General features: G+C 71.6%; 97 protein-coding genes and 1 tRNA gene (1 of these 98 running past the window's edge). 41 read left to right on the forward strand and 57 right to left on the reverse strand.

The window, feature by feature from the left end; all coding sequences use genetic code 11:
* Both ACICHK_RS09510 and ACICHK_RS09515 read right to left on the reverse strand, forming a co-directional pair.
* On the reverse strand, positions 1-557 hold the beginning of the coding sequence (locus tag ACICHK_RS09510) for a sensor histidine kinase (protein WP_406836558.1). 1,018 nt of this gene lie to the left of the window's left edge; only the first 557 of its 1,575 coding nucleotides appear in the window; its start codon is at positions 555-557; its stop codon lies beyond the left edge, outside the window.
* A 303-nt stretch (positions 558-860) separates the two neighbouring features.
* Entirely contained in the window at positions 861-1,487 is a 627-nt protein-coding gene (locus ACICHK_RS09515) for a TetR/AcrR family transcriptional regulator (RefSeq protein ID WP_406836559.1), read from the reverse strand.
* A 212-nt stretch (positions 1,488-1,699) separates the two neighbouring features.
* On the opposite strand from ACICHK_RS09515, the gene ACICHK_RS09520 reads away from it, so the two are divergent.
* The 4 genes from ACICHK_RS09520 to atzF all read left to right on the forward strand — a co-directional run bounded on the left by ACICHK_RS09520 (position 1,700) and on the right by atzF (position 8,571).
* Positions 1,700-2,524: an urea amidolyase associated protein UAAP1 gene (locus tag ACICHK_RS09520; protein WP_406836560.1), complete on the forward strand. Its 825-nt coding sequence runs from the start codon at positions 1,700-1,702 to the stop codon at positions 2,522-2,524.
* Entirely contained in the window at positions 2,521-3,120 is a 600-nt protein-coding gene (locus ACICHK_RS09525; protein ID WP_406836561.1) for an urea amidolyase associated protein UAAP2, read from the forward strand. Before ACICHK_RS09520 ends, ACICHK_RS09525 begins: the two co-directional genes overlap by 4 nt.
* Positions 3,117-6,644 carry a 5-oxoprolinase/urea amidolyase family protein gene (locus ACICHK_RS09530; protein WP_406836562.1) on the forward strand — a complete coding sequence of 1,176 codons (3,528 nt, stop codon included), beginning with the start codon at positions 3,117-3,119 and terminating at the stop codon, positions 6,642-6,644. The genes ACICHK_RS09525 and ACICHK_RS09530 overlap by 4 nt, the downstream gene beginning before the upstream one ends.
* Positions 6,645-6,918: 274 nt before the next feature.
* Positions 6,919-8,571, forward strand: a complete 1,653-nt coding sequence (gene atzF, locus ACICHK_RS09535) for an allophanate hydrolase (RefSeq protein WP_406836563.1) — start codon at positions 6,919-6,921, stop codon at positions 8,569-8,571.
* 115 nt (positions 8,572-8,686) lie between these two features.
* On the opposite strand, the gene ACICHK_RS09540 is transcribed toward atzF, so the two are convergent.
* From ACICHK_RS09540 to ACICHK_RS09595, 12 genes are all read right to left on the reverse strand, one after another.
* Entirely contained in the window at positions 8,687-11,548 is a 2,862-nt protein-coding gene (locus ACICHK_RS09540; protein WP_406836564.1) for a DEAD/DEAH box helicase, read from the reverse strand.
* A gap of 40 nt (positions 11,549-11,588) precedes the next feature.
* On the reverse strand, positions 11,589-12,479 hold the full coding sequence (locus ACICHK_RS09545) for a diacylglycerol kinase (protein ID WP_151468353.1): 891 nt from the start codon (positions 12,477-12,479) through the stop codon (positions 11,589-11,591).
* A 30-nt stretch (positions 12,480-12,509) separates the two neighbouring features.
* A complete protein-coding gene (gene tatC / locus ACICHK_RS09550; protein ID WP_406836565.1) occupies positions 12,510-13,457 on the reverse strand; it encodes a twin-arginine translocase subunit TatC in 948 nt (315 codons plus the stop codon).
* Positions 13,458-13,504: 47 nt separating this feature from the next.
* Positions 13,505-13,792: a Sec-independent protein translocase subunit TatA gene (gene tatA / locus ACICHK_RS09555; protein WP_151468352.1), complete on the reverse strand. Its 288-nt coding sequence runs from the start codon at positions 13,790-13,792 to the stop codon at positions 13,505-13,507.
* A gap of 237 nt (positions 13,793-14,029) precedes the next feature.
* Positions 14,030-14,224, reverse strand: a complete 195-nt coding sequence (locus ACICHK_RS09560; protein WP_151468351.1) for a hypothetical protein — start codon at positions 14,222-14,224, stop codon at positions 14,030-14,032.
* 10 nt (positions 14,225-14,234) lie between these two features.
* Positions 14,235-14,495: a hypothetical protein gene (locus tag ACICHK_RS09565; RefSeq protein ID WP_103553753.1), complete on the reverse strand. Its 261-nt coding sequence runs from the start codon at positions 14,493-14,495 to the stop codon at positions 14,235-14,237.
* 173 nt (positions 14,496-14,668) lie between these two features.
* Positions 14,669-15,664 carry a helix-turn-helix transcriptional regulator gene (locus ACICHK_RS09570; RefSeq protein ID WP_406836566.1) on the reverse strand — a complete coding sequence of 332 codons (996 nt, stop codon included), beginning with the start codon at positions 15,662-15,664 and terminating at the stop codon, positions 14,669-14,671.
* 15 nt (positions 15,665-15,679) lie between these two features.
* Positions 15,680-16,633, reverse strand: a complete 954-nt coding sequence (locus ACICHK_RS09575; protein ID WP_406836567.1) for a helix-turn-helix transcriptional regulator — start codon at positions 16,631-16,633, stop codon at positions 15,680-15,682.
* Positions 16,634-16,766: 133 nt separating this feature from the next.
* Positions 16,767-17,138 carry an FKBP-type peptidyl-prolyl cis-trans isomerase gene (locus ACICHK_RS09580; protein WP_406836568.1) on the reverse strand — a complete coding sequence of 124 codons (372 nt, stop codon included), beginning with the start codon at positions 17,136-17,138 and terminating at the stop codon, positions 16,767-16,769.
* Between the two features lie 61 nt (positions 17,139-17,199).
* On the reverse strand, positions 17,200-18,207 hold the full coding sequence (locus ACICHK_RS09585) for an FKBP-type peptidyl-prolyl cis-trans isomerase (protein WP_151468347.1): 1,008 nt from the start codon (positions 18,205-18,207) through the stop codon (positions 17,200-17,202).
* A 128-nt stretch (positions 18,208-18,335) separates the two neighbouring features.
* Positions 18,336-19,697, reverse strand: a complete 1,362-nt coding sequence (pafA, locus tag ACICHK_RS09590; protein ID WP_406836569.1) for a Pup--protein ligase — start codon at positions 19,695-19,697, stop codon at positions 18,336-18,338.
* A 9-nt stretch (positions 19,698-19,706) separates the two neighbouring features.
* Complete coding sequence (locus ACICHK_RS09595; protein WP_406841184.1) at positions 19,707-20,966, reverse strand: MFS transporter; 1,260 nt, start codon at positions 20,964-20,966, stop codon at positions 19,707-19,709.
* A 108-nt stretch (positions 20,967-21,074) separates the two neighbouring features.
* Here ACICHK_RS09595 and ACICHK_RS09600 point away from each other — a divergent pair, with 108 nt between their 5' ends.
* Positions 21,075-22,088 carry a LacI family DNA-binding transcriptional regulator gene (locus ACICHK_RS09600; protein ID WP_406836570.1) on the forward strand — a complete coding sequence of 338 codons (1,014 nt, stop codon included), beginning with the start codon at positions 21,075-21,077 and terminating at the stop codon, positions 22,086-22,088.
* 107 nt (positions 22,089-22,195) lie between these two features.
* Here the strand turns inward: ACICHK_RS09600 and prcA are convergent, their stop codons facing one another.
* The 6 genes from prcA to arc form a co-directional block, all read right to left on the reverse strand.
* Positions 22,196-22,939, reverse strand: a complete 744-nt coding sequence (gene prcA / locus ACICHK_RS09605; RefSeq protein WP_406836571.1) for a proteasome subunit alpha — start codon at positions 22,937-22,939, stop codon at positions 22,196-22,198.
* Between the two features lie 55 nt (positions 22,940-22,994).
* On the reverse strand, positions 22,995-23,840 hold the full coding sequence (gene prcB / locus ACICHK_RS09610) for a proteasome subunit beta (protein WP_361679536.1): 846 nt from the start codon (positions 23,838-23,840) through the stop codon (positions 22,995-22,997).
* Complete coding sequence (locus ACICHK_RS09615) at positions 23,792-24,433, reverse strand: endonuclease VII domain-containing protein (RefSeq protein ID WP_406836572.1); 642 nt, start codon at positions 24,431-24,433, stop codon at positions 23,792-23,794. The genes prcB and ACICHK_RS09615 overlap by 49 nt, the downstream gene beginning before the upstream one ends.
* On the reverse strand, positions 24,423-24,641 hold the full coding sequence (locus tag ACICHK_RS09620; protein ID WP_406836573.1) for a ubiquitin-like protein Pup: 219 nt from the start codon (positions 24,639-24,641) through the stop codon (positions 24,423-24,425). Before ACICHK_RS09620 ends, ACICHK_RS09615 begins: the two co-directional genes overlap by 11 nt.
* A 156-nt stretch (positions 24,642-24,797) precedes the next feature.
* Positions 24,798-26,309 carry a depupylase/deamidase Dop gene (dop, locus tag ACICHK_RS09625; protein ID WP_406836574.1) on the reverse strand — a complete coding sequence of 504 codons (1,512 nt, stop codon included), beginning with the start codon at positions 26,307-26,309 and terminating at the stop codon, positions 24,798-24,800.
* 234 nt (positions 26,310-26,543) lie between these two features.
* Positions 26,544-28,310, reverse strand: a complete 1,767-nt coding sequence (arc, locus tag ACICHK_RS09630; RefSeq protein WP_037628445.1) for a proteasome ATPase — start codon at positions 28,308-28,310, stop codon at positions 26,544-26,546.
* 253 nt (positions 28,311-28,563) lie between these two features.
* On the opposite strand from arc, the gene ACICHK_RS09635 reads away from it, so the two are divergent.
* Positions 28,564-28,869, forward strand: a complete 306-nt coding sequence (locus ACICHK_RS09635; protein WP_151468341.1) for a ferredoxin — start codon at positions 28,564-28,566, stop codon at positions 28,867-28,869.
* 119 nt (positions 28,870-28,988) lie between these two features.
* On the opposite strand, the gene ACICHK_RS09640 is transcribed toward ACICHK_RS09635, so the two are convergent.
* The 3 genes from ACICHK_RS09640 to ACICHK_RS09650 form a co-directional block, all read right to left on the reverse strand.
* A complete protein-coding gene (locus ACICHK_RS09640) occupies positions 28,989-29,588 on the reverse strand; it encodes a hypothetical protein (protein WP_406836575.1) in 600 nt (199 codons plus the stop codon).
* 559 nt (positions 29,589-30,147) lie between these two features.
* Positions 30,148-31,050 (reverse strand): tRNA (adenine-N1)-methyltransferase, encoded by a 903-nt coding sequence (locus ACICHK_RS09645; RefSeq protein WP_151468339.1) that lies wholly within the window; start codon positions 31,048-31,050, stop codon positions 30,148-30,150.
* Between the two features lie 41 nt (positions 31,051-31,091).
* Entirely contained in the window at positions 31,092-32,756 is a 1,665-nt protein-coding gene (locus tag ACICHK_RS09650; protein WP_406836576.1) for a site-2 protease family protein, read from the reverse strand.
* A 174-nt stretch (positions 32,757-32,930) separates the two neighbouring features.
* Between ACICHK_RS09650 and ACICHK_RS09655 the strand changes: the two genes are divergently transcribed.
* A complete protein-coding gene (locus ACICHK_RS09655; RefSeq protein ID WP_406836577.1) occupies positions 32,931-33,866 on the forward strand; it encodes a RecB family exonuclease in 936 nt (311 codons plus the stop codon).
* 14 nt (positions 33,867-33,880) lie between these two features.
* Positions 33,881-34,552: a response regulator transcription factor gene (locus ACICHK_RS09660; protein ID WP_037628456.1), complete on the forward strand. Its 672-nt coding sequence runs from the start codon at positions 33,881-33,883 to the stop codon at positions 34,550-34,552.
* A gap of 275 nt (positions 34,553-34,827) precedes the next feature.
* Here the strand turns inward: ACICHK_RS09660 and ACICHK_RS09665 are convergent, their stop codons facing one another.
* The 3 genes from ACICHK_RS09665 to metH all read right to left on the reverse strand — a co-directional run bounded on the left by ACICHK_RS09665 (position 34,828) and on the right by metH (position 41,267).
* A complete protein-coding gene (locus ACICHK_RS09665) occupies positions 34,828-36,432 on the reverse strand; it encodes an ABC transporter substrate-binding protein (protein WP_406836578.1) in 1,605 nt (534 codons plus the stop codon).
* A 465-nt stretch (positions 36,433-36,897) separates the two neighbouring features.
* On the reverse strand, positions 36,898-37,599 hold the full coding sequence (locus ACICHK_RS09670) for an HAD family hydrolase (protein WP_406836579.1): 702 nt from the start codon (positions 37,597-37,599) through the stop codon (positions 36,898-36,900).
* 140 nt (positions 37,600-37,739) lie between these two features.
* Positions 37,740-41,267: a methionine synthase gene (gene metH, locus ACICHK_RS09675; protein ID WP_406836580.1), complete on the reverse strand. Its 3,528-nt coding sequence runs from the start codon at positions 41,265-41,267 to the stop codon at positions 37,740-37,742.
* A gap of 267 nt (positions 41,268-41,534) precedes the next feature.
* Between metH and ACICHK_RS09680 the strand changes: the two genes are divergently transcribed.
* From ACICHK_RS09680 to ACICHK_RS09710, 7 genes are all read left to right on the forward strand, one after another.
* Complete coding sequence (locus ACICHK_RS09680) at positions 41,535-42,299, forward strand: IclR family transcriptional regulator (protein WP_151468334.1); 765 nt, start codon at positions 41,535-41,537, stop codon at positions 42,297-42,299.
* Positions 42,300-43,177: 878 nt separating this feature from the next.
* A complete protein-coding gene (locus ACICHK_RS09685; RefSeq protein WP_151468333.1) occupies positions 43,178-43,966 on the forward strand; it encodes an MIP/aquaporin family protein in 789 nt (262 codons plus the stop codon).
* A 146-nt stretch (positions 43,967-44,112) separates the two neighbouring features.
* A complete protein-coding gene (glpK, locus tag ACICHK_RS09690; protein ID WP_406836581.1) occupies positions 44,113-45,651 on the forward strand; it encodes a glycerol kinase GlpK in 1,539 nt (512 codons plus the stop codon).
* Between the two features lie 19 nt (positions 45,652-45,670).
* On the forward strand, positions 45,671-47,287 hold the full coding sequence (locus ACICHK_RS09695; RefSeq protein ID WP_406836582.1) for an FAD-dependent oxidoreductase: 1,617 nt from the start codon (positions 45,671-45,673) through the stop codon (positions 47,285-47,287).
* 315 nt (positions 47,288-47,602) lie between these two features.
* Positions 47,603-48,742, forward strand: coding sequence for a PAC2 family protein (locus ACICHK_RS09700; protein ID WP_406836583.1), 1,140 nt, complete (start codon positions 47,603-47,605; stop codon positions 48,740-48,742).
* 338 nt (positions 48,743-49,080) lie between these two features.
* Complete coding sequence (locus tag ACICHK_RS09705) at positions 49,081-50,826, forward strand: S8 family peptidase (protein ID WP_406836584.1); 1,746 nt, start codon at positions 49,081-49,083, stop codon at positions 50,824-50,826.
* Between the two features lie 73 nt (positions 50,827-50,899).
* Positions 50,900-51,538 (forward strand): hypothetical protein, encoded by a 639-nt coding sequence (locus ACICHK_RS09710; RefSeq protein ID WP_406836585.1) that lies wholly within the window; start codon positions 50,900-50,902, stop codon positions 51,536-51,538.
* An 82-nt stretch (positions 51,539-51,620) separates the two neighbouring features.
* Here the strand turns inward: ACICHK_RS09710 and mshC are convergent, their stop codons facing one another.
* The 4 genes from mshC to ACICHK_RS09730 form a co-directional block, all read right to left on the reverse strand.
* The gene (gene mshC, locus ACICHK_RS09715) at positions 51,621-52,850 is read right to left on the reverse strand and encodes a cysteine--1-D-myo-inosityl 2-amino-2-deoxy-alpha-D-glucopyranoside ligase (RefSeq protein ID WP_151468327.1); all 1,230 of its coding nucleotides are present in this window, start codon (positions 52,848-52,850) and stop codon (positions 51,621-51,623) included.
* Between the two features lie 112 nt (positions 52,851-52,962).
* Positions 52,963-53,790 carry an SCO1664 family protein gene (locus ACICHK_RS09720; RefSeq protein ID WP_406836586.1) on the reverse strand — a complete coding sequence of 276 codons (828 nt, stop codon included), beginning with the start codon at positions 53,788-53,790 and terminating at the stop codon, positions 52,963-52,965.
* Positions 53,754-54,344, reverse strand: coding sequence for a DUF3090 domain-containing protein (locus tag ACICHK_RS09725; RefSeq protein ID WP_103551452.1), 591 nt, complete (start codon positions 54,342-54,344; stop codon positions 53,754-53,756). Before ACICHK_RS09725 ends, ACICHK_RS09720 begins: the two co-directional genes overlap by 37 nt.
* Before the next feature lie 117 nt (positions 54,345-54,461).
* Positions 54,462-55,148, reverse strand: coding sequence for a histidine phosphatase family protein (locus tag ACICHK_RS09730; RefSeq protein ID WP_151468325.1), 687 nt, complete (start codon positions 55,146-55,148; stop codon positions 54,462-54,464).
* 98 nt (positions 55,149-55,246) lie between these two features.
* On the opposite strand from ACICHK_RS09730, the gene corA reads away from it, so the two are divergent.
* Positions 55,247-56,245 carry a magnesium/cobalt transporter CorA gene (corA, locus tag ACICHK_RS09735; protein WP_406836587.1) on the forward strand — a complete coding sequence of 333 codons (999 nt, stop codon included), beginning with the start codon at positions 55,247-55,249 and terminating at the stop codon, positions 56,243-56,245.
* A gap of 11 nt (positions 56,246-56,256) precedes the next feature.
* Here corA and ACICHK_RS09740 read toward each other — a convergent pair whose 3' ends face one another.
* Both ACICHK_RS09740 and ACICHK_RS09745 read right to left on the reverse strand, forming a co-directional pair.
* Positions 56,257-57,045 (reverse strand): ferritin-like domain-containing protein, encoded by a 789-nt coding sequence (locus tag ACICHK_RS09740; protein ID WP_406836588.1) that lies wholly within the window; start codon positions 57,043-57,045, stop codon positions 56,257-56,259.
* Positions 57,046-57,271: 226 nt separating this feature from the next.
* Positions 57,272-58,327: an LLM class F420-dependent oxidoreductase gene (locus ACICHK_RS09745; protein WP_151468322.1), complete on the reverse strand. Its 1,056-nt coding sequence runs from the start codon at positions 58,325-58,327 to the stop codon at positions 57,272-57,274.
* A 144-nt stretch (positions 58,328-58,471) separates the two neighbouring features.
* Between ACICHK_RS09745 and ACICHK_RS09750 the strand changes: the two genes are divergently transcribed.
* Complete coding sequence (locus ACICHK_RS09750; protein ID WP_406836589.1) at positions 58,472-59,455, forward strand: aldo/keto reductase; 984 nt, start codon at positions 58,472-58,474, stop codon at positions 59,453-59,455.
* On the forward strand, positions 59,452-61,743 hold the full coding sequence (locus ACICHK_RS09755) for a helix-hairpin-helix domain-containing protein (protein WP_406836590.1): 2,292 nt from the start codon (positions 59,452-59,454) through the stop codon (positions 61,741-61,743). Before ACICHK_RS09750 ends, ACICHK_RS09755 begins: the two co-directional genes overlap by 4 nt.
* A gap of 116 nt (positions 61,744-61,859) precedes the next feature.
* Here ACICHK_RS09755 and ACICHK_RS09760 read toward each other — a convergent pair whose 3' ends face one another.
* Positions 61,860-62,573 (reverse strand): hypothetical protein, encoded by a 714-nt coding sequence (locus tag ACICHK_RS09760; protein ID WP_406836591.1) that lies wholly within the window; start codon positions 62,571-62,573, stop codon positions 61,860-61,862.
* Positions 62,574-62,620: 47 nt separating this feature from the next.
* On the opposite strand from ACICHK_RS09760, the gene ACICHK_RS09765 reads away from it, so the two are divergent.
* Positions 62,621-62,809: a DUF5703 family protein gene (locus ACICHK_RS09765; RefSeq protein ID WP_081223519.1), complete on the forward strand. Its 189-nt coding sequence runs from the start codon at positions 62,621-62,623 to the stop codon at positions 62,807-62,809.
* Between the two features lie 176 nt (positions 62,810-62,985).
* Here ACICHK_RS09765 and ACICHK_RS09770 read toward each other — a convergent pair whose 3' ends face one another.
* From ACICHK_RS09770 to ACICHK_RS09780, 3 genes are all read right to left on the reverse strand, one after another.
* A complete protein-coding gene (locus ACICHK_RS09770) occupies positions 62,986-63,954 on the reverse strand; it encodes a chaplin family protein (RefSeq protein ID WP_406836592.1) in 969 nt (322 codons plus the stop codon).
* A gap of 192 nt (positions 63,955-64,146) precedes the next feature.
* Positions 64,147-64,380 (reverse strand): chaplin ChpH, encoded by a 234-nt coding sequence (gene chpH, locus ACICHK_RS09775; RefSeq protein WP_406836593.1) that lies wholly within the window; start codon positions 64,378-64,380, stop codon positions 64,147-64,149.
* 216 nt (positions 64,381-64,596) lie between these two features.
* Positions 64,597-65,922, reverse strand: a complete 1,326-nt coding sequence (locus ACICHK_RS09780) for a M20/M25/M40 family metallo-hydrolase (protein WP_151468316.1) — start codon at positions 65,920-65,922, stop codon at positions 64,597-64,599.
* 188 nt (positions 65,923-66,110) lie between these two features.
* Here ACICHK_RS09780 and ACICHK_RS09785 point away from each other — a divergent pair.
* From ACICHK_RS09785 to ACICHK_RS09810, 6 genes are all read left to right on the forward strand, one after another.
* Positions 66,111-66,198 (forward strand) — tRNA-Leu (locus ACICHK_RS09785).
* A 343-nt stretch (positions 66,199-66,541) separates the two neighbouring features.
* Positions 66,542-67,579 (forward strand): glycoside hydrolase family 11 protein, encoded by a 1,038-nt coding sequence (locus tag ACICHK_RS09790; protein WP_406836594.1) that lies wholly within the window; start codon positions 66,542-66,544, stop codon positions 67,577-67,579.
* A gap of 33 nt (positions 67,580-67,612) precedes the next feature.
* A complete protein-coding gene (locus tag ACICHK_RS09795) occupies positions 67,613-68,623 on the forward strand; it encodes a polysaccharide deacetylase family protein (RefSeq protein ID WP_406836595.1) in 1,011 nt (336 codons plus the stop codon).
* Between the two features lie 363 nt (positions 68,624-68,986).
* Positions 68,987-72,862 carry a Pls/PosA family non-ribosomal peptide synthetase gene (locus ACICHK_RS09800; RefSeq protein ID WP_406836596.1) on the forward strand — a complete coding sequence of 1,292 codons (3,876 nt, stop codon included), beginning with the start codon at positions 68,987-68,989 and terminating at the stop codon, positions 72,860-72,862.
* Positions 72,863-72,935: 73 nt separating this feature from the next.
* Positions 72,936-74,342: a M1 family metallopeptidase gene (locus tag ACICHK_RS09805; RefSeq protein WP_406836597.1), complete on the forward strand. Its 1,407-nt coding sequence runs from the start codon at positions 72,936-72,938 to the stop codon at positions 74,340-74,342.
* 4 nt (positions 74,343-74,346) lie between these two features.
* Positions 74,347-74,721, forward strand: coding sequence for a YchJ family protein (locus tag ACICHK_RS09810; RefSeq protein ID WP_151468312.1), 375 nt, complete (start codon positions 74,347-74,349; stop codon positions 74,719-74,721).
* Between the two features lie 15 nt (positions 74,722-74,736).
* Here ACICHK_RS09810 and ACICHK_RS09815 read toward each other — a convergent pair whose 3' ends face one another.
* The gene (locus tag ACICHK_RS09815; protein WP_151468311.1) at positions 74,737-75,438 is read right to left on the reverse strand and encodes a FadR/GntR family transcriptional regulator; all 702 of its coding nucleotides are present in this window, start codon (positions 75,436-75,438) and stop codon (positions 74,737-74,739) included.
* A 130-nt stretch (positions 75,439-75,568) separates the two neighbouring features.
* Between ACICHK_RS09815 and ACICHK_RS09820 the strand changes: the two genes are divergently transcribed.
* From ACICHK_RS09820 to ACICHK_RS09830, 3 genes are all read left to right on the forward strand, one after another.
* Positions 75,569-76,096 carry a gluconokinase gene (locus tag ACICHK_RS09820; RefSeq protein ID WP_151468568.1) on the forward strand — a complete coding sequence of 176 codons (528 nt, stop codon included), beginning with the start codon at positions 75,569-75,571 and terminating at the stop codon, positions 76,094-76,096.
* A 135-nt stretch (positions 76,097-76,231) separates the two neighbouring features.
* Positions 76,232-77,629: a GntP family permease gene (locus tag ACICHK_RS09825; RefSeq protein WP_406836598.1), complete on the forward strand. Its 1,398-nt coding sequence runs from the start codon at positions 76,232-76,234 to the stop codon at positions 77,627-77,629.
* Positions 77,630-77,738: 109 nt separating this feature from the next.
* A complete protein-coding gene (locus tag ACICHK_RS09830; RefSeq protein WP_406836599.1) occupies positions 77,739-78,149 on the forward strand; it encodes a peptidoglycan-binding protein in 411 nt (136 codons plus the stop codon).
* Positions 78,150-78,270: 121 nt separating this feature from the next.
* Here ACICHK_RS09830 and ACICHK_RS09835 read toward each other — a convergent pair whose 3' ends face one another.
* The 5 genes from ACICHK_RS09835 to ACICHK_RS09855 form a co-directional block, all read right to left on the reverse strand.
* The gene (locus ACICHK_RS09835) at positions 78,271-78,906 is read right to left on the reverse strand and encodes a cytochrome b/b6 domain-containing protein (RefSeq protein ID WP_406836600.1); all 636 of its coding nucleotides are present in this window, start codon (positions 78,904-78,906) and stop codon (positions 78,271-78,273) included.
* Positions 78,890-79,579 (reverse strand): molybdopterin-dependent oxidoreductase, encoded by a 690-nt coding sequence (locus ACICHK_RS09840; RefSeq protein WP_151468567.1) that lies wholly within the window; start codon positions 79,577-79,579, stop codon positions 78,890-78,892. Before ACICHK_RS09840 ends, ACICHK_RS09835 begins: the two co-directional genes overlap by 17 nt.
* Before the next feature lie 354 nt (positions 79,580-79,933).
* A complete protein-coding gene (locus ACICHK_RS09845) occupies positions 79,934-81,499 on the reverse strand; it encodes an APC family permease (protein ID WP_406836601.1) in 1,566 nt (521 codons plus the stop codon).
* A gap of 39 nt (positions 81,500-81,538) precedes the next feature.
* Positions 81,539-82,486 carry a hypothetical protein gene (locus ACICHK_RS09850; RefSeq protein WP_406836602.1) on the reverse strand — a complete coding sequence of 316 codons (948 nt, stop codon included), beginning with the start codon at positions 82,484-82,486 and terminating at the stop codon, positions 81,539-81,541.
* Positions 82,487-82,822: 336 nt separating this feature from the next.
* The gene (locus ACICHK_RS09855) at positions 82,823-84,478 is read right to left on the reverse strand and encodes an FAD-binding dehydrogenase (RefSeq protein ID WP_406836603.1); all 1,656 of its coding nucleotides are present in this window, start codon (positions 84,476-84,478) and stop codon (positions 82,823-82,825) included.
* Between the two features lie 300 nt (positions 84,479-84,778).
* Between ACICHK_RS09855 and ACICHK_RS09860 the strand changes: the two genes are divergently transcribed.
* The 6 genes from ACICHK_RS09860 (at position 84,779) to ACICHK_RS09885 (ending at position 89,473) form a co-directional block, all read left to right on the forward strand.
* A complete protein-coding gene (locus ACICHK_RS09860; RefSeq protein ID WP_406836604.1) occupies positions 84,779-85,672 on the forward strand; it encodes a DMT family transporter in 894 nt (297 codons plus the stop codon).
* A gap of 136 nt (positions 85,673-85,808) precedes the next feature.
* Positions 85,809-86,324, forward strand: coding sequence for an NUDIX hydrolase (locus ACICHK_RS09865; RefSeq protein ID WP_406836605.1), 516 nt, complete (start codon positions 85,809-85,811; stop codon positions 86,322-86,324).
* A gap of 69 nt (positions 86,325-86,393) precedes the next feature.
* Entirely contained in the window at positions 86,394-86,786 is a 393-nt protein-coding gene (locus tag ACICHK_RS09870) for a YidH family protein (protein ID WP_406836606.1), read from the forward strand.
* A complete protein-coding gene (locus ACICHK_RS09875) occupies positions 86,783-87,112 on the forward strand; it encodes a DUF202 domain-containing protein (RefSeq protein WP_406836607.1) in 330 nt (109 codons plus the stop codon). The genes ACICHK_RS09870 and ACICHK_RS09875 overlap by 4 nt, the downstream gene beginning before the upstream one ends.
* A 117-nt stretch (positions 87,113-87,229) precedes the next feature.
* Entirely contained in the window at positions 87,230-88,252 is a 1,023-nt protein-coding gene (locus tag ACICHK_RS09880; protein WP_151468300.1) for a phosphotransferase family protein, read from the forward strand.
* Between the two features lie 6 nt (positions 88,253-88,258).
* The gene (locus ACICHK_RS09885) at positions 88,259-89,473 is read left to right on the forward strand and encodes an acyl-CoA dehydrogenase family protein (RefSeq protein WP_406836608.1); all 1,215 of its coding nucleotides are present in this window, start codon (positions 88,259-88,261) and stop codon (positions 89,471-89,473) included.
* Between the two features lie 73 nt (positions 89,474-89,546).
* Here the strand turns inward: ACICHK_RS09885 and ACICHK_RS09890 are convergent, their stop codons facing one another.
* The 3 genes from ACICHK_RS09890 to ACICHK_RS09900 all read right to left on the reverse strand — a co-directional run bounded on the left by ACICHK_RS09890 (position 89,547) and on the right by ACICHK_RS09900 (position 92,638).
* Positions 89,547-90,140, reverse strand: a complete 594-nt coding sequence (locus ACICHK_RS09890; RefSeq protein ID WP_037628516.1) for a TetR/AcrR family transcriptional regulator — start codon at positions 90,138-90,140, stop codon at positions 89,547-89,549.
* A 75-nt stretch (positions 90,141-90,215) separates the two neighbouring features.
* Positions 90,216-91,877: a class I adenylate-forming enzyme family protein gene (locus ACICHK_RS09895; protein ID WP_406836609.1), complete on the reverse strand. Its 1,662-nt coding sequence runs from the start codon at positions 91,875-91,877 to the stop codon at positions 90,216-90,218.
* Positions 91,874-92,638: an SDR family oxidoreductase gene (locus tag ACICHK_RS09900; RefSeq protein WP_406836610.1), complete on the reverse strand. Its 765-nt coding sequence runs from the start codon at positions 92,636-92,638 to the stop codon at positions 91,874-91,876. Before ACICHK_RS09900 ends, ACICHK_RS09895 begins: the two co-directional genes overlap by 4 nt.
* 204 nt (positions 92,639-92,842) lie before the next feature.
* Between ACICHK_RS09900 and ACICHK_RS09905 the strand changes: the two genes are divergently transcribed.
* Positions 92,843-94,090 carry an exo-beta-N-acetylmuramidase NamZ domain-containing protein gene (locus ACICHK_RS09905; protein ID WP_406836611.1) on the forward strand — a complete coding sequence of 416 codons (1,248 nt, stop codon included), beginning with the start codon at positions 92,843-92,845 and terminating at the stop codon, positions 94,088-94,090.
* A gap of 126 nt (positions 94,091-94,216) precedes the next feature.
* Positions 94,217-95,530, forward strand: a complete 1,314-nt coding sequence (locus ACICHK_RS09910) for a serine-threonine protein kinase (protein ID WP_406836612.1) — start codon at positions 94,217-94,219, stop codon at positions 95,528-95,530.
* 60 nt (positions 95,531-95,590) lie between these two features.
* Here ACICHK_RS09910 and ACICHK_RS09915 read toward each other — a convergent pair whose 3' ends face one another.
* Positions 95,591-98,383 carry a penicillin acylase family protein gene (locus tag ACICHK_RS09915; RefSeq protein ID WP_406836613.1) on the reverse strand — a complete coding sequence of 931 codons (2,793 nt, stop codon included), beginning with the start codon at positions 98,381-98,383 and terminating at the stop codon, positions 95,591-95,593.
* 295 nt (positions 98,384-98,678) lie between these two features.
* On the opposite strand from ACICHK_RS09915, the gene ACICHK_RS09920 reads away from it, so the two are divergent.
* Both ACICHK_RS09920 and ACICHK_RS09925 read left to right on the forward strand, forming a co-directional pair.
* Complete coding sequence (locus ACICHK_RS09920) at positions 98,679-99,281, forward strand: hypothetical protein (protein ID WP_406836614.1); 603 nt, start codon at positions 98,679-98,681, stop codon at positions 99,279-99,281.
* Positions 99,282-99,436: 155 nt separating this feature from the next.
* Positions 99,437-100,543: an RNA ligase (ATP) gene (locus ACICHK_RS09925; RefSeq protein WP_406836615.1), complete on the forward strand. Its 1,107-nt coding sequence runs from the start codon at positions 99,437-99,439 to the stop codon at positions 100,541-100,543.
* Positions 100,544-100,571: 28 nt separating this feature from the next.
* Here ACICHK_RS09925 and soxR read toward each other — a convergent pair whose 3' ends face one another.
* The gene (gene soxR / locus ACICHK_RS09930) at positions 100,572-101,123 is read right to left on the reverse strand and encodes a redox-sensitive transcriptional activator SoxR (protein WP_406836616.1); all 552 of its coding nucleotides are present in this window, start codon (positions 101,121-101,123) and stop codon (positions 100,572-100,574) included.
* Between the two features lie 106 nt (positions 101,124-101,229).
* Between soxR and ACICHK_RS09935 the strand changes: the two genes are divergently transcribed.
* Positions 101,230-101,691, forward strand: a complete 462-nt coding sequence (locus ACICHK_RS09935; protein ID WP_151474873.1) for a MaoC family dehydratase — start codon at positions 101,230-101,232, stop codon at positions 101,689-101,691.
* Positions 101,692-101,738: 47 nt separating this feature from the next.
* Here the strand turns inward: ACICHK_RS09935 and ACICHK_RS09940 are convergent, their stop codons facing one another.
* The 3 genes from ACICHK_RS09940 to ACICHK_RS09950 all read right to left on the reverse strand — a co-directional run bounded on the left by ACICHK_RS09940 (position 101,739) and on the right by ACICHK_RS09950 (position 103,943).
* Positions 101,739-102,365, reverse strand: a complete 627-nt coding sequence (locus tag ACICHK_RS09940) for a TetR/AcrR family transcriptional regulator (RefSeq protein WP_406836617.1) — start codon at positions 102,363-102,365, stop codon at positions 101,739-101,741.
* Positions 102,366-102,438: 73 nt separating this feature from the next.
* Positions 102,439-102,726, reverse strand: coding sequence for a YiaA/YiaB family inner membrane protein (locus ACICHK_RS09945; RefSeq protein WP_151474875.1), 288 nt, complete (start codon positions 102,724-102,726; stop codon positions 102,439-102,441).
* 65 nt (positions 102,727-102,791) lie between these two features.
* Complete coding sequence (locus ACICHK_RS09950; RefSeq protein ID WP_406836618.1) at positions 102,792-103,943, reverse strand: acyl-CoA dehydrogenase family protein; 1,152 nt, start codon at positions 103,941-103,943, stop codon at positions 102,792-102,794.
* 108 nt (positions 103,944-104,051) lie between these two features.
* Here ACICHK_RS09950 and ACICHK_RS09955 point away from each other — a divergent pair, with 108 nt between their 5' ends.
* Together ACICHK_RS09955 and ACICHK_RS09960 are read left to right on the forward strand one after the other, a co-directional pair.
* On the forward strand, positions 104,052-104,702 hold the full coding sequence (locus ACICHK_RS09955; protein ID WP_406836619.1) for a TetR/AcrR family transcriptional regulator: 651 nt from the start codon (positions 104,052-104,054) through the stop codon (positions 104,700-104,702).
* Positions 104,703-104,826: 124 nt separating this feature from the next.
* A complete protein-coding gene (locus ACICHK_RS09960; RefSeq protein ID WP_406836620.1) occupies positions 104,827-105,882 on the forward strand; it encodes a DMT family transporter in 1,056 nt (351 codons plus the stop codon).
* 102 nt (positions 105,883-105,984) lie between these two features.
* Here the strand turns inward: ACICHK_RS09960 and ACICHK_RS09965 are convergent, their stop codons facing one another.
* The 7 genes from ACICHK_RS09965 to ACICHK_RS09995 form a co-directional block, all read right to left on the reverse strand.
* Positions 105,985-107,067 (reverse strand): Zn-dependent alcohol dehydrogenase, encoded by a 1,083-nt coding sequence (locus tag ACICHK_RS09965; protein ID WP_406836621.1) that lies wholly within the window; start codon positions 107,065-107,067, stop codon positions 105,985-105,987.
* Positions 107,068-107,077: 10 nt separating this feature from the next.
* A complete protein-coding gene (locus ACICHK_RS09970) occupies positions 107,078-108,466 on the reverse strand; it encodes an aldehyde dehydrogenase family protein (protein WP_406836622.1) in 1,389 nt (462 codons plus the stop codon).
* A 132-nt stretch (positions 108,467-108,598) separates the two neighbouring features.
* A complete protein-coding gene (locus ACICHK_RS09975) occupies positions 108,599-109,945 on the reverse strand; it encodes an ABC transporter ATP-binding protein (protein ID WP_406836623.1) in 1,347 nt (448 codons plus the stop codon).
* A gap of 237 nt (positions 109,946-110,182) precedes the next feature.
* Positions 110,183-110,956: a class F sortase gene (locus ACICHK_RS09980; protein ID WP_406836624.1), complete on the reverse strand. Its 774-nt coding sequence runs from the start codon at positions 110,954-110,956 to the stop codon at positions 110,183-110,185.
* Positions 110,943-111,680, reverse strand: a complete 738-nt coding sequence (locus ACICHK_RS09985) for a hypothetical protein (RefSeq protein WP_406836625.1) — start codon at positions 111,678-111,680, stop codon at positions 110,943-110,945. The genes ACICHK_RS09980 and ACICHK_RS09985 overlap by 14 nt, the downstream gene beginning before the upstream one ends.
* 186 nt (positions 111,681-111,866) lie before the next feature.
* Positions 111,867-114,125 (reverse strand): molybdopterin oxidoreductase family protein, encoded by a 2,259-nt coding sequence (locus ACICHK_RS09990; RefSeq protein ID WP_406836626.1) that lies wholly within the window; start codon positions 114,123-114,125, stop codon positions 111,867-111,869.
* Between the two features lie 156 nt (positions 114,126-114,281).
* On the reverse strand, positions 114,282-114,899 hold the full coding sequence (locus ACICHK_RS09995; protein ID WP_151474802.1) for a TetR/AcrR family transcriptional regulator: 618 nt from the start codon (positions 114,897-114,899) through the stop codon (positions 114,282-114,284).
* Positions 114,900-114,934: the final 35 nt, after the last annotated feature.

Here is a 114,934-nt window from a genome sequence, read left to right on the forward strand (position 1 = left end):
TCCTCCTCCATCTCGCGGAGTTCGTTGTTCTGCTGGTGGACGATGGCCTGGACGCGCCGGGCGATGTTGACGAAGGAGCGCTGCGCGGCGTCGCGCATCGACTCCTCGGCGTCGATGATCTTGAGCAGCTTCTTCAGCAGGTCCTTCTGCGGCGCGGGGATCTCGTGGAGGTCCGGGGTGTCGCGGCCCAGCGTGCGGACGACCTCCGAGGGGGAGTCCCCGTCGTGCAGCCGGTCGATCGCGTAGGGCAGGACCTCCTGGGTGAAACGCACGATCTCCTGGTCGTGCGCGGCGATGCGCTGTTCCAGGGAGGCGGTGCGGCGCACGAGGTCGGCGCGCAGTTCCCGGGCGACGCGGCCGCGGCGGACGGCCTCACCGCCGACCGCGACGACCAGCAGCGTGGCGAGGCCGCCGCACAGGGCCACCGCGCCCCGGGCCGGTTCCGTCACCGCGGCGACGGCGGCGCCGGTGACCGCCGCCATCAGGGCGGCCGGCAGCAACAGCACGCGCGCGTAGGGAAGTTCACTCTCACCGGGAGGCGATTGGACACTCACCATGTATGCCCTCTGAGACAAGTCGGCTGGGGGGTGGGGGAGATCTGGGGGAAACGTCACGGATCGGTGCGGGCCGAACCGGATCTTCGGAACTTATGCGAACAAGCACACGAATACGTCCCAACTCGGTGCGCCGCGGGCGAGCCTAGTCCGACCGGATCATCGCCGTGTCATATTCAGCAAGCACCTGAAACCGCCCGTGGGACTGGAGTAGCCTCGGCCCCATTTGCACGCTGAGCCCCCGTTCGCACACGGTGCGTGATGGCGCACGGGCGTGCGGGAACGCGGCGACGGCGGCCCCGGTCCTCAGATTCCGGCGATGCGCAGCGCGGCGTCGGCCGTGGCCTCGGCGAAGGCCGACACCGGGCGCCGCGGATCGGAGCGGTGCACGAGGATGACCCCCTCGATCAGCCCGAACAGCAGATCCGTGCGCAGTTCGAGCTCCCCCTTGGCGAACGCTCCCCCCACCTCCGTCGCGGCGAGCAACTGGCGGTAGGCGTCCTTGAGTTCGGCCCGTACGGCATGGAAGCCGGCGAAGCGTTCGGTGCGCACCTCGGGCAGCAGATAGAGACCGCCGAGGTTGCGTGGCCCCCCGCAGAGCACCTCGACGTCGGTGCGGCACAGCCGCCACAGCCTCCGCTCCGCGGGCGCCGCGTCGTCGGCGAGGAGTTCACGGGCACAGGCGAGCGAGGGCGTGACCGTGGACTCCAGGAGCTCCGCGAGGAGTTCCTCCTTGCCGGTGACGTAGTGGTACATGGACGCCTGGCGCATGCCCGCCCGCTCGGCGACGGCACGGGTGGTGGTGGCCGCGTATCCCCGCGTGGTGAACAACTCGGCCGCCGCGTCCAGCAGTTCGGCGCGCGGCGTCAGCCCGCTGTCCGGCCGCCGATCGGCCCGAGGCCTGCCGACCCGTCGTCCGCCACCCGTTCCCATGCGTTCGATCCTCGCACACGCGCCACGCCCCGGCGGGGCCCCGCGGCCCGCGCCGCGGACACCGGACGGCCGCGCGCGAACCCCCGTACCGGCGGCGCACCCCTCGTGAGGGACCGGTAACCGGGCGGCAACACACGGGACACGGCCGCGACCCACCCCGCCCCTAATTTCTGTCGCGCGACAGAAATGACCGAGGAGCCGGAGGAACCGCGATGGCGACAGCGACCACCCACGGAGCACGCGATCACGCCCGCGCCCAGCAGGGGACCCGCGCCGAGGCCATGCCCGTCGTCCCCGCGGACGACTGGCCGACGCCGCCGCCCGGGGCGGGCCCCCTCGTCTGGGCCGAGACCGTGGCGGGCGGCAACTACACGCACAAGGTGCTGGCCCGGGGCACCGAACTGCGCCTGACCGACCTCACCGGCGACGCCTGCGCGCACCTGCTGCTGTACGTCGCGGACCGGCCCTGGGAGCGCCTGAACGTCGCCGACACCGTCAAGGTCCAGTGGAACGCCTACCTGGGCGAGGGCCGGCTGCTCCTCTCCGACCAGGGCCGGGTGCTCGCCTCGGTGGTCGCCGACACCTCGGGGCGGCACGACGCCCTGTGCGGCACCTCCACCCTCGTACGCAACACCGAACGCTACGGGGACGGGACCCCGCAGTCCGCGTCCCCGGCCGGCCGCGAGCTGTTCAAGCTGGCCGCCGCCAAGAACGGGCTCGGGCCCCGCGATCTGCCGCCCTCGCTCTCCTTCTTCCAGGGCGTGGAGATACGCGACGACGGCTCACCGGCCTTCACCGGCTCGGCCGGACCCGGCGCCGCCGTCACCCTGCGCGCCGAGATGGACCTCACCGTGCTGATCGCCGACGTGCCCCACCCGGCCGACCCGCGCCCCGACTACACCAGCGGCCCGCTGGAGGTGCTGGCCTGGCGCGCCCGGGCCACCGCGGCCGGCGACCCGCTGTGGGAGGCCACACCCGAGGGCCGCCGCGCCTTCCTCAACACCGCCGAATTCCTTGCCACGAGGGGACTCGCATGACGCACGTCACCGTCCCGGCCCGCGCCGCCTGGTCCGCCGTCGTCCGCGCCGGCCGTACGCTCACCGTCACCGACCTGCACGGCAACCAGGCCGTCGACTTCCTGGTGTACGACGCCGCCGACACCGCCGTCCGCTACAGCGCCCCCGACACGATCCAGGCCCAGGGCAACATCTTCCTGACCACGGGCAGCGTCCTGATGTCGAACGAGCACACCCCGCTGATGACCGTCACCGAGGACGAGGTCGGCCGGCACGACACGGTCGGCGGCGCCTGCTCCAAGGAGTCGAACACCCTGCGCTACGGCCACCACACCTGGTCCCAGCACGCCTGCGTCGACAACTTCCTCGCCGAGGGCGCCCGCTACGGCCTCGGCAAGCGCGACCTGGTGTCGAACATCAACTGGTACATGAACGTGCCGGTCGAGAAGGACGGCACCCTCGGCATCGTCGACGGCATCTCCGCCCCGGGCCTGAAGCTGACCCTGCGCGCCGAACGCGACGTGATCGTGCTGGTCTCCAACTGCCCCCAGACCAACAACCCGTGCAACGGCTTCGAGCCCACCGCGGTCGCCATGACGATCGGGGACCCCGCATGAGCTTCGACACCCTGCTGGTCGCCAACCGCGGCGAGATCGCCGTCCGGATCATCCGCACGGCCCGCGAACTGGGCCTGCGCACCGTCGCCGTGTACTCCGACGCCGACCGCGCCGCGCCCCACGTCCGCCTCGCCGACGAGGCCGTGCGGCTCGGCCCGGCCCCCGCCAAGGAGTCCTACCTCGACGGCGACCTGGTCCTGAAGGCCGCCAAGGACACCGGGGCCGGGGCCGTCCACCCCGGCTACGGCTTCCTGTCCGAGGACGCGGCCTTCGCCCGGCGCTGCGAGGACGCCGGGATCGTGTTCGTCGGACCGACCCCGGAGCAGCTCGAGCTGTTCGGCGCCAAGCACACCGCGAGGGCGGCGGCCGAGGCCGCCGGGGTGCCGCTGGCCCCCGGCACGGGGCTGCTCCCCGGCCTCCCCGAGGCACTGGAGGCGGCTGGCCGCATCGGCTACCCCGTGATGCTCAAGGCCACCGGCGGTGGCGGCGGCATCGGCATGTCGGCCTGCCGGTCCGCCACCGAACTGACCGAGGCCTGGGACCGGGTGCAGCGCGTCGCCGCCGCCTCCTTCTCCTCGGCCGGGGTCTTCCTGGAGCGCCTGGTCGAACACGCCCGCCATGTCGAGGTGCAGGTCTTCGGCGACGGGCAGGGCCGCGTCGTCACCTTCGGCGACCGCGACTGCTCGCTCCAGCGCCGCAACCAGAAGGTCCTGGAGGAGGCGCCCGCGCCGGGCCTTCCCTCCCCCGTCCGCGAACGACTCGCCTCCGCCGCACGCGAGTTGTGCGCCTCGGTCGGCTACCGCTCGGCCGGGACCGTCGAGTTCGTCTACGACGCCGCCCGCGAGGAGGCGTACTTCCTGGAGGTCAACACCCGCCTCCAGGTGGAACATCCGGTCACCGAGGAGATCTACGGCGTCGACCTGGTCGCCTGGATGCTGCGCCTGGCCCGGGGCGAGCGGGACGTCGTACGGGACCCGGGGGCACCCCGCGGTCACGCCGTCGAGGCGCGCGTCTACGCCGAGGACCCCTCCCGCGAACACCGGCCCAGCGCGGGCCTGTTGACACGGGTGGAGTTCCCCGCCGGGGTCCGCGTGGACGGCTGGGTCGAGACCGGCACCGAGGTGACCACCTCCTACGACCCGATGCTCGCGAAGGTCGTCGCGTACGGGAGCGACCGCGCCGAGGCCCTGGAACGCCTCGACCGGGCACTGGCCGCGACCCGGGTGGACGGGATCGAGACCAACCTCGGCCTGGTACGGGCCGCGCTCGCCGAACCCTCCTTCCGGGTGGCCGCGCACTCCACGGCCACCCTGGCCGGCGTGAGCGACCCCACCCCGCGCGTCGAGGTCGTCTCCGGCGGCACGCTCACCACCGTGCAGGACTGGCCCGGCCGCACCGGCCACTGGCAGGTCGGGGTACCGCCCTGCGGCCCGATGGACGACCTCTCCTTCCGGCTCGGCAACCGCGCCCTCGGCAACCCCGAGGGCGCGCCGGGTCTCGAATGCACCTTGCAGGGACCGGCGTTGAGGTTCACCCACGCCACGACGGTCTGTGTCACGGGCGCTCCCGCACAGGTCACCGTGGACGGGTCCGCCGTCGCCCGGTGGGAGCCGGTGACCGTACCGGCCGGGGCGGTCCTGGAGATCGGGGCGCCCGCCGGGCCCGGCCTGCGCACCTACGTCCTGTTCGCGGGCGGCGGCCTGGACGTGCCCGCCTTCCTCGGCAGCGCCTCCACCTTCACCCTCGGCCGCTTCGGCGGCCACGGGGGCCGCGCCCTGCGCACCGGCGACGTCCTGCACGGCGGCACGGCCACCGGCACCGGAACGCCCGTACCGCCCGCCGAACGCCCCGGCCTCACCACCGAGTGGCACATCGGCGCCCTCGAAGGACCGCACGCCGCACCGGAGTTCTTCACCGAGGACGACATCCACGACTTCTACGCCGCCGACTGGAAGGTCCACTTCAACTCGGCCCGCACCGGAGTGCGGCTCGTCGGACCCAAGCCCCGCTGGGCCCGCGCCGACGGCGGCGAGGCCGGCCTGCACCCCTCCAACATCCACGACACCCCCTACTCGGTCGGCGCCGTCGACTACACCGGCGACATGCCGGTGCTCCTCGGCCCCGACGGGCCCTCCCTCGGCGGCTTCGTCTGCCCGGCGACCGTCGTCAGCACGGAGCGCTGGAAGCTCGGCCAGCTCCGCCCCGGCGACACCGTGCGCTTCGTACCGCTCGCCGACGACGGCTCCGCACGGCCACCGATCGTCGACGGAGGCGTTCTCGCCCGGGACGGCGACGTCACCTACCGCCGCAGCGGCGACGACAACCTGCTCGTCGAGTTCGGCCCCATGCAGCTCGACCTCGCCCTGCGGATGCGGGTCCACGCGCTGATGGAGGCCGTGGCGGCGGCCGGTCTCGACGGCGTCACCGACCTGACCCCGGGCATCCGCTCGCTCCAGATCCAGGCCGACCCGGGCCGGCTCCCCCAGCGCGAGCTCCTGGACACCGTACGGCGCACGGTCCGCGCCCTGCCCCCGACCGACCGGCTCGTCGTCCCCTCCCGCACCGTCCACCTCCCGCTGTCCTGGGACGACCCGGCCACCCGCGAGGCCATCGCCCGCTACATGGCCGGGGTCCGCGACGACGCCCCCTGGTGCCCGTGGAACATCGAGTTCATCCGCCGCGTCAACGGCCTGGACTCGGTGGACGACGTGTACCGCACCGTGTTCGACGCCGAGTACCTGGTCCTCGGCCTCGGCGACGTCTATCTGGGCGCGCCGGTCGCCACCCCGCTCGACCCGCGCCACCGGCTGGTCACCACGAAGTACAACCCGGCCCGCACCTGGACCGCCGAGAACTCGGTCGGCATCGGCGGCGCCTATCTGTGCGTCTACGGCATGGAGGGCCCCGGCGGCTACCAGTTCGTCGGCCGGACGACCCAGGTGTGGTCGCCCTGGCAGCAGCGCGGCGCGTTCGAGCCGGGCTCGCCCTGGCTGCTGCGCTTCTTCGACCGGATCAAGTGGTACCCGGTGGAGGCGGACGAACTCCTGGAACTGCGGGCCGACATCGTCTCGGGCCGTTTCGTGCCGCGCGTCGAGGAGGGCACCTTCTCGCTCGCCGCGTACGAGGCCTTCCTCGCCGAGAACGCCGAGGCGATCGCGGAGTTCCGGTCCCGGCAGGGCGAGGCGTTCTCCGCCGAGCGGGACGCCTGGGAGGCGGCGGGCGAGTTCGCCCGCGCCGAGGCGGCGTCCGCCCCGCCCGCACCGGCCGTCGAGGTGAGCGTCCCCGAGGGCGGCCGGCTGATCGAGGCCGAGTTCGCCGCGTCGGTGTGGCAGCTGAACGTGGCACCGGGCGAACGGGTCACGGCGGGGCAGCCGTTGCTCGCCCTGGAGGCGATGAAGATGGAGTCACGCGTCCCCGCCCCCGTCGACGGCGTGGTCCGGCAGATCCTCACCCGCCCCGGCGACCAGGTGGAGGCGGGCACGGCCCTGCTCGTACTCGCTCCCCCGGAACCCCCGACCCCCTGACCCCCGACCCCCGCCCCTCGTCTCCTGCCCCGGCCACCGCCCCCCTCACCCGCGCCTCGCCCACCCCGCTCCAGCCCAGGGCCCGCCCGCTCGCCTCCCGTCTCCGCCCGCACCGGTCCAGCCGCGGCCCCCGCCCAGGCCGCCGCCGCACCGGCCCACACCGGCCCGACCGGGGTCCCGCGCCTCGCCCGCCCCGGCCCAGCCCCGGGCCCCGACCGCTCACCCCCATCTCCCCGTCTCCGCCCGCGTACGACCTCCGTCACGAGGAGTCCCGATGTCCGCCCTCACCCGAGTCCGCCTGGCGTACGCCCGTATCGAGGCCGTGGACCGGCCCGAGATCTGGATCGATCTGCGCCCCCGGGAACAGGCCGAGAGCGAGGCCCGTGCCGTGGACGAGCGGGTCGCCGCCGGCGAGCGCCTCCCGCTCGCCGGCCGGGTCCTCGCCGTGAAGGGCAACATCGACGTGGCCGGCCTGCCCACCACCGCCGGATGCCCGGCCTACGCCTACACCCCGGAAGCCGACGCGCCCGCGGTCGCCCGGCTGCGCGCGGCCGGAGCCGTCGTGCTCGGCACCACCAACCTCGACCAGTTCGCCACCGGCCTGGTCGGCACCCGCTCCCCCTACGGCGCCGTCCGGGGCGCCCTCGACCCGGAGCGGATCAGCGGCGGCTCCAGCTCGGGATCGGCCGTGGCCGTGGCCCTCGGCATCGTCGACCTGGCGCTCGGCACGGACACCGCCGGCTCGGGCCGCGTACCCGCCGCGTTCAACGGCGTCGTCGGGCTCAAGCCGACCCGCGGCCTGGTGCCCACCACCGGCGTCGTCCCGGCCTGCGCCTCCCTGGACTGCGTCACCGTGTTCGCCCGTACCCTCCCGGAGGCCGAGCAGGCCCTCGACCACCTCACGTCCCCCTCCGGACGCGCACTGCCGCCCCTGACACAGCGCCCGCCGGGCCCCTGGCGCGTCGCCGTCCCGCCGACGGCACAGCTCGGCGAACTGGACGAGGGCTGGGCGGAGGCGTACGAGGCGGCGGTGCGCCGACTCGTCGCGGCCGGGGCCGACGTGCGCACCCTCGACCTCACCCCGTTCACCGAGGCCGCCGCGATGCTCTACGAGGGCGCCTTCGTCGCCGAGCGCTACACGGCGGTGGGGAGTTTTATCGACAAACTGATCTCCGAGGGAGGTGCCGGGCTCGACCCGACCGTCGCCGGGATCATCACCCGCGCCCGGGACATCCCGGCCCACCGGCTCTACGCCGACCAGGAACGGCTGGCCTCGCTGCGCGCCCGGGCGCTCGCCGAACTGGCCGACGCCGACGCGCTGCTCCTGCCCACCGCGCCCGGCCATCCCACGCTCGCCGAGGTCGCCGCCGACCCGCTGGGCGCCAACGCCCGCCTGGGCCGCTTCACCAACTCCACGAACCTCTTCGACCTGGCGGCCGTCGCCGTCCCGGCCGGGCGGACACCCGCGGGACTCCCCTTCGGCGTGATGCTGATCGGCCCGGCGTTCACCGACGAACGGCTCGCGCGGATCGCCTGCTCGCTGGAACCGGGGACGAGCCTCGCCGTGGTGGGGGCGCATCTGTCCGGCCAGCCGCTCAACCCGCAGTTGCTGTCCCTGGGCGCCCGCCTCGACCGTACGACCACCACCGCCCCCGTCTACCGGCTGCACGCCCTGGACACCAGCCCGCCGAAGCCGGGGCTCGTCCATGTCGGCGCGGGCGGCGCCGCCGTCGAGGCCGAGGTGTGGAGCCTGCCCGCGGACGGCCTCGGCCGCCTGCTGGCGGCGCTCCCCCGCCCGATGGCCCTGGGCAGCGTCGAACTGGCCGACGGCACCCACGTCCCCGGGTTCCTGTGCGAGCCCGGCGCACTGGCCGAAGCGCCCGACATCACGTCCTACGGCGGCTGGCGCGCGTACCTCGGCCGCTGAGACAGGTGCGGCCGGTGCCGTGCCCGCTCCCCGGACGGGGAGAGCGCACGCCACCGGCCGCACCGGCTCGGCTCCACGACGGCCGGGCCGGGACCTGTCGGCCCCTCGGCAGGCCTCAGCCCACCGAGGAGTAGGCCACCACCCCGCGCAGCAGGGCGTCGACCGCCTTGCGGGCGTTCTTCGCGACCGTCGACCTCTCGCCGCCCGAGACGGGCGCGGCGGCCGCGATCTGGCCGAGGACGTCGATGACCTGCTTGCACCAGCGCACGAAGTCACCGGCGGGCATCTCGGCCTCGCGCAGCACCTCGTCCAGGCCCTTGCCGGACGCCCACTCGTGGGCGGCCCAGGCGAAGCCGAGGTCCGGCTCGCGCTGGCCCACGCCCTCCGTCTGGTTGATCCGGAAGTCCTCCTCCAGCGCGTCCAGCCGGCCCCAGATGCGCACCATCTCGCCGAGCGCGGCCTTGGCCTTGCCGGAGGGCACCTTCGGCGCCATCGCGTCGTCCGCCATCCGGGACTCGTACACCAACGCCGAGACGCAGGCGGCCAGTTCCGCCGGGGAGAGCCCGTCCCACACTCCGGCGCGCAGGCATTCACTGGCCAGCAGGTCGAGTTCGCCGTACAGCCGGGCGAGCCGCTTGCCGTGCTCGGTGACCTCGTCGCCGCGCAGGTAGTCCAACTCGGTGAGCAGGGCGACGATCCGGTCGAAGGTACGGGCGATGGTGTTCGTCCGGCCCTCGATCCGGCGCTCCAGCTGCGAGGTGTCCCGCTTGAGCCGGTGGTAGCGCTCGGCCCAACGGGCGTGGTCCTCACGGTCGTTGCACCCGTGGCAGGGGTGCGCGCGGATCGCCGTGCGCAGCCGGGCGATCTCACGGTCGTCGGCGGCCTCGGAGCGCCTCTTGCGGTGCCGGTCCGGGACGATGTGCCCGGCCTTGGTGCGCAGGGCGGACGCGAGGTCCCGACGGGACTGCGGCGAACGCGGGTTGAAGGACTTGGGGATCCGCATCCGGTCGAGCGCCTCGACCGGCACTGGGAAGTCCATCGAGGCCAGCCGCTTCACCTGGCGTTCGGCGGTCAGCACCAGCGGGCGCGGGCCGTCGTGCTGCTCGAAGCCCCGGTGGCCGTTCGAACGGCCCGCGGGCAGCCCCGGGTCCAGCACCAGCGCGAGTCCCGCGTACTTGCCGGTGGGCACGTGGATCACGTCACCGGGCTTCAGCTTCTCCAGGGCGACGGCCGCCTCGGCGCGGCGCTGCGACACTCCCTGCCGGGCCAGTTCGGTCTCGCGGTCCTTGAGTTCGCGCCGCAGCCCCATGTACGCGTCGAAGTCCCCGAGGTGGCAGGTCATCGACTCCTTGTAGCCCTCGAGACCTTCTTCGTTGCGCTGCACCTGCCGGGAGATCCCGACGACCGACTTGTCGGCCTGGAACTGCGCGAACGAGGTCTCCAGCAGTTCGCGCGAGCGGTGCCGGCCGAACTGCTCGACCAGGTTCACCGCCATGTTGTACGACGGCTTGAAGCTGGAGCGCAGCGGATAGGTGCGGGTGCCCGCGAGTCCCGCGAGGTGCTCGGGGCTGAAACCGCGCTGCCACAGCACGACCGCGTGGCCCTCGACGTCGATGCCGCGACGGCCGGCCCGGCCGGTCAGCTGGGTGTACTCGCCGGGCGTGATGTCGGCGTGCTGCTCGCCGTTCCACTTGACGAGCTTCTCCAGCACCACCGAGCGGGCCGGCATGTTGATGCCGAGCGCGAGTGTCTCCGTCGCGAAGACGGCCTTGACCAGGCCGCGGACGAAGAGTTCCTCGACGACCTCCTTGAAGGTGGGCAGCATGCCCGCGTGGTGGGCGGCGATACCGCGCTCCAGGCCCTCCAGCCACTCGAAGTAGCCGAGGACGTGCAGGTCCTCGTCCGGGATGGAGGCGGTGCGCTCCTCGACGAGTTCACGCACCCGCGCACGGGCCGCGTCGTCGTTCAGCCGCAGGCCGGCGTACAGGCACTGCTGCACGGCGGCCTCGCATGCGGCGCGGCTGAAGATGAACGTGATGGCGGGCAGCAGCCCCTCGGCGTCGAGCCGCTCGATGACCTCGGGCCGGCCCGGCGTCCAGATCCGCGAGCGCTGTCTGCGCTCGCGCTCCCGGTCGGCCTCGCGCATCGCGCGGCCCCGTCTGCGGTCCTGGTACGAGGGACGGCTCGCCTCCATGCGCGCCATGCGCGTGAGGTCGGGGTTGACGGCCCTGCGCTGGCCCTCGCCCTCCTCGAAGAGGTCGTACATCCGCCGTCCGGCCAGCACGTGCTGGAACAGCGGGACGGGCCGGTGCTCGGAGACGATCACCTGGGTGTCACCGCGCACGGTGTCCAGCCAGTCACCGAACTCCTCCGCGTTCGACACGGTCGCCGACAGCGACACCAGGGTCACCGACTCCTGGAGGTGGATGATCACTTCCTCCCAGACGGCGCCGCGGAAGCGGTCGGAGAGGTAGTGCACCTCGTCCATCACGACGTAGCCGAGACCGAGGAGGGTGTTCGAGCCCGCGTACAGCATGTTCCGCAGGACCTCGGTGGTCATGACGACCACCGGTGCCTCGGAGTTGACGCTGTTGTCACCGGTGAGCAGGCCGACCTTGTCCGCGCCGTAGCGGCGGCACAGGTCGGCGTACTTCTGGTTGGAGAGCGCCTTGATCGGCGTGGTGTAGAAGCACTTCTTGCCCTGCTGGAGGGCGAGGTGGACGGCGAACTCGCCGACGATCGTCTTGCCCGAGCCGGTGGGCGCGGCCACCAGCACGCCCTTGCCCGCCTCGAGCGCCTGGCAGGCCTCGATCTGGAAGGGGTCGAGGCCGAAGTCGTACATCTCGCGGAAGGACGCGAGCGCGGTGGCCTGCTCGGCAGCGCGCCTGCGCGACGCCGCATACCGCTCGGCCGGTGAGAGGTCCTCTGTCATCGTGCTTTCGAGACTACCGGGAGGCACTGACACAAGGACGATCATTATCCGGATCAGCGGCCGTGAAACCCCGGATCCCCGCAGCTCAGGGAAGTGCGACGCGCACGGCTGCCCGTATGCACTCCGCGGTCAGCGGCAGCGGCCCGAGCTGCTCCCCGTCCGCGTAGCCGGTGACGCCCTCGGCGAGGAGTTCGACGCGGGAGGCCCGGTGCACGCTCACCACGGGATGGCCGACGTGGGTGCCCCGGTAGACCCGGGGGAAGATCTTGAGCAGCGTCGCGCGGCTGCAGTCGCCGACGACGGTGATGTCGAACAGCCCGTCACCGAGGCTCGCGCCGGGACAGATCTTCATGCCGCCGCCGTACGACGGTCCGTTGCCGACGGCAACGAGCGTCGCCTCGACCTCCCGCGTCTCCCCGCCGTCCAGCGTGATGCGGTACGGGAGGGGCCGGAAGGCGGCCAGTTCGGCGACCATGGCGACGTCGTACTTGAAGCGGCCGACGGGCAGGCGCATCCGGTTCCCGCGGTCGTTGACCCGGGAGTCGAACCCGGAGGCGAGGACGGTGCCGAACCAGGTGCCGTTCACCCGGCCCAGGTCGACCTCGCGCAGCCGCTCGCCCTTGAGCGCCTCGGCGATCATCCGTCCCGCCGCCGCGGGGTCGCTCACGGGCAGGCCGAGGGCCCGCGCGAAGTCGTTGCCGGTCCCGGCGGCGACCAGGCCGAAGGGGGTACGGGTCCCGGCGACGGCCTGGAGGGCCAGGTTCGCCATGCCGTCCCCGCCGACCGCGACGAGGGCGCCGGTACCGCCGGCGACCGCCTCGCGGGCCCGCGCGAGGGCGTCCGCCGCGTCCTCGCCCTGGACCGTCTCGACGGAGAATCCCGCGGCGCGCAAAGCGGAAGCGGCCGGCAGCGCCGCTCGGGCGCCCCGGCCGCGTCCCGCGGTGGGGTTGACGAAGAGGGTGATCTCGCTGGTCACAGGGTGACCTTACGAGGTCCCGGGGCGTCGTCAGGTCACGTCGTCATAACCGTTGACCCGGTCCCTGGTCGCCTGCTCCGGAAGGGTCCGGGCGGAACTCACGCTCTCGACGTCGCCGATGTCCTCGGGGGTGAGGTCGAGGTCGGAGGCCTCGTCGTCGGCGGGCCCGGACTCGTCACGCCGGCGCTTGCGCCGGTCGTTGAGCAGCGAGAAGAGGACCGCGCCGAAGTACAGGATCCAGATCGGTCCGGCGAGCGCCAGCATCGTCAGCGGGTCGGTGCTGGGGGTCGCGACCGCGGCGAAGACCGTGATGCCGACGATCATGCCGCGCCACCAGCCGAGCATGCGCCGGCCGGTGAGGATGCCCGTGAGGTTGAGCATCACCAGGAGCAGCGGCAGCTCGAAGGAGAGACCGAAGACCACCACCATGCGCGTGACCAGGTCGAGCAGGTCGTCCAGCGGCAGGAGGTTGTTCACGCCGTTCGGCGTGAACTCCATCAGGACCTTCGCCGTGGTGGGCAGCACCTTGTAGGCGAAGAACGCGCCGCCGAGGAACAGCGGGACGCCGGTGCCGACGAACGCGTACGCGTACTTCTTCTCACTCCTGTGCAGACCCGGGGCGACGAACGCCCAGAGCTGGTAGAGCCAGACCGGCGAGGCGAGCACGACGCCCGCCATGAGGGAGACCTTCAGCGCCAGGGTGAACGGCGCGAGCAGACCGTTGATGGTGATCTGCGCGCACTGGTGGTTCTTGGGCTGCTTCGCCAGCTCGGCGAACGTCTCGGGGCACCCGACGGAGTCCAGGACCGGCTTGGTGAAGAAGTTGATGATGTCGTTGTAGTAGAAGGCGGCGACGATCGTCACGAGAACGATGGCCAGCACCGCCTTCGCGAGCCGGTTGCGGAGCTCGCGAAGATGGTCCGCGAGGGGCATCCGCCCCTCGGGGTCCTTCTCCGTGTTGCGGGCAGACTTGAGCAACCCACATCCTCATCTCGTGCGGCGGGCCGGGTTCGACCGGCCCTGCGTCAGCGCTGGGTCGTGTCCGTCGGCTCGTTGACCGGGCGCGAGCTGGTCACGTCGCCGGGGGCGGCCTGGATCGTGCGCTGAGCCGGGGGCTGTCCGTCGGCGGTGGGCTGCTGGGCCGCCGGGGCCTGGGCGCCGCCCTCTTCCTTCATCGCCTTCGCCTCGCTCTTGAGGATCCGGGCGGACTTGCCGAGGGAGCGCGCCATGTCCGGAAGCTTCTTCGCGCCGAACAGCAGGATGATGACGACGAGGATGAGAATGATCTCGGGAGCTCCGAGCCTTCCGAACATAAGTCTTTACCTTCTCACCGAGGCTGCATGGTCGGGGTGCCGGCCGGCCGATCGGACACGTGTCCGATCACCGTGATGTCAGCGATCGTAGCGCTCAGGGGTGAACACGGGACAATCCCTGTGCGTACTCCCAGTTCGCGGCCCGCGCCTCATTCTCCGGGCCGCGCCCATGAGCGTACCTGGCCCCCGCACCAAGTCGACAGGCTGGCGTGACGCATTACGCATCCATGGAACGACTCATACCGTGTCCAGAGAACGCGCCGCCCCGGCCGCGGCTCTTTCCAGGTCCTCGGAGGCCGCGCCGATACGGCGCGCGGAATCGGCCACCTGGCGGCCCAGGCGCTCCGCTTCCAGGAAGACACGGACGGCGAGCACTCCGAGAACCGTGATTCCCAGGAAGCCCGCGGCGATCGCAAACATCGGCCAGAACATGACGACGACCCTAGAGGGTGGAGTGCAGCCGCAGCGTGCGGACCCCGCCCCCGGTGAGGAGTTCGACGATGCGTTCCCCCGCGGGCTTGCGGACGGCCGACCCGCACGCGGGGCAGGTGAACGAGTAGAACGTCGTACGGCTGCTGGCGCCGATGGCCAGGCGCAGGGCTCCCGGCGTGAGCTCGAAACCGGCCCGGCAGTCGGGACAGGCGGCCTTGAACATCACCTCGACCACCCGGCGCATCCCGGCGAAGGCCGTCCCGACCGACATCTCCGGCCCGCCCGAGGGCGAACCGGCCCGTCCCGGCCTGCCCGCGGACCCCCCGGCCCGTCCCTGCGCTCCCGCCCGTCGCCCGGCCCCCGGCTTCTCGGGGGTACCCGGCCTTCCCTGCGCACCAGACATCGACGACGACCCCAAAGCCCCAGCTCCCGCCCCTCGTACGGTCAGTCCTGGACCCCGGCGAGCCCCTCCGGCCCGTCGTAGGCGGCCAGCGCCTCGCGGGCCGCGCTGCGGGCGCTGTCCGCGAGGGCCTGCGGCGAGACGATCCGGCCGTCACCGCCGAGACGCAGGGCCAGCCGCCGCAACGAGGCGGGATCGGGTGTCCTCAAGGTGATACGCAGCCCGCCGTCCGGCAGCTCATCCGCGCTGTCGTGCGGGTAGTACTCGGCGACCCAGCGCCCGCCGGGACCGACCTCGACGACCACCTCCGGGTCCTCGGCCGCGGGCTGGACGAGCCCCTCGGACAGGTCCCGCAGCTCGACCTCGGGCGGCGCGGACGGCTCGTCCAGGATGCGGATCTCGGCCACCCGGTCGAGCCGGAAGGTACGGCGCGCCTCCGAGCGGCGGCACCACGCCTCCACATAGGTGTGACCGACGCTGACCAGGCGGATCGGGTCGATCTCGCGTTCGCTCAGCTCGTCGCGCGCGGGCGAGTAGTAGCGGATCCACAGCCGGCGCCGCTCGGAGATCGCCCGGTCCACGTCGGCGAAGACGCCGCCCTCGGACTCGAAGGTCACCGACAGCCGGGAGCTGGCCCCCGCCGCCTCGCCCGAGGCGGCCTCCACCTTGGCGGTGGCCCGCAGCAGCGCCTGCCGGTCGCCCTCGCGCAGGCCGGGCAGGGTGGACACCGCGCGGGCGGCCACCAGCAGCGCGGTCGCCTCGTCGGCGGCGATCCGCAGCGGCTCGGCGACGTCGTCGGGGTTGTGCCACCAGATCCGGTCGCCGTCGGTGTCGATGTCGAGCAGGTCCCCGCCGCGGAAACTGGTCCCGCACAGCGGCAGCACGTCGAGGTCGGAGATCAGCTCGTCCTCGGTGATCCCGAAGGCGCGGGCGACGTCACCGACGCGCGCGCCGGGGCGCTCGCGCAGATACGTCACCAGGGAGAGCATCCGCCGGGTCTGGTCGATCGCGTTCGCGGGCCTGGCCGATTTTCCTGCCACTTTCTTACTTTCCCCTCAGCCCTTGGCCACGGCACGCAGCCGGTCGACCACATCGGCCCGCAGTTCGGCGGGCTCCACGACCACCACGTCCGGCCCGAACTCGACGAGCCAGGCGTCCAGACCGTGTCCGTACGGAATCTCCAGCTCGTCCCAGCCGTCGCCCGCCTCGCGCACCGAGACGGCCTTGGCGCGCAGCGGGTAGCCCGCGCCGGAGCGCAGCCGGATCAGCGCGGAGCGGTCGGCGGTCTCCCCCGCCCAGCCCGCCACCGTCTCCCGCACGGTGACGACGTCGGGGACCTCGGCGGTGTACCGGCCCGCGCGGGCCCGGACCTTGCCGGTGATCCGGGAGAGCCGGAAGACGCGCTCGGCGCCGCGGTCGCGGTCCCAGCCCGCGAGGTACCAGTGGCCGCGCCAGCACTCCAGGGCCCAGGGCTCGACGTGCCGGGTCCCGGGCTGCGCGGCGTTGGCCTTGCGGTAGTCGAAGACGACCGGACGCCGGTCGCGGCAGGCGAGCATCAGGGGCTCGAAGGCGGCCTCGTGGACGGGGATGTGCGGCTCGAGGGCACCGTGGGAACCGTAGGGGTCCACGTCCTCGGGCAGTCCCGCGGCCCGCAGCTTCTGCAGCGCGCCGCTCGCGGCGCCCGCCAGCCGGGCCTGCTGCCAGACCTTGGCGGCCAGACCGAGGGCGGCGGCCTCCTCGGCGTCGAGGGTGATCGGCGGCAGGCGGTTGCTGTCGCGGCGGGCCAGGTAGCCGACCTCGCCGTCGAGGTTCTCCACCGTCTCGATGACCAGGCCCAGTTCGCGCAGATCGTCCTTGTCCCGCTCGAACATCCGGTTGAAGCTGTCGTCCGAACCCGCTTCCATGTAGGCCTCGATGGACTCGCGGAGCTCCCGCTTGCTGAGCGGCCGCCGCGTCCCGAGCAGACACAGTGCGAGGTTCATCAGCCGCTCGGCCTTGGCAATGGCCATCGACGCCCTTCCTATGGTGCTTCCGACCGATGACCGTACCGCTCCGGGGTGTCGCGGCAAAAGCCGAGGGCCCATGCCCGGACGGACATGGGCCCCAGATGATCGGATCCAGGTCAGATCCGGCCCATCATGATCAGACCGCGATCAGGTCGACCACGAAGATCAGCGTCTCGCCGGCCTTGATCGCCGGGGTCGGGCTCTGGTCGCCGTAGGCGAGGTGGGCGGGGATGGTCAGCTGGCGACGGCCACCGACCTTCATGCCCTGCACACCGCGGTCCCAGCCCTTGATGACACGGCCGCCACCGAGCGGGAACTTGAACGGGGTGCCCCGGTTCCAGCTCGCGTCGAACTCCTCGCCCGTGCTGAACGACACACCCACGTAGTGCACCGTGACGTTCTGGCCCGACCTGGCCTCGGGGCCGTCGCCCTCCCAGATGTCCTTGATCTCAAGGTCCGTCGGCGGCGCGCCCTCGGGGAAATCGATCTCGGGCTTCTCGATGCTCACGTCTTCTGCTCCTGCTTGTGTACGTAAGGACAACACGGACAGTCTCACATCCCCGGAGGGTTTACATCTTCGCCAGGATGTCGACCGAGAAGACGAGCGTGGAGTCCTTCTTGATGTCGCTGCCCTGCGGCGGGTTGTCGCCGTAGCCCAGGGCCGGCGGGATCACGATGAGCACACGGCTGCCCACCTTCTTGCCGGTCAGCCCCTGCGCCCAGCCCTTGACGACCTGCCCCAGCGAGAACGACGCCAGCTGGCCCCGCTTGTACGTCGAGTCGAACTCCTTGCCGCTGTCCCACAGCACGCCCTCGTACTGCACCAGGACGCTGTTGTCGGCCTTGACCTCGGGGCCGTCGCCCTCGATCACGTAGTTCGCCACGAGCTTCGTGGGAGCGTCCTTCTTCGGCACCGTGATCTTGGGGGCCTGGCCGTCCGTGTTGGTGCCGACCGTCGGCAGCGAGGAGTCCTTCTGCGGGACGTCCTTGCCCTTGGCGGAGCTCTTGGAGTTGAACGTGTCCTCGATGTCCACCACGAACACCAGCGTGTCGGTGCCCTTGATGCCCGCCTGCGCGTTGCCCTCCGAGCCGTAACCCCAGGTCGGCGGCACCGCCATCTCGACGCGGCTGCCCGCCTTCTTGCCCACCAGGCCGTACCGCCAGCCGTCGATGATCTGGCCCTGCGCCAGCTGGATCACCAGCGGCGTCCCCCGGTCGTAGGAGTTGTCGAAGACCTTCGCCGTGGACCAGATCTGCCCCAGGTAGTTGGCCTGGATGTAGTCGTTCTCCGCGACCGTCTTCCCGTTGCCCGCGATCACCGTCCTGACCGCGAGGTCCTTCGACGGCTCCCCCGTGCCCTTGGCCACGGTCGGCTTCTCACCGAACTTCGTACCGGCCGTGATCGCCGGCACCGGGCCGTCGACGATCTTCGGCGGGGGCGGCGCGGAAGCCGCCGCCGACGCCGAGGGCGACGGGGTCTTGCTGGACTTCGCCGAGCCTGAATCGCCGTCGTCACCGCATCCGGCGAGCGTGACCAGTCCAGCGGGTACGGAGAGGAGGAGTGAGCGTCGGCGCACGGTGAGGGCCTCGTATCGGTCGATCTTGGTTGATGGCGTGCGCGCAACTCTACGACGTGAGAAGGGCGCCGTACGGAAAACGTACGGCGCCCCGCGTTGCGTTCCGCGTCACCCGCGGAACTCCCGGCTCACATTCCGGCGATGAGCTTCTCCACCCGGTCGTCCACCGAACGGAACGGGTCCTTGCACAACACCGTCCGCTGCGCCTGGTCGTTGAGCTTCAGGTGGACCCAGTCGACGGTGAAGTCCCGCCGCTGCTCCTGGGCCCTGCGGATGAAGTCGCCGCGCAACCGGGCCCGAGTGGTCTGCGGCGGCACCGACTTGCCCTCGAAGATCTTCAAGTCGTTGCAGATCCGCGCGGCTTGCCCCTTCCTCTCCAGCAGGTAGTAGAGGCCACGACGACGGTGAATGTCGTGATATGCGAGGTCTATCTGCGCGACCCGCGGGTGCGACATGGTCATGTTGTGCTTCGCCCGGTACCGCTCGATGAGCTGGTACTTCATGACCCAGTCGATCTCCGTGCCGATCCGATCCAGGTCCTCGGCCTCGATCGCGTCGAGCGTACGGCCCCACAGTTCGAGAACCTGTTCGACCGTCCCCGCGCGGATGCCGCGGCGCTCACAGAAGTCCACGGCCTTCTCGTAGTACTCGCGCTGCACCTCCAGCGCGGAGGCCTCCCGGCCACTGGCCAGCCGCACCTTCCGACGGCCCGTGATGTCATGACTGACCTCACGGATCGCCCGGATGGGGTTCTCCAGGGTCAGGTCCCGCATGACCGTGCCCGCCTCGATCATGCGCAGCACGAGGTCGGTGGCACCGACCTTGAGGAGCATCGTCGTCTCGGACATGTTCGAGTCACCGACGATGACGTGCAGACGACGGTAACGCTCGGCGTCCGCGTGCGGCTCGTCACGCGTGTTGATGATGGGCCTCGACCGCGTCGTCGCCGAACTGACGCCCTCCCAGATGTGCTCGGCACGCTGACTGACGCAGTACACCGCACCACGCGGGGTCTGCAGCACCTTGCCCGCACCGCACAGCAACTGCCGCGTGACCAGGAACGGGATCAGAATGTCCGCGAGCCGGGAGAACTCCCCGTGCCGGGCCACCAGATAGTTCTCGTGGCACCCGTAGGAGTTGCCCGCCGAATCGGTGTTGTTCTTGAACAGATAGACGTCGCCCGCGATCCCTTCCTCGTGCAGGCGTCGTTCGGCGTCCACCAGAAGACCCTCGAGAATGCGCTCGCCGGCCTTGTCGTGGGTGACGAGCTCCGTCACGTTGTCACATTCGGGTGTCGCGTATTCCGGATGTGATCCCACGTCGAGATAAAGGCGGGCACCGTTCCGCAGAAAGACATTGCTGCTGCGGCCCCATGACACGACACGGCGGAAGAGGTACCGCGCCACCTCGTCGGGAGACAGCCGGCGCTGTCCCCTGAACGTACACGTGACGCCGTACTCGTTCTCCAGCCCGAAAATGCGGCGGTCCATGACTGAACATTACGCCCGATCCCCCGAGCTGAAACGGGGTTCGACAGCTCGATCTGGATCATTTTCCGGTGAAGCCGCAACAACCCCGCCCCTCCCGGCGGCCGCGAGGACCCGGCCCGTGGCCAGCAGAACCACCAGCGCGGCGGCACCCGCGACCCCCGGAACCGCGAAGCCCCACCCCGCCCCGCCCCGCTCGACCACCGGCCCCGCGAGACCCGTCCCCACCGACGCACCCACGGTGAACGTCGTGACGAGCCACGAGAAAGCCTCGGTGACCGTACCGGCCGGCGCGTGCCGGTCCACCAGGACGAAGGCGCACGCGATGCTCGGCGCCAGGAACACCCCGGCAAGGGTCGCCAGAGCCGTCATCGCCACCGGACCGGGCACCAGCACCAGCGGGACGTAACACACCGCCAGAAGGGCCACGAGCACCCGCAGTCGCCGCTCCGGCGCCCCGCCCCACCGGCGCGCGCCGTAAGCCACACCGCCCAGCAGCGCACCGAGCCCGATGCCCGCCATCATCCAGCCGTACACCACGTCCCCACCGTGCGCGTCGGCGTACGACACCGCCGCGACCGTGATCGAACCGAGCGCCATCCCGATGAACAGGAACGCCCCGAGCAGGGCCAGCAGCCCCGGCGAACGCAGGGCACCCAGCCAGTGCGCCTCACGCGGCGCCGAACGCCAGGCACGCGAAGGCTCCGAGACCACCACGGAAAGGGCACCCAGCACACCGACCACGCTCAGGACCAGCAGCGCCGCCTGCGCGGACCACAACGACACGCACAGCGTCACCAGCAACGGTCCGACGGTGAACATGACTTCCTGCGCCACCGCGTCCATCGCGTACGCGGTGTGCACCTGCTCCTCCTCCCCCAGCACGGAGGGCCACAACGCCCGCAGACCGCCCTCCAGCGGAGGCGTGAAGAGCCCGGCCACCGCCATCGCGGCACAGGCCAGCGCCACCGGCTCCGTCCCGGCCAGCGCGAAGACCACCATGCCGAGGGCCGAGACGACCGCCGCCGGCAACTGCACCCGGGGCTGGCCGTACAGATCCACGAACCGGCCGAGCACCGGCTGCCCGACCGCGTTGGCCACCCCGTACACGGCCGCCAGCGCGCCCGCCAGGCTGTACGTGCCGCCCCCGGCCCGCACGAACAGCACCACGGCGATGGCCGCGGTGGCGTTCGGCAGCCGCCCCACCAGCGTCCCCACCAGCAGCCTGGCGGCGTGCCTCGCCCTGAGGATCTCCAGGTACCCCGCAGCCATGGCCTGCCCTTCCAGTGAGCGCACGACGCTCAAGTGTTACGTATAACTTCTCCCTCCATACGTACCATGTGCGCTGACCGCGAGTCCACACGAAAGAGCAGGCCCACGGTGGCAAGAGGTAGCACGCGCCCCACCAGCCGGGACGTCGCCGAGGCCGCCGGGGTCTCCCAGGCAGCCGTCTCCCTCGTACTCGGCGACAAATGGCGCGGCCGCGTCTCCCCCGCCACCGCCGAACGCGTCCGCCACGCCGCCCAGGAACTCGGCTACCGCCCCAACCTCGCCGCCCGCAACCTCCGCCTCGGCCGCACCCGCACCGTCCTCCTCGTCGTCCCCGCCCTCACCACCGAATTCTTCGCCGGCGTCTACACCGGCGCCGCCCGCGTCGCCGCACAACACGGCTTCGGAGTCGTCCTCTACCCCTCCCCCGAAGGCATCGGCCCCGCCCGCGACCCCTTCGGCTCCGCCCAGGCCGCCCTCGACGGCGTCATCGCCTCCTCCATGGCCGCCGACGCCCTCACCGCCATCCGCGGCGACCAGCTCCCCCTCGTCATGCTCGACAGCGACCCCACCGGCAGCCAGGGCGCCGCCACCGTCAACCTCGACATCGCCGACGGAGTGCACCAGGTCACCGACCACCTCCTGGAACTCGGCCACCGCCGCTTCCTGCACCTCGCCGCCGACATCCCCTCCTGGACCTTCGAGGTCCGCGCCCGGGAACTGGCCTCCCGCCTCCGCGAAGCCCCCGGAACCAGCCTGCGCGTCACCCGCGCACCCATCTCCTTCGAAGACGCCCTGACCGCCACCCAGACCGCCCTCACCACCCCCGGCCCCCGCCCCACCGCCGTCATCTGCGACGACGACAAACTCGCCGCCGGCGCCTACAAAGCCGCCCGCCGCCTCGGCCTGCGCATCCCCGACGACATCTCCATCACCGGACTCGACGACCTCGCCCTCGCCCGAGCCCTCGACCCCGAACTCACCACCGTCCGCCTCGACGCCGAACGCTTCGGCGAACACGGCATGAAAGCCCTCCTGGCCGTCCTGGACGGCCGCACACCCCCCCAGGAAGACATCCCCGTCGAACTGGTCGTACGGGGCTCCACGGCCCCACCGAGCGCCTAGAACACCCGCTCCTCGATCCGGACACACGGAAGGGGCCGCACCGGTCTGCACCGGAACGGCCCCTCCCACACGATCACCCGACGACGGACACACCGCCGGACCAAGCCCTACTCCTCCTCGGAGTCCTCCGCCTCCGCCGCGGTCTCCGCACCCCCGGCCTCCAGCAACCGGGACAGCTGAGGACCCACGATCCGCTTGAACTTCCGCTGCTGCGGACGCGTCCGGTCCAGCACCGCGACCTCCAGCCGCTCCGCCGGAATCTCCCGCTCGCCACCGTTCGGCTCCCGGGACAACGACGTGACGGCCAGCTTCAGCGCCTCGGCCAACGACATGCCGTCCTGATGCCGGGCATCCAGATAACTGCTGATCTGCTCGGCATTACCGCCCACGGCGACCGAACCGTGCTCGTCCACGATCGAACCGTCGTGCGGCAACCGGTAGATCTGGTCACCGTCCGGCGTCTCACCGACCTCCGCGACCACCAACTCCACCTCGTACGGCTTCTCCGCCGCCGACGAGAAGATCGTGCCCAGCGTCTGGGCGTACACGTTCGCCAGACCACGGGCGGTCACGTCGTCACGGTCGTACGTATAGCCACGCAGATCGGCATAACGCACACCACCGATTCGCAGATTCTCGTACTCGTTGTACTTACCGGCCGCCGCGAAGCCGATCCGGTCATAGATCTCGCTGAACTTGTGCAGCGCACGGGACGGGTTCTCGCCGACGAACACGATGCCGTCGGCATACTGCAGCACGACCAGGCTGCGGCCACGGGCGATGCCCTTGCGGGCGTACTCCGCCCGGTCCGCCATCGCCTGCTGGGGTGAGACATAGAACGGCGTCGACACCGGCTATCCGTCCCTTTCTGTCGAAGTCACTGGACCACCTGGGAGAGACGGACCGTCAGTACAGCGCGGCACGCGGACCGTCGGGCTGCTGCAGACGCCTCTCCAGGATCACACGGGCGATCTCGGAGGACTCCTCGTCCGTGAGCCGGCGGAAGCCGCTCTCGGTGATCACGGTGACGATCGGGTAGATCCGGCGCGCGACATCGGGACCACCGGTCGCCGAGTCGTCGTCGGCCGCGTCGTAGAGGGCCTGGATGACCAGCGTCGTGGCCTGGTCCTCCGTCAGGTCCTTGGCGTAGAGCTTCTTCATGGCACCGCGCGCGAAGAGCGAGCCGGAGCCCGTGGCCGCGTAGCCGTGCTCCTCGGAGCGGCCGCCCGTGACGTCGTAGGAGAAGATGCGGCCCTTGCCGCGGTCCACGTCGTAGCCCGCGAAGAGGGGGACCACGGCGAGCCCCTGCATCGCCATGCCGAGGTTGGAACGGATCATCGTGGACAGGCGGTTCGCCTTGCCCTCCAGGGAGAGCTGCGCGCCCTCCACCTTCTCGAAGTGCTCCAGCTCCAGCTGGAACAGCTTCACCATCTCGACCGCCAGGCCCGCCGTGCCGGCGATGCCCACCGCCGAGTACTCGTCGGCCGGGAACACCTTCTCGATGTCACGCTGGGCGATGACGTTCCCCATCGTGGCCCGCCGGTCACCGGCGAGGACGACTCCGCCGGGGAACGTCACGGCCACGATGGTCGTGCCGTGCGGGGCCTCGATCACGCCCTGGACGGGCGGCAGTTGCCGCTTGCCCGGGAGCATCTCCGGCTGGTGCTCGGAGAGGAAGTCCATGAAGGACGACGACCCGGGCGTCAGGAAGGCAGCCGGTAGACGCCCGGTGCTACGAGTGTTGGCTTCCACGCGTTTCCTTCCAGGTAGTCGGCAGCCCGCCTTACGGCATCGGGCCGATCCTTGAACTGCCCCAGTGCGGCATTGCAGCTGAAGCACAGTACGCCTCGGACCCTACCCGTCTGGTGGCAGTGATCCACATGTTCGGCAGGGGCGGTTAGGCAGATGCAGCAGATTCCCTGCTGCTCCGCGACCATCGCATCCAACTCGGCCGGTGTGAGACCGTACTTGCGCTGGAAATAGCTGATCCGGTTCCGCTCCGCACGACACGTACGGCAGTAACTCACCCAGCCGTCCGACGAGGACTTGTTGCGCTCCCATGCGGAGTGCGGTTTCACGACCTGACACTGCGGGCAGCGCTTGTGCCCCCGCGGCACGAGAACCTTTACCCGTACCGTTTTGCCCTTGGCCTCCTGGCGCTGCCGGTAGTACTCCGCAGAGCATTCCCGGCAATACGCCTGGAGGCCGTCGGGCGCCGACCTGTTGCTCGCGAAGGCCGCCCGCGGTTTGTTCTGCTTACACCGCGAGCAGCTTCGCGCTTCCACTTCTTCAGCCACGTTCGGCTCGAACCTGCGATTCGATGGAAAAAGTGGCTTACTGCCCACCCTTCTGAACGAAGGACCTCACGAAATCCTCGGCGTTCTCTTCGAGTACATCGTCAATTTCGTCAAGAACCGAGTCGACATCGTCGCTCAGCTTTTCCTGGCGTTCCTTGAGGTCGTCGGTGCTCTTCGCGTCCTGCGACTGTTCCTCGACCTCCTCGGTGGAACGCGTCGCCTTCTGCTGTCCGCCGCCGGTGTCCTTGGTCGCCATAACCCTCACCCCGCTCGGTTCGACGTTCTTGATCAGACCCTACAAGCAGGGTCCGACATCGGCCCCGCAGTTGCCACAACGTACGGGGACCACCTCGATGATTCCCGTAACGCCGGGTGTTCCACCCTTTTCGGCGCGTGCCGTCCGGGGGGAAGTTCAGTTGCCCGAAAGCACCCTGACCAGGTCCTCCGCCGTGCGGCAGCGGTCCAGGAGTTCCTTGACGTGATTACGCGTTCCGCGAAGGGGCTCCAGGGTCGGGACGCGCTGGAGCGAGTCCCGGCCGGGGAGATCGAAGATCACCGAGTCCCAGGAGGCCGCGGCCACGTCGTCCGCGTACTGTTCGAGGCAGCGTCCGCGGAAGTAGGCGCGGGTGTCCTCGGGCGGGGTCGTGCGGGCCCGCTCGACCTCGTTCTCGTCCAGCAGGCGCTTCATCCGGCCCCTGGCCGCCAGGCGGTTGTAGAGGCCCTTGTCGGCGCGTACGTCGGCGTACTGGAGGTCGACCAGGTGCAGCCGGGCGGCGTCCCAGTCGAGGCCGTCGCGGCGGCGGTAGCCCTCCATGAGTTCGCGTTTGGCGACCCAGTCGAGTTCGCCGGCCAGGCTCATCGGGTCGTTCTCGAGGCGGTTCAGGGTGTCCTCCCAGCGCAGGAGGACGTCCTTGGTCTGTTCGTCCGCGTCGGCCCCGAAGCGTTCCTCCACGTACTTGCGGGAGAGTTCGAAGTACTCCATCTGCAGCTGCACGGCGGTGAGTGTGCGGCCGCTGCGGAGGGTGACGAGGCGCTTGAGGGTCGGGTCGTGGGAGACCTGGTGGAGGGTGCGTACGGGCTGGTCGACGGCCAGGTCGACGGCGATGAAGCCGTCCTCGATCATGGAGAGGACCAGGGCCGTCGTGCCGAGCTTGAGGTAGGTCGAGATCTCGGAGAGGTTCGCGTCGCCGATGATCACGTGGAGCCGGCGGTACTTCTCGGCGTCGGCGTGGGGTTCGTCGCGGGTGTTGATGATGGGGCGCTTGAGGGTGGTCTCCAGGCCGACCTCGACCTCGAAGTAGTCGGCGCGCTGGCTGAGCTGGAAGCCGTGTTCGTGTCCGTCCTGGCCGATGCCGACGCGGCCCGCTCCGGTGACGACCTGGCGGGAGACGAAGAACGGGGTGAGGTGGCGCACGATGTCCGAGAAGGCGGTCTCCCGCTTCATCAGGTAGTTCTCGTGCGTGCCGTAGGAGGCGCCCTTGTTGTCGGTGTTGTTCTTGTAGAGGTGGATGGGCTGGGCGCCGGGGAGCTGGGCGGCCCGTTCCGCGGCTTCGGCCATGATGCGTTCGCCGGCCTTGTCCCACAGGACGGCGTCGCGGGGGTTGGTGACTTCGGGGGAGCTGTATTCCGGGTGTGCGTGGTCGACGTACAGCCGTGCTCCGTTGGTGAGGATGACATTGGCCAGGCCGATGTCCTCGTCGGTGAGCTGGCTGGCGTCGGCGGTCTCGCGGGCGAGGTCGAAGCCTCGCGCGTCCCGCAGCGGGTTCTCCTCCTCGAAGTCCCAGCGGGCGCGGCGCGCCCGGTGCATCGCCGCCGCGTAGGCGTTGACGATCTGGGACGAGGTGAGCATGGCATTGGCGTTGGGGTGACCGGGGACGGAGATCCCGTACTCCGTCTCGATGCCCATTACTCGCCGTACGGTCATGCGGCCCTCCTTGCCCGGCGGCGCCCTCGGTCGGGGGCGCTGCTCAAGTACCGCTGGCGCTCCGGTGCGTGTGCGGTGCCCGTCCCCGCACTGCGCGACTCGGCGGTACGAAAGAGCCTAGAACGCCTCTGCGCTGGTGGGGAGATCATTTGCGTCATTGCTGTGTTCCGGGGGTGACCGGAAAAGCAGGCGGCTGCGGGTACCCGTGGTGGGCACCCGCAGCCGCCCTGTCTTTTACAGGTATTGACCGGTGTTGGCCACCGTGTCGATGGAGCGTCCGGTGTCTGCGCCCTGCTTTCCGGTGATGAGCGTTCGGATGTAGACGATCCGTTCGCCCTTCTTTCCGGAGATGCGGGCCCAGTCGTCGGGGTTGGTGGTGTTGGGCAGGTCCTCGTTCTCCTTGAACTCGTCCACGCATGCCTGGAGGAGGTGGGAGACGCGGAGGCCCTTCTGGTCGTGTTCGAGGAAGTCCTTGATGGCCATTTTCTTGGCGCGGCCGACGATGTTTTCGATCATCGCGCCGGAATTGAAGTCCTTGAAGTAGAGGACTTCCTTGTCGCCGTTGGCGTAGGTGACCTCCAGGAAGCGGTTCTCCTCGGATTCGGCGTACATCTGTTCCACGGCTGTCTGGATCATGCCGTGGACGGTGGCCGCCTTGTCGCCGCCGTGTTCTCCGACGTCCTCGGAGTGCAGGGGGAGGCGTTCGGTGAGGTACTTCTGGAAGATGTCCTTGGCCGCTTCGGCGTCCGGGCGTTCGATCTTGATCTTCACGTCGAGCCGGCCGGGGCGCAGGATGGCGGGGTCGATCATGTCCTCGCGGTTGGAGGCGCCGATGACCACGACGTTCTGCAGGCCTTCCACGCCGTCGATCTCGGCGAGGAGCTGGGGGACGATGGTGTTCTCCACGTCCGAGCTGACGCCGGATCCGCGGGTGCGGAAGAGGGATTCCATCTCGTCGAAGAAGACGATGACGGGGGTGCCCTCGCTGGCCTTCTCCCGGGCACGCTGGAAGACGAGGCGGATCTGCCGCTCGGTCTCGCCGACGTACTTGTTCAGGAGTTCGGGGCCCTTGATGTTGAGGAAGAAGCTCTTGCCGGTGGCCTGGCCGGTGACTTCGGCGACCTTTTTGGCCAGTGAGTTGGCCACGGCCTTGGCGATGAGCGTCTTTCCGCATCCGGGGGGTCCGTAGAGCAGGACTCCCTTGGGGGGCCGCAGTTCGTGTTCCTTGAAGAGGTCGGGGTAGAGGTACGGGAGCTCGACGGCGTCGCGGATCATCTCGATCTGGCCGCCCAGACCGCCGATCTGCTCGTAGCCGATGTCGGGGACCTCTTCGAGGACGAGTTCCTCGACCTCGCTCTTGGGGACGATCTCGTAGACGTAGCCGGATCGGGGTTCGAGGAGCAGGGCGTCTCCGGGGCGGATGGTGACGTCCAGGAGTGGTTCGGCGAGCCGGACCACTCGTTCCTCGTCGGTGTGCCCCTGTACGAGGGCGCGCTCGCCGTCCTCGAGGATCTCCTTGAGGGTGACGATGTCGCCGACGCTCTCGTACTCCATGGCCTCGACCACGTTGAGGGCTTCGTTGAGCATCACTTCCTGGCCGCGCCTGAGCTCGTCGAGCTCGACGCTGGGGCTGACGTTCACGCGGAGTTTGCGGCCTCCGGTGAAGATGTCGGCGGTGCCGTCCTCGTTCGCCGCGAGGAAGACGCCGAAGCCGGCCGGTGGCTGTGCGAGCCGGTCGACTTCCTCCTTGAGGGCCACGATCTGGTCGCGGGCCTCACGGAGTGTGTTCGCCAGTCGTTCGTTCTGTGCGGACACGCCTGCCAGGTTGGTCTGCAACTCGACGATCCGCTCTTCGAGAATCCTCGTGTGCCGCGGAGAGTCGGCGAGCTTGCGTCGCAGGACGGCGATCTCCTGCTCAAGGTAGGCAATCTGTCCGGCGGGGTCATCGGACCCTCGTCCCGGGCGGATGCCGCGGTTCATGTCGTCGTCGTGGGCTGCCACGGTCCTCACCTCCTCCAAGGGGAGCTGGACGCTTCCAGACCCTACCTGGGTGGGTGTCGATTGAAACCCCTAGATCACAAAGACTGTCGGGGTGTGTCCGATCTTCACCCTTGCGCTCTCCCTCACGCCAGGGGAATACCCACCGAACATGCTCGGGAAGCGGGCGGAGGTAGGGTCGAAGTGTTCAACACCCGTCAGAGCTGGCCCGATTCCCCAGTCTTCGGTCCGCTCGACGCAGAAAACGGCAGGAGAAATGACCGTGCAGCAGGAGGCCGGAGTCGGCGGCGAGGCGCTTGAGGTCTGGATCGACCAGGATCTCTGTACCGGTGACGGGATCTGTGTGCAGTACGCGCCGGAGGTCTTTGAGCTGGACATCGACGGTCTGGCCTATGTGAAGAGCGCCGAGGACGAGCTGCTGCAGGACGTGGGTGCCACAACGCCCGTGCCCCTGCCGCTTCTGCGCGATGTGGTGGACTCGGCGAAGGAGTGTCCGGGGGACTGCATCCATGTCCGTCGCGTTTCGGACAAGGTCGAGGTCTTCGGTCCGGACGCGGAGTGACCCCTCGGGCACTCCGCGTCATGAGGTGACCGGTTTCTCACACCCTCCGCGGCGCGGAGGGTGTTCTTTTTTGTCGGGGTCCCGCGCCGGTCCGCCGGGGTCTCGCGCCGGGGGCGTGTTCAGGCACCGTTCGCTTCGGACGGTGTCGAGCGGATGAACGCGCCGTTCTTCCACTGCCACTTGGCGTTCTGCTTCAGGTCCGGGCAGCAACTCGGTACGTCGATCGAGGAGTAGCCGAGGAGCGTGGCGGTGACGGCTCCGTCGCGCACCGCGAAGTCCGTGACGCTGAGGCGGTCCTTGGGGTCGACCAGGGTCGCCACGACCCTGGGCTCCTTGGCTCCCTGGGCCTGGACGAGGACGTAGACGCCGTCGGGCGGGGTGCCCGAGCCGGCGTCGCAGCGGACGACGGCCACGGTCTCGGGGCGGCCGTCGCCGTCCAGGTCTCCGGAGGCCTTCTTCTCCACGAGGACCTTGACGGGCCCGCAGTCGACGGGGAAGTCCACGCCGGTGGGGTCGGGGGCCGCGACCGGTGCCGGTGCCGCGGCCGGTGCCGTGGCGGTGGCCGGTTTCGGGTCGGCGCCCGGCTGGGCCGCCCTCGCCGGGTCGGGGTGGACGACGGAGGACAGTGCCACGACTCCGGCGATGGCGGTTGCCGTGGCGACCCACTGAATGGGGCTGGTCTGCGTGTGTGCCAGTTCCGGCACAACGGATTGCTGCACTGGGGGTGTCTCCCGCGAGGGCTGTGCCGGTGGGGTGGGTGTCCCGCATGGTGCCACACGTCACAGCCCGGTGGAACGGCGGGGTCCGGACTTGTGAGGAGTTCCGGTGGAGTCCGGGGGGCTGTTCCCCGTGCGGTCCTGGTGGGGCCGTGGAAGGGGTCAGGCACGCGGCTCGGGGGTGCTGGGAGGCCGTCTGGGCCAGGTCTCCGGGCGGGGCGGCCGCGGGTCCGTCCGTAGGCCTGGGGTGGCCCTGGGCCGGTCCCTTTCCCCGAGTTTCCGCGGGGCTGCTCGGGAGCGGACCTCGGGGAGGGGTCTCCTGGCTCCCGGGACGGCTCGCGGGTGGTCTCCCGTACGGTCGGTCGGCCGGAGCCCTGCGTGTGCGGCCGTGACCCGCGGGTGCTCGCGTGAGTGCCGTGGGCGGGGCTGCCGGGGCCTCGCGGGCGGTCCGTGCGCGGGTTCGTGGTGGTGTGCCGACGGTGGTGCGCCGACGGGTGAAGCGCTGTGGCCGAGTCCTCGGAGGTCTTCCGGGAACTCGGCCACAGTCGTGGTGCGTTGGGTGTCAGCGGGCGGTGCCGCCGTCGGCGTTCGGACCGGCGTAGTCCTCGCCGTAGGCGCCCTTGGCGGGGCGGCGGCGGCGCATGGGCGGCTCGACGCCGTCCGCGAGGCGGCGGGCGGTGAGCAGGAAGCCGGTGTGGCCGATCATCCGGTGGTCCGGGCGGACGGCCAGGCCCTCGATGTGCCAGTTGCGGATCATCGATTCCCAGGCGGTCGGTTCGTTGAAGCAGCCGATCTCGCGGATCGACTCGACGGTCCGCGCGAGCTGGGTGGTGGTCGCCACGTAGCAGCAGAGGATGCCGCCGGGGACGAGCGACTTGGAGACGGCCTCCAGGCATTCCCAGGGGGCGAGCATGTCGAGGATGACCCGGTCGACGTCGGTGTCGCTCAGGTTGTCCTGGAGGTCGCCGACGGTGAGCTGCCAGGCGGGGTGGGGTCCGCCGAAGTAGCGTTCCACGTTCTGCCGGGCGATCTCGGCGAAGTCCTCGCGGCGCTCGTAGGAGTGCAGCATGCCCTGGTCGCCGATGGCGCGCAGGAGGAAGCTGCTGAGCGAGCCGGAGCCGACTCCCGCTTCCACGACGCGGGCGCCGGGGAAGATGTCGGCGAAGGCCAGGATCTGCCCCGCGTCCTTGGGGTAGACCACGGCGGCGCCGCGGGGCATGGACAGGACGTAGTCGGGGAGCAGGGGGCGCAGCGCGAGGTAGGCGACGTTCCCCGTGGTGCGGACAACGCTGCCCTCGGGAGCGCCGATCAGTTCGTCGTGGGGGAAGGAACCCTTGTGGGTGTGGAAGTTCTTCCCGGCCTCGAGCGTGAACGTGTAGTGGCGGCCCTTGGGGTCGGTCAGCTGAACCTGGTCCCCGACCTTGAAGGGCCCGCGCCTGCGGGCGGCACCGGTCGGTTCGGACATGTGAACAGCCTACCGGTCCCGGGCGGGGCCGCCGACCACGGTCAGGAGGGGCGGGCCATGGCTTTGACGAAGGCGCGTTCCACGTCGGCGGCGGACAGGACGCCGTAGATCTCGCCGGTGTCCTCGACGACGAGGTATTCGGTGGCGGGGCTGGCGCGGAGGGCGTCGAGGAGGTCTTCTCCGGCGAGTTCGGCGGAGACGCGCATGCCGTCGGTGAGGTCCTGGGCGAGGTTGCTGACGGTGACCCAGGGGCGGCGGTGTTCGGGTACGCCGACGATGGCGGCCTCGCGGACGAGGGAGAGGGGTTCGCCGTCGGTGTCGACGACGACCAGGGCGCGGGCGCCGACGGCGTTGGCGCGGCGCAGTGCTTCGGAGAGGGGGGTGCCGGTCTCGACGGGGACGGCGCGGCGGGTGAGGGAGCGGGCGCGCAGTTCGGGGAGGTGTTCGCGCAGGCGGGCCATGCGGAGGCTGTTGCCGGCGCCGGTCCAGATGATCGCGGCGAGGATGGCGGCGAGGAGGGCGTCGGTGATGGTGTCCATGCCGCCGGTGTTCTCGGGGGCGGCGCCGAGTGTCTCGGACTGGGTGAGGAGGGGCAGTCCGATGAGGACGGAGACGGCGAGGGCGCGGCCGACCCATGCGGCGGCGATGGTGCCGCTCATCGCTCTGCCGGTGATCTTCCAGACGACGGCTCGGAGCATCCGGCCGCCGTCGAGGGGCAGGCCCGGCAGCAGGTTGAAGGCGGCCACGATGAGGTTGGAGACCATCAGGCCGGCCAGCAGGACGCCGGGGACGGTGCCGGGCTCGACGGGGAGCATGGCGAGGTAGAAGAGGCCGGCGAGGACGAGGGAGAGGAGGGGGCCGACGAAGGCGAGGACGAATTCCCGGCCGGGGGTCTCGGCTTCTTTCTCGATCTCGGAGACGCCGCCGAAGAACTGGAGCTGGATGCGGCGGACGGGGAGTTTGAAGCGGAGGGCGGCGACGGTGTGGGCGAGTTCGTGGACGAGTACGGAGGCGTAGAAGGCGACGGCGAAGAAGAGGGAGACGAGGTAGCGGGCGGCGCCGAGGTCGGGCAGGACGCGGTCGAGCTGGCCGCCGAAGACCCAGGTGATGAGGGCGGCGACGAGGAACCAGCTGGGTGCGACGTACACGGGTACGCCGAAGGGGCGGCCCATCAGGAGTCCGCCGCCGGGTTCCTTGGTGCGCCGTGGTGGCCGGCTCTTGCCGTTGTCCTCGGTGCGGGCGTGGGTGCGGTGGGTGGTGGCGGGTCCCTCGTGGGTCTCGTCGTGGTCGTCGTGGTCGTCGGGGGGTCCGGACGGTCGGGAGGGCTCGCCGGGGGGTGTGGTCTCCTCGGCGGGTCCGGTGGTGGCGGGGGTTTTCGCCGGTGGGTCGTGTGGGGTTTCGGTGCCGGGGGTGGTCCCGGTGCCGGGGGTCGCCGAGTCCGTGTCGGGTCCGGGCCGGTTCCGGGCCGTGGTGGTGTGCCCGTCCGGGGCGGGGGGCTCCGGCCGGGTGCCGGTGTCCGCGTCGGGCTGTGTCGCGGTCCGGGTGTCGTGACCGGGGGCCGCGGGCTTCGGCCCGGTGGTCTCGGGGCCGGCCGGTCCGGGGTGTGCGTCGAAGGCCGGGCCGGCGGAGGCCGGGGGCCTCTCGTGGTGCTCGGCCGCCTTGCCGGTGCCGGACCGCGGCTGCCCGCTCCCGCCGCTCTCGTCCACGATGTCCCCTCGTTCGAAGCGTCCCCGCTCCCGGTTCGTGCGGAGCGGGAGGGTCTGGGGTCGATGGTATGCGGCCGTCGCGGTGCGTTCCGCCCCGGCACCCCCTCCGTTTTCCGTGCCGTGGTGCCCGCCGGGGCCGGTTCGCTGTCGGTGGCGGGCCGTATGGTCGTTGTCATGGAAACCAGTGCCGAGGGTGCCGTCCCCGGAGAAGCGGCCGTGGTCGGCGGGGGTGCGGCCGGTGGTCCGGCTCCCGTGGTCGCGAGTCCGCCCGCCTCGCTGTCGCCCTCGCGTGCCAGTGACTTCATGCAGTGTCCGTTGCTGTACCGGTTCCGGGTGATCGACAAGTTGCCGGAGAAGCCGAGTGAGGCGGCGACCAGGGGGACCTTGGTGCACGCGGTTCTCGAGCGGCTCTTCGACGCGCCGGCCGCGGACCGGACCGCGCCGCGGGCCAAGTCGTTGGTTCCCGTGCAGTGGGACCGGTTGCGGGAGACGAAGCCTGAGGTCGCGGAGCTGTTCGCGGACGATCCGGAGGGTGAGCGGCTCGCGGGCTGGCTCGGCGAGGCCGAGCGGTTGGTGGAGCGCTGGTTCACGCTGGAGGATCCGACGCGGCTGGAGCCGGCCGAGCGGGAGCTGTTCGTGGAGGCGCGGCTGGATTCGGGGCTGACGCTGCGCGGCATCATCGACCGGGTCGACGTGGCTCCGTCGGGCGAGGTCCGGATCGTCGACTACAAGACGGGCAAGGCGCCGCGGCCCGAGTACGCGGAGGGCGCCCTGTTCCAGATGAAGTTCTACGCGCTGGTGGTGTGGCGGCTGAAGCGGGTGGTTCCGCGCCGTCTTCAGCTCGTCTATCTGGGCAGTGGGGACGTGCTGACGTACGACCCCGAGATCGCGGATCTGGAGCGGGTCGAGCGCAAGCTGCTGGCGTTGTGGGAGGCGATCCGGGAGGCGACGGAGACGGGTGAGTGGCGGCCGCGTCCCACCAAGCTGTGCGGCTGGTGCGATCACCAGGCGGTGTGTCCGGAATTCGGTGGTACTCCCCCGGCATATCCACTGCCGGTCAGGGCGCCCGGGTCGGGGCCTTCGGAGCAGGGCAGAATGGGGCCGGACTAGCGAAGGAGACTTACGTGGCCATCCGCGTCCTACTGGTCGACGACCAGCCGCTGCTGCGCACCGGCTTCCGGATGATTCTGGAGGCGGAGCCGGATCTCGCGGTCGTCGGCGAGGCCGGTGACGGTCTCCAGGCACTCGATCAGGTGCGTGCCCTGCAGCCCGATGTGGTTCTGATGGACATCCGTATGCCGCGGATGGACGGTGTGGAGGCGACGCGGCAGATCACCGGTCCGGGCCGGGACGGTCCGGCGAAGGTTCTGGTGCTGACGACGTTCGACCTCGACGAGTACGTGGTGGAGGCGCTTCGCGCGGGTGCCAGTGGTTTCCTGCTCAAGGACGCGCCGGCCAATGAGCTGGTGCAGGCGATCCGGGTGGTCGCGGCGGGCGAGGCGATGCTCGCGCCGAGCATCACGCGTCGGCTGCTGGACAAGTACGCGGGTCATCTTCCGTCCGGGGACGAGCCGGTTCCGGACACGTTGCACACGCTGACCGACCGTGAGGTCGAGGTGTTGAAGCTGGTGGCGCGCGGTCTGTCGAACGCGGAGATCGCGGCTGATCTGTTCGTCAGCGAGACCACGGTCAAGACGCATGTGGGGCATGTCCTGACGAAGCTGGGGCTGCGGGACCGGGTGCAGGCCGCGGTGTACGCGTACGAGAGCGGTCTGGTGCGTCCCGGGGCGCAGTAGCCCCGGCCGGTCCCGGTCGGTCCGGAGCCGTATGTGAGAGGGCGCCCGTTCCACGACGGAACGGGCGCCCTTTCGTGTGCCGGCGCGGGTGGGCGGCGATGCGGCGACGGGCCGGCCCACGGACCGTCGCCGGGCGCGGCCGTGGGCGGGTGCCGTGGCGCCGTGTCCGGAGCCCGGAGGAGCCGTCGGGTCCGGCTCGCGGAAACCGAAAGACCCGGGACCGCCGGGTCCCGGGTCCTGTCCCGGGGCCTAGGGCCTCGGGTCGATCGGCTGGGTCACTCGCTGACGCCGCGGCTCAGCTCCCACAGCTGGAGGGTGGAGGAGGAGTTGAGCGCCCACTCCGAGCCCGTGATGTCGTCGCGGGCGGCGATGTACTGCTTGCCCTGCCACAGCGGGATCACGGGGACGTCGTTGGCCACGATGTCCTGGATCTCGTTGAGGCTCCGGGAGGCGGTGAGGCGGTCGGCCTCGCGGCGGGAGTCCGGGATCAGGTTGTTGCTGATCTTGGTGTTCAGGTACGGCGAGCCGAGGAAGTTGTCCTTGTCGAGGAACGGCGCCAGGTAGTTGTCGGCGTCGGGGAAGTCGGGGAACCAACCCATGCCGTAGACGTCGTAGTCGCCCTTCTGCTCGGCCGGGCGGAACTTGGACCAGGGCGTGCCCTGGACGGTGACGTTGAAGAGGCCGCTCTTGTTGAGCTGGCTCTTCAGGACCTGGAACTCCTGCGCGGTGACCGCACCGTAGTGGTCGGTCGTGTAGTGCAGGGTCAGCTTGACCGGGGTGGTGATGCCGGCCTTGGTCAGCAGGGACTGGGCCTTGCTGACGCTGGGGTCGCCGTACTTGTTGAAGAACGCGTTGGCGTGGCCGGTGATGGTCGCCGGGACCAGCGAGTAGAGCGGCTGGGCCTGGGAGCCGTACACCTTGGAGATGAGCTCGCCGCGGTTGATGACCTGCGCCATGGCCTGGCGGACGGCCGCGGACTTCACCGAGGGGGCGTCGGTGTTGAAGGCCAGGTAGCGGATTTCCAGGCCGGGCATCTCGTTCAGGTTGACGTTGCCGCCGTTGGTGCTGTCCAGCTTGGTGATCTGCTCGGGCGTCATCGAGCGCGTCATCAGGTCGATGTCGCCGCTGTCGAGGGCCACTCCCATGGTGTCGGCGTCCGCGAAGGAACGCAGCTCGACCTTGGAGTTCTTGACCTTCAGCTGTCCCTTGTAGTGGGAGTTCTTCGTGAAGACGGCCTTGGTGACCGTGTCGTCCTTGGACTCGATCTTCACGGTGTACGGGCCGGAACCGTCCACGGAGAAGCCGTCGCGCAGCGCGTTCTTCTCGTAGTCGCTCGGGTTCACGATGCCGGCGACCGGGGTCGACAGCTTGAACGGGAAGGTCGCGTCGGCGCTCTTGAGGTGGAAGATCACCTCGCGGTCGCCGCGGGTCTCGACGGTGTCGATGGTGGACAGCAGGGCGAACACACCACTGTCGGCCTTGATGGCCCGCGCACGGTCGATCGAGAACTTGACGTCCTTCGCGGTGATCGCGTCGCCGTTGGAGAACTCAAGGCCCTCGCGCAGCGTGCACGAGTAGCGCTCGTTCCCGCTGTCGGTGAACCCGCACTTCTCGGCCGCCTCGGGCTGCGGCTCGCCGTCACCACGCGGCTGGACCAGCAGCGTCTGCACGGTCTGGCGCAGCACGTTCCAGGTGCCGACGTCGTACGCGTACGCCGGGTCGAACGGTGCCGGGGCCTCCTTGGACGCGGTGAACTGGTCCGTGGTACCGACAACGATGGCATCGCCGCTGTCGCCCCCGCTGGCGGACCCGCCGCACGCGGCGAGCACTGGGGCGAGCAGGCCGACCACGGCCGGCAGCACCAAAGTCTTGCGGTTCATGCTCGTGTTTCTCCAGAGCTGTAGGTTCCGCGAACCGGCATGCAGGGGTGGCGCGGCGGGTCACGGGGTTACGGCGATGTTCTCGCGACGACATTAGTCCGCACCACAAGATCAGCAGGCCGATGCCGGAATCGTCTTCCGCTCACGCTGAGAAACGGGGAGGGGACGCACCGATAACCCGACACGGGAAGGAATTAGTGCAGGCTTTCATCAATCGGGACACAAGGGCACGCCCGGACCTCACGAACGGGTAACGGGGGCACAAGTCGCCCCCGCTGTCGACCCTCCGTAACGTGGCGAACGTCACACGGTAAAATTGATTGAGGCGTACCGGAATTCACTGTTCCGCCCCGTTATGGATTCCGGAGTGCCTTCGCCCGCGCTTACCACAGGAAGCCACCGGGTTTTCCCACCGCATTCGGTGCCGCACTCCGAGTGACCGTCTCGGCGACGTTCGGTGACGAATCAGTGCCCATTTGTCATCAGACGATGCAGAAAGGTCAGGTCGACCTCTTCCAGGGAATTCACCACGGTGCGGCGGGCGGCGGGGGCGATGGGCGCGACCGAGGGCACGGCGATCACCTGACAGCCCGCGGCCTCGGCGGAGGCGACGCCGGTCGAGGTGTCCTCGATGACGGCGCAGCGTGCCGGTTCGGCGCCGAGCCGGGAGGCGGCCAGGAGGTACGGGTCGGGGAACGGCTTGGTCCGCTCCACCTCGTCGCCCGCGACGGTCAGCGCGAAGAAGTGGGAGCCGATCGCGCCCAGGACCCGGTCGATGATCCGCCGGTGCGAGGCGGAGACCAGCGCGGTGGGGATCTCGTGCGCGGCGAGCTCGGCGAGCAGTCTGGCGGCGCCCGGCATCAGCGGCAGGGAGTGGCCGATGCGCTCCTCGAAACTGTCGTTGAGCAGCACGGACAGCTCGGGAAGGGTGATGTCGGCACCGGTGGCCTCGATGAGGAATCCCGCGCTGCGGGTCATGGGGCCGCCGACGACCACATGGCGCCAGGACTCGTCCAGCGTGTGTCCGAGGGCTTCGAAGACCGCGACCTCCACGTCCCACCAGAAGCCCTCGGTGTCCACCAGGGTTCCGTCCATGTCGAGGAGGACGGCCTGCAGGGCTGAGCCCTCGGCCGTACGGGTTCCGAGCGAGGGGACCGTACTGGTCATCCTGGCGCACCTCTCTTGAGGGACGATCAGGCCGGTTGCCCCTTGTGCGCCAGGGGGCAACCGGCCTGCGATGGACCGACAAGTGTACGACTTATCCGATCAGTGCGCGTCGTGGCGCGTGCCGGGGTCCGCCGGAACCGTCACCGTGCGTTGAAGTACTTCGCCTCGGGGTGGTGGATGACGATGGCGTCGGTGGACTGTTCGGGGTGGAGCTGGAACTCCTCGGAGAGGTGGACGCCGATGCGCTCGGGTTCCAGGAGCTGCGCGATCTTGGCGCGGTCCTCCAGGTCCGGGCAGGCGCCGTAGCCGAGGGAGAAGCGGGCGCCGCGGTACTTGAGGGCGAACATGTCGCCGATCTCGGAGGGGTCCTCTCCCGCGAAGCCCAGCTCGGAGCGGACGCGGGCGTGCCAGTACTCGGCGAGCGCCTCGGCGAGCTGGACGGACAGGCCGTGCAGTTCGAGGTAGTCGCGGTAGGAGTTGGCCTCGAAGAGCTTGGCGGTCTCCTCGCCGATGCGGGAGCCGACGGTGACGACCTGGAGGCCGACGACGTCGGTCTCGCCGGACTCCTCGGGGCGGAAGAAGTCGGCGAGGCACAGTCGGCGGCCGCGGCTCTGGCGGGGGAAGGTGAAGCGGGTGCGCTCGTTGCCCCGGTCGTCCAGGATGATCAGGTCGTCGTCCTTGGACACGCAGGGGAAGTAGCCGTAGACCACGGCCGCTTCCAGCAGGTTGTCCCTCTGGAGCCGGTCAAGGAGCCCGCGCAGTCGCGGCCGCCCCTCGGTCTCGACGAGTTCCTCGTACGTCGGGCCGTCGCCGGCGCGGGCCTGCTTGAGGCCCCACTGCCCCTTGAACAGGGCGCCCTCGTCCAGCCAGGAGGCGTACTCCTTGAGCTGGATGCCCTTGATCACGCGGGTGCCGGTGAAGGGGGCCTTCGGGACGGGGTTGTCGGTGGCGACGTCGGAGCGGACGTGCCCCTCCTGCGGGCGTTCCTCGGTCTGGACGGAGGCGGCGGCGCGGACCCGGCGCTGCTTGAGTTCGGGCAGGACCGCGCCGGGCACGCCGCGCTTGACGCCGATGAGGGCGTCCATCAGGCGCAGGCCCTCGAAGGCGTCGCGGGCGTAACGGACCTCGCCCTGGTAGATCTCGTGGAGGTCCTGCTCGACGTAGGCCCTGGTCAGGGCGGCGCCGCCGAGGATGACGGGGTAGTCGGCGGACAGGCCCCGGGAGTTGAGCTCCTCCAGGTTCTCCTTCATGATCACCGTGGACTTGACCAGGAGCCCGGACATGCCGATGACGTCGGCCTTGTGTTCCTCGGCGGCGTCCAGGATCGCGGAGACCGGCTGCTTGATGCCGAGGTTGACGACGTTGTAGCCGTTGTTGGACAGGATGATGTCGACGAGGTTCTTGCCGATGTCGTGGACGTCGCCGCGGACCGTGGCGAGCACGATGGTGCCCTTGCCCTCCGCGTCCGACTTCTCCATGTGGGGTTCGAGGTAGGCGACGGCCGACTTCATGACCTCGGCGGACTGGAGCACGAACGGCAGCTGCATCTGGCCGGAGCCGAACAGCTCGCCGACGACCTTCATGCCGTCGAGCAGGGTCTCGTTGACGATGTCGAGGGCGGGGCGGCTCTGGAGGGCCTCGGAGAGGTCGGCTTCCAGGCCGTTCTTCTCGCCGTCGATGATCCGCCGCTTGAGGCGCTCGTCCAGCGGCAGCGCGGCCAGTTCCTCGGCCTTGCCGGCCTTGAGCGACTTGGTGGTGGCGCCCTCGAACAGGGCCATCAGCTTCTGCAGCGGGTCGTAGCCCTCGGCGCGGCGGTCGTGGATGAGGTCGAGGGCGGTGGTGACCTCCTCCTCGCTGAAGCGGGCGATCGGCAGGATCTTGGAGGCGTGCACGATCGCCGAGTCCAGGCCCGCCTTGACGCACTCGTCGAGGAAGACCGAGTTGAGCAGGATGCGGGCGGCCGGGTTGAGGCCGAAGGAGATGTTGGACAGTCCCAGCGTGGTCTGGACGTCGGGGCGGCGGCGCTTGAGCTCGCGGATCGCCTCGATCGTGGCGATGCCGTCCTTGCGGGACTCTTCCTGGCCCGTGCAGATCGTGAAGGTCAGACAGTCGATGAGGATGTCGGACTCGTGGATGCCCCAGTTGCCGGTGAGGTCCTCGATGAGCCGTTCGGCGATGGCGACCTTGGTCTCCACCGTGCGGGCCTGGCCCTGTTCGTCGATGGTCAGCGCGATCAGCGCGGCGCCGTGCTCACGGGCGAGCTCGGTGACCTTCGCGAACCGGGACTCGGGTCCGTCGCCGTCCTCGTAGTTGACGGAGTTGATGACCGCGCGGCCGCCGAGGCGCTCCAGGCCGGCGCGGATGACCTCGACCTCGGTGGAGTCCAGCACGATGGGCAGGGTGGAGGCGGTGGCGAAGCGGCCGGCCAGTTCGTCCATGTCGGCGACGCCGTCGCGGCCGACGTAGTCGACGCACAGGTCGAGCATGTGCGCGCCCTCGCGGATCTGGTCCCGCGCCATCTCCACGCAGTCGTCCCAGCGGCCCTCCAGCATGGCCTCGCGGAACTTCTTCGACCCGTTGGCGTTGGTGCGCTCGCCGATGGCCATGTAGGCGGTGTCCTGGCGGAACGGGACCGTCTGGTAGAGGGAGGCGGCGCCGGGCTCGGGCCGCGGGTCGCGCTCGGCGGGCGTGAGGCCCCTCACCCGCTCCACGACCTGGCGCAGGTGCTCGGGGGTCGTGCCGCAGCAGCCACCGATCAGGGACAGGCCGTAGTCCCGTACGAAGTTCTCCTGGGCGTCGGCGAGTCCCTCGGCGTCGAGCGGGAAGTGGGCGCCGTCCTTCGTCAGGACCGGCAGACCGGCGTTCGGCATGCACAGCAGGGGGATGCGGGAGTGCCGGGTGAGGTAGCGCAGGTGCTCGCTCATCTCGGCGGGGCCGGTCGAGCAGTTCAGGCCGATCATGTCGATGCCCAGCGGCTCCAGGGCGGTCAGCGCCGCGCCGATCTCGGAGCCGAGCAGCATGGTGCCGGTGGTCTCGAAGGCCATCGAGACCAGCAGCGGCACCCGGACGCCGGTGGCCTCCATGGCGCGGTGCGCGCCGAGCACGGAGGACTTCGTCTGCAGCAGGTCCTGGGTGGTCTCGACGATCAGCGCGTCGGCGCCTCCGGCGAGCAGGCCCTCGGCGTTGGCCTGGAAGCCGTCGCGCAGGGTGCCGTAGGAGACGTGGCCGAGGGTGGGCAGCTTGGTGCCGGGGCCGATCGAGCCGAGCACCCAGCGCTGGCGGCCGTCGCGGGCGCCGAAGGAGTCGGCGACCTCGCGGGCGATGCGGGCGCCGGCCTCGGAGAGTTCGTTCACGCGGTCCGCGATGTCGTACTCGGCCATCGCGGAGTGGTTCGCCCCGAAGGTGTTCGTCTCGACGCAGTCGACGCCGGCCTCGAAGTACTCCTCGTGCACCGAGCGCACGATGTCGGGGCGGGTGATGTTGAGGATCTCGTTGCAGCCCTCGAGGTTCTCGAAGTCCTCGAGCGTCGGGTCCTGCGCCTGGAGCATCGTGCCCATCGCGCCGTCGGCCACCACGACCCGGGTGGCGAGCGCTTCTCGGAGTGCGTCGGTTCGCTTCCGGCTCTCGGAAAGACCGGACGAAAGGGACGGGTTCGGCAACGAGGCCATGAAGGTGCTCCCTGGAGTGCGACGGCTGTCGGCTTTGCGCTTCCCATGGAAGGCGCACGCCGTCAGGGTAGCCCGGAGCACCGGAGATGGGGCATGGGCGTCCACGGGGCGGACGGGGGCGGCATGGGTGACGCCGGTGTGGAGAGGGACGGAACACGGGACGACCACCCATTGGCGAGAGTTCGATGACGACCGGTAGTGTTCGACATTGCCGAACGGCAGCGGGTGGCCGCGTCGACGGCCGAAGGGGACGGAGGCAGCACGGCGATGGCACGGAACATCCAGTCGCTCGAACGGGCAGCGGCGATGCTGCGGCTGCTCGCGGGCGGCGAGCGACAGCTCGGCCTGTCGGACATCGCCTCCTCGCTCGGCCTGGCCAAGGGGACGGCCCACGGCATCCTGCGAACCCTCCAGCAGGAGGGGTTCGTCGAGCAGGACACGGTCTCCGGGCGCTATCAGCTGGGCGCCGAACTGCTGCGCCTGGGCACCACCTATCTCGACGTGCACGAACTGCGGGCGCGCGCCCTGGTGTGGACCGACGACCTGGCCCGCTCCAGCGGCGAGAGCGTCTATCTGGGGGTGCTGCACCAGCAGGGCGTCCTGATCGTGCACCACGTCTTCCGGCCCGACGACAGCCGTCAGGTCCTGGAGGTCGGGGCCATGCAGCCGCTGCACTCCACCGCTCTGGGCAAGGTGCTGTCGGCGTACGACCCGGTGGCCCACAGCGAGGTCCTGGAGGTCGAGCGCAAGGCGTTCACCCCGCGGACCATCAGCGAGCTGGACGACTTCGAGGGCGTCCTCGACGTGACCCGCGCGCGGGGGTACGCGGACGACGTCGAGGAGACGTGGACGGGGGTCGCCTCCGTCGCCGCCCCGATCCACAACCGCAGGCGCATGCCGGTCGGCGCGGTGGGGATCACCGGGGCCGTGGAGCGGGTGTGCAAGGACGGGGAACTGCGTCCGGAGCTGATCGCCGCGGTGCGCGACTGCGCCCGCGCGGTGTCGCGCGACCTGGGCGCCGGGCGGTTCTGACACCCGCCTTCGACCGGACGCCACCGAGGGTCACGCCTTCGACCAGGCGCCGCCGAAGGGCACGCCTTCGGCCGGGTGATTCCGGCGCGCACGCCCCGGCCGCGTCGGCGCGCACACTTCACGGGTGAGCCGTAGCCACGCGCACGCCCCCACCTCTCCTCCTCCTTCACGGGCGGGCCGCACCCACGCACACCTGCACAGCCGTGGGCCGGCCGCACCCATACGCACGGCTTCGGCCAAGCCGTGCCCACGCGCACTCCTTCGGCCAAGCCGTGTCGACGCGCACCCGGTCGACCGAGCCGTACCGGCACGAACGCCGCCCACCGGGCCGTTCCCCCGCACACGCCGCAGGTCAGGCGTCCGGGCGCGAACGGCGTTCGCCGAGCCGTGGCGACGCGTACACCGCCCGCCGGGCGGCTTCGACGCGTACACCGTTCGCGGAACCGGCCTCGGGCGCACACCGTCGCGCGGGGGCCTGACGCGCGCACCGGCCAGCGGCGGCCCCGACGTGCGGCGGACCCGGTCCCGCACGGGGCGGGGCCCGGGAAGTGCGGGAGCCGGGCCCGGGACGCGCGGGAGCCGGGGCCGGGAAGCGGAATGCCTCCCGGCCTCCTTCGTACGTCCCCGGACGAGGGGCGACACACCGATAGCACGCAGCGATCAATAACGATCGCGCTTTCGATAACCGAACCCTTGACGAGGCGACGAAGCGGAAGCAAGACTCCCGTCCATCGGTCGACATTGTCGAACACCTACCGGCAATAGGCGTTATGGTGTGGCAATGCCGGGGCCGACATCGCTCTCACTCCCCGAGAGCACGAACCACCGGAGGGACCCGGGGTTCGGCTTCCCCTGGACGAAGGACAAAGGAGTCGCGGGTGTCCAGCTCCGACATCTTCATCGGCGAGACCATCGGTACCGCCGTTCTCATCCTGCTCGGCGGTGGCGTGTGCGCCGCCGTCACGCTGAAGGCCTCCAAGGCACGTGCCGCCGGATGGCTGGCCATCGCCTTCGGGTGGGGCTTCGCGGTCATGACCGCGGTCTACATCTCGGCGCCGCTGTCCGGCGCCCACCTCAACCCGGCCGTGAGCCTGGCGCTCGCCATCAAGGACGACGACTACAGCAACCTCGCCACCTACTGGGGCGGACAGCTGCTCGGCGCCATGATCGGCGCGGTGCTGGTCTGGGTCGCCTACTACGGCCAGTTCCTCGCGCACCTCACCGACAGCGAGATCGTCGGAGTGCCCGAGGAGAAGGTCACGAAGGCGGTCGAGGCCGAGGAGCCCGGCGCCGGACCGGTGCTCGGTGTCTTCTCCACCGGCCCCGAGATCCGCAACGTCGTGCAGAACCTCGCCACCGAGATCATCGGCACCGTGGTGCTGATCCTCGCGATCCTCACGCAGGGCCTGAACAACGACGGCAACGGCCTGGGCGTCCTCGGCGCCCTGATCACCTCCTTCGTGGTGGTGGGCATCGGCCTCTCGCTCGGCGGCCCCACCGGCTACGCGATCAACCCGGCCCGTGACCTCGGTCCGCGCATCGTGCACGCCCTGCTCCCCCTGCCCAACAAGGGTGGTTCCGACTGGAGCTACGCCTGGATCCCGGTCGTCGGCCCGCTCATCGGCGGCGCGATCGCGGCAGGCATATACAACGTCGCCTTCGCCTAGGAGCCCCGCTCCAGCACGCTTGGAAGCCGCGCCCCATGCACCATGAGCCGCACAGCACCGGTCCCATGCACCATGAGCCGCACAGCACCGCTTTGAAGCACCGCGCCGTATAACAGCCCCTCTCCCACGGACACCAGGAGCATCAAGTGACCGACGCACACACCGCCGGCCCCTTCATCGCCGCCATCGACCAGGGCACGACCTCGTCGCGCTGCATCGTCTTCGACCGCGACGGACGCATCGTCTCCGTCGACCAGAAGGAGCACGAGCAGATCTTCCCGAAGCCGGGCTGGGTCGAGCACGACGCCACCGAGATCTGGGCCAACGTCCAGGAGGTCGTCGCCGGAGCCATCCAGAAGGCCGGCATCACCCGCGACGACATCAAGGCCATCGGCATCACCAACCAGCGCGAGACCACCGTGCTGTGGGACAAGAACACCGGTGAGCCCGTCCACAACGCCCTCGTCTGGCAGGACACCCGCACCGACGCGCTCTGCAAGGAACTCGGCCGCAACGTCGGCCAGGACCGCTTCCGCCGGGAGACCGGTCTGCCGCTCGCGTCGTACTTCGCGGGCCCCAAGGCCCGCTGGCTGCTCGACAACGTCGAGGGCCTGCGCGAGCGCGCCGAGGCCGGGGACATCCTCTTCGGCACCATGGACACCTGGGTCATCTGGAACCTGACCGGCGGTGTCGACGGCGGCAAGCACGTCACCGACGTCACCAACGCCTCCCGCACCATGCTGATGAACCTGCACACCATGCAGTGGGACGACAAGATCGCCGAGTCCATCGGCGTCCCGCTGGCGGTGCTGCCCGAGATCCGCTCCTCCGCCGAGGTCTACGGCGAGATCACCGGCGGCCCGCTCGGCGAGCTGCTCGGCGGCATCCCCGTCGCCTCCGCGCTCGGCGACCAGCAGGCCGCCCTGTTCGGCCAGACCTGTTTCTCCGAGGGCGAGGCCAAGTCCACCTACGGCACCGGCACGTTCATGCTGATGAACACCGGTGACAAGATCATCAACTCCTACTCGGGGCTGCTGACCACGGTCGGCTACCGGATCGGCGACCAGGACCCGGTCTACGCCCTGGAAGGCTCCATCGCCGTCACCGGGTCGCTCGTCCAGTGGATGCGCGACCAGATGGGCCTGATCCAGTCCGCCGCCGAGATCGAGACGCTCGCGTCCTCGGTCGAGGACAACGGCGGCGCCTACTTCGTGCCGGCCTTCTCCGGTCTGTTCGCCCCGTACTGGCGTCCCGACGCCCGCGGTGTGATCGCCGGACTGACCCGGTACGTCACCAAGGCGCACATCGCGCGCGCCGTCCTGGAGGCCACCGCCTGGCAGACCCGTGAGATCAGCGACGCCATGACCAAGGACTCCGGCGTCGAGCTCACGGCCCTCAAGGTCGACGGCGGCATGACCTCCAACAACCTGCTGATGCAGACCCTGGCCGACGTCCTGGACGCCCCCGTGGTGCGCCCGATGGTCGCCGAGACCACCTGCCTCGGCGCCGCCTACGCGGCCGGTCTGGCCGTGGGCTTCTGGACCAACACCGAGGACCTGCGCGCCAACTGGCGCCGGGCCGCGGAATGGACCCCCAACATGGCCGCGGACGTGCGCGACCGTGAGTACAAGAGCTGGCTCAAGGCCGTGGAACGGACCATGGGCTGGATCGAAGACGAGAACTGACGAGGAGTAAGAACCCGCAATGACCAGTCAGTCCACCCTGCAGTCCGTGCCTGCCCTCGGTACGCACCCGGCCTCCGGCTCGAACCCGAGCCGCGCCGAGGCCCGGGAGCAGCTCTCCAAGGCGACGTACGACCTCCTCGTCATCGGCGGCGGCATCCTGGGCATCTCCACCGCCTGGCACGCCGCGCAGTCCGGGCTCAGGGTGGCGCTGGTCGACGCCGGCGACTTCGCCGGAGCCACCTCCTCCGCCTCCTCCAAGCTCCTCCACGGCGGTCTGCGCTACCTGCAGACCGGCGCGGTGAAGCTGGTGGCGGAGAACCACTTCGAGCGCCGTGCGGTCTCCCGCCAGGTGGCCCCCCACCTGGCGAACCCGCTCACGTTCTACCTCCCCGTGTACAAGGGCGGGCCGCACGGCGCGGCGAAGCTCGGAGCGGGCGTCTTCGCCTACTCCGCCCTGTCGGCCTTCGGTGACGGGGTCGGGCACCTGCTCAGCCCCTCGAAGGCGGCGCAGGACGTGCCCGAGCTGCGCACCGACAACCTCAAGGCCGTGGCCGTGTACGGCGACGACCAGATGAACGACTCCCGCATGGCGCTCATGACGGTCCGCGCGGCCGTCGAGTCGGGCGCCGCGGTCCTGAACCACGCCGAGGTCACGGGTCTGCGCTTCACCCGGGGCCGGGTGACGGGCGCGGAACTGCGGGACCGGCTGTCCGGCGACGAGTTCGGGGTGGACGCCCGGCTCGTGCTGAACGCGACCGGCCCGTGGGTGGACCACCTGCGCAGGCTGGAGGACCCGAACGCGGCCCCGTCGATCCGGCTGTCCAAGGGCGCGCACCTGGTGCTGAAGCGGACCTCCCCGTGGAAGGCGGCGCTGGCCACCCCGATCGACAAGTACCGCATCACCTTCGCCCTCCCCTGGGAGGACATGCTGCTGCTCGGCACCACCGACGAGGAGTACGAGGGCGATCCGGCGGACGTCTCGGTCAACGAGAAGGACACGGCCCAGATACTCGACGAGGCCGCGTTCTCCATCCGTGACCAGCAGCTCTCCCGGGACCTGATCACCTACTCCTTCGCCGGTCTGCGGGTGCTGCCGGGCGGCCCCGGCGACACCTCGAAGGCCAAGCGCGAGACGGTCGTCACGGAGGGCCGCGGCGGGATGCTGTCCGTCGCGGGCGGCAAGTGGACCACCTTCCGGCACATCGGCCGGACCGTGATGAAGAAGCTGGAGTCGCTGCCGGGCCGGCCGCTGGGCGAGGACTTCGAGCCGATCTCCGAGCTGCCGCGCAAGCTGCCGCTGCCCGGTGTCGCCAACCCGCGCGCGGTCGCCCACCGCCTGCTGGTGGACGGCCCGGCGCCCGGTCCGCGCATGGCCGCCGACACGGCCAGGCACCTGGCCACCCACTACGGCTCGCTGGCCTTCGACATCGCCCGGCTGGCGAACGAGAACCCGGCGCTCGGCGAGCGGGTCCACCCGGACGCCCCGGAGATCTGGGCGCAGGTCGTCTACGCCCGGGACAACGAGTGGGCCGAGACGGCGGACGACGTGCTGCGCCGCCGTACGACGCTGACGATCCGGGGTCTCGCCACGGACGAGGTCCGCGGCAAGGTGCAGGAACTGCTCGACGAGAAGTAGGCGCCACCGGCCGGACCGGGGTCCGGTCAGGGCGGGTGAGGGGCGGCTCCCACGGGGGGGTGCCGCCCCTCACCCGTGTGCGGGCACCGCGCGCTCACCGGACACCTCCTCCACGGCAATGTGCCCGGCTCCCGCGCGAGTTGGCCGGGCGCGGCGCGGACGAACGCGCGGGGCGGGGTTGGCGGGCACGCGTGTTTCCGGGCCTTCGACGGGGCAGTGATCCGTTCACTCCCCCGTGCGAGGGGGCTGCGGAGGCCCCCTCGGCACGCCGTAAGGTTGAGGCGTACGAGAGGGCACATCGGAAGGAGGCGCTGGGTGATCGAGCTGGAGGGGGTTCCCGAGCTGATCGACCCAGTCATGGTGGCCGCGTTCGAGGGCTGGAACGACGCCGGCGACGCCGCCTCCGCCGCGGTCGCGCACCTGGATCGGGAATGGAAGGGCGAGGTGTTCGCGGCGCTGGACGCCGAGGACTACTACGACTTCCAGGTGAACCGCCCGACCGTGTGGCTGGACGGTGGCGTACGCAAGATCACCTGGCCGACCACGCGTCTGTCGGTGGTCCGGATCGGCGGCGAGAAGCCGCGCGATCTCGTGCTGGTGCGGGGCATCGAGCCGTCGATGCGCTGGCGCTCGTTCTGCAACGAACTGCTCGGTTTCGCGCACGAACTGGGCGTGGAGCTGGTGGTGATCCTGGGTGCGCTGCTCGGCGACACCCCGCACACCCGTCCGGTTCCGGTCAGCGGCGTCACCTCCGACGCCGACCTGGCCCGCACGATGGACCTGGAGGAGACCAAGTACGAGGGCCCCACGGGCATCGTCGGCATCCTCCAGGAGGCGTGCACGCACGCGGGTGTCCCCGCCGTGTCCCTGTGGGCGGCCGTACCGCACTACGTGTCGCAGCCGCCCAACCCGAAGGCGACGCTGGCGCTGCTCAACCGCCTGGAGGACCTCATCGACCTGCGCATTCCGCTGGGCGAGCTGCCCGAGGACGCGCGGGCCTGGCAGCTGGGCGTCGACCAGCTGGCCGCCGAGGACAGCGAGGTCGCCGAGTACGTGCAGACGCTGGAGGAGGCCCGGGACACCGCCGAGCTGCCGGAGGCGTCCGGTGAGGCGATCGCCCGCGAGTTCGAGCGCTACCTGCGCCGCAGGGACGGCGGGGGTCCGGCGGCGGGGACCCAGGGCCACGCGACGGAGAGCGGGGAGCCGGCCTCGTACATCCGTGACACTCCCGGCGGCCGCGGCCGGCCGCCGCTGACGCAGCGCCCCGAGTCCGGCGGCGGGCAGGACACCGGGCCGGACGCCCGGGAGGACAGCGGGTCCGGCTCCGAGAACGGCCCGGGAACGTCGGACGCGCCGGGCGGGGCGGAGTCCACGGACACGCCGGACACCCCCGGCCCATCCGGCCCCTCCGATTCCTCCGGTTCCTCCGACGCGGAGGACTCCTCCGAGGACTGACAGGCAGGCCCGCAAGGGGCGGTACGCGCCACGCGTACCGCCCCTTGCCGCTGTCCGGGCCCGTGGCCGCGGGCCCGTCCGTCACGTCCGCGGCGGTGCGCCCCGGCGCGGCCAACCACCCGTGCCGCCCCACGACATGACATCCGTCTCGTCGGTCTTCGGCCTGAATTCGGCGTGACATCTGTTTCAGGACGGATTGCACAGGTTGCCCAATTCAACTTGTCCTCAAACCAAGTTGGCGCATTCGAGGTGGACGGGATGCCGGGGGCGTGCCAGGTTGTGCGGCGTACGGCACACGCAGGGACCGGCACCCCAGGGATCGAAGGGAGCGGCACGCGATGACCGACCAGGTACAGCCGGCGCAGGGCCCGGGAACGTCCGGGCCGGGGCCCGACGGAGCGGGATTCACCTATCGAGGAGCCGAGCAGGAACTGATCGTCGTCGCCCGTCCGGAAGCCGGGCTGCGCGCGCGGGCCGACGGCGTCCGCTCGGTGGCGGGCGCCGACGTCTCGGCCCTCGACATGTTCCTCAGTGACGAACAGCTCGTACTGGAACCGCTGTTCGGCAATGAGGACCGGCTCCGGCAGTCCGCGGCGGGCGGCGGGAGCGGCCCCGGCCTCGCGCTCTTCTACCGGCTGCGCGGCGCGCGCGACCGCGCCCGGGAACTGCGCGCGCGGATCGCGGCGCTGCCGGGGATCGACGCGGCGTACGTGAAGCCCGGTGCCGTTCCCGCGTCACGGGAGACGGCGCCGTGGACCGGCCGGAGCGCCGACGACGGCAGGCGGACCAAGGAAGGGGCGCCGGTCACCCCCGACTTCACCGGCAGGCAGGGCTATCTGCGCCCGGCGCCCGAGGGCGTCGACGCGTACTGGGCGTGGCAGCGGCCGGGCGGTTCGGGCCGGGGCGTCACCGTGATCGACGTGGAGGGCTCCTGGCAGCTCGGGCACGAGGACCTGGCGTCGAAGCTCGCCGGGGTCGTCGTCGGCACGCCGCACACGGACCTCGCCTGGCGCAACCACGGCACCGCCGTCATCGGTGTGATCGGCGGCGGCCGCGACGAGCACGGGATCACCGGGATCGTGCCGGACGCCGTGACCGCGGCCGCCTCCGTCCGGGGTGTCGGAACGGCCGCGGCGGTCCACGCGGCGGCGGAGCGGCTGGGCCCGGGCGACATCATCCTGGTCGGACTGCACGCCCCGGGGCCCCGGTTCGACTTCGAGGAGCGCGACAGCCAGGCGGGCTACATCCCGCTGGAGTGGTGGCCCGACGACTTCGCCGCCGTCCAGGACGCGACCGCCCGGGGCATTCTGGTGGTGGCCGCGGCCGGCAACGGCGCCGAGTCGCTCGACGACGCGCTCTACGAACGCCGGCCCGCGGAGTTCCCCGAGTGGTGGCGCAACCCGTTCAACCCGTCCAACCCGTCCTCCGGGGCGATCCTGGTCGGCGCGGGCGCACCGCCGCCCGGAACGCACGGCCGCGACCACGGCCCGGACCGTTCACGGCTCGCGTTCTCCAACCACGGCGCGCGCGTGGACGCGCAGGGCTGGGGCCGTGAGGTCACGACCACCGGCGGCTTCTGGGACCGGCCCGGCGATCTGCAGGGCGGGGCCGAGGAGATCGCCTGGTACACGGACACGTTCTCCGGGACCTCTTCCGCCTCCCCGGTGGTGGTCGGCGCCCTGGCCGCGCTGCAGGGCATGCTCAAGGCCGCGGGCCAGGCGCCGATGTCCGCGGAGCGTGCGCGCGTCCTGCTGCGGACCACGGGCTCCCCGCAGCAGGACGCGCCGGGCCGGCCCGCCTCCCAGCGGATCGGCAGCCGGCCCGACATCAAGGCGGCGGTGGCCCGTCTGCTGCCGGAGGCGGTCGGCTCGGGCCAGGCCGAACGGTACTGGGACGAGCTGTTGCCGTATCCGCGCGAACTCCCGCCGAGGCTCCGGCTGTACGTGTCCGGTGCCTGGCGCAGCCTCGACGATCCGTCCCCCGAGATCCGCCGGGCGGTGCACTCCGCCTTCGCGGGGGGACGGCCTGACGTACGGGTCTGGTTCGCGGACGACGAGATCGTCGGCCTGGTCGTCACGGGCTGAGGACGTCGTCCCGCCGGACCGGAACCCAACAGAACGGAACGCAACCAACCACGGATGGAAGGTGGCACCCCGCATGAGCACGATCCCGCAGATGAGCCAGCAGGGACAGCAGGGCCAGTACCAGGGGCAGCAGGGCCCCAGCACGGCGCCCCCGCAGCAGTTCGGGGCGCAGCAGTTCGGTCCGCAGCAGGGCATGTTCCAGCAGCAGCCGTTCGGCACGCAGGCGCAGCAGCCGTACGGGCCGCAGCTCATCGGTCAGCAGACGCAGCACCAGCCTCCCCAGCAGGGCATGGGCCAGCAGGGCATGAGTCAGCTGGGCATGGGCCAGCAGATCCCGCAGCAGCACATTCCGCCGCACCTGCAGCAGCAGCTCCAGCAGCTCGGCCAGCAGCAGCCCTTCCAGCACCTTCTCCAGCAGCTCGGCGGTCAGCAGGCGCACACGCCGGGACAGCCGCTCGTGCTGCCGAGCGCCGTCGAACGCGCGGCGCTCGTAACGGGGATCGCCACGAAGTTCTGGGACGTCGTCACCCCGCTGCCGGGGCAGCCGTCGATCCTCTACCTGTTCATCGACAACGGCTGGCGTCAGCTGGTGAACCCCAACCAGGTCACCCATGACGAGGTCCAGGAAGCCTTCGCCTTCGGGCAACAGGTCATCGGGATCTACGACTCGGGCACCGGCTCCGTCCAGGCCGTGATCGTGAACCGGCAGTAGGGCCGGCGCGCGACGGACGGCTCCGCGTACAGGGCGCCGGGCGGATCACTCCGCCCGGCGCCCGACCGCGTACGGCGGACGGTTACAGCGCCACGCCCATGAGGGCGTCGACGGCTCGCGAGACGATGCCGGGGGCGCCCTCGTCCGTGCCGCCGCTCTCGTGCTGGAGCGCGGCCCAGCGGTCGACCGCGGCGAGCGCGGCCGGTGCGTCGAGGTCGTCGGCGAGCGCGGCGCGGATCTCCTCGACGAGCGCGTCGGCCGACGGCCCGTCGGGCCGGGAGACCGCGGCCCGCCAGTTGTCCAGGCGCGCGACGGCCTCCTCGAGGACGGTGTCCGTCCACTCCCAGTCGGACCGGTAGTGGTGCGCGAGCAGCGCCAGCCGGATGGCGGCGGGGTCGACCCCGTCACGCCGCAGCCGGGACACGAAGACGAGGTTGCCCTTGGACTTCGACATCTTCTCGCCGTGCAGCGCGACCATGCCGGCGTGGACGTACGCCTTGGCCATCGGGAACTCGCCGGTCAGCACCTGGGCGTGCGAGGCGCCCATCTCGTGGTGCGGGAAGGCGAGGTCGGAACCGCCGCCCTGGACGTCGAAGCCCATGCCCAGGTGGTCGAGGGCGATGGCGACGCACTCGATGTGCCAGCCGGGCCGGCCGCGGCCCAGCGAGCCGCCGTCCCAGCTCGGCTCGCCGTCGCGGGCGGCCATCCACAGCATCGGGTCGAGGGGGTTCTTCTTGCCGGGCCTCTCCGGGTCGCCGCCGCGCTCGGCGGAGAGCAGGCGCATCGCTGCGGCGTCCAGGTTGGACACCTTGCCGAAGGCGGGGTCGGCCTCGACGGAGAAGTAGACGTCGCCCTCGAGTTCGTACGCCGCTCCGGCGTCCCGCAGCCGCTCGACGAGCGGCACGATGCCGGGTATCGCCTCGACGGCGCCTATGTAGTGGCGCGGCGGCAGCATCCGCAGGGCGGTCATGTCCTCGCGGAAGAGGGCGGTCTCCTTCTCGGCGAGTCCCACCCAGTCGACGCCGTCGCGCTCGGCCCGCTCCAACAGCGGGTCGTCGACGTCCGTCACGTTCTGGACGTAGTGAACCTGCCGCTTGGTGTCGAGCCACACGCGCTGCACGAGGTCGAACGCGTTGTAGGTCGCCGCGTGTCCCATGTGGGTGGCGTCGTACGGCGTGATGCCGCAGACGTAGATACGGGCGACGGGACCGGGGTCGAGGGTGACGAGCCCACCGGTCGCGGTGTCGTGGATCCGGAGGTCGCGGCCCTCACCGGGCAGGGCGGGGACCTCAGAAGCGGGCCAGGCATACATGTCATGAGCCTAACCGGACGGGACTTCCGCATACGAACCGGGCGGCATCTGACGACAGGAAAGCCCCCGTTGTGCTATCGGCCGTCCCGCGCGGCGCGGACGTGCCGCCGCGCTACACCGGGGGCCAGGGGATCGCGGGCCAGTCCCCGCTCGGTTCCGGGTGCCTCCCGGAGGCGAGCATCGCCTCGACCCGCGCGCGCGTGGCCTCGACCTCGACGGCGGTGACGAGTTCGGCCAAGCGGGTGGCCAGCGGCGCTCCGGGCGCCAGGGCGTCGCGCAGGGAGGCCAGGACCTCCAGTGCCTCGTCCGTGAGCGGCTCCCCCGCCCAGCCCCACAGCAGGGTGCGCAGCTTGTTCTCGGCGTTGAAGGTGACCCCGTGGTCGATGCCGTAGAGACGGCCCTCCTGCGCGGGCAGCAGATGGCCGCCCTTGCGGTCGGCGTTGTTGATCACGGCGTCGAGGACGGCGAGCCGCCGCAGCCGGGCGTCGTCGGCGTGCACGAGCAGAGCCGTCTCGCCCTCGCCGACCTCGGCGAAACCGATCGCCTTCCAGCCCTCGGCGGGCTCCTCGCCCTCCACGAGCGCGAGCAGTCCGTCCCCGTCCTCGGCGGCCGACGGCTCGATCCACACCTGGCACATGCCCTCGCCGTACGGTCCGTCACGCAGCACGGTGGTGGGCACGAGCCCCCAGCCGGTCGCCTCGGAGACCTCGTACGCCGCGACCTCGCGCTGGGCGAGCGTGCCGTCGGGGAAGTCCCACAGCGGCCGCTCCCCGGCGACGGGCTTGTAGACGCAGTGGGCCTCGCGGCCCTCGTAGGACACGGAGCAGTACAGCACCGCGTTCGAGGCCTCGCGGATCCGTCCGCGTACCTTCAGCTCGCCCCGGGCGAGCAGCTCGGCGGTCGTCACGCTCCGCGACGGTATCCGTTCTGGCGCGGACATACGTGTCCTTCCGGGTCGAGCGGGAGGCTGCACAGCGGGCAGGGGGGCCGGCCGGCGTTGACGACGTCGAGCGCGCGCTTGGCGAAGGCTCTGGCCTGCGCTCCGGTGAGGCGGACGCGGAGCATCGGCGGGCCGTTCTCCTCGTCCTGGAGCAGCCGCTCCTCCGCCTCGGCGAGGTCCTCGTCGGACTCCGCCTCGACCTCCACGAGGGCCTGCGCCTCGACGATCATGCGCTGTTCCTCACCGTCCCAGGCCAGCGCCATGGTGCCGACCCGGAACTCCTCCTCCACGGGTGTGTCGAGGGGCGCGGTGTCGGACACCTCGGTCGAGGCCATCGCCGGGACCGGGGCACTGCCTCCGGTGCGCCGGACGACCTCGTCGAGGAGCTCGTCCATCCGCTCGGCGAGCGCGGCGACCTGGGTCTTCTCCAGAGCCACACTCGTCACCCGGGGGCCGGAGGATGCCTGCAGGAAGAAGGTACGGCGTCCGGGCAACCCGACCGTGCCGGCCACGAAGCGGTCCGGGGGGTCGTAGAGGAACACCTGACGGGACACGTCCTGTCTCCATTGAATCGGCATGGGAGCCGGCTGACCGCGCCGGCCCGCATCGGCTGGGAACGGGTTGACAACTGCTGTGCTGGTTCGACCGCTTCACCCTACTGCGGCCGACGATCACGGTGCGCCCGCACCACCCCCGACCGGAGCGTCGCCGCCCGGGGGTTCCTCGCGCGGGGCCAGGGAGGCGAGATCGCCGGTGTCCCCGAGACGCACGAGAAATGGCCTCAGCCGGGTGTAACGGATCGCGGTGATGGAACACGGTTCGACAGAGATCCGCTGAAAGAGGTCCAGATGAAGTCCGAGTGCGTCGGCCACGAGCGACTTGATGATGTCGCCGTGCGAACACATGAGGTAGACCGCGTCCTCGCCGTGGTCGCGCTCCACGCGCGCGTTCCACTCGCGCACCGCCTCGGCGGCGCGGGTCTGCATGGCCCGCATCGATTCGCCGCCCGGGAACGCGGCCGCGGACGGGTGCGCCTGCACGATGTCCATCAGCGGCTCGTCCTTGAGTTCGGCGAGCTTGCGGCCCGACCAGTCGCCGTAGTGGGCCTCGCCTATCCGTTCCTCGGTGTGCGCGGGGACCTCGGGACGGGCCTCCAGCAGCGGCTGGACGGTCTCCTGGCAGCGCTGGAGCGGGCTGGTGACGACCTCGGCGATCGGCAGCCCGGCGAGCCGGCCCGGCAGGGCCGCGGCCTGCTGCGTGCCGCGCTCGTCGAGCGCGACGCCCGGCGTCCAGCCGGCGAGCAGTCCCGCGGTGTTGGCGGTGGAGCGTCCGTGCCGGACGAGGATCAGGGTGGGCATGCGGCCCAGCGTAGACGGAGGGCCCCGGAAGGCGGCGGGCCCTGTGGAAAGCGGCCCCCGGCGTACGGTGGGGCCACGGCGACGGGAGGACGCACACTGTGATCGTCGACTGCGCCATCTACCGTGAGGGCCGGCGCGCCGAGGGCGCCGACGACCTCTCCGACGCCTTGGAGCGGTGCCGCGCCGGGGAGCACGCCTTCGTGTGGATCGGCCTGCACGAGCCGACGGAGGACGAGTTCGAACTGGTCACGAAGGAGTTCGGGCTCCATCCGCTGGCGGTCGAGGACGCCCTCAAGGCCCATCAGCGCCCCAAGCTGGAGGTGTACGAGGACTCGCTCTTCATGGTCCTCAAGCCGGTGTCGTACGAACCGCGGAGCGACACGGTCACCTCCGGCGAGGTCATGGTCTTCGTGGGCGACTCGTTCGTGGTGACCGTGCGGCACGGCGAGGAATCGCCCCTGACGGGGATCCGGCAGCGCCTGGAGTCGGATCCCGAGACGCTGCGGCACGGGCCGACGGCGGTGCTCCACTCGATCGCGGACGCCACGGTGGACCACTATCTGGAGGTGTCGACCGAGCTCGGCACCGACCTGGAGGAGCTGGAGGCGGAGGTCTTCTCGCCGCATCTCGGCGGCTCGCGGAACACCGCGTCGCGGATCTACGCGTTCAAGCGGCAGGTCCAGGAGTTCCGCAGGGCGACGGTGCCGCTGGCGGTGCCGCTGGCCCGGCTCTCGGGCTCGGGCCTGAGGACGGCGGACGTTCCGTTCGTGGACGGCGAGGCGCAGCCGTTCTTCCGTGACGTCAACGACCACCTGCTGAGGGTCAACGAGTCCGTGGAGGCCCTGGACCGGCTCGTGTCCGACATCCTCTCGGCGCATCTGGCGCAGATGAGCGTGCGGCAGAACGACGACATGCGGAAGATCTCCGCGTGGGCGGCGATGGCGGCGGTCCCCACGATGATCGCGGGGATCTACGGCATGAACTTCGATCACATGCCGGAGCTGCGCTGGCTGTGGGGGTACCCGGCGGTGATCGCGCTGATGACCGTCCTGGAGATCCTGCTGTTCCGGCTCTTCAAGCGCCGGGGCTGGCTGTAGGTCCGCGCGGTTCAGGCGAATTCCGGTGCCGTCGTGGCGGGGCCGTTCAGGGCTCCGCGCCGCTCGGGCATCTTCAGGGTGACCATCCGGTGCCAGCCCGCGGCCCGCTCGTAGGCGTACACGGCGTGGATGCCCGCGGCGAGGACGGCCGCCTTGGCGCGGGGCCAGCCGAGGACGCGGCCCATGCGGGTCATCACGGCGAGGCTGACGTCCCGGTAGATCCTGATCTCGGCGAGCGCGCACTCGCGCAGGGCGCGCTGGATGGCGCGGCCGTGGCCGGCGTGGGCGAAGCGCAGCAGTTCCTCGTGGCAGTAGGCGAGGTGGTTGTCCTCGTCGGCCGAGATCATCCGCACCGCGCGGCCGATGTCGGGGTGGTCGGCGAAGTGCCTGCGCAGCAGGTCCATCTGCTCGGAGGCGCGCTGTTCGGTGACCCTGCTGTGGGCCAGGTAGGTGACGATGTCCTGGACGGTGAGCGGCTGGTCGTCCTTGAGCTTGTCGTGCGCCAGGCCGATGCCGTGCCGTTCCAGGAGCATCGTGTAGTCGGTGTCGGGCGGCACCTCGACGGGTTCGAGGCCGCGCTTCTTCAGGAGGGCGTTGAAGATCCGGCCGTGCTTGTCCTCGTCGGCGCCGTGCCGGGCGATCTTGGGGGCGAGGGCGCGTTCCTCCGCCGGGACCAGTGCGGCGATCCGGGCGTTCTCCCAGCCGCCCTGCGACTCTCCGCTGGCGGCGATGGAGCAGAAGAGGCGGTACGACTCGTCGTTGTCGAGGATTTCCTGGAACAGGCTCTTGGCGGACAGCATCTTTGACACCCTCTCTGCAGAGTTGCGCAGAAAACGAGTCAAATGGGTTGCCTGTCCCCCGGCAACCCGATGTGTCCGACAAATCCGCCGAACGACGGACGGCGCGGCGGGTCCGGGCGCGTAACCAAGGGGCTCCCGGCGCGTTGTTCCCCGTGACGGCCGTGGCGGGGAAGACCCCCGAGCCCCCACCACGGCCGCAGAACTCTCCGGGCGGCTTTCCCCCGGGTTACGCGAGCCCGGCCCGCTCCAGGGCGTCGGTGCCGGCCCGCAGCGAGGCGATCCGGTCCTCCAGGGTGAAGCCCGCGGGGGCCAGCGTGAGCGTGGTGACGCCGGCCGCGGCGTAGGCCTTCATACGGTCGGCGATGCGGTCCACGGAGCCGAGCAGGGTCGTCTGGTCGATCAGGGTGTGCGGGATGGCGGCGGCCGCGCCCTCCTTGTCGCCGGCCAGGTACTTCTCCTGGATCTCGGCGGCCTCCTTCTCGTAGCCCATGCGCCGGGCGAGCTGGTTGTAGAAGTTCTGCTTGAAGCTGCCCATGCCGCCGACGTACAGCGCGGTGTACGGACGGAACATGTCGGCGAGCGCGGGGACGTCCTTGTCGGCGCCGACGGCGAGCGGCAGGGTCGGGCAGACGTCGAAGCCCTCCATCGTCTTCCCCGCCTTCTCGCGGCCCGCCCGCAGGTGCTGGATCGCGGTGTCCTCGAGGTGCTCGGCGGAGGGGAAGATGAGCAGCGCGCCGTCCGCGATCTCGCCGGTCTGCTCCAGGTTCTTCGGGCCGATCGCGGCGATGTACAGCGGGATGTGCTCGCGCTCGGGGTGCACGGTCAGCTTGAGCGGCTTGCCCGGGCCGCCCGGCAGCGGCAGGGTCCAGTGCTCGCCCTCGTACGACAGCCGCTCGCGCGTCATGGCCTTGCGGACGATCTCCACGTACTCGCGGGTGCGGGCCAGCGGCTTGTCGAACTTGACGCCGTACCAGCCCTCGGACACCTGCGGCCCGGAGACGCCGAGGCCGAGGCGGAAGCGGCCCCCCGACAGCGAGTCCAGCGTCGCGGCGGTCATCGCGGTCATCGCGGGCTGGCGGGCCGGGATCTGGAAGATGGCCGAGCCGACGTCGATGCGCTCGGTCTGGGCAGCGACCCAGCTGAGCACGGTGGCCGCGTCGGATCCGTAGGCCTCGGCGGCCCAGCAGACGGCGTATCCGAGCCGGTCGGCCTCCTGGGCGACGGCGAGGTTGTCCGCGTCCATTCCGGCGCCCCAGTAGCCGAGATTGATGCCGAGCTGCATGGCCGATCCCCTTACCGATCAGTAACGTCCCTTGTGTCCGAGACCCTAGCGTGCGGGCGGCGTCGGCGGGGAGCGGCCTTCACCGGGATTTCCGTCGTCCACAGGTGCCCACACCGCCGGTGCCGGACAGTAATCTCGGCGTCCATGGAGCAGAGGCATCTCGGCCGTACCGGCCTGCGTGTTTCCCGGATCGGGCTCGGCACCCTCACCTGGGGGCGGGACACCGACGAGCATGACGCCGCGGACCTCTTGAAGACGTTCTGGGAAGCGGGCGGGAACCTCGTCGACACGGCGGACGTGTACGGCGACGGGGAGGCCGAGTACCTCCTCGGGCGGCTGCTGGAAGGGCTCGTTCCGCGCCGGGACCTGGTCATCTCGACGAAGGCGGGGAGCGTGCGCGACCCGGACCGCCGGTTCGACGGCTCGCGCGGTCATCTGATCTCGGCCCTGGACGCCTCGCTCGCCCGCCTGGGCACCGACTACGTGGACGTCTGGCACGTGCACGCCTATGACCCCGACACGCCTCTCGACGAGACCCTCCAGGCCCTCGACCTGGCCGTCGGCAGCGGCCGCGCGCGCTACGCGGGCGTGTCCAACTTCTGCGGCTGGCAGCTCGCCAAGGCCGCCACCTGGCAGCTCGCGGCGCCCGGCATACGCACCCGGCTGGCCAGTACGCAGATGGAGTACTCCCTGCTGCAGCGCGGCATCGAGCGGGAGGTGCTGCCGGCCGCCCTCGACCTGGGCGTCGGACTGCTGCCCTCCTCGCCGCTCGGGCGCGGCGTGCTCACCGGCAAGTACCGGGGCGGGACACCGGCCGACTCCCGTGGCGGCTCGGAGCACCTCGCGCCCTTCGTGGCGCCGTACCTCGACGACACGGCGAGCGGTGTCGTCGAGGCGGTGACGACCGCGGCGGACGGTCTCGCCGTGTCCGCGCTCCAGGTGGCGCTCGCCTGGGTCCGCGACCGGCCCGGGGTGGTCGCCCCCATCGTCGGCGCGCGCAACGCGCAGCAGCTCACGGCCGCTCTGTCAGTGGAGACCCTTAGTCTTCCTGACGAGATCTGCCGGGCGCTCGACGACGTGTCGGCCCCGGTGCACCACTATCCCGATCACGACTGGAGCACGCTGTGAGCACGGAGCCCGAGACCACCCAGGACGCGGAGCCGGGGACGCCGGGCGCGGACACGGCCGCCGTCGCCCCTGAGCCGGCGGGCGAGGGCGTGGACCGGGTGGAGGACGAGCCCTCCGGGGAAGGGGACGCCTCCGGAGAGGGGGACGCCTCCGGAGAGGGGGACGTCTCCGGAGAGGGCGCCGAGGGCTCCGACGCGGACGGTGGTACGGGCACGGAGGGGACCGGATCCGCCGAGGGCGCGGCCCAGTTGTCCGAGGCCGCCGCCGAGCTGGCGGCCCAGCGCGTGGAGCGGGAGCGGATCGAGCGCCGGAAGGCGGAGAAGCGGACTCCGATCGAGGCCGGGGGCAAGCTCAGCGGCACGGCCGCGGACCTGCTCGCGGCGGTGCGGGCCGTGGAGAGCGGAGAGAAGCCCGTCGCCACCGCCTTCCGCGCGCCGGAGCCCGCGCCGCGCGAGGCCGCGCCGGAGCCCGTACGACGACCCCGGCCGACCGCGGCGCCGGCCGCACCGGCGCGGGCCGCCGCGCCGGAGGCCGTCGCCGCCGTCCGTGCCGTGCTGACCGGGGCCGGCGCTCCCGAAGCGCTCGCGGGACCGGTCGTCGCGGTGCTGGGCGAGGGCGCCGGCGACCGGCTGCGCGAGGACCCCTGGCAGCTGCTCCGGGTGCCCGGAGTGCGGCCCGAGCAGGCCGACGGGTTCGCCCGGGCGCTGCTCGGCGCGGAGTGCGGCCCGGACGACGAACGCCGGGGCACGGCGCTGACCGTGTGGCTGCTGGAGCAGGCGGCCGTCGCCGGGCACACCGCGCTGGACGCCCCGGCCCTCACCGCGGCGCTCTCCCAGCGCTCGGTGCCGGACCCGGACGCGGCCGTGCAGGGCGCGCTCGCGGAGGGCGAGGCCCTGGTCTTCCAGGACGCGCCGGCCACCGCTCCCCCGGCCCCCGCGTCCCAGGACGACGCGGAGGAGCCGCAGGAGCGTCCGGTGCGGGTCCTGATCGGCCTGGAGCGGTACGCGCTGGCGGAGGAGAGCCTCGCCGACGGACTCGCCCGGCTGATGAACTCGGTGCCGAAGGAGGACGGTTCGGCCGCCGACTGGGAGCGCGAAGCGGCCTCGGCGCCCCGCTCGGCCGGGGAGCTGATCCGCACGGCCGCCGCTCACGGCCTGGTACTGCACACCGGCGGCGAGGCCTCGCGGTCCGAGGCGGCCGCGCTGCTGCACGCGGCACGCGCGCTCGGCCTGCGCGGCTGGGCCGCCGCGCACACCCCCGGCGGACGGGACGGCTTCGCGGAACGGCTGGCCCGGCAGGAGCCGGCGGACGGCTCCACGGGCGGTCCGGCGACCGGTGCCGCCACCGTCGCCGGACTGCTCTCCGGCGCCGAAGGACCGGCCCGGGACGCGGACGGCGCCCTGGACCTGGACGTCCTGGTCGTCCTCGACGCGCCGCAGCTCGACGTCGAGACGGCGGCGGTGCTCGCCGAGTCGCTGCCGGACGGGGCGCGGCTCGTGCTGAGCGGTGATCCGGGTGTGCTGTGGTCGGCGGGCCCCGGCCGGGTCTTCGCGGACCTGCTCGCCGCCCGCGTCTGCCCGCAGGCGGCCTCGCGGACCCCTGACCCCGGGCCCATCGGCGAGCTGGTCTCCGGGATCGGCATCGGCGAGCTGGGCCAGGTCGAGGCGCCCGGCAAGGAGGTCGTGATCGTCCCGGTGCGCGACGCGGGCGAGGCGGTCCACCGGACGGTCCAGCTCGTCGCGGACTCGGTGCCGCGTGCGATCGGCGTCCCGGCCGAGCAGACCCAGGTCATCACCCCCGGGCACGGCGGCGCGGTCGGCACGCGTGCGCTGAACACCGCGCTCAAGGAGCGGCTGAACCCCGGTCCGGGCCGTTTCGGCGGCTTCGACCCGGGCGACCGGATCGTCCACTCCCCCGCGCCGGGCCGGGCGCTGCCGGGCCGTGTGGTGAGGGCCGATGCCGAGGGGCTGCACCTGGACTGTTCGGGCGCCCCCGTCGTCGTTCCGAGGGAGCGGGTGGAGCAGACCGTGCGGCACGGCTGGGCGCTCACCGCCCACCAGGCGGTGGGGCTGCGCTGGCCCGCCGTGGTCGTGGTGCTCCCGGGCGACGCCGCGGCGGCCCTGACCCGGCCGTGGGTCTACACGGCCTTCGGGCGGGCCGAGCGTCATCTGTCCGTCGTGCACGGGGTGGAGCAGGCGCTGCCGCACGCGGTGGCGGAGGTCCCGCAGAAGCCGCGCACGACGCGTCTGCAGGCTCTGCTGAAGGCGCAGACGCCGACGGCGGACTGATCGGCACCGCGCCCCCACGGCCGCCGGACCGGGCGCCGCGGGGCGGGAACACGCGGGTGGCGGTCACCGGAATCCGGTGACCGCCACCCGCGTACTCCGCTCCGTGCCGGGCGGTCTCAGCGATCCGCGTCCAGCGGGTCCGGGGAGTCGGTCTCCCCGTCGGGGCCGAGGTCGTCGTCCAGATCGTCGTCGTCCAGATCGTCGTCGTCCGACTCCTCGTCGAACACCGCGCTGACGTCGAAGCGGCAGACGACACGCTGCGGGTCGATCGACTCGAAGGGCGTCTCCAGCCATTCACCCGGTTCGGCGGGTTCGTCCGCCGCGGTCACCCAGAGCGTGGAGTCGCCCTCCTCCAGCCCGAACTCCTTGTGCCGGGTGGCGATCTCGTCCGGCTCGAACTCTCCGAAGAGGATCCCGAGCGCGCCGTGAACGGTGCCGGACGCCGCGTCGAAGCCCTCGGTGGCGGTGGCGCCGTCCTCCTCCACCGCCTCCACCCGCTGGGCCTGCGCCAGCAGTCGCTGCGGCTCCACCACCGCGTAGTCCCGGCGGATCACCACGCTCAGGGCGTTCGGCTCCTCGGGTCCGGTGTAAGGAGGCAGCGTGTCGTCACCGCCGGGGATCTCGAAGGGCGTGACCTCGTCGTAGCGGTCGTAGAGGAGCTCGTCGTACTCCTCCGCCGCCGCGGCGAGCTCGTTGAAAGCTTCGTAGACGTCCGGGTCGTCGTCGCCCGTCCTGCGCTCGACCGCCGCCAGGTGGCGGTCGAGTGCGGCCTTGACAGCCTCTGCGGCGGCGCGTACCTCGGCAGCGGTGGGCTGCACAGCATCAGACATAGTGCAGACGCTATCCGTACCGGGCCTCTGCCCGCACAATAGATGCGATGCCGGAATACGAATTTGTCGACGTGTACGTACCTCGCGGGGTCTCCCGCAAGGAGACGACACGTCTGCTGACGGACCATGCAGAGTACGGACACTGGGAGTTGGACCGCCTGAGCCTGCTCCGTGACGGCAGCCGCAGAGTGCGGCTGCGCCGACGGATCATCCGCCAGGTACGCGCCACGTGGTGACAGAAGACCGCTGAACGGTGGGGCCCCGCCGTCGCAGGACCCCACCGTCTCTCATCACGTCACGGGGGAAGGCCGTGGCGCCTCGGTCGCGACCGTGCCGCGCGGCGATCACACCTGCGCGCGTGGGCTCACGTCCAGGCCCCATCCCTCGATGTGATCACCACACTGTCGCCGCGTCACGCCGCGGAGCGCGCCCGGCGGTAGAGCACGGCGCCGGCCAGCAGCGCGGCGGCTCCCGCCGGCACGACCGCTCCGAGCGGCAGCTCACTGCCCGTGTGGGCCAGCTGGGCCGCGGAGTCCGCGGCCGGTGTCCGCACGACGGCCCCCGGGCCGGGCAGGCCGGCCCGCACGGCTCCGCCGCGGTGCTCGCCCCCGCCCGGGGTGGACGTGCCGGGGTGGGCCGGAGTTCCGGGGTTGCCCGGGTGACCGGGCTGTCCGGGAGTTCCCGGCCGACCCGGGTGACCAGGGGTTCCGGGCCTGTCCGGATGGCCCGGCCGACCAGGATGATCCGAGTGACCGGGGTGCTCGCAGTGACCGTGATGACCAGGGTGACCGGGCTGACCCGGGTACCCATGGTGGCCGGGATGCCCCGGGTGACCGGGCTGATCCGGGTGCCCGTGATGGCCGGGATGCCCCGGGTGACCGGGGTGGCGGGTCTCGTGACCGCCGGTGGATCCGCCGGTCGCGCAGCCGTCGCCCGCCGCCGCGCCGCCGACCCCCACGACGTCCACGCTGTTGCCGCAGACGTTCACCGGGACGTCCACCGGCACCTGTACGTGGTTCCCGGACCCCACCCCCGGCGAGTGGGCGGCACCGCCGCCGGCGCCCGAGCCGCCCGACCGGGCCTCTCGGCCGGTGTGACCGCCGTGGCCGTTCCGGCCGTCGGACGAACCGCCCCGGCCGCCGTGGTCGACGCAGGTGTTGCCCATCGCCGGGTTGAGCAGCCCGACCACGTTCACGGTGTTTCCGCAGACATTGACCGGCACGTGCACCGGCGCCTGCACCGTGTTGCCCGACAGCACGCCGGGAGAATCCGACGTGGAGCCGATCGCGCCCGAGTCGGCGTGCGCGGAGACGCCGGTGACCGCGAGCACACCACCGGCCGCCGCCACGGTGATCAGGCCTTTGCGGGTGACCTGTCGCATAGCTGAAATCCCTGCCTTCAGTCCTTGGGACGTGGACCATCGAGAACACGCGCACACCGCGGGACGTGCGCGGGAAAACCGGTCGGCCCCGGAGCGCATGGCGCGCGCTCCGGGGCCGACGGACTCGGACCTTCACGAAGTGATCCCCATGAGGTGACCCGCGGGCTCCCCCTCATGGGACGGGGCGCGACGTCAGTCGTTGATGCAGGTGTTGCCGAAAGCGGGGTTCAGCAGCCCGATCACGGAGATCGTGTTGCCGCAGACGTTCACGGGAACGTGGACGGGCACCTGAACGACGTTGCCGGAGGCGACGCCCGGGGACCCCACGGCGGCACCCTGGGCGCCCGAGTCGGCGACGGCCAGACCCGCACCCGCGAGAACGAGACCGCCCGTGGCGGCCGCGGCGGCGACGATCTTCTTGATCATTGTTCCTCCTCGTAGGCAAATGCGGTCCAAAGCAGCGGATCGCAACACCTGTAACGAGGACGGAGTACTAGAGCTATGGGCTTATGGTCGCATTCACCCGTCCCGGGCGATTCCCGCACACGCGGGCGAATGCGGGCGTCAACACCCCGCACCTCCCCGGCGGTACGGCGGGGCGGCCCGTCGGCGCCGTGCCGGGGAGGGGCCGCCCCCGGCACGTCACGACGCGTCGATGAACCGGTCCAGCACGCGAACGCCGAACTGGAGCGCGTCCACCGGCACACGCTCGTCGACACCGTGGAACATGCCCGCGAAGTCCAGCTCCGGGGGCAGCTTCAGCGGGGCGAAACCGAAGCAGCGGATACCGAGGTCGGCGAAGGACTTGGCGTCGGTGCCGGCCGAGAGCATGTAGGGCACGGCGCGCGCGATCGGGTCCTCGGCCGAGAGCGCGGTCTGCATGGCGTCGACGAGGGCGCCGTCGAAGCCGGTCTCCAGCGCCTTGTCCGCGTGCACGTCCTCACGCTTGACCCGGGGGCCGAGGATCCGGTCGAGGTCGGCGAGGAACTCCTCCTCGTAGCCCGGCAGATAGCGGCCGTCCACGTGCGCGGTGGCCTGTCCCGGGATGACGTTGACCTTGTAGCCGGCGCCCAGCTGGGTCGGGTTGGCGGTGTTCTGCAGGGAGGCGCCGATGAGCTTGGCGATGCCGCCGAGCTTGGCGAGCGTCTCGTCCATGTTCTCCGGGTCGAGCTCGGTACCCAGGGCGTCGCCGAGCTCGTCGAGGAAGTGCCGCAGGGTCTTCGTCACCCGCACCGGGAACTTGTGCCGGCCGAGCCGTCCGACGGCCTCCGACAGCTCCGTGATCGCGTTGTCCTTGTGGATCATCGAACCGTGCCCGGCGGTGCCGTCCACGGTCAGCTTCATCCAGTGCATGCCCTTCTGCGCGGTCTCGACGAGGTACAGCCGCAGCTTCTCGTTGACCGTGAAGGAGAACCCGCCGACCTCGCCGATCGCCTCGGTGACGCCCTCGAAGAGGTCGGGGTGGTTGTCGACCAGGTGCCGGGCGCCGAACGTCCCGCCCGCCTCCTCGTCCGCGAGGAAGGCGAGGACGATGTCGCGCGGAGGCTTGCGGCCGGTGCGCATCCGCTCCCGTACGACCGCCAGGGTCATGGCGTCCATGTCCTTCATGTCGACCGCGCCGCGGCCCCAGACCATCCCGTCGGCGATCTCGCCGGAGAAGGGGTGGTGTGTCCAGTCCGCCGCGTTGGCCGGTACGACATCGGTGTGGCCGTGGATGAGCAGCGCGGGCCGCGAGGGGTCCTCCCCCTCGATGCGGGCGACCGTGGAGGTGCGCCCCTTGTGCGACTCGAAGACCTGCGGCTCCAGTCCGACCTCGGCCAGCTTCTCGGCGACGTACTCCGCGGCCTTGCGCTCGCCCGGGCCCGAATGGTCCCCGTAGTTGCTGGTGTCGATCCGGATCAGCTCGCGACAGAGGTCCACGACCTCGTCCTCGCCCGTGACGTTCCTGGTCGTGCCGCTCTCGCTCACGCCGCTTCCTCCCGCTGTCGCCGCTGGTGGTCCCCCTCATCCTCTCTCCGACCCGCCCTCCCGCCCAAGGGCGGACCCGGCCCCGCCACACACACTTCACGCCGCGGCGGGGGTGATCGGAGCCCCCTCGAAAGCCTGGTAATGTTTCACCTGTCGCCGCGAGGGAAACCCCGCGCGACAGACACCTTGTCCGGGTGGCGGAATGGCAGACGCGCTAGCTTGAGGTGCTAGTGCCCTTTATCGGGCGTGGGGGTTCAAGTCCCCCCTCGGACACCAGCTGAGACCCCACTTCACGTGGGGTCTTTTGCATGTCCGGACCCGGTTCGGCCGCCGTGCCGCCCATCCGCGCATTCCGTCGGAGCGATCGGGAAAATCTCCGAAATCTTTCGAAGCGTCGACAGCTTTCATTGATCTTGCTTGGGTCGTCGCCAGCGACCGCCGCTTCCATGGCAGGCAATTCATCCCTTCTGAACAGGCAAGATGCCGCGCCTCTCCATTGCCGGCCCTTGCGAATGTTTCGTATTAGGCGTCGAAAGTATTGACAGTTGACAGGGTCAGATCAACACTGTTCGCGATTTCACAGCGCTCCACCTCACGAGAACGAGGAGGAAAGACGCACATGACCGACGCATCCGCACATTCGCCGGGCCGCCGCGGCCTTCGCCCGGGGACCTTCCGTCACCTCAGGCTGCTCATCAGCGGTGTCTGCACCATGCTGCTGGTGGCCGTGGCCGCGATGACCCTGCCCGGGACCGCCCGGGCCGACACGGTCGTCACGTCGAACCAGACCGGCACCAACAACGGGTACTACTACTCGTTCTGGACCGACAGCCCCGGAACGGTGTCCATGAACCTGGGCTCCGGCGGCAACTACGGCACCTCCTGGAGCAACACCGGGAACTTCGTCGCCGGCAAGGGCTGGAGCAACGGGGGACGCAGGAGCGTGACCTACTCGGGCACCTTCAACCCGTCCGGCAACGCCTACCTGTCGCTCTACGGATGGACGTCCAACCCGCTCGTCGAGTACTACATCGTCGACAACTGGGGCACCTACCGGCCCACGGGAACGTACAAGGGCACCGTCACCACCGACGGAGGCACGTACGACATCTACAAGACGACGCGGACCAACGCGCCCTCCGTCGAAGGAACCCGCACCTTCGACCAGTACTGGAGCGTCCGGCAGTCGAAGCGCACCGGCGGGACCATCACCACCGGAAACCACTTCGACGCCTGGGCCCGCGCCGGGATGAACCTGGGCAGCTTCAACTACTACATGATCCTCGCCACCGAGGGTTACCAGAGCAGCGGGAACTCCAACATCACCTTGGGTGACGCGGGATCCGGCGGCGGGGGCTCCGGGGGCGGTGGAACCGGCGGCGGGGGCTCCGGCGGGTGCGCGGCGGCCCTGTCCGCGGGACAGCAGTGGAACGACCGCTACAACCTCAACGTCGCCGTCACCGGATCGAGCAACTGGACCGTGACCATGAACGTGCCGTCCCCGGCGAAGATCCTCTCGACCTGGAACATCAGCGCCAGTTATCCGAGCTCCCAGGTCCTGACGGCCAAGCCCAACGGCAGCGGCAACACCTTCGGCGTCACCATCCAGGCCAACGGCAACTGGACCTGGCCCACGGTCTCCTGCAGCGCGAGCTGACCCCCGCCCCCCACACGGCTGAAGGACCACCCCATGAGATTCCGCACGAGACTTCGCACGCGTCCCGGACCGCGGCGCTCGTTACGCTCGCTGGTCACGGGACTGGCCGTCGCGGCGACGGCGGTCGCCGGACCCCTCGCCCTCGGCACCGGAGCGGCGCACGCCGCGACCTGCTCCGGGTACGTCGGACTCACCTTCGACGACGGACCGTCGAGCAGCACGTCGAGCCTGCTCACCGCCCTCAAGCAGAACGGCCTGCGGGCCACGATGTTCAACGAGGGCCAGTACGCGGCCTCCAACCCCGCACAGGTACGGGCCCAGGTCGACGCCGGCATGTGGGTGGGCAACCACAGCTACACCCACCCGCACCTCGTCCAGCAGAGCCAGGCGCAGATCGACTCGGAGATCTCCCGGACCCAGCAGGCCGTCGCCGCCGCCGGGGGCGGGACGCCGAAGCTGTTCCGTCCCCCGTACGGGGAGACCAACGCGACGGTGAAGGCGGTCGAGGCCAAGTACGGTCTGACCGAGATCATCTGGGACGTCGACTCGCAGGACTGGAACGGCGCGAGCACCGACGCGATCGTGCAGGCGGCGGGCCGGCTCACCAACGGGCAGGTCATCCTCATGCACGACTGGCCGGCCAACACGATCGCCGCGATCCCGCGCATCGCGCAGGGTCTGGCCGCCCGCGGCCTGTGCGCCGGGATGATCTCCCCGGCGACCGGCCGCGCCGTGGCCCCCGACGGCGGCACGGGCGGTGGCGGTGGCGGCGGTGGCGGGGGGTGCACCGCGACGCTGTCCGCGGGACAGCAGTGGAGCGACCGGTACAACCTGAACGTCACGGTCACGGGATCGAGCAACTGGACCGTGACCATGAACGTGCCGTCCCCGGCGAAGATCCTCTCGACCTGGAACATCAGCGCCAGTTATCCGAGCTCCCAGGTCCTGACGGCCAAGCCCAACGGCAGCGGCAACACCTTCGGCGTCACCATTCAGACCAACGGCAACTGGACGTGGCCGACGGTCTCCTGCGCCGCGGGCTGACCCGCCGCACCGCACCGAGGAACAGCGCCCCCGGCGCGGCGGCCGCGAGCCGCCGCGCCGCCCTCACGTGCCCGGCGGGGCGAGGGCCCCGGTCCGGCGACCGGGGCCCTCGCTCACCGTGTTCGCGACGTCACGCAAAGATGTGGGGCAGATCTCGTCACGTTGACGTAGCCCCACGTCACAGCGCTGGGGCAAGGGGCCGGACGCCTCCCCCGGAGGAGCCTCGCATCGCTGATCCCCAGGCCCGAAGCTAGCGTCGTACTAAAATTCCAGGCTTGTTCGGAGCTGGACCGGAATATCCCCAGGCGTACCTGGTGGCCCACCGGCTCCCCGGAGCATCCGGGAACAACACGTGAGGACCCGATGGCAGCCCTCCAGCAAAGCCCCGCACTCGCGTTGTCCGACGACGAGGTGCGTGCGGAGTTCGGTGACCAGGCGCGCTTCTCCGCCGCCTCCGCCGCCTCGCCCCGCACGCTCGTCGACATCCTCGACGCCTCCGTACGGGCGTACCCCGACGAGCCCGCCCTCGACGACGGCCGGCGCGCCCTGACCTACCGGGCCCTGGCGGCCGAGGTGGACGCCATGCGGTCGCGGCTGGCGGAGGCCGGGGTCGGTCTCGGCGACCGGGTCGGGGTACGGGTGCCGTCCGGCACGAACGAGCTGTACGTGGCGATCCTCGGTGTCCTCGCGGCCGGGGCCGCCTATGTACCGGTGGACGCCGAGGACCCGGACGAGCGGGCCGAGCTGGTCTTCGGCGAGGCCGGGGTGCGCGCGGTCGTCGGCGCCGGGCACGAGCTGACCGTGCACGGCCGCTCCGAGGTCCCCTCCGGACGGCCGGGCGTCGAGCACGACGCGTGGATCATCTTCACCTCGGGTTCCACCGGCAGGCCCAAGGGCGTGGCCGTGAGCCACCGCAGCGCCGCCGCCTTCGTGGACGCGGAGGCGGGCCTGTTCCTGACCGAGGAGCCGATCGGCCCCGGCGACCGGGTCATGGCGGGCCTGTCCGTCGCCTTCGACGCCTCCTGCGAGGAGATGTGGCTGGCCTGGCGGTACGGGGCCTGTCTGGTGCCCGTGCCGCGCTCGCAGGTGCGCAGCGGCGCCGACCTCGGCCCCTGGCTGGTCGAGCAGGAGATCACCGTCGTCTCCACCGTGCCCACCCTCGCCGCGCTGTGGGAGCCCGAGACCCTGAACGAGGTCCGGCTGCTGATCTTCGGCGGCGAGGCCTGCCCGCCCGAGCTGACCCAGCGCCTGGTGACCGAGGGCCGGGAGGTGTGGAACACGTACGGGCCGACCGAGGCGACCGTGGTGGCCTGCGCCGCGCTGCTGACCGGCGAGGAGCCCATCCGCATCGGGCTGCCGCTGAACGGCTGGGAGCTCGCGGTCGTCGACGAGGCGGGCGAGCCGGTGCCGATGGGCGGCAGCGGCCAGCTGGTGATCGGCGGGGTCGGGCTCGCCCGCTACCTCGACGCGGAGAAGGACGCCGAGAAGTACGCGCCGCTCGAATCGCTGGGCTGGGAGCGGGCGTACCGCAGCGGCGACCTGGTGAAGGCCGAACCCGAGGGGCTGGTCTTCCTCGGCCGGGCGGACGAGCAGATCAAGCTCGGCGGCCGCCGGATCGAGCTCGGCGAGGTGGACGCGGCGCTCCAGGCGCTGCCCGGGGTCGCGGGTGCCGCGGCGGCCGTGCGGACCGCGCGCGGCGGCAACCAGCTGCTCGTCGGCTACGTCGTCACCCAGGACGGCTGGGACCAGGCGGCCGCGGTCGAGAAGCTGCGGGCCGAACTGCCGGCCGCGCTGGTCCCGCTGATCGCCCCGGTCGGGGACCTGCCGACCCGGACGTCCGGCAAGGTCGACCGCAACGCGCTGCCCTGGCCGCTGGAGGGTCTGGAGACCGGCGGCGCCCAGGAGGAGCTGTACGGCACCGAGGCCTGGCTCGCCGAGCAGTGGGGCGAGGTGCTGGGCGTCCCCGTCAGGAGCGCCGGCGACGACTTCTTCGCGATCGGCGGCTCCAGTCTCGCGGCCGCCCAGCTCACCACGCGACTGCGCTCCCGCTACCCGAGCGTCGCCGTGCTCGACGTCTACCAGCAGCCCGTGCTGCGCAAGCTGGCCCGGCATCTGGAGCGGTCCGGCCAGGACGACGGCGCGGAGCGGGTCGTCGCACCGGTCCCGGTGCGCGCCAAGCTGGTCCAGCTGCTCGTACTGGTCCCGCTGTTCGCCCTGCTCGGGCTGCGCTGGACGGTGGCGCTGGCCGCGCTCGGCAACGTGCTGCACCGGTTCGGCCCGTACCCGTGGGCACCGGGCGCCTCGTGGTGGCTGGTGGGCGCGGGCGCGCTCGTCCTCTACAGCCCGCCGGGGCGGCTCGCCGTCGCGGCGGGCGGTGCGCGGCTGCTGCTGCGCGGCGTGAAGGCCGGCCGGTACCCGCGCGGCGGGAGTGTCCATCTGCGGCTGTGGACCGCCGAGCGGCTCGCCGCCTTCAGCGGGGCGACCTCGCTGACCGGGTCCTGGCTGGAGCGGTACGCGCGTGCCCTGGGCGCCCGGATCGGCCAGGACGTGGATCTGCACTCGCTGCCGCCGGTGACCGGCATGCTCAGGATGGGCCGGGGTGCCGCCGTCGAGTCCGAGGTGGACCTGTCGGGGTACTGGCTGGACGGCGACCGGCTGGAGATCGGTCCGGTGAGGGTGGGCGCCGGTGCCGTGGTCGGCACGCGCAGCGTCCTCTTTCCCGGGTCCCGGGTGGGCAAGCGCGCCGAGGTGGCGCCGGGTTCCGCCGTGGCGGGCCAGATCCCGACCGGGCAGCGCTGGGCCGGGGCGCCCGCGGTCAAGCTCGGCAAGGCGAAGCGGGCGTGGCCCAAGGACAGACCGCAGCGCGGCACGTACTGGCGGGTGATGTACGGCGCGACCGGGCTCGGGCTGACCGGGCTGCCGGTGCTGGCCGCCGTCGCGGCGCTGCTCGTGGCCCGGGTGTTCGTGGGCGCGGACGCCGGGCTCGGCGAGGCGCTGCGCGGGGCGGCGGTCGCCCTCGTTCCGGCGACGCTCGCGTTCGGTCTGGCGTACGCGCTGCTGCTCCTGGTCGCGGTGCGGCTGCTGAGCCTCGGGCTGCGCGAGGGCACGCATCCGACGCACAGCCGGATCGGCTGGCAGGCCTGGACGGTCACCCAGCTCATGGACCGTTCCCGGGAGACGCTGTTCCCGCTGTACGCGGGGCTGATCACGCCGGTGTGGCTGCGCCTGCTCGGCATGCGGGTCGGCCGGGGCGCGGAGGTGTCGACCGTGCTCGCGCTGCCGAGCCTGACGACGGTCGGCGACGGCGCGTTCCTCGCCGACGACACGCTGACGGCGCCGTACGAGCTCGGTGGCGGCTGGATGCGCATCGGGCGGGCGGAGATCGGGCGGCGGGCCTTCCTCGGCAACTCCGGGATGACCGCGCCGGGCCGGAGCGTGCCGGACGGCGGTCTGGTCGGTGTGCTGTCGGCGACGCCGAAGAAGGCGAAGAAGGGCAGCTCGTACCTGGGGCTGCCGCCGGTGAAGCTGCCGCGCGCGGCGCAGGGCGGTGACCAGAGCCGTACGTACGAACCGCCGGCCCGGCTGCTGTGGGCGCGGGGGCTGGTGGAGCTGTGCCGGCTGGTGCCGGTGTTCTGCTCGGCGGCCCTGGCCGTGCTGACGGTCGCCGCGCTGTGCGCGCTGGGGCCGTGGGCGTGGGTGTTCTCGGGTGCGGTGCTGCTCGCCGCGGGTGTGCTCGGCTGCCTGGTCTCCGTCGTGGCGAAGTGGCTGCTGGTGGGCCGGCACCGCTGCGGTGAGCATCCGCTGTGGAGCGGTTTCGTGTGGCGCAACGAGCTGGCCGACACGTTCGTGGAGGTCGTGGCCGTGCCGTGGCTGGCGGGCTCGGTTCCCGGCACGCCGCTGATGACGGCGTGGCTGCGGGGGCTCGGCGCCCGGATCGGCAGGGGCGCGTGGGTGGAGAGCTACTGGCTGCCGGAGGCGGACCTCGTGACGCTGGGGGACGCGGCCACGGTCAACCGGGGCTGCGTCCTGCAGACCCACCTCTTCCACGACCGGATCTTGCGGACGGATACTGTGGTCCTCCGTGAGGGCGCCACTCTGGGTCCGGGCGGAATCGTCCTGCCCGGCAGCACCGTCGGGGCCCGTTCCACCCTGGGTCCCGCGTCGCTGGTGATGGCGGCGGAGTCCGTTCCCGACGACACCCGCTGGCTGGGCAACCCGATCGAGGCCTGGCGTTCGTAGCAGAATTGACCTGATCGGACACGAAGGGCGGTACGGCGGCACGTCGAGCACAGGGCAGGGAGCAGTCGCGGCAGTGAGCGTTCAGCAGACAGCGGGACCGGACCCCTATTTCCCGGCCAACGGAGATTCCCGTTACCGGGTGCACCGGTACGAGCTCGCGCTGGACTACCGCCCCGGCCCGAACCGGCTCTCCGGCACCGCGCGGATCAACGCCATAGCGGGCCGTTCCGCGCTGGCCGAGTTCCAGCTGAACCTGGCCGATTTCCGGATCGGCCGGGTCCGGGTCGACGGCAAGGCCCCGCACTACACGCACCGGGGCGGCAGGCTGCGCATCCGTCCGCCGAAGCCGGTGCGGGCCGGTGCCGCGTTCACCGTCGAGGTGCACTGGTCGGGCAATCCCAAGCCGGTGAGCAGCCCCTGGGGCGGGATCGGCTGGGAGGAGCTGGAGGACGGGGCGCTGGTGGCGAGCCAGCCGGTCGGTTCTCCGTCCTGGTACCCGTGCAACGACCGGCCGGCCGACAAGGCCGCGTACCAGATCTCGGTCACCACGCCGTCGGCGTACGCGGTGGTGGCCGGCGGGCGTCTGCTGACACGGACGGCGAAGGCGTCGACGACGACCTGGGTGTACGAGCAGCCCGCGCCGACCTCCAGCTATCTGGTGGGCCTGTCGATCGGCAAGTACCAGACGGTGCTGCTCGGCGACCCGGGCCTCGGGGGCGTGCCGCAGTCCGGGTATCTGCCGGCGCAGCTTCTCCCGGAGTTCTCCCGGGACTTCGCGCGGCAGCCCGCGATGATGGAGCTGTTCCAGGGGCTGTTCGGACCGTATCCGTTCGGCGAGTACGCGGTGGTGGTGACCGAGGAGGAGCTCGACGTCCCGGTCGAGGCGCAGGGTCTCTCGCTGTTCGGCTCCAACCACGTGGACGGGGCGCGGGGTTCGGAGCGGCTGATCGCGCACGAGCTGGCGCACCAGTGGTTCGGCAACAGCGTGACGATCGCGGACTGGCGGCACATCTGGCTGAACGAGGGGCTCGCGAAGTACGCCGAGTGGCTGTGGTCGGAGCGATCCGGCGGACGCCCGGCACATCAGCTCGCCGCCGCCGCGCACCGGAAGCTGGCCGCGCTGCCGCAGGACCTGCTGCTGTCGGACCCGGGCCGCAAGCTGATGTTCGACGACCGGCTCTACGAGCGCGGCGGGCTCGCGGTGCACGCGATCCGGTGCGCGACGGGCGACGAGGCCTTCTTCCGGATGCTGCGCGGCTGGGCGACGCTGCACCGGGGCGGCACGGTCACCACGTCGGTCTTCACCTCGCACGTCTCGCGGTACGCGGCCGAGCCGCTGGACGATCTCTTCACGGCGTGGCTGTACGAGACGGCGCTGCCGCCGCTGCCGGAGCCCGCCGTGCGGCTGCCGGCCCGGCCCTCCCACCCGCCCACGTATCCGGCCCCGAACGCGGACCCGGCCCGGGTCCGGGGAGAATGACGCGATGACCAGCCGTTCCTGTCCTTGTGGGCTCGCCGAGCCGTACGCGCGCTGCTGCGGGCGCTTCCACCGCGGCGAGGCCGCGGCGCCGAGTGCCGAGGCGCTCATGCGGTCGCGTTACTGCGCCTTCGTCGAGGAGGACGAGGGGTACCTCCTGCGCACCTGGCACCCGCGGACGCGGCCGGCCCGGGTGGAGTTCGACCCGGGGATGCGGTGGACGGGCCTGGAGATCCTGGACACGGGTCAGGGTTCGGCGTTCCACACCACGGGGACCGTGACGTTCCGGGCCTCCTGGCGGGGCGGTTCGCTGCACGAGCGGAGCCGGTTCGAGCGGGTGGACGGGGCCTGGGTGTACGTGGACGGGGAGTTCCTGGACTGACCCCGGGGCGGGCCGTCAGGGGGCCAGGACGTCCAGTTCCTGGAGGGCGCCGGCCGTGATCTCGCGGGTGAGCCGCTCGGCGCGCGCCGCGTCGCCCTCACGGACGGCTTCGGCGAGCTGGACGTGCAGGGTGACGGCGGCGGGGTCGGGGTCCTCGAACATGACGTCGTGATGGGTGCGGCCGGACAGGACCTCCGCGACGACGTCTCCGAGGCGGGCGAACATCTCGTTGCCCGACGCCTTGAGGATCACCCGGTGGAAGGCGACGTCGTGGACGAGATACCCCTCCAGCTGGTGCCCGCGTGAGGTGGCGACCATGCCGAGCGCGCACTCGGTGAGCTCCGCGCACTGCTCCGCGGTGGCGTGCCGGGCGGCCAGTCCCGCGGCGACGGGTTCGATCGCCGAGCGCAGGACGGTGAGGGAACGCAGCTGGTGGGGACGGTCGGCGCCGGCCAGCCGCCAGCGGATGACCTGGGGGTCGTAGACGTTCCACTCGGACTTGGGGCGCACCGTCACGCCCACGCGGCGGCGGGACTCGACCAGGTACATGGATTCGAGCACCCGGACGGCCTCGCGCATCACGGAGCGGGACACCTCGAAGCGCTGCGCGAGTTCGTCGGTGCGCAGCACGCTCCCCGGCGGGTAGTCGCCCGCCGTGATCGCCGGTCCGAGGGTTTCCAGTACGTGTCCGTGCAGCCCCCGGCCCCCTGTGGTCATGGGGTCAGCGTACGAGGCCGACGCCGGGAACAAAAAGTCAGACTTATATGTCACACACTCTTGTATTCGTCGTACCTAATGCGTTTCAGTGTCGTCGACATCGGATGTCGACGAAGACAGCGAGAGCGTGATGCAGCACAGTCCCACCCCCCATGTCGTCGTGGTCATGGGCGTCGCAGGCACCGGGAAGACCACCATCGGCCCGTTGCTCGCGGCCCGGCTCGGCGTGCCCTACGCCGAGGGCGACGACTTCCACCCGCGGGCCAACATCGCCAAGATGTCGGCCGGGACGCCGCTGACCGACGAGGACCGGTGGCCGTGGCTGGACGCCATCGGGCACTGGGCGCACGGCCGGGCCGGGCTCGGCGGCGTGGTCAGCAGCTCGGCGCTCAAGCGCGCCTACCGGGACCGGCTGCGGGCGGCGGCGCCCGGGATCGTCTTCGTCCATCTGACCGGCACCCGTGAACTCATCGAGGACCGGATGTCGCACCGCACGGGGCACTTCATGCCCACGGCGCTCCTGGACTCGCAGTTCGCCACGCTCCAGCCGCTGGCGGCGGACGAGGCGGGCGTCGAGGTGGACGTGTCCGGCGAGCCCGCCGAGATCACCGAGCGGGCCGTGGCCGCGCTCGGCGCCCTCGGACCGGACCGGCCGTAGCACCCCGTACGCCAGGGCCCCGCACCCCGCACCCCGGCGGCGCGTACCTGCACCTCACCACTCTGACAACGCTGTCGCCCGGGCGGCGGCGTGCTCCACCTTTCCCACGTCCGTTCCTCAAGCAAGGAAACAACCGTGACCAGACTCAGTGTCGAGATGCTGGCAGCGGACACCGTCGAACCGATCACCTCGGCGGGCCACGCTCGACTGGGCATAGCCGTGCTGCTGGGCATAGCCGTCATCGTCCTGCTCATCACCAGGTTCAAGCTGCACGCCTTCCTCGCCCTGACCATCGGCTCGCTGGCCCTCGGCGCGTTCGCCGGCGCCCCGCTCGACAAGGTCATCGTCAGCTTCACCACCGGACTCGGCTCGACCGTGGCCGGCGTCGGCGTCCTGATCGCCCTCGGCGCGATCCTCGGCAAACTGCTCGCCGACTCGGGCGGCGCCGACCAGATCGTCGACACGATCCTCGCCAGGGCGGGCGGGCGCGCCATGCCGTGGGCGATGGTGCTGATCGCCTCGGTGATCGGCCTGCCGCTGTTCTTCGAGGTCGGCATCGTGCTGCTGATCCCGGTGGTCCTGATGGTCTCCAAGCGCGGCAACTACTCGCTGATGCGCATCGGCATCCCGGCGCTCGCGGGCCTGTCGGTGATGCACGGTCTGATTCCGCCGCACCCCGGCCCGCTGGTCGCGATCGACGCCGTCAAGGCGAACCTCGGCATCACCCTCGCCCTCGGAGTCCTGGTCGCCGTCCCCACGGTGATCGTCGCCGGTCCGGTGTTCTCGCGGTACGCGGCCCGCTGGGTGGACGTCCAGGCCCCCGACCGCATGGTCCCGGCGCGCGCCTCGGAGGACCTGGAGAAGCGTCCGGGCTTCGGCGCGACCCTCGCCACCATGCTGCTCCCGGTGGCGCTGATGCTGGCCAAGGCTCTGGTGGACATCGTCGTCGACGATCCGGCGGACATGACGCAGCGCGTCTTCGACGTCGTCGGAGCGCCGCTGATCGCGCTGCTCGCGGCGGTGATCGTGGGCATGTTCACGCTGGGCCGGGCGGCGGGCTTCACCCGGGACCGCATCGCGGTGACCGTCGAGAAGTCCCTCGCGCCCATCGCCGGCATCCTGCTCATCGTCGGCGCGGGCGGCGGCTTCAAGCAGACGCTGATCGACTCCGGTGTGGGCCGGATGATCCTGGAGATCTCCGAGGACTGGTCGATCCCCGCGCTGCTGCTGGCCTGGCTGATCGCGGTGGCGATCCGGCTCGCGACCGGTTCGGCGACCGTCGCCACCATCTCGGCGGCCGGTCTGGTCGCACCGCTCGCGGCCGGCATGTCGACCACCCACACGTCCCTGCTCGTCCTCGCGATCGGCGCGGGCTCGCTCTTCTTCAGCCATGTCAACGACGCCGGTTTCTGGCTGGTGAAGGAGTACTTCGGCCTGGACGTCGGCCAGACGGTCAAGACCTGGTCCGTCATGGAGACGATCATCTCGGTGGTGGCCGGAGGACTGGTGCTGCTGCTGTCCCTCGTCATCTAGGACCCGTCCGGACGGAGGGGGACGGAAAGCCTCAAGTGCCTTGCGGATCTGCGGTTTTGTTACGATCCATGAAAGATTGATCATGGATGTGACCTGAACGGGGGACCTGATGACGGTGAAGCACAGGGGCAGGCGAGTGGGTGCGGCGGCGGCCGTGGCGGCCTTCGCGGTGTTCGGACTCCAGGGTGTGGCGCAGGCCAACCCGGACGCCCCGAACGTGGGCTACGGCTACCGGAACCACCCGTCCGCGGTCGTGTGTGTGCAGAAGTTCTACAACCACTACCTCGCCGGGCCCGCGCTCATCGCGACGGACGGCAAGTTCGGACGCGAGACCTACGCGGCGACCAGGCGACTGCAGCAATGGGTCAACCAGACGTACAAGGGGCAGTACTCGCTGGACGTCGACGGCGTCGTCGGCAAGAGGACCGGGGACGCCCTCATCGGCATCGCCCGCAAGGACCAGTGGATCGACCCGGTCTTCGTCAACAACTGCGCGGCCGCACTGCCCACCACGCGCTGACCACCGAACCGGTCCGCAGCCGCGAAGCATCGGCTGCGGACCGCTCGCGTGCGTCCGCCTCGCGCGAGACGCCAGGGCCCGGCCTTCACCGGCGCCCGCCCCGGTCTCCGGCGCCGTCCGGTCAGGGCCGCCACAGCGGATGTTCGCGATCGGCCCACTGGCGGCTCACCGATCCCGTGCGCAGGCCCCGCCGGGCCTCCGGGTCGCCCAGCGCCATACCGATGTGGCCCCCGAGGACGATGCCGACGGTGAGGGCCAGCCAGTCGTGGACGAAGGTCGCCGACGTGCGCCACGTCAGCGGGGCGAGGTGGGTGAACCACATCAGCAGGCCGGTGCCCAGCATCACCAGCGTGGCCCCGGAGATCCAGGCCGCGTAGATCTTCTGTCCGGCGTTGAACTTGCCCGCGGGGCGCGAGGCCGGGTCCTTGTCCCGGCGCAGTGCCGCCCGCAGCCACGCCCGGTCGTGCGGGCCGAAGCGGTTCAGGAAGCCCAGGTCGCGGCGGAACGCGCGGGAGACCAGACCCGCCAGGACCGGCAGCGGAAGCGCCACCCCGGCCAGCTCGTGGACACGGACGACGAGTTCGCGGCGGCCGACGAGTTCGGCGAACTGGGGGATGTAGAGGCAGGCCGCGGTGGCCACGCACACACCCATCAGCGCGGCGGTGACCCGGTGCACCCAGTGCTCGGCGCGGGTGAAGCGCCGTACGTGGGAGGAGTGCGCGGACACGGCCGGCGTCTCGTCAGCTCGTGGGTTCATCGTCGCGTCCGTTCGAACGGCCGACCCAGGCGTCGACGTCGTACCCCCGCTTCTCCCAGTACCCGGGACGGACGTCCTCGGTGACCGTGATGCCGGAGAGCCACTTGGCGGATTTGTAGAAGTACATCGGGGCCACGTAGAGGCGGACGGGACCGCCGTGGTTGTGGCCGACGGGCTTGTCCTGCATGCGCAGGGCCACCAGGACGTCCGGGCGGTAGGCCTGCCGCAGGCTGAGGCTCTCCGTGTACGCCCCGTCGAAGCAGGTGAAGCGGATCGCCCCGGCCGAGGGGCGCACTCCGGCGGCGTCGAGGAGGTGCGACAGGCGTACGCCCTCGAAGGGGGTGCTCGGCACCCGCCAGCCGGTGACGCACTGGACGTCGTGCACCAGACGGGTCTGGGGCAGGGCGCGCAGGTCGGCGAGGGTGTAGCTGGTGGGGCGGTCGACCAGGCCGTCGACGGTGAGACGGTAGTCCGTCTCGTTCTTGTGGGGGACGGAGGCGGTCACCGAGTAGTAGCGGAAACCGCCGCCGTTGGGCAGCAGTCCCGTCAGGCCGGTGGGGTCCTTCTGGGAGGCGCCGGCGAGGAAGGCGTCCGTCGCGCGCTGGAGCGCGGGGGCGGTCAGGACGCCGAGGGCGCCGAGCCCGAGCGTGCCGAGCAGCACCCGGCGGCCGATGGGCCTGCCGTGCCCCGCGAACGCCTCGTGTTCCTCGTACTCCTCGCGCTCCGCACGGACTTCGCGGGCCTCATGGGCTCCACGGTCCTCACGGGCTTCGCGGGTTTCATGGGCGTCGTCGTCTTCCGGAGCCCGCGGCTCGGGCCGCTCCGGCTCGCGGGGCTCCGGCCGCTCCCGCTCTCCCGGCCTCGGTCGCTCCGGGTCCGGTCCCCCGGACCTTTCAGTGTTCACCTCTTGATTCGAGCACCCGTGACCCCCAAAAAGCCAGGGGCCGCGGGTGCTCGTCAGCGTTCCGTCATCTCTTCTCACCCACGGTCCGGGGACATCGGCCGCGGAGAGGACGGCGGGGCCGCGTCAGGAGGCGGACTCGGCCGCCTTGTCCAACTGGAACGCCTCGTTGCCGAGGCCGATCCGGGCGTGCGCCTCGGGCTTGCGGGAGCGCAGCACCAGACCCTGGACCAGTCCCACGACCAGCGCGGCCCCGATGACGGCGGGCAGCAGCACGTTCAGGGCGGAGTCGGGGCCCGAGCCGACGAGCACGTCGAAGTCCTTGACCGTGTAGACCGCGATCACGAGCAGGGCGAGGCCCGCGAGCGCGGAGGTGACCAGGCGCCAGGACTGGGCGCGGGCCGCGCCGCGGCGGACGAAGAACACGACGACCGAGAGCGAGGCGGCCGCCATCAGGAGGGTGACGCCGAGCGCTCCCACGTTGCCGAACCAGGTGAAGAGCTGGAGGACGGGCACGGTCGGGTCGCCGGCCGGCTTGTCGTCGGACAGGGCGAAGCCGCCGACCACGACCAGGGAGACGACGGTGTGCAGGAGCGAGCCGGTGCCGGGGGCGCCGCTGGCCTCGGAGGTGCGGCCGAAGGCGCTGGGCAGCAGACCCTCGCGGCCCATGGCGAAGGCGTACCGCGCGACGACGTTGTGGAAGCTGAGCAGGGCCGCGAACATGCCGGTCACGAACAGCACGTGCAGGACGTCGGTGAAGGTGGAGCCGAGCCGTGACTCGGTGAGGAAGAACAGGAGTCCGGCGCTCTGCTTCTGGGACGTGCCCACGATCGCGGAGGGTCCGGTGGCGACGGTGAGCGCCCAGGAGCTGATCGCGAAGAAGACGGCGACGAATCCGATCGCCAGGAACATCACGCGCGGCACGAGGATGTGCGGGCGGCTGGTCTCCTCGGCGTAGACCGGGGCCTGTTCGAAGCCGGTGAAGGCCGCGATGCAGAAGCACAGCGCGGTGCCGACGCCCGCGCCGGAGAGGGTGTCGGGGTTGAACGCGTGCAGCGACAGGCCGGCCTCGGCCGGGTCACCCACGGCGGCGACGTCGAAGACGACGACGAGGGTCACCTCGATGACCAGCAGCACGCCGAGCACCCAGGCGTTGACGTCGATCTTGAGCCAGGCCAGCGCGCCCACGACGAGCACGGCGGCCAGCGCCGGTATCCACCAGACGACCTCGGTGTCGAGGTAGGTGGCGAACAGCCCGGAGACCTCGAAGCCGAAGAGGCCGTAGATGCCGACCTGGAGCGCGCTGTAGGCGACGAGGGCGACCGCGGCGGCGCCCGCTCCGGGGGTGCCGCCGAGTCCGCGCGAGATGTACGCGTAGAAGGCGCCCGCGTTGTGGACGTGCCGGCTCATCTCGGCGTACCCGATGCTGAAGAGCACGAGGACGACGCCGAGGATGACGAAGAGCAGCGGCTGCCCGACGATGCCCATCACCGCGAATGTGGTGGGCATGACACCCGCGACCACCATGAGCGGGGCGGTCGCCGCGAGGACGGACAGCAGCAGGCCCGCCGTGCCCAGCCGGCCGGCGCGCAGGGCCCGGTCCTGCCCCTTGAACGTGCTGATGCCGGCGCCGTCGGCGTCCGGTCTTCCCGTGCTCGACGTACTCGGTGTGCTCGAACTGCCCGTCGTCATCGCGGGGTCGTCCTTTCGGATGTCGGTCTTCGGGGGCGTTCACACCGTGCCGAGCACGCGGTCGCGCGCGGCACGGAAGGCTTGGTACCCGTCGCGGTCCGGGTAGGACCACGGAGCCGCGGTCGGATGCTCCGCGATGCGCAGGAACAGGGCGGCGGCCTCGCCGTCCCTGCCCTCGCAGACCTTGGCGTGGGCGAGGAAGTTGAGGTCGACGAGCCGGCGCGGGTGGTCGACGTGGTCCCACTCCAGCCACCAGTCGAAGGCGGCCTTCATCACCTGGCGGGCCCGGCGCCCGGCCCAGTGTCCGGAGGCGACCGGGTCGGCGAGGTCGCCCCCGGCCCGGGCGAGCACACGGAAGCGCTCGGCGTGCGCGACGACCGGGAGGACCGCGAGCGGCGAGTCGGCGGGCGCCTGCTCGGCCGACCAGTTGGCGAAGTCGTACACCTCGTGCAGCGGGTCCTGGCCCGCCGCGGCGCGGCGCTCGGCGAGCCGGGCGACCATCAGGTGGTGCGCGTGGTGGTGGACGGCGTGCCGGTGGCGCACCTCGTCGAAGAGGCGGACCACGTCGTCCTCGGTTCCGAGCGAGCGTTCCAGGAGGAGGAGTCCGAGCCAGGGGGTGGGGTCGTCGGGGGCGAGGTCCGCCGCCCGCCGGCAGGCCTCGCGGGCACCGTCCGGGCGTTCCTTGCCGTGCAGGGCGCGCTCCACGGTGGCGCAGCCGATGAGTACGGCGGCGTCGGGGGACTCCGGTTCGACGAGCTGCCAGTCGCGGGCCCAGGCGAGCGCCGCGGGCTCCTGCGCGAGGACGGTGACGCGGTGCCCGCGACGGTCCCAGTCGTCGCCGGTCGCGGCGAGCAGCTCGCGGACGTCGGTCCACCGCCCCTGGTTCAACGAGGTACGTGCGACTGCGAGTTCGGCGTCGTCGAGGGCGGCGTCGAAGGCCTGGGACGTCCGCTTGCGGCCGCGGCCCAGGGGTGGGGGTGGTGACACCGCTGCTCAACCTCACAGGCGCGGTTCGTCAATAGGTGATCACGCACAGCAAACCCGGAGCCACCGGTTCAAGTCAAGCTCCGGCCAAGTCGCTACACGTGTCAACTGCCTTCGAGTGCACCACAGTTGGATGCGCACCGCTGTGAACGCCCCGAACGGCCTCCGCTCACACGTGACGTGAACAGCCGTCTTGCGTCTTCCGCCCGGACGGCGGCCCCACCGAGGTGTGCCGGTCCGCCGTCCTGAGACGGTGGCCTGAACGGCCGCCCGGCGTCACCCGCCGGACGGCCGCCCGTCCCCGGGGGCCGTCCCCGAGGGCCGTCCCCGGGGACCGCGTCAGCTCACCGCCCCGGCCGCCGCCCGGCCCGCCGCCCGGCCGGAGAAGAGGCAGCCGCCGAGGAAGGTGCCCTCCAGCGCCCGGTACCCATGGACTCCGCCGCCGCCGAAACCGGCGGCCTCACCGGCGGCGTACACGCCCTCCAGCGGGTCGCCGCCCTCGGTCAGCACCCGCGAGGAGAGGTCCGTCTCCAGACCGCCGAGGGTCTTGCGGGTGAGGATGTTGAGCCGCACCGCGATCAGCGGGCCGGCCGCGGGGTCGAGGATGCGGTGCGGGGGCGCCGTGCGGATCAGCTTGTCGCCGAGGTAGTTGCGGGCCCCGCGGATCGACATGACCTGGAGGTCCTTGGTGAAGGGGTTGGCGATCTCCCGGTCCCGGGCGACGATCTCGCGGCGCAGCGCCGCCTCGTCGATCAGCGGCTTCTCGGTGAGCGCGTTCATCCCGCGCACCAGCGCGCCGAGGTCCTTCTCCACGACGAAGTCGACGCCGTTGTCCATGAACGCCTTGACCGGTCCGGGCACGTCCGCGCGGGCCCGTCCGAGGACGCCCCGGACCGACTTGCCGGTCAGGTCGGGGTTCTGCTCGGAGCCGGAGAGCGCGAACTCCTTGCCGATGATCTTCTGGTCCAGCACGAACCAGGTGTAGTCGTACCCGGTCCTCATGATGTGTTCGAGGGTGCCGAGCGTGTCGAAACCCGGGAAGAGCGGTACCGGCAGCCGGTTGCCGCGCGCGTCCAGCCAGAGGGAGGAGGGGCCCGGCAGGATGCGGATGCCGTGCTTGTCCCAGATGGGGTTCCAGTTCTGGATGCCCTCGGTGTAGTGCCACATCCGGTCGCGGTTGATGAGGCGGGCGCCGGCCTCCTCCGTGATCCCGAGCATGGCGCCGTCGACGTGCGCGGGGACACCGGAGATCATCCGCTCGGGCGGGGTACCGAGGCGCTCGGGCCAGTTGGCGCGCACGAGGTCGTGGTTGCCGCCGATGCCGCCGGAGGTCACGATCACCGCCTGGGCCCTGAGCTCGAAGGCACCGGTGACCGCCCGGCTGCTGGCCCGGCCGCGCTCGACGCCGGACGGCTCCAGGACCTCCCCGGTGACGGTGTCGACGGAGCCCGCGCTGCGGGACAGGCCGGTGACCCGGTGCCGGAAGCGCAGCTCGACCAGACCGCGGGCGACCCCCTCCCGCACCCGCCGCTCGAAGGGCGCGACGAGGCCGGGCCCGGTCCCCCAGGTGATGTGGAAGCGCGGCACCGAGTTGCCGTGCCCGTTGGCGTCGTAGCCGCCGCGCTCGGCCCAGCCCACCACCGGGAAGAAACGCACGCCCTGCGCGTGCAGCCAGGACCGCTTCTCGCCGGCCGCGAAGTCGACGTAGGCCTCGGCCCACTTGCGCGGCCAGTGGTCCTCGGGCCGGTCGAAGGCGGCCGTGCCCATCCAGTCCTGGAGGGCCAGCTCGTGCGTGTCCTTGATCCGCATGCGGCGTTGTTCCGGCGAGTCGACGAAGAAGAGTCCGCCGAAGGACCAGTGCGCCTGGCCGCCGATCGACTGCTCGGGTTCCTGGTCGAGGAGGATCACCTTGCGGCCGGCGTCGACGAGCTCCGCGGTCGCCGCGAGGCCCGCGAGGCCCGCTCCGATGACGATCACATCTGCGTCGTAGGCCATGGGCCCGTCCTCTCGGCATTCCGACGGGCCCGACCGGGCCGGCGTCACGGGGACGAGCTGGTGACGTCTGTCACGGACCGATCGGCGGCGTCGCTGGTGGGTGGGACATCGTTACCGGCCGGCCGTGCGGCCGACCAGCACTTGTTACTGATCGGTCCGCATCCTTCGGTACGGAAGGTGACCGAGTCAACCGCCTGGTTCCGGTTGTTCCCGGGGGCGGGCGCGCGGACCATGGCACTACAGTCGGCGGGATACGCACCACTGGCCCGCCCCGACTCCTGACGCATCGAGGTACCCAGCGTGTCGGTACTGGTTCTGGTCCTCGCCGTGAGCGCGGCCTGCTGTCTGGGCTTCGGCTTCGTGCTCCAGCAGAACGCCGCCTCGCACGCCCCGCTCAGCGACTTCCTCTCCCCCCGCATCCTGCTCGACCTCATCCGGGTCCCGCGCTGGCTGGGCGGTATCGGGCTCATGGTGTGCGGCATGGTCCTCGGGGCGATCGCGCTCGGCAACGGCGAGCTCTCGCTGGTGGAACCGCTCCTGGCGACCAACCTCCTGTTCGCGCTCGCGCTCTCCCGCCACCAGACGAAACAGCCGCTCGGCCGGCAGGGCTGGGCCGGGCTCCTGCTGCTCGCGGGCGGGGTCACGGCGTTCATCGTGGCCGGACAGCCGCAGGGCGGCGAGGCGGTCAGCGACCCGCTGCGGCACTGGCTGATCATCGGGATCGTGCTCGGTCTCGCCCTGCTGCTCACCACCTGTGCGAAACGGTCCCGGCTGAGCGCCGGGCCCGTGCTGCTCGCCACCGCCGCGGGACTGCTGTACGGCCTGCAGGACGCGCTCACCCGGATCAGCGGCCAGCGGTTCAGCGCCGGTGGCATGCGTGAACTGCTCACGGGCTGGCAGCCGTACGCGGTGCTCGTCCTCGGTGTGACCGGGCTGGTCCTCGTCCAGAGCGCCTTCGAGACCGCGCCGCTGCGGATGTCGCTGCCCGCGCTCACCGCCGCCCAGCCCCTGGCCGGCATCGCCTGCGGGGTGGGCTTCCTCGGGGACCAGCTCCGTACCGACGCCGGCGCGCTGGCCTGGCAGGCCGCGGGGATCGCGGGCATCGTGACGGGGATCGTCCTGCTGGGCATGCACCCGGCGATGCCCTCGGGCACGGCGGAACCGGAACACTCGCGGGACCTCCAGCCGCACTGAGCGGCCCCGGCGCACCGCCGCCCGCCCCGGCCGGTGTCCTCCCCCCTCCTCCCGGCACCACCCCGGCACCCCGCACACCACCCGGACGGCCGTGAGCGCCCCCTGCGCGGGGCCGGGAGCTGCTTGGATGGGTCCCATGAGTGCCGCTGACGAGATCCTCGACATCGTGGACGAGAACGACGAGGTCATCGGGCAGTCCCCGCGCGGGGAGGCGTACGCGCGCGGGCTGCGCCACCGGTGCGTGTTCATCGAGGCCCGGGACGCCCGGGGCCGGCTCTTCGTCCACCGGCGCACCCCCACCAAGCTGGTGTTCCCCTCGTTCTACGACATGTTCGTGGGCGGAGTCGTGGGCACGGGCGAGTCCTACGACGACGCGGCGCTCCGCGAGGCCGAGGAGGAACTCGGCGTCTCCGGCCTCCCCCGGCCGACCCCCCTGTTCAAGTTCCTGTACGACGACGGGGCCGGCGCGACCTGGTGGTCGGCCGTGTACGAGGTCCGCTGCGAGCTCGAGGTGAACCCGCAGGCGGAGGAGGTCGCCTGGCACGGCTTCCTCACCGAGGACGAGGTGGAGCGCCGCCTGGACGAGTGGACGTGGGTGCCGGACGGCCTCGCGGCCTACGAACGGCTCACGGACTACCGCGCGATGGACTGAACCGTCCGGCCCCGCCCCCGGGCGGTACCCGGGGAGCCCCGCGCGAAGCTCCCCGGTAGGGTCCTGGGCGTGATCGAGCTCGTGCGCAACGTCCGGCTGTGGTTCGCGCCGCAGGAGATCCGGCACGAGGGCAGGACCCCGGACTACCGGTTCTCCCTGGCCAATGAACGGACCTTCCTGGCCTGGCTGCGCACCGCGCTCGCGCTCATCGGCGGCGGCTTCGCCGTGGACCAGTTCCTGCCGGACCTGCGCTGGGCCTGGCGGGTGGGCCTCGCCCTCGCGCTGCTGGCGGCGGGCGTGCTCTGCGCGCTGCGGGCCGTCAATCACTGGATACGCTGCGAGCGGGCGATGCGTCGTGGCGAGGACCTGCCGGTGTCGCGCTTCCCGGCGGTGCTGAGCATCGTCGTCGCGGTCGTCGCGGTCGCGATGGTCGTCGTCGTCCTCGTCGGCTGGGCGGGATGACCACCCCCCTCCCGGGGGAGCGCGACCCGGGCCTCCAGCCGGAGCGCACCCGGCTGGCCTGGCGCCGTACGACCCTCTCCTGCACCGTCGCCGCGGTGCTCGCCGCGAGGGCGGCCCTGCACGAGCGGGACTCGGCCGCCGGGATCGTGGCGTTCGCGTTCTGCTGCGTCCTCTGGCTGGTGTTCCTGGCCCTCGCCCACCGCCGCATCCGGACCCTGTCGGTCACGGACCCGGCGGGTCCGTCCGTGCTCGCGCCCCGGCACGCCACGGCGACGGCGCTGTGCACGGTGGCGCTGGCCGTGTGCGCGGTGGCGCTGGTCTTCTAGGGCCTGTCATCCAGGTCGTGCGGCGAGACGCCGATCACGTTTCGCGCAGCCGCTGGACGACATACCGACTGGTCGGCATCATGGTCGTGTCCCGTTCCCGTGTGCTGAGGAGCAATGATGAGCCCGGACCACCCGCCAGGTCTCGACCTCGACCGGCTGCGCGGGCTGCTCGACCGCGAGCGGCCCGGACTGGTGAACGGCCCGCTGACCGGCCGGCTGATCGAGGGCGGACGGTCGAACCTCACGTACGCGGTCTCCGACGGCACCGGCCGTTGGGTCGTACGGCGGCCCCCGCTCGGCCACGTGCTGGCCACGGCGCACGACATGAAGCGCGAGCACCGGGTGATCAGCGCGCTGCACCCGACGGCCGTGCCGGTCCCGGTCCCCGTGCTGCTGTGCGAGGACGAGTCGGTGCTCGGCGCCCCCTTCTACGTCATGGAGTTCGTGGAGGGCACCCCGTACCGCACCGCGGACCAGCTCGCCCCGCTCGGTCCGCAGCGCACCCGCGACGCGGTGCTCGGCCTGGTGGACACCCTGGTCGAACTGCACGCGGTGGACCCCGCCGAGGTCGGTCTCGCCGACTTCGGCCGCCCCGAGGGCTTCCTCGACCGTCAGCTGCGCCGCTGGGGCAAGCAGCTGGACGCGTCCCGCAACCGCGAGCTCGCCGGCATCGACGAGCTGCACGCGGCCCTGGGCCGCGAACTGCCCTCCTCCCCCGCGCCCACCGTCGTGCACGGCGACTACCGGCTCGACAACGTGCTGATCGGACCCGACGACCGGATCAGGGCGATCCTGGACTGGGAGATGTCCACGCTCGGCGACCCGCTCACCGACCTCGGGCTGCTCGTCATGTACAGCACGCGCCTGGAGCTGCCGAACTCCCCCATCAGCACGACCGCCTCGGCCGCGGGACATCCGCCGGCGAGCGAGATCGTCGAGCGGTACGCCGCGCGCTCGGGGCGCGACGTCTCCGCGGTCTCCTGGTACACGGCCTTCGCCTGGTTCAAGCTGGCCGTGATCCTGGAGGGCATCCACTACCGGTACACCAAGGGCCAGACCGTCGGCGGGGGCTTCGACCGCATCGGCGAGCTGGTGCCCGTCTTCATCGAGCACGGCCTGACCACCCTCCAGGAAGGCTGATCCGCCATGGACTTCGCATTCGACGCGCGCACAGAAGAGCTGCGCGGGAAGCTGCTCGCCTTCATGGACGAGTACGTCTATCCGGCGGAGGCCGTCGCGGAGGAGCAGCGCGCCCTGCTGGCCTCCCCGTGGGACACGCCCGCCGTGGTGGGCGAGCTGAAGGCCGAGGCCCGCAGGCAGGGTCTGTGGAACCTGTTCCTGCCGGACTCCGAGTACGGCGCCGGGCTGACCAACCTCCAGTACGCGCCGCTCGCCGAGATCACCGGCCGCAGCCCGCACCTGGCGCCCACCGCGCTGAACTGCGCCGCCCCGGACACCGGGAACATGGAGGTGCTCGCCCAGTTCGGTGACGAGCGCCAGCGCAAGCAGTGGCTGGAGCCGCTGCTCGCCGGGGAGATCCGCTCGGCGTTCGCGATGACCGAGCCCGAGGTCGCCTCCTCCGACGCCACGAACATCACCACGCTCATCGAGCGCGACGGCGACGACTACGTCATCACCGGCCGCAAGTGGTACATCTCCGGGGCGATGAACCCCGACTGCAAGATCTTCATCGTGATGGGCAAGACCGACCCGGACGGGGCCGACATCCGGCGCCAGCAGTCGATGGTCCTGGTCCCGCGCGACACCCCGGGCCTGGAGGTCCGGCGCGCGATGCAGGTGTACGGCTACGAGGACCACTCCCACGGCGGGCACGCGGAGGTCGTGTTCGACCGCGTCCGGGTCCCGGCGAGCAACCTGATCGGCGAGGAGGGCGGCGGTTTCGCCATCGCGCAGGCGCGGCTCGGTCCCGGCCGGATCCACCACTGCATGCGGCTGATCGGCATGGCCGAGCGGGCCATCGAGCTGATGTGCCGCCGGGCGGTGTCCCGGACCGCGTTCGGCAAGCCGCTGGCCCAGCAGGGTGTCGTGCAGAACTGGATCGCCGACGCGCGGGTCGCCGTCGAGCAGCTGCGTCTGCTGGTCCTGAAGACCGCCTGGATGATGGACACGGTGGGCAACAAGGGTGCCCACACCGAGATCCAGGCCATCAAGATCGCCACTCCGCGGACGGTCGTGGACATCCTCGACAAGGCGGTGCAGTTGCACGGGGCGGGCGGTGTGAGCCAGGACTTCCCGCTGGCCGAGCTGTGGGCCGCCGCGCGGACGCTGAAGCTGGCCGACGGGCCCGACGAGGTCCACCAGCGGTCGCTGGCGCACCGGGAGATCAAGAAGTACGTCTGACCGGGAACGCGCCGGAACGGCGGTGCGGCCCCACCGGGTGGTGGGGCCGCACCGCCGTGTGCGTCCCGGTGCGCTACGGGCGCAGGGCGCGCAGCAGCAGGTCGGCGAGGTGGTCGGCGACCTGCTGGGGGGCGAGGGGGCCGTCGGGGCGGTACCACGTCGACAGGTGGTGCACCGAGCCGAAGTGGTAGTCGACGACCAGGTCGGCGGGGGTGGCCGTGGAGAAGACGCCCTTCTTCTGGCCCTCCTCGACCAGGGCGCGGAAGCGTTCGTGGTAGCGGCGCCGCTCGGAGCGCACCTGCTTGAGCTTCTCGGGGCCGAGGTGGTGCATCGACCGGAAGAAGATCGAGGCGTCGTCGAGGTTGTCGATGGTCGTGACGACCACGTCGGCCGCGGCGCGCCGCAGCCGCTCCTCGACGGGCGCGTCCGCGTCGGCGAAGGCGTCCAGCCGCTCCTGCTGGAGGCGCAGCACGCGGGCGTAGACCTCGTGCAGGAGGTCGTCCTTGGAGCCGAAGTAGTGGTAGAGCGCCCCCTTGGTGACGCCCGCCGCCTCGACGATCTCCTGCACCGAGGTGCGGTCGTAGCCCTGCTCGGCGAAGAGCCGGGTGGCGGCGGCAAGGAGCCTCTGCGGAACAGGAGTCCCGTCACCGTCCGTCGTCCTGGGCACTGCCGCCACCTGCCTTCCGTGCGTTCACTTCGATGTAAGCCGTCCGCGTGAGCCGTGCGCGGGGAGTCCTGGAGACTACCCGGCGTCCTTGGACCGGGAACGCAGTTCCCGACGGAGGATCTTCCCACTCGCCGTCTTCGGCAGGTCGGGCAGGATCTCCACCCGCCGCGGATATTTGTAGGCGGCCAGTCTCTCCTTGCAGTACGCGGCCAGCGCGCCGGGGTCCTCGGTGGCCCCCGGCCGCAGGCTGATGTACGCCATGACGGTCTCGCCGCGGTAGCCGTCCGGGATCCCGACGACGGCCGCCTCGCGGACCGCGGGGTGGGTGTGCAGGACGTCCTCGACCTCGCGCGGCCAGACCTTGAAGCCGGACGCGTTGATCATGTCCTTCTTGCGGTCGACGACGTAGAGCCAGCCGTTCTCGTCCATGAAGCCGATGTCGCCGGTGCGCAGTTCGCCGTCCGGGAAGGCCTCGGCGGTCGCCTCGGGGCGGCGCCAGTAACCGGGCACCACCTGCGGGCCGCTGACGAGGATCTCGCCCTGTTCCCCGAAGGGGACCTCCTGGCCCGTCTCGTCGACGATGCGCACCACCGAATCCGGGCCGGGCACGCCCACGGCGAGCGTCCCGGAGACCGGGTCCACCGGCGCCTCCCGCCCCGGGGGCACGGAGGCGCACGGCGCGGTGCACTCGGTGAGCCCGTAGCCGTTGCGTATGTACGGCCCGAAGCCGGCCCGGAACCGCTCGACGAGGGCGGGCGGCAGCGGGGCGCCGCCGGAGGAGATGTTCACGAAGGACGAGAAGTGGTCCGGCGTGACGTCCGGGTGGGCGGCCAGCGCCATGAAGGCGGTGGAGGGGCCGACGGTGTAGAGCGGCCGGTGCTCGGCGAAGGCCTCGAGGACGACCCCGGGCTCGAAGCGGTAGGCGAGCACCAGGGTGCCCGCGCTGTTCAGACAGGCGGCGAGCTGGCAGACCATCCCCGTGATGTGGAACAGGGGCGCCAGCGCGAAGTACACGGGAGCCTCGGGCAGCGCGAGGCCGGTCCGCTGCCGCTCGGCGTTGTACATGATGTTGCCGTGGGTGTTGGTGGCTCCCTTGGGGGTGCCGCTGGTGCCCGAGGTGTAGCTGATCAGGGCGATGTCGGACGGACCGAGGACACGATCGGCGGGCGCCCGGTGTCCGTGCCGGGCGACGGCGACGAGGTCGTCGGCCCCCTCGTCGAGGGGCAGCCGCTCGAAGGCCAGCACGCGCGGGTCGTCGCGGGTCTGGAGGTCGCGTTCGCAGGCCGTCAGGACGACCCGTACGGGCGAGTCGGCGGCGGTCTCGCGCAGGTAGCCGTCCCAGGCGCGGTCGGAGCAGACGAGGGCGACCGCCCCGGCGTCGTGCAGGACGTGCCGGACCTCGCCCGACTTGTACATCGGGTTGACCGGTACGACCGTCGCGCCGGCCTTCCACGCGCCGAACAGGGCGAGCACGAAGTGCGGGGAGTTCTGGAGCATGACCGCCACGCGGTCGCCCCGCGCCACGCCGCGGGCGGCGAGGTGCCCGGCCACGGAGTCGCTCAGCCCGTCGAGCTCGCGGTAGCCCGTCCGCCCGTCGAAGTAGGCGAGCGCGGTGCGGTCCGGAGTGCGGGCGGCCGCGTCGGCGAGGGCGTGCACGAGGGTGTCGGCGGGGTGCACCGGGCCGCGCTGCGCCTCGTTGAGCAGCGCCGTCCAGGGCCGGTCGGAATAGCGGGTCACTCGGTGGTCTCCCACTTCTGCTGGAGATGGTTCATGTTCATCATCCAGCGGTCGGGGTCGGCGGCCCGCGCCTGGTAGTACCCGGCGACCTCGGGGTGCGGCAGGATCAGGAAGCGGTCCTCCTCGATGCCCTTCATGAGCGCGTCGGCGACGGCCTCGGGCTCGATGGCGGTGGGCTGGAGCACCAGGTCGCCCGCGCTGCCGGTGGCCTGGAGCATGTCGGTGCGCACGCCCTGGGGGCAGATCGCGTGCACCTTCACGCCGCGGTGGCGGTACGTCAGGGACAGCCACTCGGCGAACGCGTACGCGCCGTGCTTGGTGACGCTGTACGGCGCGGCGCCGATCATCGTGAGCAGTCCGGCGGCCGAGACGGTCGAGACGAACCGGCCGCCGCCGCGCTCCAGCCAGTCCGGGAGGAGGGCGTGGGCGGCGCGTACGTGGGCCATCACGTTGACGTCCCAGGCCAGGGCCCACACGCTCTCGTCGGCGGCCTCGGAACCGCCCGAGCCGACTCCCGCGTTGGCGCAGTAGACGTCGACGGTGCCGCCGAGGGCGTCGCGGGCCTCGGTCACGATCAGGGAGGCGTCGCCCGCGACCGCGATGCCGCCGATCTCGTCGGCCACGGCCTTCGCCCTGTCGGCGTCGAGGTCGTTGACCACGACCCGCGCTCCCCCGGCGGCGAACCGGCGGGCCAGCGCGGCTCCGATGCCGCCCCCCGCTCCGGTGACGACGACTCCCGCACCCTGCACGGTTTCCACCACGGGTCTCCTTCGACGCGATGTGACACGGCTCTGCTGCGGCACCAGACTAACCAGTCGGTATGTAACAAGGGAAGGGTTCCCGGCCACCGCGCGGGCGTCCCCGTGACGAGCCGCGACAGGCCGACGGGATCCGCGGCCTGTGAACTTCCCCCGGGAGCCCTTAGCGTGCCCGTGCCAGCCTTCCGCGATCACGGAGGTCCCACCATGCGCATGTCCCGACGGTCACTGCTCACGGCCGGCACCGCCGCGGCCGCCCTGACCCCGCTGCCCGCCGGGGCCGCGGCGGCGGCCGCGAACCCCGGCACCCGGCTGCGCACCGGCTTCGAGCGCCTGGCCCAGGACGGGTACGCCCGGCTCGGCGGCATGCGTGTCGGGATCGTCACCAACCCCACGGGCGTCACCCGCGACGTCCGGCACGTCGTCGACGTCATGCACGCCGACGCCCGTGTGGACCTGACGGCGGTCTTCGGCCCCGAGCACGGCTTCCGGGGCACCGCGCAGGCGGGCGGGTCCGAGGGCCGCTACGACGACCCGGCCACCGGACTGCCCGTCTACGACACGTACCTGAAGAGCGGCCAGGCGCTCGCGGACGTCTTCACCGCGTCCGGCGTGGACACGGTGGTCTTCGACATCCAGGACGTGGGAGCGCGCTTCTACACGTACATCTGGACGCTGTACGACTGCATGGAGGCGGCACGGCTCGCCGGCAAGCGGTTCGTGGTGCTCGACCGGCCGAACCCGGTCACCGGACGGTCGGCCCGGGGGCCGGTGCTGCACAAGGAGTTCGCGACGTTCGTCGGGCGGCAGCCGATCGCGCAGGCGCACGGGATGACGGTGGCGGAGCTGGCCCGGCTCTTCAACGGGGAGTTCCTCACGGCGCCCGTGGAACTGGACACCGTGCTCATGTCGGGCTGGGGGCGAGGGGACTTCTACGACGCCTCGGGGCTGCCCTGGGTGCCGCCGAGCCCGAACATGCCAACGGCGGACACGGCGCTGGTGTACTCCGGGACCTGTCTCTTCGAGGGCACGAACCTGTCGGAGGGGCGGGGCACGACGCGCCCGTTCGAACTGCTCGGCGCCGAGGGCCTCGACGGGCGCTGGGCCGCGGCGGCCGGTGAACTGGGCCTGCCGGGCGTGCGCTTCAGGGAGGCCTACTTCGCTCCCACCTTCTCCAAGTTCCAGGGAAAGACCATCGGGGGCGTCCAGGTCCATGTGCGCGACCGGGCGGCGTACGACCCCGTCCGCACCGGGATCGCCCTCCTGGTGACCGCGAAGAAGGTCTGGAGCGGCTTCGCCTGGCGCTCCGACAACTGGATCGACAAGCTGACCGGCTCGACGCTGGTGCGCACGATGACCGACGCGGGCGCGGGCACCGACGAGATCGTCGGCGCCTGGCAGGACGAGCTGGAGGCGTTCCGCGGGATCCGCAGGCACTACCTCATCTACAAGTGAGCCGGGGCTCTCTTGCACGAACGAGTGATTTGTGCGTGACGGATAGGTCGTGACGTATGGCCAACTTTCCCCGCCGGGTGGACGATGCGCCCATATCGCACCGCCCGCGGGGTCAGGGGGCCTGACATGACGGAACCGGCAGTGAGTGTCTCTCCCTACTGGGAGCTCACCTTCGACGCGGACGGGGACGTGGACGGCCGCCAACGCGACCGGCTGCTCGACCAGGTGCCGCGCCGGGGCGTCCGCGACCTGATCGTGTTCGCGCACGGCTGGAACAACGACCGTTCGGCGGCCACCCGCCTCTTCAGCCAGTTCTTCGAACCCGTCCCCGGCCTCGCGCCCACCGCGCGCCTCGGATACGTGGGGGTGGTCTGGCCGTCGATGCGGTTCTCGGACGAACCGATCCCCGGCTTCCCCCCGTCGGTGGCCGCGGACGTCACCGACGACAGCGCCTCGCCGCTCGGCAAGAACACCCGGCACGCCCTCCTGGAGGTGTTCCCGGGACGCGCCACCGTGGTCGAGCAGATCGCCCGGCTGCTCGACCAGCAACCGGACGAGGGAGCCTCTCTGGAGGAGTTCGGCCGTCTCGTACGGCTGCTCGTCGAGGTCCGGCCGCAGGGTCCGCAGACCTCCTTCGCGGCGGACACCCTCGCGGAGGGCGTACCGGAGAGCGATCCCGAGATGCTCTTCGGGGACACCGCGACGGTGTGCGCCGAGTTCGCGCAGGCGCTCACCGGGGAGGAAGCGCCCGCGTTCGCGCTGCCCCGGCTGTGGGACGGAGCTCTCGAACTGCTGCGCCAGGCCACGTACTACGCCATGAAGAGACGCGCGGGCACCGTCGGCGAGCGCGGGCTCGGGCCGGCGGTCGGCCGGCTCGCGGCGGCGGCACCGGACGTGCGCGTCCATCTGGTCGGGCACAGCTTCGGCGGCCGGCTGGTCTCCTTCGCGCTGCGCGGCCTGCCTCCCGGAGTACGCGCGGTGAAGTCCGTGACACTGCTCCAAGGGGCCTTCTCGCACTACGCGTTCGCCCCGCGGCTGCCCCACGACCCGCGCGCGAGCGGGGTGCTGGACGGGCAGTACCACCGCATCGACGGCCCGCTGGTGTGCTGCTACTCCCGCTTCGACTCGGCACTCGGCAGCGTCTACCCGCTGGCCTCGCGGATGGCGGGGGACAACCGGTCCGTCGTGGCGGACTTCGGCATCGGCGGCATGCTCGGCGCGCAGTGGGGCGCGATGGGCCACGACGGGGTGCAGGCGGTGCCGGGGACGAAGTCGTTCACGCTCGCCGAGGCCCTGCGCACCCGGCTGCCGGTCTCGGGGTGCGTGAACGTGGACGCCGCCTCGGTGGTGTGCCGGGGCGGCGCCCCGGCGGGCGCGCACAGCGACATCTGTCACCGCGAGCTGGCCCAGGTGGTGCTGGCGGCGGGCCGCGTCAGGTGACCCGCCGCCGCGTCGGCGCCGGCCGCCCCTAGGGGCGGCCCGGGCGGCGCCGTTCCGTGCTCATCGGTGCGAGGTGTACTCGACGACCTGCTGGAAGGTCGGCCGGTTCTGCCAGGTGATCTTGCCGTGCTTGATGCCGCCGAGCGTCCGCTGGACGATCGAGTCGGCGCACCACTGGTCGCCCGCCGAGCACTGGTCGTCGCCGGGGTAGACGGTGGCCGCGGTCTTGCCGGCCGCCTCCTTCAGCGAGCTGATCAGGAGGTCCCGGCAGGCACTGAGGCTGCCGCCGCCGCAGTACTTCTGCGACAGGCCGCCCTGCACGGGCTCCCCGAGCACCGCCCGGATGTCCTTGTCGACATAGCTCCACCAGCCGTACTGGAAGGAGCTTCCGGCGTGCGAGCCGGTCGGGCCGTGGCCGGCGGACGGCGCCTCGTCGACGGGGAGGTTGCTGCCGAACGCGGTGTACAGGTCGCCGCCGAGCCCCGGCTGGAACTCCGCCTTCACCAGCAGCGGCCACCAGGCGTCCAGGATGCGGATCGCGTCGGCGTCGGCGTAGGTGTGCGAACCCGAGGAGGTCTCCTTGCGCCTGGCGCCCGCCGTCACCCACGCGGACAGCTTGCTCACGGCCGCGGCGGCCGTGGAGTCCGTGACCGGGGAGCTGTTGACGACCTTGAGCAGCTCCGGGAGCACGTCCTCGGCCCGCAGATCGGCCAGTGCCGCGTCGGCCATCGCCTTCACCAGCGCGGACCTGGTCACTCCGCCCGCCGCGACCAGTTTGGAGACCCGGTCCTCCAGCAGGTCCCCGCGGTGCACCGAGCCGTCGCCCCAGGAGGCCGTGGTGTAGTCCTTGGCCTGCTTGTTGTTCCAGGAGATGTAGTAGTCCTGGTCCACCGAGTTGGGGTGCGCGGACGCCGGGGTGTAGGAGGCGGTGTTCGTGCCCGCGTCCCAGTTCCGCCATTCGTACGCGGACTGCGCCCACACGGGGAACTCGGCGTCGACCCCGCTCGCCCGCACCGGGTTGTCACCGCTGTTGTAGTAGGCGGTGTGCGCCGAGTCGGCGTAGAACCAGTTGAAGGTGTAGTTGATGTTCTGCACCGCGCTCTGGAAGGTCGCCGGGCTCTTCACGAAGTCCGGGTCGTTGAGCATCTGGAAGCCGATGATCGAGTCGGCCTCGTGCATGAAGGACGTGCGCAGGGTGGTGTACGCGACCTTCTTGCCGCCCACCGTCGCGCGGTACTCCACGGGCCCGTACTTGGTGCGGTAGACCTGCATCCGGTACGAGCCGGCGGCGGTGCCGTCGGCGGTGGTCGGCTTCCAGGAGTTGGTCCGCTCGACCTTGTCCATCGCCGTGCAGGTGCCGTGGTAGAGGTAGTGGTAGTCGTCCTGGCACAGTTCGACGGCGTAGGTGTCGATGATGTCCTGGCCGGAGGTCGTCGCGCTCCAGGAGTAGTCCTGGCCGCGGCCGAGTTCGACGTACATGCTCAGGCCCGCGAAGGAGGCGCCGCGCGCGCTGATGCCCGGTCCCTGGATCTCCTGGAGCATGAGCAGCTGTGGCGCGAAATAGCCGGTCTGCGGGCCGAAGACGGCGATCGGGTGGCCGCTGGCGGTGTGTTTCCCGCTCACCACGAGGGCGTTGGACATCCCGCGCTTGGCGGAGGTCAGGGAGGTCTTGGCGGCCGTGGCCGAGGCGCTGGTGGCGCTCGCCGCGACCGCGCTGCCGGTGCGGTCGTAGACCAGCGGTTCCTGGGTCACCGATCCGGCGTCGGGCAGGGCCTGGCCCTGCGCGCTGTCGGGCTTGGAGGCGTACGGGAAGCTCTCGCCGTCGTGCACGGTGAGCGCCGCTTCCGGGTCGTTGCGCTCACGGAAGGACTCCCAGACCTTGGTGCCCTCGGCGACGCCGTACTTGGACTGGGCGGCGAGCAGCGAGAGGGCGTTGTTGACCTCGCCGCCGCCTCCGGAGCCGAAGAGCGAGCCGATGACGGAGGCCAGCGCGACCAGGTCGGTGAGCTTGAAGTGGTCGATGGTGCCGGCGTTGGTGATGGAGTCCTTGTGGCCGGTCAGGACGTACTCGCCGGGGAAGTAGCGGCCGCTGTCGGAGGCGTCGATGTAGGCGTTGACGCCGTCGATGTAGGCGTTGGCGTCGGCGAGGGCCTGGGTGCCCCGGGATCCGGCCCTGCTGGTCGCCTCGTCGATCTGGGCCTGGAGATCGGCCTCGGTGTAGGGCGCGTTGCGCCAGAACTCCTGCTCCAGGCCCTGGTTGGAGGGCGCGCCGCCGGCGAAGCTGGTGAGCTGGCCCCGTCCCACGTGCCGGAAGACGTCCATCAGCCACAGCCGGTCCTGGGCGGCGGCGTATCCGGCGCCGTACTCGGTGCCGTAGCGGGTGGTGCCGGTGATGTGCGGAACGCCCGTCTTCTTGTCGCGGACGATGGTCACGTCGGTGCGGCCGCCGGGCTTGGTGGTCGACTCGACCTGGCCCGAGGCGACGCCGAAGGAGGCGTCGTTGAAGAAGTCGTTGATCTTGGCGTCGGTGAGGGCCGAGTAGCCGGAGGCCAGGTTGCCGTACGGGCCGAGCTGGTCCTCGGCGTGACCGGGCTGGGTGCCGAAGACCTGGTTGAGCAGGATCTGGGCGAGGGTGGCGTTGCCGTTCTCACCGGGCGGCAGGATGTCGGAGCACTGGCCGCCGCAGTAGTCGTTCGCGGCGGCCGTCGTCGAGGTGTCCGCGGCCGCCGCCTGGGAAAGCGGCGACAAAAGACCGGCAATGAGCACGCATAGGGATGCTGCCATGAGGAACTTGGGGAATCTGCGGGGAGTTCTCAGTCTGTCCGAGGCGGTGCGTGGGGTGCTCGGTGGCATGTCGGCTCCTACCGATGGGGGTGGCCGGACGTTACCGCCGGTATCCCCGAGTTTGAAGATGAACATGCGTCAGTTTTTGGGATTCACAGTGAACGGCGGCGCGCCGGAGGGCCGGTGAACGGCCGGCCGGCGGCGACGAAGGGCAGGCCAAGGACACTCGGCGGGTGGCTCGCGGGGGTCGTCGGAAAATTGGATGGAGCCGAATCGCTTGTCGATACGTCTACTCGACGACGTCCGTACGGACGGCGCCGAAGTGACCGGAGTACAGGTGCAGGTGTGACGGAGGTGCAGGACGATGGCCGGTTTCCGAAGTCTGGCGAGACAGGCGCGAGATCCGAGGTGTGATCTGGCACTGCGGCGGTACTCACTGCGCAAGTGCCTGGAGAGGTTCGCCCCTTACGGGCACCGGGCGACCTGGGACCATCTGTGCTCCCGGTCCGGGTTCGAGCCCGAGGACCGTTCCCCCGATCCGGCGCGGCTCGTGGCCGCACTGGACGAACTGGAGGAGGCCCGCTCCGTCTGGCTCGCCTACGAGGCCGAGTTCGCCGAGCGCCGCAAGAAGGAGAAGCACGACGGGCTGCGCAGACCGGGCAGTGTCGACGACTGGCACCGCCTGACCTGGGGCGGCTTCGGTGTCGCCTGGTGCGACGACCCCCGTGTCCACCCCCATGAACCCCTGGCCGAGGTGCTGCGCCGACTGATCACGGCACTGGAGCGCGAGCCGGGCGCCGTCTGCCCGGTGTGCTCCGGCGAGCGCCTCGTCTGGATGCACGACCTGGCCCACGAACCGTCGTCGGGCCCCGTCTGCACGAGCTGCGGAATCGTGGTGCCGCGACCCGTCCTGACCCCGGCGGCGCTGGCCGGCGCCAGGCGCGGCCGGCTGCTCGTGTCCGCGTGAACACCCCGCCCGGCCGGGCGGCCCGCCGCGCGGCCGGGTGCATGTCACCGCTGCGCGGCGGCGACGGTAGCAGCCGTAAATCCGTTGGTTCCAGCCGTTTCTCCCGCGGACAGTTGGGGGCGATGAAACAGGGCTGAGCAACCGAGGAGTCCCCCATGTCGACGCTGCGCGTCACCGCCGAAGTGCTGACCATCCACGAGCACCCGAACGCCGACGCGCTCGAGCTGGCCCAGGTGGGCCTGTACCGGGCCGTGGTCGCCAAGGGCGCGTACCGCACCGGCGAGTGGGCGCTCTACATCCCGGAGCAGTCCGTGCTGCCGGCCCCGCTGATCGAGGAGCTGGGGCTGACGGGGCGTCTGGCGGGCAGCTCGGCGGACCGGGTCAGGGCGGTGCGGCTGCGCGGCGAGCTGTCGCAGGGCATCGTGTGCCGTCCCAAGGCGCTGGCCGGCGTCGATCTGGCGCGGGCCGCCGGGGAGGGCACGGACTTCGCGGAGTTCCTCGGCATCGTGAAGTGGGTCCCGCCGATCCCGCCCACGATGAACGGCGACGTGGAGGCGGCGCCCGATCTGCTGCCCTGGGTCGACATCGAGAACATCCAGCGCTATCCGGACATCTTCACGCCCGGCGAGCCGGTCGTCGTGACGGAGAAGCTGCACGGCTCGGCCTGCCTGCTGACCTACCTCGCCGACGAGGACCGCGTCCACGTGTCCTCGAAGGGCTTCGGCGCCAAGTCCCTGGCCCTGAAGGAGGATCCGCGCAATCTGTACTGGCGCGCGGTGCGCGGACACGGGGTCGCCGAGGCCGCCGCCCGGATCGCCGGACGCCTCGGCGCGCGCCGCGTCGGCATCTTCGGCGAGGTGTACGGGGCGGGCGTGCAGGATCTGACGTACGGCGCCGACGGACGCCGCGAGACGATCGGCTACGCCGTCTTCGACGTGTCCGCGGAGATCGACGGCGTGGTCCGCTGGCTGGACGCCGAGGAGCTGCTGTCGGGCGAACTCCCGCTCGTACCGCGGCTGTACGAGGGACCGTACGACGTCGAGCGCGTCCTCGGGATCGCTTCCGGCAAGGAGACCGTGTCCGGTCGCGGGCTGCATCTGCGCGAGGGGGTCGTGATCCGCCCCGGCGCTCCCGCCCCCGACGGGCCGGAGGGGACCTTCGTCGCCGCCGAGCGCTACAGCCCGGTGACGGGCGGCCGGGCCATAGCCAAGGCGGTCAGCCCGGCCTACCTGACCCGCAAGGGCGGCACCGAGTACGAGTAGGAGCTCCGGACGGAAGCGGGGCCGGCGGTCAGCGGCAGTCTCCCGCCGCCGGTTCCCGGCCCGGACCGGGCTCGCACGCGGCCGCCGGCCCCCGCTCCCGCGGGGCCGGCGCCGGCTGCGTGCCGGCCCGTTCCACCATGAGCCGGGAGCCTGCCCGGCGCTCGCCGAGGACGTCGTCGGGGTTGGAGAGCACACAGGTCTCCAGGGAGAGGCAGCCGCAGCCGATGCAGTCCGTGAGGTGGTCGCGCAACCGGCCGAGCTGTTTGATGCGTTCGTCGAGTTCGGAGCGCCAGGCCCGGGAGAGCCGGGCCCAGTCCTCCCGTGTCGGGGTGCGCTCCTCGGGGAGTTCGGCGAGCGCCTCGCGGATGGTGGCGAGCGGGATGCCGACGCGCTGGGCGGCCCGTACGAAGGCGACACGGCGCAGCGCGTCACGGTGGTAGCGGCGCTGGTTGCCCGAGGTGCGGCGGCTGCTGATCAGGCCCTTGGACTCGTAGAAGTGCAGGGCGGAGACGGCCGCGCCACTGCGGGCCGACAACTGTCCGACGGTCAGCTCGTGGACCGTCTCGGGGATCTGGGGCACTCCTCCAACCTACCTACCGCGTCACCCGTCCGGTCCGTTGACATGCGCCGCCCGGCGGACCATGCTAAGCAGTCGCTTAGACTATGAGATGCGGGAGGCCGGGGACATGGCAGAGCCGAGGACGTTCGCGACGGTCGAGGAGCTGCGGAGCGCCGTGGGCGAGCAGCTGGGACACACGGACTGGGTCGAGATCGAGCAGAAGCGGATCGACCTCTTCGCGGAGGCGACCGGCGACCACCAGTGGATCCACGTCGACCCCGAGATGGCCGCGACGGGTCCGTTCGGCACCACGATCGCGCACGGCTATCTCACCCTGTCGCTGCTGCCGCTCTTCGGCCCGCAGCTCATCCATGTCGAAGGCGTGAAGATGGGCGTCAACTACGGGACGAACAAGGTCCGCTTCCCCGCCCCCGTCCCGGTCGGCTCACGGCTGCGCGCCACCGGGACGATCACCGCGGTGGACGACGTGCCCGGCGGTGTGCAGGTCTCCGTCGCCTTCACCGTGGAGCGCGAGGGCGGCGACAAGCCGGTCTGCGTCGCGGAGTCGGTCTCGCGCTACTACCTCTGAGCCAGGGGCCCGGAGCCCCGTCCCGGCGCCTCCGGGACGGGCCGGGGCTACCCCTTGAAGCCCACCATCCGCCGGACCAGGCCGGCGTAGAGCGCTCCGACCTCGTCCGGCGTGCGGGGACCCTCGACGTTGAACCAGCGGGCCACGTCGATGCACAGGGACAGCACGGCGACGGTGGTGCCGGGAACGTCCGGGACGTCGAACTCGCCCGTCGCGACACCGTCCTGGATGATGCCGCGGACCTCCGCGTCGACCTGCCGGCGCAGCCCGATGATCTCCGCGCGCGCGTCGGGCCCGAGGGCCTCCAGCTCGTACTGGACCACGCGCGCGGTGGTGTGCTGGCCCGCGTGCCACCGCACGAAGGACCGGACGGCGTCGGAGAGCCGCTCGGCGGGGGTGCCCTCGCCCGCCGCCGCGGTGCGCACGATGTCCAGCGCCTTGTCGTGACCGATGCGGCTGATCCGGTGGAGCAGCTCTTCCTTGGTCTTGTAGTGGATGTACAGCGCGGCCGGGCTCATGCCCGCGCGGCCCGCGATGTCCCGGGTCGTCGTCGCGTGGTACCCGCGCTCGGCGAAGGCCTCCACCGCGGCGATCAGCAGCCGCCGCGCCGCGTCCGGGGTCACCTCGGCCCACGGCTGCATCTCGCCGCCAGGCGTCTCCTGCGCCGTGCTCATCGCTCACTCGCCCTTCTCGGTGACAGGAGCTACACCATACCGCCGAAGGTGAGCGGTCGCTTAGCGCGCCTGCTCAGATCTTCTCGAAAGGGTCGTGCTCGGCGAGGAGCTTCTCCAGCCGCGCCTGGTCGACCCGGCTCACTATCTGACCGGCCTCCTGCCGGTCCCTGATCACCTTGGCCAGGGTGAAGGCGGAGGTGACGAGGTACAGGACCGCGATGGCCAGGAAGGCCCGGACCCAGGCGTCGGTGTCCAGCCGGTAGATACCGATGGACGTGGCCGCCATGGCGATGGCGAAGGAGGCGACGGCCTGGCCGTAGAAGGCGGTCGTGCTCTGCTGTTTGACGGGTGTCTCGGTCATGGGACAAGGATCGGCGGATGTGGCCCGGGCCACATCCGCCGTCGTACTCAGGGACGTACTCAGAGTCAGAACGCCGAGACACCCGTCAGGGCGCGTCCGATGACCAGTTTCTGTATCTGGCTGGTGCCCTCGTAGAGGGTCATCACCCGGGCGTCGCGCAGGAGCTTGCCGACCGGGTACTCGTCGATGTAGCCGTAACCGCCGTACACCTGGAGGGCGTTGTTCGCCGCGCGCACGGCGGCCTCGGAGGCGAACAGCTTGGCCTTCGAGGACTCGGTGGCGAACGGCAGCCCGCGGTCGACGAGATCGGCCACCCTCCAGGTCAGCAGCCGTGCCGCGTCCACGTCGACGGCGATGTCGCTGATCAGTTCCTGGACGAGCTGGTGGTGCGCGATCGTCTTCCCGAACTGCTCCCGCTCGGTCGCGTACGCCACCGCCGCGTCGAGCGCGGCCTGGGCGATGCCGACGCAGCCCGCGGCCACCGACATCCGGCCCTTGGCGAGTGCCGACATGGCCACCGCGAATCCCTTGCCCTCGGGCGCCATCATGGCGCTCGCCGGCACGCGCACGTCCTCGAGGACGAGTTCGGCGGTGGCCTGACCGCGCAGCCCGAGCTTGCCGTGGATGGCGCGGCGGGTCAGACCGGGGGTGTCGGTGGGCACCAGGAAGGCGGAGACGCCCTTGTGGCCCGGGGCGTCGGTGGAACGGGCGAAGAGCAGCACCACATCGGCCCAGGTGCCGTTCGTGATGAACATCTTGCTGCCGTTGATCACATAGTCGTCACCGTCGCGCACGGCGCGGGTCGAGAGCTGCCCCGCGTCGGAGCCGGTGCCCGGTTCGGTGAGCCCGAAGCAGCCGACGTACTCGCCGGCGGTCAGCCCCGGCAGCCAGCGCCGCTTCTGCTCCTCGCCCCCCCAGTGCGCGATCGACTTGGCGACGAGCCCGAGCGAGACGGAGACGATCCCGCGCACGGAGGAGTCGCCGCGCCCGAGCTCCTCGGTGACCAGGCAGTACGCGAGGTGGTCGCCGCCGCTGCCGCCGTACTCCTCGTCGATGGTCAGGCCGAGGAAGCCGACCTCGCCGAGCTTCTTCACGATCGACCGGTCGACGTCCTCCGCGCGGTCCCAGGCGACGGCGTGCGGGGCGATCTCGCGGCGCACGAAGTCCTTGGCGAGCTGCCGGACGGCGGTCTGCTCATCGCTGAGCCCGAGGTTCATGCCGGGTCACCCCACAGATAGCGGCCCGCTGACAGCGGCCTACGGATAACGGACTTTGAAAGCCGTACATTTAAATTAGCACTGCTAGTTTCACGGTGCAGCCCTACTATGTGCGCCATGGCCCGACCGCGCAAGCCCCTCCTCAGCACCGACCGCATCGTCGAGACGGCACGGGCACTGGTGGACGCCGAGGGCCTGGCGGCCGTCTCGACACGTCGGCTCGCGGCGGAACTGGGGGTGAGCGGGCCTTCCCTCTACAACCACTTCCGCACCAAGGACCAGATCCTGGAGGCGGTCGCGGACTCGGTGAGCGCGCAGGTCGAGCTGTCGATGTTCGAGGACGGACGCGACTGGCGGACCGCGCTGCACGACTGGGCCGTCTCCTACCGCGCCGCCCTGCGCGACCACCCGAACATCGTCCCGGTCCTCGCCCGCGGGCCGGGCCGCAGACCGGCCGGGCTCCGGCTCGCCGACGCCGTCTTCGGCGCCATGGTCAGGGCCGGCTGGCCGCCGGCCCAGGCCACCTCGATCGGGGCGCTGATGCGGTACTTCATCATGGGGTCCGCGCTGGGCTCCTTCGCCGGGGGCTTCGTGGACGACGAGAGCGCCTACGACCCGGCCGACTACCCGCACCTGGGGCAGGCGCACCTCCTCGCCGAGCAGCAGGAGAAGATCGACGAGCGGGCCTTCGAGACGGGGCTCGGAGCACTGCTGGAAGGTCTCGCGGTGCAGTACGCGGGGCTGGTCCGGGAGGGCTGAACGGGGCGGGCCCCGGGGCCCGGGTCGGACCCCTTCCGGGCGTGGCCGCGGTCCCGGACCCATGCCCACCTGCGCGTCCGAAATCCGCGCGACCCACGGGCGTGACCCGCCTAGCCTCGGGGACATGATGAACACCTCCCCCATCGCGCCGCCCGACCGGCGTGCGCAATCGCTCGCCGCCGGCGCGGCGGTCGTCACCGTCGGACTGTGGGCCTCCGCGTTCGTCGCGATCCGCAGCGCGGGCGCCGCGTACTCACCCGGAGCGCTCGCGCTCGGACGGCTGCTGGCGGGTGCCCTGGTGCTCGGTGCCGTCTGCGCCGTGCGGCGTGAGGGGCTGCCGCCGCGCGGCGCCTGGCGCGGCATCGCGATATCCGGGGTGCTCTGGTTCGGGTTCTACATGGTGGCCCTCAACTGGGGCGAGCAGCAGGTGGACGCCGGTACGGCGGCGCTGGTGGTGAACATCGGCCCGATCCTGATCGCCCTGCTCGGCGCCCGGCTGCTGGGGGACGCCATGCCGCCGCGGCTGCTGGCCGGCATGGCGGTGTCGTTCGCGGGAGCGGTCGCCGTGGGGCTGTCGATGTCCGGCGGCGGCGGTTCCTCGGTGCTGGGGGTCGTGCTGTGCCTGCTCGCCGCCGTCGCGTACGCCGCGGGGGTGGTCGCGCAAAAGCCGGCGCTCGGGCGGGCGAGTTCGCTCCAGGTGACGACGTTCGGCTGTCTGATCGGGGCCGTGGTGTGCCTGCCGTTCGCGGGGCAGCTCATCCACGACGCCGCCGCCGCTCCCCTCACGGCCACGCTCGACATGGTCTATCTGGGTGTCTTCCCGACCGCGCTGGCCTTCACGACCTGGGGGTACGCCCTCGCGCGGACGAGCGCCAGCCGCATGGGCGCGACGACGTACGCGGTGCCCGCCCTGGTGGTCCTGATGTCCTGGCTCTTCCTCGACGAGGTCCCGGGGCTGCTGACGCTCGCGGGCGGGGCGCTGTGCCTCGCGGGTGTGGCGGTGTCGCGCTCGCGGCCGCGCCGGGAACCGGCGCCGGCGGGGACGCCCGTACCGGGTGCCGCCACCGGCCCGTCCGCGGCCTCCGGCACGGCACCCGCGCCGGTCACGGCCACCGCTCCTGCCGGTGCCCCGGAGCCCGCGGCGGCCGCAGGGAGCGGCGACCGGGCCGAACAGGCCTGACTCCGGCCCGCGTCGCGCCGGTCCGCCTCGGCGGTGTGTCCGTGCCCGCCGAGGCGGCCGGAAGCGCGTGCCGAGGCGGCCGGAAGCGCACGCCCGACGTCTCTAGAAGACCACCAGCGCCCGGCCCCCCTTGCCCGCGATCATGTTGTCGAAGGCCGCCGGGATGCCGTCCAGGGCGATGCGGTCGGTGACCAGGCCGCCGAGGTCGAGGCGGCCCGCGCGCACGTGCTCCGCGAGCACCGGGAGATCGCGCGCCGGGTCGGAGTTGCCGTACACGCAGCCCGCGAGGGTCCTGCCCCAGTGGAAGATCTCCAGGGCGTTGAAGGTGACCTGCTGGTCCTTGCCGCCGATGCCGACGACGGTGGTGCGGCCGCCGCGCCGGGTCGACTCCCAGGCGGCGCGGATGGTGACGGCCCGGCCGACGCACTCGACGGCCACGTCGACGCCGTGGCCGCCGGTCAGGGCGCGGACCTCGCGGGCGGTGGCCTCGGAGGCGACCACGTAGTCGGTGGCCCCGGCCTCCCGGGCGAGCGGCTCCTTCTCGGGCGAGACGTCGACCGCGACGATCTGTGAGGCGCCCGCGATCCGGGCGGCCTGCAGGACGGCGAGTCCGACCCCGCCGGCCCCGAACACGGCGACGCTCTCGCCGGGCTGGACCTGGGCGGAGTGGTGGACGGCGCCGTAACCGGTGAGGACGGCGCAGCCGAGCAGTGCGGCCTCGGTGAGCGGGATGCCCTCGGGGGCGGGCAGGACGCAGGACACCGGCACCACCGTCTCCTCCGCGAACGCGGCGACGTTCAGACCGGGGTGCAGATCGCCGCCGTCGGAGGCGCGGCGGGCGTACACGTTTCCGGCGCCGGTGAGCGCGTTCGCGCACAGCCACACCTCGCCCAGCGAACAGGCGTGACAACTCCCGCACGAGGGAGCCCAGTTGAGTACGACAGGGGAACCGGGGGCCACCTGGGTCACGCCCTCGCCGACGGCGACGACGGTGCCGGCGCCCTCGTGGCCGAGCACGGCGGGCACGGGCACCCTCATCGTGCCGTTGGACAGGGACAGGTCGGAGTGGCAGACCCCGGCGGCGGCGAGTCTCACCCGGACCTGGCCCGGTCCGGGGTCGGGGAGCTCGATCTCGGCGATCTCCAGCGGGGCACCAACGGCGGGCAGGACGGCGGCGCGAACCACGTGAACTCTCCTAGAACTGGAGGGACTTGGTCTGGAGGTACTCGGACAGGCCGTGGGTGCCGAGTTCGCGCCCCACGCCCGACTGCTTGTAACCCCCGAAGGGGGCCAGGGGGTTGAAGCGTCCCCCGTTGATGTCGACCTGGCCGGTGTCGAGCCGCCGCGCGAAGGCGACGGCCTCGGACTCCTCGCCCGCCCACACCGCTCCCGCGAGCCCGTACACGGTGCCGTTGGCGATCCGCAGGGCGTCCTCCTCGTCCTCGTAGCGCAGGATCGTCAGGACCGGGCCGAAGATCTCCTCCTGCGCGATCGTCATCTGCTCGGTGACGTCGGCGAAGACGGTGGGACTGACGAAGTAGCCCTGCTCACGCGGGGATTCGGGGCCGCCCGCGACGAGCCGCGCGCCCTCGGCGACGCCCTTCTCGATGTAACCGCGCACCCGGTCGCGCTGCTCGGCGTTGACGACGGGGCCTATGCGGTCGCCGTACTTCGCGGCGGCGGCCGCGGCCAGCCCGACCGCCTCGTCGTAACGGTCGGCGGGAACCAGCATGCGGGTCCAGGCGCTGCACGTCTGGCCGGAGTTGGACATCACGTTGGCGACGCCGACGTTCACGGCCTTGGCGAGGTCGGCGCTCGGCAGGATGACGTTGGCGGACTTGCCGCCGAGTTCGAGGGCGACGCGCTTGACCGCGGCACCGGCGGTGGCCCCGATCCGCCGGCCGACGGCGGTGGAACCGGTGAAGGAGACCAGGTCGACGTCCGGGTGCTCGGCGAGGGCCTGGCCGGCGACCGGGCCGAGGCCGGTGACGAGGTTGAAGACACCGGCCGGGACGCCCGCCTCGGCCACGGCCTCGGCGAAGAGCTGCGCGGTGAGCGGGGTGTCCTCGGCGGGCTTCAGCACCACCGTGCAGCCGGCGGCGAGGGCGGGGGCGACCTTGGCGACGATCTGGTGGAGCGGGTAGTTCCAGGGCGTGATCGCGCCGACCACCCCGACGGGTTCCTGGTAGACGGTGGAGTTGCCGACCTTCTCCTCGAAGGCGTACGTCGCCGCCAGCTCGGCGTAGGAGCCGGCCACCAGCACCGGGACGCCCGCGTGCACCGCCTGCGAGAACGCGAGGGGGGCTCCGAGCTCGGCGGTGACGGTCTCGGCGATCTCGTCCTTGCGCGCGGCCAGGACGTCCCTGAGGGCCGCGAGGCGGGCGGCGCGTTCGGCGGGCGCCGTCGCGGCCCAGCCGGGGAACGCGGCACGGGCGGCGCGCACGGCGGTGTCGACGTCCTCGGCCGTGCCCGCCGGGACGTGGCCGATCACCTGCTCGTCGACCGGGTTCACGACCTCGATCGTGTCCCGTCCGGCAGCGGGGCGCCATTCCCCGTCGATGTACATGCCGTCATGTGCCTTCATCGTGTTCCTCCCGGGCGGGGCAGCGGCGTCCGGGACCTAAACTAGCGATGATAGTTTTGCGGCGCCAGGGTGACCTGCCGCACGGCGGGCCCCGGCGCCCGCGACGGTCCGCGCCGCGCCCACCCCCGGGGGTCACTCCTCCAGGTCGGGCAGCCGCTCCGGTGCCGGACAGATCCGTTCGCCGTTCCGGTCGAAGACGAACAGGTGGGCGAGGTCCACGAGGAGCGGGACCTGCATGCCGTGGCGGAGTTCGATGTCGGGAGTGGTGCGCACGACGAGGTCGCCGGGCAGCCGTCCCTCGGGCGGTGCCTGCCCGGACCGGTCGTGGTCCTCGTCGTCCGCGGGACGGTCGAGGACCACGACCGGTCCGGCCCGCAGCGCCCCGGCGCGCTCCCGCAGCCGGTCCAGGACGGTGCCGTCCCGGCGCCGGCGGCGGTTCGGGCGGGACGGGCGCGGGGACTCCAGCTCGGGCACGAGGGCGGGCCGTGAACCGGTGTTGAAGTGGACGAGGACCTCATGCCCCTGGAACTCCACGTGCTCGACCAGTCCGGTGATCGCCACCTCGCCCGGCCGGGCCTCCGAGGGCCTGGCGAGCCGAATGGCCTCGGAACGGAGCCCGACGATGATCTCGCGGCCCTGCTGCACCCGGAGCAACTGGTGGTCCAGGCAGAGGGGTTCGGGCAGACGCAGGAACTGCTTGCCGAGACTGATCGTCATGGCGCCGTCGAGCGGGGCCCGGACGAGTCCGCGCAGCAGGTTGATGCGCGGGGTGCCGATGAAGGCGGCGACGAAGACGTTCGCGGGCAGTGCGTAGACCGTGCGGGGCGTGCCCAGTTGCTGGAGGACCCCGCCGCGCATCACGGCGACCCGGTCGCCGAGCGACATGGCCTCGGCCTGGTCGTGGGTGACGTAGACCGTGGTCGCGCCCAGGTCCCTGGTGAGCTTGGAGATCTCGGCCCGCAGGTGGTTGCGGAGTTTGGCGTCGAGGTTGGACAGCGGTTCGTCCATCAGGAAGGCCGAGGGGTGGCGCGCTATCGCCCGGCCCATCGCGACGCGCTGCCGCTCGCCGCCGGAGAGCTGGCCGGGGAAGCGGTCGAGGAGGTCCTGGATGCCGAGCATCCGGGCGGTGGCGTCCACCCGGGCCCGGGGGTCCGCTCCGGGCGTCTCGATGCGCAGCGGGAAGCCGATGTTGTCGCGGCTGGTCATGCTCGGGTAGAGGGCGAAGTTCTGGAAGACCATCGCCATGTTCCGTTCGGAGGGCGGCAGGTCGTTGGCGTACTCGCCGTCCAGCCGCACCTCGCCCTCGCTGACCTCCTCGAGTCCCGCGATCATCCTCAGCACCGTCGACTTGCCGCAGCCCGAGGGGCCGAGCAGCACGAGGAATTCGCCGGGCCGGATGTCCAGCGACAACCGTTCCACCACGCGGGGCCCGCGGGCGTAGGACTTGCTGACGTGGTGCAGGGAGATGGCGCGTGTCATGACAGGGGCCCCCGGGGGCGTGCAAGGCGCTGGTGCTCCGCGGCCGGTCGTCCCGTACGGGTCGTACGGGACCTTGAGTCACGGAAGCTAACGGACCGCGCACGTCCGGGGGAAGACACGGGGCGGTATCGGACGGGCGGGTTCGGTACGGGCGGAAACGGACGATCGGATACCGGTCGGGCCGGGATCCGGCACCGGGGCCTCGTCCCGGCCCGGCCGGCCGTCCCGCGGTCCGTCTCAGCGGGCTCCGGTCCGTGCCCGGATCTCCGTGAGACGGGCGAAGGCGATGACGTTCGCCGCGTATCCGGTCCTGTGGTCGTAGGCGCCGCCGCAGGTGATCAGCCGGAGTTCGGGACGTCCCCGGTCGCCGTACACCTCCTGGTCGGGGAAGTGGGCCTTCGCGTACGTGCGTACGGCGTACACCGTGTAGACGGCGGTCCGTCCGTCCACGCGCCGTGCCTCGACGCGCGCGCCGGGACGGATCCGTTCGATCGGGGCGAAGACGGCGGGTCCCGTCCGGGTGTCGCGGTGGCCGACGACCAGGGCCGTGCCGCGTTCGCCCGGCGCGGGTCCGTCCGTGTACCAGCCGACGGGTTTCGGATCGTCCACGGGCGGCGCGGTGAGCCGCCGTTCGCGGTCCAGCCTCAGACCGATGACCGGCGCGTCGACGCCCAGGGAGGGAATGCGCAGGGAGGCGGCCCGGGAGCGCGGCAGCGGTGCGGACGGGGGCGCGGTCCGGGCCGCCCGGCGGGCGGCCGGGGACGGGTGCCGCCCCGGGCCGCCCGCGTCGCCGCCGGGGCGGGCGTGCGGCGCGTGCCCGGCGCCCGCCGCCGGAGCCCGGGAGGCGGCGCCGTCGTCGCGTACGGCGCCGGACGCCACCGCCCCGGCGGGATCACCGTCCCCCGCCCACCAGACGCCGCCCGCCACCAGCGCGACGGCGACCGCCAGGGTCCTCGCCAGACGGTAGGCGCGCGTCCGGTACCAGGGCCTTTGCCGTCTACGCGGCGCCATTGTCGCGTCGGCGCAGCCGCAGGAACACGACTCCCCCGGCCACTACGAGACCCGCGGCCGCCGCACCGGCCACCGGTGAGAAGTCCTGCGCGCGGGCGAGCCCGCCGCCGCCCGCCGGGGCCCCTCCGTTGGGGCGGCCCGGGTCACCCTGCTGCCAGCCGGGACCACCTTGCTGGCCGCCGGGTCCGCCCTGCTGGCCGCCGGGCCCTCCGGCCTGCCGGCTCGGGCTGGGGCTCCCGCCCGGACCGCCCAGACCGCCGGGGCCGTTCTGCTGGCCCGGGGACGGGGACGAGGACGGCGCGCCGACGGGGCAGTCGACCCGGAAGACCTTGCTCTTGCCCGCGCCGTTCTCGTCCTGGAAGTTCCAGGTCAGCTTGTACTGGCCGTCGGGCAGCGTGAAGATGCGGGTCCCGGCGCGCCCGGTCCCGGACGCGGACAGCGTGCCCGCGAGGACGGGGTCGCCCGGGGCGCCGGGCTGGCGCGTGATGAACCAGGAGATCTGCTGCCCGGCGTCGAAGCCGAAGCCGTCGAGGTAGAACCGGCAGACCCTCGGATCGTCCCGCTGGTTGTCGAACGGCGTGTTCGCGTCGTGGACCTTGACGTCGCCGTTGTCGCCGGGGGCGGCGACGGCGGCCGGGGCACCGAGGAAGGTGGCGCCCGCGACCGTGAGGGCGGCGAGGGCGCCGGCGCCGCGACGCGGCACGGAGTGGGACGAGGTGGACATGCGAGGTTCCTCCGAGTCAGATGATTTTCATACGACTTTCAGGTCATCTGACTAGTTCTCACATAAGACCCACAAAGGGACGCAACTGCGCCCGGTCCCCCGCCGGGGACCGCTCTTCCGGCGCAACGACGCCTCGGGCCGCGGCGGCTCACGGGTGTCCGCAGCGGCCCGGAGCGCGAAGCCGACTCAGGGGCAGGCCGTCAGTTCCACGGGCACCCCGTTGAGGACGGCGGTTCCGGACAGCGGGTCGAGCAGCGAGCCGTCGAGGAGCTGGTTGACGTTGACCCCGGGATCCAGGGCGGCGTGGCTCATCCGGGTGCCGGGGCGGTCGTGCCCCCAGCCGTGCGGAAGGCTCACCACTCCGCTCCGTACGGCGTCGGTGATCTCCACCGGGGCGGTCACCTCTCCGCCGGCGCCCCTGACGCGCACGGCGGCGCCGTCGGCGAGCCCCAGCCGGGCGGCGTCGTCGGGGTGGACGTGCAGGGTGCAGCGGTTGGAACCGCCGGTGAGCGCGGGGACGTTGTGCATCCAGCTGTTGTTGGAGCGCAGATGGCGGCGGCCGACGAGGACGATGCCCGCCGGGCGTTCGCGCAACGCGTCCCGCAGGCGCGGCAGATCACCCGCGATCGGCCCGGGGAGCAGCTCGATCTTCCCGCTGCGGGTCTTCAGCCGCCTCGGCAGGCAGGAGGTGAGCGGTCCGAGGTCGATGCCGTGCGGGTGCGCCAGCAGCTTCTCCAGGGTCAGGCCGTCCGGGCGCGCGCCGAAGCCGTCGCCGTACGGACCGAGGCGCAGCATCATGTCGAGCCGGCGCTCGGGGCCGTTCTCTCCGGTGAGGGCGGCGGCGAGTTCTCCCGGGTCGCGCCCGTGCACCGGTGACGCGGTGTCCTTGACCGCCTTGCCGAGGGTGCCCTCGACGACCATGGCGTCCACGGCGGACGGGTCGGCGCCGTGCATGCCGCTCGCGGCGAGGACGAGCCGGGCGAGGATCTCGGTCTCCGCCATCCGGTCCTCCTCCAGAGGGACGGCGGGGCGGTTGTAGCGGACCTGGTTGCGGACGGCGAGGGTGTTGAACGCGAAGTCGTGGTGCGCGCCGCGGGAGGGCGGGGGCGGCGGCAGCACGACGTGGGCGTGGCGCGAGGTCTCGTTCAGGTAGGGGTCGACGCTGACCATGAAGTCCAGCGATTCGAGCGCCTTGTCGAGGCGGAGGCCGTCGGGCGCGGAGAGGACCGGGTTGGCGGCGACGGCGATGACCGCGCGGACCGGGCTGCCCTCCTCGGTCGGGGTGTCGATCTCCTCCGCCAGGGCGGCCAGCGGCAGTTCGCCCTTGGCCTCGGGGTGCCGGCTCACCCGGCTGTGCCAGCGGCCGAGGGCGAAGCCGTGGCCGGGGCCCGCCGGGCGGGGCGTCCGGTCGGTGGCGGCCGTCGGGAAGAGGGCGCCGCCGGGCCGGTCGAGGTTGCCGGTGAGGATGTTGAGGACGTCCACCAGCCAGCTGGCCAGGGTGCCGTGCGGGACGGTGCAGCTGCCGATGCGGCCGTAGACGGCGGCGGTGGGCGCGGCGGCCAGCTCGCGCGCCAGCTCCCGGATCGTCCCGGCGTCCACGTCGCAGGCCGCGCTCGCCGCCTCGGGGGTGAAGTCCCGCAGCGCGTCCGGGAGTTCGTCGACGCCCTGGACGTGCGGGGCGAGGGCGCCGAGGTCGACGAGCTTCTCCTCGAACAGGACGTACGCCATCGCGGCGAGGAGCATGGCGTCGGTGCCGGGGCGGACGGCCACGTGGCGGTCGGCGAGTTTCGCGGTGCGGGTGCGGCGCGGGTCGATGACGGTCAGTGTGCCGCCGCGGGCCCGCAGCGCCCGGAGCCTGCCGGGGAAGTCGGGGGCGGTGCACAGACTCCCGTTGGACTCCAGCGGGTTGGCGCCGATGAGCAGCAGGTGGTCGGTGCGGTCCAGGTCCGGTACGGGGATCGCGTTGGCGTCGCCGTACAGCAGTCCGCTCGACACGTGCTTGGGCATCTGGTCGAGCGTGGAGGCGGTGAAGACGCTGTGCGTGCGCAGGGCTCCGAGCAGGACGGGGGGATAGAGGGCACCGGCCATGGTGTGCACGTTCGGGTTGCCGAGGACGACGCCGACGGCGTGCGGCCCGTACCGCTCGACGACCGGGCGCAGTCCGGCGGCCACGGCGTCGAAGGCCTCCTCCCAGGTGGCCTCGCGCAGTTCGCCGTCCCGGCGGACGAGGGGGGTGCGCAGCCGGTCGGGGTCGCCGTCGGCGGCGCCGAAGGAGGCGCCCTTCGGGCAGATGAATCCCTTGCTGAACACGTCGTCCCGGTCACCCCGGGCGCCGGTCACCCGGGTGCCCTCGATGGTCAGCGTCAGCCCGCAGGTGGCCTCGCACAGGGGACAGACGCGCAGCGCGGTCCGGGAGTCGGGGGTGGTGCCGGAGGTGCGGGACACGGGTCCTCCCGGAGGGTGGTGGCTTCGGTGGCACACGGATGCGAGTGAGCATACCGACCGGTACGCATGACGGGGAGGGGCGACCGGGGGTCACGTCGGAATTCCGCGTGCGGGCGGCTCCGGTGTCCCGCGGGTGGACCCGTCGGACGGGACCGGTCAGTCGAGGACCCTGGCCAGATACGCCCGCAGCAGCTCACGCGTCTCCTCGATGATCCGTTCGTCCCCCTCGGGATCGATCCGGAAGGCGAGGTGGACCAGCGTGTCGGCGGTCTCCACGGCGACCAGGAAGCAGCGGCGGAGGTCGTCGTCCGGGGACCGGCCGAGATAGCCGGAGAGCAGGTCGGTCAGGCGGTCGGCGACCCGGGTGTTGGGCTCGGCGTGGCGGGCACCGACGGGAATCTGGTTGCCGAAGTCGACGAGGGAGAAGCCCGGCGCGGTGCGCTTCATGGCGAGGTACTCGTCGAGCACCGCGTCCATCGCGGTCCGCCAGCCGCCCCCGTCCGCCTCCCGCAGGCTCTGTGCGACGCGCTCGGTGTAGAGCTCCAGGTTGCGCTGGGCGAGCGCGTCGGCCATCGCCCGCTTGTTGCCGAAGAAGCGGTAGACGGAACCGATGGGCACACCGGCCCGCTGGGCCACGGCCCGCGTGCTCAGCCCGTCGTAGCCCACCTCGTCGAGGAGGTCGGCGCAGGCGTCGAGGATCCTGGTCAGTCGTTCTGCGCTACGCCGCTGTACGGGCGCTCTGCGGAGCGAGGTCGTATGGGGCACGGTCTTCATGATGCCTTTCCGCCGGGGTCCGGTGAACCTCCCCC

The sequence above is a fragment of the Streptomyces sp. AHU1 genome (assembly GCF_045343905.1).
In the GTDB taxonomy this organism is placed as follows: Bacteria; Actinomycetota; Actinomycetes; order Streptomycetales; family Streptomycetaceae; genus Streptomyces; species Streptomyces triticiradicis.

Bases quoted from the DNA above. Each gene is read 5' to 3' on its own strand.
- ACICHK_RS09515 (WP_406836559.1), bottom strand. From the start codon at position 1,487: ATGGGAACGGGTGGCGGACGACGGGTCGGCAGGCCTCGGGCCGATCGG.
- ACICHK_RS09520 (WP_406836560.1), top strand. From the start codon at position 1,700: ATGGCGACAGCGACCACCCACGGAGCACGCGATCACGCCCGCGCCCAG.
- ACICHK_RS09525 (WP_406836561.1), top strand. From the start codon at position 2,521: ATGACGCACGTCACCGTCCCGGCCCGCGCCGCCTGGTCCGCCGTCGTC.
- ACICHK_RS09530 (WP_406836562.1), top strand. From the start codon at position 3,117: ATGAGCTTCGACACCCTGCTGGTCGCCAACCGCGGCGAGATCGCCGTC.
- atzF (WP_406836563.1), top strand. From the start codon at position 6,919: ATGTCCGCCCTCACCCGAGTCCGCCTGGCGTACGCCCGTATCGAGGCC.
- ACICHK_RS09540 (WP_406836564.1), bottom strand. From the start codon at position 11,548: ATGATCGTCCTTGTGTCAGTGCCTCCCGGTAGTCTCGAAAGCACGATG.
- tatA (WP_151468352.1), bottom strand. From the start codon at position 13,792: ATGTTCGGAAGGCTCGGAGCTCCCGAGATCATTCTCATCCTCGTCGTC.
- ACICHK_RS09560 (WP_151468351.1), bottom strand. From the start codon at position 14,224: ATGTTCTGGCCGATGTTTGCGATCGCCGCGGGCTTCCTGGGAATCACG.
- ACICHK_RS09565 (WP_103553753.1), bottom strand. From the start codon at position 14,495: ATGTCGGTCGGGACGGCCTTCGCCGGGATGCGCCGGGTGGTCGAGGTG.
- ACICHK_RS09575 (WP_406836567.1), bottom strand. From the start codon at position 16,633: ATGGCCATTGCCAAGGCCGAGCGGCTGATGAACCTCGCACTGTGTCTG.
- pafA (WP_406836569.1), bottom strand. From the start codon at position 19,697: ATGGACCGCCGCATTTTCGGGCTGGAGAACGAGTACGGCGTCACGTGT.
- ACICHK_RS09595 (WP_406841184.1), bottom strand. From the start codon at position 20,966: ATGGCTGCGGGGTACCTGGAGATCCTCAGGGCGAGGCACGCCGCCAGG.
- ACICHK_RS09620 (WP_406836573.1), bottom strand. From the start codon at position 24,641: ATGGCGACCAAGGACACCGGCGGCGGACAGCAGAAGGCGACGCGTTCC.
- dop (WP_406836574.1), bottom strand. From the start codon at position 26,309: ATGACCGTACGGCGAGTAATGGGCATCGAGACGGAGTACGGGATCTCC.
- ACICHK_RS09635 (WP_151468341.1), top strand. From the start codon at position 28,564: ATGACCGTGCAGCAGGAGGCCGGAGTCGGCGGCGAGGCGCTTGAGGTC.
- ACICHK_RS09645 (WP_151468339.1), bottom strand. From the start codon at position 31,050: ATGTCCGAACCGACCGGTGCCGCCCGCAGGCGCGGGCCCTTCAAGGTC.
- ACICHK_RS09655 (WP_406836577.1), top strand. From the start codon at position 32,931: ATGGAAACCAGTGCCGAGGGTGCCGTCCCCGGAGAAGCGGCCGTGGTC.
- ACICHK_RS09665 (WP_406836578.1), bottom strand. From the start codon at position 36,432: ATGAACCGCAAGACTTTGGTGCTGCCGGCCGTGGTCGGCCTGCTCGCC.
- ACICHK_RS09670 (WP_406836579.1), bottom strand. From the start codon at position 37,599: ATGACCAGTACGGTCCCCTCGCTCGGAACCCGTACGGCCGAGGGCTCA.
- metH (WP_406836580.1), bottom strand. From the start codon at position 41,267: ATGGCCTCGTTGCCGAACCCGTCCCTTTCGTCCGGTCTTTCCGAGAGC.
- ACICHK_RS09680 (WP_151468334.1), top strand. From the start codon at position 41,535: ATGGCACGGAACATCCAGTCGCTCGAACGGGCAGCGGCGATGCTGCGG.
- ACICHK_RS09695 (WP_406836582.1), top strand. From the start codon at position 45,671: ATGACCAGTCAGTCCACCCTGCAGTCCGTGCCTGCCCTCGGTACGCAC.
- ACICHK_RS09705 (WP_406836584.1), top strand. From the start codon at position 49,081: ATGACCGACCAGGTACAGCCGGCGCAGGGCCCGGGAACGTCCGGGCCG.
- ACICHK_RS09710 (WP_406836585.1), top strand. From the start codon at position 50,900: ATGAGCACGATCCCGCAGATGAGCCAGCAGGGACAGCAGGGCCAGTAC.
- mshC (WP_151468327.1), bottom strand. From the start codon at position 52,850: ATGTATGCCTGGCCCGCTTCTGAGGTCCCCGCCCTGCCCGGTGAGGGC.
- ACICHK_RS09720 (WP_406836586.1), bottom strand. From the start codon at position 53,790: ATGTCCGCGCCAGAACGGATACCGTCGCGGAGCGTGACGACCGCCGAG.
- ACICHK_RS09730 (WP_151468325.1), bottom strand. From the start codon at position 55,148: ATGCCCACCCTGATCCTCGTCCGGCACGGACGCTCCACCGCCAACACC.
- ACICHK_RS09740 (WP_406836588.1), bottom strand. From the start codon at position 57,045: ATGCTGTCCGCCAAGAGCCTGTTCCAGGAAATCCTCGACAACGACGAG.
- ACICHK_RS09745 (WP_151468322.1), bottom strand. From the start codon at position 58,327: ATGCAGCTCGGCATCAATCTCGGCTACTGGGGCGCCGGAATGGACGCG.
- ACICHK_RS09750 (WP_406836589.1), top strand. From the start codon at position 58,472: ATGGAGCAGAGGCATCTCGGCCGTACCGGCCTGCGTGTTTCCCGGATC.
- ACICHK_RS09760 (WP_406836591.1), bottom strand. From the start codon at position 62,573: ATGTCTGATGCTGTGCAGCCCACCGCTGCCGAGGTACGCGCCGCCGCA.
- ACICHK_RS09765 (WP_081223519.1), top strand. From the start codon at position 62,621: ATGCCGGAATACGAATTTGTCGACGTGTACGTACCTCGCGGGGTCTCC.
- ACICHK_RS09770 (WP_406836592.1), bottom strand. From the start codon at position 63,954: ATGCGACAGGTCACCCGCAAAGGCCTGATCACCGTGGCGGCGGCCGGT.
- chpH (WP_406836593.1), bottom strand. From the start codon at position 64,380: ATGATCAAGAAGATCGTCGCCGCCGCGGCCGCCACGGGCGGTCTCGTT.
- ACICHK_RS09790 (WP_406836594.1), top strand. From the start codon at position 66,542: ATGACCGACGCATCCGCACATTCGCCGGGCCGCCGCGGCCTTCGCCCG.
- ACICHK_RS09795 (WP_406836595.1), top strand. From the start codon at position 67,613: ATGAGATTCCGCACGAGACTTCGCACGCGTCCCGGACCGCGGCGCTCG.
- ACICHK_RS09800 (WP_406836596.1), top strand. From the start codon at position 68,987: ATGGCAGCCCTCCAGCAAAGCCCCGCACTCGCGTTGTCCGACGACGAG.
- ACICHK_RS09810 (WP_151468312.1), top strand. From the start codon at position 74,347: ATGACCAGCCGTTCCTGTCCTTGTGGGCTCGCCGAGCCGTACGCGCGC.
- ACICHK_RS09815 (WP_151468311.1), bottom strand. From the start codon at position 75,438: ATGACCACAGGGGGCCGGGGGCTGCACGGACACGTACTGGAAACCCTC.
- ACICHK_RS09820 (WP_151468568.1), top strand. From the start codon at position 75,569: ATGCAGCACAGTCCCACCCCCCATGTCGTCGTGGTCATGGGCGTCGCA.
- ACICHK_RS09830 (WP_406836599.1), top strand. From the start codon at position 77,739: ATGACGGTGAAGCACAGGGGCAGGCGAGTGGGTGCGGCGGCGGCCGTG.
- ACICHK_RS09835 (WP_406836600.1), bottom strand. From the start codon at position 78,906: ATGAACCCACGAGCTGACGAGACGCCGGCCGTGTCCGCGCACTCCTCC.
- ACICHK_RS09845 (WP_406836601.1), bottom strand. From the start codon at position 81,499: ATGACGACGGGCAGTTCGAGCACACCGAGTACGTCGAGCACGGGAAGA.
- ACICHK_RS09855 (WP_406836603.1), bottom strand. From the start codon at position 84,478: ATGGCCTACGACGCAGATGTGATCGTCATCGGAGCGGGCCTCGCGGGC.
- ACICHK_RS09865 (WP_406836605.1), top strand. From the start codon at position 85,809: ATGAGTGCCGCTGACGAGATCCTCGACATCGTGGACGAGAACGACGAG.
- ACICHK_RS09875 (WP_406836607.1), top strand. From the start codon at position 86,783: ATGACCACCCCCCTCCCGGGGGAGCGCGACCCGGGCCTCCAGCCGGAG.
- ACICHK_RS09880 (WP_151468300.1), top strand. From the start codon at position 87,230: ATGAGCCCGGACCACCCGCCAGGTCTCGACCTCGACCGGCTGCGCGGG.
- ACICHK_RS09885 (WP_406836608.1), top strand. From the start codon at position 88,259: ATGGACTTCGCATTCGACGCGCGCACAGAAGAGCTGCGCGGGAAGCTG.
- ACICHK_RS09905 (WP_406836611.1), top strand. From the start codon at position 92,843: ATGCGCATGTCCCGACGGTCACTGCTCACGGCCGGCACCGCCGCGGCC.
- ACICHK_RS09910 (WP_406836612.1), top strand. From the start codon at position 94,217: ATGACGGAACCGGCAGTGAGTGTCTCTCCCTACTGGGAGCTCACCTTC.
- ACICHK_RS09915 (WP_406836613.1), bottom strand. From the start codon at position 98,383: ATGCCACCGAGCACCCCACGCACCGCCTCGGACAGACTGAGAACTCCC.
- ACICHK_RS09920 (WP_406836614.1), top strand. From the start codon at position 98,679: ATGGCCGGTTTCCGAAGTCTGGCGAGACAGGCGCGAGATCCGAGGTGT.
- ACICHK_RS09925 (WP_406836615.1), top strand. From the start codon at position 99,437: ATGTCGACGCTGCGCGTCACCGCCGAAGTGCTGACCATCCACGAGCAC.
- ACICHK_RS09935 (WP_151474873.1), top strand. From the start codon at position 101,230: ATGGCAGAGCCGAGGACGTTCGCGACGGTCGAGGAGCTGCGGAGCGCC.
- ACICHK_RS09940 (WP_406836617.1), bottom strand. From the start codon at position 102,365: ATGAGCACGGCGCAGGAGACGCCTGGCGGCGAGATGCAGCCGTGGGCC.
- ACICHK_RS09945 (WP_151474875.1), bottom strand. From the start codon at position 102,726: ATGACCGAGACACCCGTCAAACAGCAGAGCACGACCGCCTTCTACGGC.
- ACICHK_RS09950 (WP_406836618.1), bottom strand. From the start codon at position 103,943: ATGAACCTCGGGCTCAGCGATGAGCAGACCGCCGTCCGGCAGCTCGCC.
- ACICHK_RS09955 (WP_406836619.1), top strand. From the start codon at position 104,052: ATGTGCGCCATGGCCCGACCGCGCAAGCCCCTCCTCAGCACCGACCGC.
- ACICHK_RS09960 (WP_406836620.1), top strand. From the start codon at position 104,827: ATGATGAACACCTCCCCCATCGCGCCGCCCGACCGGCGTGCGCAATCG.
- ACICHK_RS09970 (WP_406836622.1), bottom strand. From the start codon at position 108,466: ATGAAGGCACATGACGGCATGTACATCGACGGGGAATGGCGCCCCGCT.
- ACICHK_RS09975 (WP_406836623.1), bottom strand. From the start codon at position 109,945: ATGACACGCGCCATCTCCCTGCACCACGTCAGCAAGTCCTACGCCCGC.
- ACICHK_RS09980 (WP_406836624.1), bottom strand. From the start codon at position 110,956: ATGGCGCCGCGTAGACGGCAAAGGCCCTGGTACCGGACGCGCGCCTAC.
- ACICHK_RS09985 (WP_406836625.1), bottom strand. From the start codon at position 111,680: ATGTCCACCTCGTCCCACTCCGTGCCGCGTCGCGGCGCCGGCGCCCTC.
- ACICHK_RS09995 (WP_151474802.1), bottom strand. From the start codon at position 114,899: ATGAAGACCGTGCCCCATACGACCTCGCTCCGCAGAGCGCCCGTACAG.